Source organism: Corallococcus sp. AS-1-12, from assembly GCF_020036995.1.
Taxonomy (GTDB): domain Bacteria; phylum Myxococcota; class Myxococcia; order Myxococcales; family Myxococcaceae; genus Corallococcus.
Map to the genome: position 1 here is coordinate 113,651 of NZ_JAIQDD010000011.1, position 115,343 is coordinate 228,993.

Sequence of the window (115,343 nt, forward strand, 5' to 3'; positions counted from 1 at the left end):
ATGTGCTCGCGAGGCTCGCGGGGCGCGGGGGCTTCCGGCTCCAGCCCGGGCACGGCGACGCCCGAGGCCCCGGGGGCCTGCGTCGCGGTGGGCGCGGCCTCCAGGTCGCGGTGGATGCCCTGGAGCGCCGTGAGCAGTTGCCCTCGCGCCTGCGTGGCGAACGGGTTCTCCTGCTGGATGGCGTTGAAGAGGTGGCCCGCGTCCGCGCGCACGGTCTCGATGGTGCGCGACAGCGCCTTGAAGCTGGCCGGCGCGAAGGGCACGTCCGCCGCCGCGCCGGAGTCCACCATGCCCTTGGCCACGAAGAAGGTGAGCGCGTGCGTGCGCGCCATCACCTGGTCATGGCCCTCCGGTGTCTGCTCGATGACCTCGCAGCCCAGGCCCTCGTAGAAGCGCCGGGCGCGCGGGGCGGCCTCCGGATGCAGCGGGTTGGGGCAGAGCACGACGCGCATGGGGCGCTCGGCCATGGCCAGGCTCAAGGGGCCGAAGAGGGGATGCGTGCCCACCCAGGGCACGTCGGCGCCCAGCACCTCCGTCAGCGCCTCCACGGGCTTCACCTTCACGCTGCCCACGTCCAGCACCAGGTGCTCCGGCCTCAAGTGGGGCCGCAGGGAGCGCAGCACGTCCCGCATCTGGGGAACCGGCACCGCCACCACCACCAGCTCCGCCCCGTCCAGCAGCTCACGCACCGAGTGCGCGCGGAGCGGCTCCGGGATGTCCGCCACCGGGTCCAGGGCGCGGTGCTCCACACCCACCGCCTCCAGCAGCGTTCCCAGCGCGCGTCCAAACCGTCCGTAGCCCACGAGTGCGACATGCGACATGCGCCGGAGTCTACGCGGGCCCGCGCGCAATAGACGACCGCCGGGTCACCCGTGAAGAGCGACCCGGCGGGGGACGACTTGCCAGGAGGGAAGGCGGAGGACTACCGCTTGAGGAGCATCTGCTCCGTGAGGCAGGAGTCCGTCTTCTCCGGGACGACGAAGAAGGGCTGCTGGCGGCTCAGGCCCTGCGTGGTGCCCAGCCAGCCGTCGCCAATCTGCCCGGCGCCGTCGTACACCAGGGCCAGCCAGTCATTCTGCGACGCGGGGAAGAGGTCCACGCTGTCGGAGTCGCGGTTGAAGTTGTAGGCGAAGGACGCGGTCTGGATGACGCCGCTGCCGTTGATGTCCAGGTTCGCGCTCGCGGTGCCCGCGCGCTGCACGCCGTTGATGCGCACGCCGATGCGGGCCAGGTCCGCCTCCGTGGTGGGGGCGATGGGCGCGAAGGCGGACACCTCGTTGACGGACGTCTCGCTCACGGAGGCGACGCGGACGCGCGAGTAGTCCAGCACGTTGTCCACGCCGTCGATGCGCAGGCCGAACGTCTGGTACTCGTAGTTCATCACGCTCAGGTAGTTGGGCTTGTAGTTGGCGTCGTCGGTGCCGCCATGGCGCAGGCCGATGTTGTGCCCCAGCTCGTGCATCAGGGTGCCGGCCTGCTGCAGCTCCGTGCCGCCCGGCGTGGACCAGCCGCCCAGCGTCACGATGAGGTCATGCGCGGGGATGCCGCGCGACAGGCCGCTGGAGGTCGTCGTGCCGTAGGTGTTCGCGAACAGGGCGTAGTGGAAGAAGGGCGCCCGGCGCGACTTGAAGTACTTGCTCTTGATGGTGTCCACGCCCACCCAACCGGTGTCCAGGTTGGAGATGGCGTCCGCGGCGGCGATCTGCGAGTCCAGCACCAGGTGCAGCGCGATGCCCGTGGTGCCGTTGGGGTTGGACACCGGCGCGTTGGCGAACGCCGCCGTCACCTTGTCCAGCGCGCCCTGCGTGGGCTTGCGGTCCGCGTAGTAGTCCACCTCCACGAAGACGTCCTTCTTGCGCGGATCCGCGCCCCAGTAGCGCAGGTCCACGCCGCCGTAGCCGTACAGCTCCGCGAAGTCGCTGATGCGGTCGCCGTCCGTGTCGGAGCTGTTGGGGTTGGTGCCGTACTGGTTCTCCGCCGCGTCGCAGACGCCGTCGCCGTCGGTGTCCACGGCGCTGAGCGCGCACAGGTACACGGGCTGCACGGCGGAGACCTGATAGTCGGTCCCGTTCTGCGTCATCGTCGTGTAGTTGGGCCGGTGGTGGACGGTGACGGAGCGGTAGCCGGCGCGGCTGTAGACGAGCCGCACCGCCTCCTCGCCGGACGCCGGCATGATGAGCTGGACGTTGTCCTCGCCGTGTTGGTTGCCGTAGGCGTCGAAGATGAAGAGGCCGGACGAGTCCGTCGTCTGGGTCGCGAGGCCGGTGCCGCAGCCCGTGCCGGAGCAGGTGCCGGAGGCGACGTAGACCGTCACGCCCTCCACGGCGCTGCCCGTCGCGGAGTCGTAGATGAAGCCGTAGACACAGCCATTCAAGCCGACGAGACCCATGGAGGCCGTCAGCAGGCTCTTGTAGAACGTGGACATACTTCCCCCTCGGAGGAACCAGGGGTTGGCTTCTGTCGCCAACCGCCACATCTACGGCGCGCCCGGCGGATATTCTTTCGGGGATTTATTTCCGGAGCCGGGACACGGCGGAGGCCGCCGGGTTGACAGCGGGGGCTGTCTGTCTTACTCCTGTCTCATCATGAGGCCCGTCTTCTTCCATGCCCTGCCTGTCCTGAGCGCCTTCGCGCCGGCGGCGGACGTGCGCCTCGCCCCCCGTCACGAGGTCCTGCTCGATATTTGAGCAGGCGGACCGGAGTCCTCCGGTGCGCGCGTGGCTGGTTGCCCGCGCACCGTGAGCTCCGTCTCCGCCCGTCCCCTCCCTGGGGGGCCTTCGTGTGTCCTCGCGCGTTCCCGTGGCGGCCTGACGTGCCGCTATAGGCCCTGTGTGCGCGTGCGCGCCTGAAGGCAGCCTCCGGTCCATCCCTCTCATCCAACCGGCGTCTCAATCCAATACACACCCGCGGGCCTCGCTGCCCGGACGGGAACGGGAGTCTTCCATGTCTCGCACCACGCGCATCGAGCGGTATCGCAACATCGGCATCATGGCCCACATCGACGCGGGCAAGACGACGCTCACCGAGCGCGTCCTCTTCTTCACCGGCCGCATCCACTCCACGGGAGAGGTGCACACGGGCTCCACGGAGATGGACTGGATGGAGCAGGAGAAGAAGCGCGGCATCACCATCACCTCCGCGGCGACGACGGCCTTCTGGCAGCCCCGGCACGGGCGGGAGGCGGGCGTGCCCCACCGCATCAACATCCTGGACACGCCGGGCCACGTGGACTTCACCATCGAGGTGGAGCGCTCGCTGCGCGTGCTGGACGGCGCGGTGGCGGTGTTCGACGCCAGCCAGGGCGTGGAGCCGCAGTCGGAGACGGTGTGGCGTCAGGCGGACCGCTACGGCGTGCCGCGCATCGCGTTCATCAACAAGATGGACAAGGTGGGCGCGGACTTCGCCCTGAGCGTGCAGTCCATGGTGGACCGGCTGGGCGTGCGCCCGGTGGCCGTGCAGTGGCCCGTGGGCGACGGCGCGGACTTCCAGGGGCTCGTGGACCTGGTGCGCATGCGGCTCGTGCGCTTCCAGGGCGACGACGGCGGCTTTGACGACAGCGCGCCCGTTCCTCCGGAGCTGGCGGAGGCGGTGCTGCCGTACCGCATGCGCCTCATTGAAGTCTGCGCGGACCTGGACGCGGGCGTGATGGAGAAGTTCGTGGACGGGCGGGTGGAGGACATCACCGCGGAGGAGCTGGAGCGCGCGCTGCGCTCGGGCACGCTCGCGCGGACGCTGGTGCCGGTGCTGTGCGGGTCGGCCTTCAAGAAGAAGGGAGTGCAGATGCTCTTGGATGCGGTCGTCAGCTACCTGCCGTCCCCCGCGGACATGGCCGCCGTGGAGGGCTTTACGCCCGTCACCGGCGAGCGCGTCAGCCGTCCCGTGTCGGACTCGGGGCCGCCCACCGCGCTGGCGTTCAAGCTGATGAGCGACAAGGCCGTGGGAGGCATCGTGTTCCTGCGGGTGTACTCGGGCACGCTGCGCGCGGGCACCGTCCTGCTCAACCCCGTCACCGGGCGCAGGGAGCGGGTGGGGCGCCTGATGTTCATGCACGCCAACCGCCGCGAGGAGGTGGCGGAGGTGCACGCGGGCGACCTGTGCGCGGCGCTGGGGCTCAAGGGCGTGCTCACCGGCGACACGCTGTGTGACCCGGAGGCGCCGGTGGTGCTGGAGGCGTTGAACGTGATGGAGCCCGTGGTGCAGCTCGCCGTGGAGGCGCGCTCCCCCGCGGAGCTGCCGAAGCTGGAGGAGGGCCTGCAACGGCTGGCGGCGGAGGACCCGTCGCTGCGCCTGGGCGTGGATCCGGAGAGCGGCCAGGTGCTGCTGTCCGGCATGGGTGAGCTGCACCTGGAGGTGGTCGTGGACCGGTTGAGGACGGAGTTCGGCGTGGAGGCGCGCGTGGGACAGCCGAAGGTGGCGTACCGCGACACGCTCCGGGGCGCGGTGCGCCAGGAGTACCGCCACGTCCGCCAGTCCGGCGGGCCCGGACAGTACGCGCGCGTGGTGCTGGACGTGGGGCCGGCGCCGCGAGGGGCGGGGCTCGTCTTCGTGGACGCCACGAAGGGGGGCTCCATCCCCCGCGAGCTGGTGCCCGCCATCGAGAAGGGCGTGGCCGGGGCCATGGCGCGGGGCGTGCGGGAGGGCGTGCCGCTGGTGGACGTGGAGGTGCGGCTGGTGGATGGCGACACGCACGTGAAGGACAGCACGCCGCAGGCCTTCGCGGTGGCGGGCTCGCTGGCGCTCCAGGAGGCCGCGCGGCGCGTGGGCGTGCAGGGGCTGGAGCCGGTGATGGAGGTGGAGGTGGTGACGCCGGAGGAGTTCCTGGGCGACGTGCTGGGTGACCTGGCGTCGCGGCGGGGACGGGTGCTGGGGATGGAGGCGAAGGGCACGGCGCGGTGCGTGTCCGCGCGGGTGCCCATGGCGCGCCTGTTCGGCTACGTGACGGCGCTGCGCGGCCGCACGCAGGGACGCGCCCAGGCGAGCATGCGCCTGGGGACGTACGAGCCGGTGCCGGAGTCGGCCGCGGCCCTGGCCTCCGAGGCACGGGCGTGAGGTGACGGCCCCGGGCTTCCCCATGAGGGGAGGCCCGGGGCCGTGCTGTTCGCGCGGGAAATTGAACCCCGTGTCGATTTCCGGGGCGCTCATTCGACGTGCATTTGATTGAGTTCGCGCCGTGACGATGTCCAAGGCGCAGGCCGCGGTGCACGCGGTGTGGAGAATCGAGTCCGCCCGGCTCATCGCCGGGCTCGCGCGCATGGTGCGCGACGTGGGGCAGGCGGAGGAGCTGGCGCAGGACGCGCTGGTCGTGGCGTTGGAGAAGTGGCCGGTGTCGGGCGTGCCGGAGAACCCGGGCGCGTGGCTGATGGCCACCGCGAAGCGCCGCGCCATCGACGAGATGCGCCGTCACAAGCTGCTCGCGCGCAAGCACGAGGAGCTGGGGCACGGGCTGGAGGAGGCGGAGGTGCCAGACCTGGACGCGGCCCTGGACGACGACGTCGGCGACGACCTGTTGCGCCTCATCTTCACCTCCTGCCACCCGGTGCTGTCCCCGGAGGCGCGGGTGGCGCTCACGCTGCGGCTGTTGGGCGGCCTGACGACGGATGAGATCGCCCGCGCGTTCCTGGTGCCGGAGCCCACGGTGGCCCAGCGCATCGTGCGGGCCAAGCGGACGCTGGCGGAGAAGGGCGTCCCCTTCGAGGTCCCCCGGGGCGAGGAGCTGGCGGCGCGGCTCGCGTCGGTGCTGGAGGTCGTCTACCTCATCTTCAACGAGGGCTACTCCGCGACCGCGGGGGGCGACTGGATGCGGCCGGAGCTCTGCCAGGACGCGCTGCGCCTGGGCCGCATCCTCGCGGAGCTCGCGCCGGGCGAACCGGAGGTGCACGGGCTGGTGGCGCTGATGGAGATTCAAGCGTCGCGGTCCCGGGCGCGGGTGGGGCCCTCGGGAGAGCCCGTGCTGCTGCTGGAGCAGAACCGCGCGCAGTGGGATCAGCTCCTCATCCGCCGCGGGCTCGCGGCGCTGGAGCGCTCGGGGAAGGCCGGGCCGGCGGGGCCGTACACGGTGCAGGCCTCCATCGCGGCCTGCCACGCGCGGGCGCGCACGCCGGAGGAGACGGACTGGCCGCGCATCGCGGCGCTCTACGCGGTGCTCGCGAGGATGACGCCGTCACCGGTGGTGGAGCTGAACCGCGCCGTCGCGCTGTCGATGGCGTTCGGCCCCGCGGTGGGGCTGGAGCTGGTGGACCAGCTCGTGGCCGAGCCGTCGCTCAAGCACTACCACCTGCTGCCGAGCGTGCGCGGCGACCTGCTCCAGAAGCTGGGGCGCCTCAAGGAGGCCCAGGCGGAGTTCGAGCGGGCCGCGTCGCTCACGCGCAACGCGAAGGAGCAGGCGCTGCTGCGCGCGCGCGCCGCCGCCTGCACGGGCGGGAAGCCGTCGTAGTCCTGTCCTCCAGGGGCTGGCTCCGCGCGGAACCGTGTCTTCACGCTCCGAGAAGGAACTTCGACTGTCAGACATCTTCCGGGGCGCGGGCCGCCCCCGGGGGGTTGTGGGCTCGGGGGGCGTGCCTAGCTTGGCCGCGTCCATGAAGAACGAAATGCACTCGACGGCGCGCCCGACGCGCGTGGCTCACGTGATGTACGGCCTGGAGATGGGCGGGCTCGAACAACTGGTGGTCCGGTTGTCCCAGCACGGCCGCGAGCGGGGGATTGAGTCCGTGGTGCTGGCCCTGGGCCCGGACGGTCCGGTGCGGGAGCTGCTCCAGCGCGCCAACGTCCCCACGGTCTGGCTGGGAGGACTCGCGGGGATGACGCCCGCGGCCATCCGCCGTCTGGCCCAGGAGGTGGACGCCTTTGGCGCCGACGTGGTCCATGGTCACGACGTGGGCCCCTGGCTCAACGCCGTCGCCACCCGGACGCTGCGTCCGCGCACGCCCGTCATGGGCACCTTCCATCAGACGGTGGAGCCGCAGGGCAAGCTGCGCCCCGCGGCCATGGCCGCCGCCATGTTCACCCAGTCCCTGGTCGCGTGCGGCAGCGAGGTGCGCGCCAGCCTGGAGCGCTGGAGCCCGAAGCTGCTCTCCAACGTGGTCACCATCGAGAACGGCGTGCCGCTGGAGGTGGCCACGGGCGAGGAGGCTCGCCGGGCCGCGCGCGAGCGCCTGGGCCTCCCCCAGGACGCCACGGTGGTGGGCTACCTGGGCCGTCTCTCCGAGGAGAAGGGCCCGGACCTGCTGGTGGACGCGTTCCTGCGCCACTTCGCGGACGCGAAGGACACGCACCTGGTGATGATTGGCCCTGGCCCCATGGAGGCCTCGCTGCGCGCTCGCGCCGCCGCGTCTCCGCTGGCCGGCCGGGTGCATTTCACGGGCGCGCTGCTGGAGGCGAGCAAGCTGCTGCCCGCGTTCGACGTCTACGTGCAGCCGTCCCGCCGGGAGGGCCGCTCGCTGTCGCTGCTGGAGGCGATGGCGGTGGGGCTGCCCACGGTGTCGCATGCCATCCCGGCCATCCGCGAGGTGCACCGCGATGGGCAGACGGCGCTCCTGGTGAAGTCCGAGGACGTGGATGCGCTCGGCGGCGCGGTGAAGCGCCTGACCCACGACGCGGAGCTGCGCTCCCGCCTGGGGGAGGCCGCGAAGCGCGAGGCGCAGCGCTACTCGCTGTCCACGATGGTGGACACGTACGCGAAGCTCTACCGGGAGGCCGCCGCTCGCGCCCAGGCGTGAGCGGGCACGGGAAGGCCACGCGTGTCGCCCACCACCATCCTCCATGTGCGCAGCACCTGCGGCCTGTATGGCGCGGAGCGGGCGCTGCTGTCGCTGGCGTCGTCCACGCCGTCTCCGTGGCGCGCGCAGGTGTGCAGCCTCGTTCCGCCCGGACGGGTGGACGTGCTGTCGGGCGCGGCGCGCGAGCAGGGGCTGGACGCGCTGACGCTGGAGGTGCCCGGCCGCTTCAACGCGATGGCCGTGGCGACGCTCGCCTCGGAGGTGCGCAGGCGCGGCGTGGGGTTGCTGCACGCGCATGACTACAAGTCGCTCACCCTGGGCGCCGCCGCGAGCGCGCTCGCCGGAGTGCCCCTGGTTGCGACGTACCATGGGGACACCGGCGCCACGCCCGCGTTGATCGCCTACGAGGGGCTCGCGCGCGTGCTGGGCAACTGCACACGCGCGGTGGCGGCGGTGTCGCGCGAGCTGACCGCGCGCCTGCGCCGGTACGTCCACCGCTCGCCTGTGGTCTACATCCCCAACGCGCTGCCGCTCGCGGACGCGTGCACGGACGCGGAGCGGCTCCAGGCTCGCGAGGCACTGGGGCTCGCGCCGGAGGGTTCTGTCATCGCGATGGTCGGGCGCCTGTCGGTGGAGAAGGGGCCCCAGGTGCTGCTGGACGCGATGCAGCGGCTGGCCCGGACGCCTGGCGCCACGCTGCCCACGCTGCTTCTGGTGGGCGATGGCCCGCTGCGCGAGTCGCTGGAAGCGCAGGCGCAAGGGCTGCCGGTGCGCTTCCTGGGGTTCCGCTCAGAGGTGCGCAGCGTGTACGCGGCGGCGGACGCCGTGGTGATGCCCTCCCTGCGAGAAGGCATGCCGCTGGTCGCGCTGGAGGCGATGGCGCTGGGACGGCCGCTGGTGGCGTCCGGGGTCGGAGAGCTGCCCCACGTGCTGGGCACGGGGCGCGGGCTCGTGGTGCCACCGGGAGACGCGGGCACGCTGGCCTCGGCGCTCGCGGGATTGCTCACGGCGCCCGGCTGGCGCGCGCGGATGGCGCAGGCGGCGCGTGAGTATGTCGTGGCCCACCACGCGCCCGAGCGGATGGCGAATCGCTACATCGAATCGCTGTATCTGCCCGCCCTGATGGGCCCGCGCGAAGAACAGGTCGTGGCCGGGTAGGGCAACCGGGGCATCCCCGCCTCGTCCCCAGGACATCGCCGCATCACCCCTTCCGCCCGGCACGGCCAAACCTGTCCGACAGTCGGACAGGTTTCCACGACCCGGATGGGCCGAGGCTCCTGTCGGACAGGTCGTCATGGCTTCGACGAACGGCGACGCCCGCCCGCCGTGGCCGCTGAAAACCTGTCGGACAGTCGGACAGGTTTTCGCGGTGCACCCCGGAGGGGCGAGCTCCCGCGGTCCGCGGGCCTGGGCGTGCGGTGGCGGCCCTCCGCACGCAGCCCCGTGGCTCAGTGGGCTTCCGCCCCGGACGGCTCCTTCCCTTCGACACTGGCGGACACCGCGTTCAGGTAGAGCTCGCCCAGGCCGGCCCCGATGCCGTCCCACGCGAAGGACTCCGCCATGCGGCGGGCGTTCCGCGCCAGCCTGCTGCAGAGGTCCGGATCATTGCGCAGCCGGCGCAGCGCCGCGGCGAACTCCTCGGGGGACTCCGCCAGCAGGACGTGCTGCCCCTCCACCACGGGCAGCCCCTCCACCGCCAGGCGCGTGGCCACCACGGGTACGCCCGCCGCCGCGGCCTCCAGCACCTTCAGGCGCGTCCCGCTGCCCGCGCGCAGCGGAATGGCCGTCGCCAACGCTCGCGCCAGATACGGCGCCACCGACGGCACCGAGCCCGTCACCACCAGCCGCTCGTTCTCCAGGGCCCGCACGGACGCGGGCGGACTGCGGCCCACCACCATCAGCTTGCTGGTCGACAGCTCCGACGACACCAGCGGCCACACCTCGCGCGCCAGCAGCAGCACCGCGTCCTCGTTGGGCCACCAGTCCATGGACCCCACGAAGACCAGGTCGTCGCCCGTGCTCTCCCGGGGAGCGAAGTCCGGCAGCTTCACGCCGTTGGGCACCACCTGCACCCGCTTCGCCCCCATGGCGCGCAGTTGCTCGGCGTCCACGGACGAGCACGCCAGCACGGTGTCCGCCTGGCTCACGCACTCGCGCTCCAGCCGCTCCACCCGGTTGAACTGCCAGCGCAGGAACGGCCGCATCGGCGGCGGGCTCAGCGGCGCCATCCGCGCGAGCAACTGGCTCTCCACGTTGTGCTCGTCGATGACCAGGTGCGCGGACGGGTTGAGCTGGCGCGCCAGCGGCAACAGTTGCGCCATGTGCAGGTGGTCGAAGTGGATGATGTCGAAGGGGCCGCGCTCCGCCAGCACCCGGCGCAGGGCATCCCGCACCGCCCGGCGCGCGAAGCGCACGTAGGTGAGCGGCGTGCCCCGCAGGAAGGCCCGCGTGCTGTTCAGCGTCTCCTGCGGCGCCACGCGCGGCAGGTCCACCAGATGCAGCCGCGAGCCCGGCACGCCCAGCGCTCCCAGCCAGCGCCTGAAGCCCTCGGCGTCGTTGCCCACCCGGTTCACCGCCAGCACGTCCAACGAGAAGCGGGAGGCAAGGGCGCGCACCAGCTCGAGCGTGCGCAGGGTGCCGCCCGTATCCGAAGGCAGCGGAACATAGGGAAGGATGGCGAGAACGCGTCGCACGGTGGGAAACCAGGCCTGCTTCAGGAGACGGGTGGAGCCCGGCCGCGTGCTCCTCACCACGGCCACCGGCTTGGTAAGCACCCACCTGCGAAGGGCCCAGGCCCCCGCGGCGCTTTCCCGTCGATGGACAACACATCGTCCCTGCGCGAGGCAGCGGGATGCCGCATCGCGTCTTCCGAGCGACAGCCGCATTCCCGGCGGTCTTGACCCGGGCGGGAGGTCTCCCTGTCCGGGAGGGGCCTCGAAAAGGCGCGCGGTTTGCGGCATGAGGACGCACGGCGCAACGACGGAGGAAGCCATGGGCCTTGAGCAGACGCAGGGGGCCGCGGCGCGCGAGCGGATCGCGCGGGTGCGGCAGGTGATGCGGGAGCGCGGTGTGGCGGCGGTCTGGGTCCCGACGAGCGACCCGCACCTGTCCACCTACGTGCCGGCCCGCTGGAAGGGCCGGGAGTGGGCGTCTGGCTTCACCGGCTCGCTGGCCACGCTGGTGGTGACGGCGGACTTCGCCGGCCTCTGGGTGGACAGCCGCTACTGGGATCAGGCGGACGCCCAGTTGAAGGGCAGCGGCATCGCGACGGTGCGCTCGACGAACGCGCCCGGGCAGTCACACCTGGACTGGCTGGCCGCGAACGTGCCGCAAGGACAGACGGTGGCCGTGGACGGCGCGGTGCTGGGCCTGGGCGTGGCGCGCGCGGCGGCCGCGCAGTTGTCCGCGGCGGGGCTGGTGCTGCGCACGGACCTGGACGTGGTGGCGGAGGCGTGGGCGGACCGGCCGCCCCTGCCCGCCGCGCCCGTGTTCGCCCACGCGCTGTCGCCCGTGTCGCGGACCGACAAGCTGCGGGCCGTGCGCGCGGAGATGGGCGTGCTGGGCGCGACGCATCACTTCATCTCCACGCTGGATGACGTCGCGTGGCTGATGAACCTGCGCGGCGCGGACGTGGACCACCTCCCGCTGTTCCTCGCGCACCTGCTGGTGGAGCCCGGTGGGGCCCGGCTGTTCATCGGGCAGGGCAAGGTGCCGGACGCGCTGCGCGCCGCGCTGGAGGCGGACGGCGTCATCCTCCACCCGTACGACGAAGCGGCGCGCGCGCTGGGAGCCCTGCCGGACGGGACGCGGCTCCTGGTGGATCCCCGGCGCATCACCCACGGGCTGCGGCAGGCGGTGCCCAGGGGGGTGAGCGTGGTGGAGGGGCTCAACCCATCCACCGTGGCCAAGTCGCGCAAGACGGACGCGGAGCTCGCGCACTTCCGCGACGCGATGGAGCAGGACGGCGCGGCGCTGTGCGCGTTCTTCGCCTGGTTCGAGTCCGCCCTGGGCCGCGAGCCCATCACCGAGCTCACCGTGGACGAGCGCCTCTCCGCAGAGCGCGCGCGGCGCCCGGGCTTCGTGTCGCTCAGCTTCTCCACCATCGCCGCGTACAACGCGAACGCCGCCATGCCGCACTACCGGGCCACGCAGGCCTCGCACGCGACGGTGTGCCTGCCGGGGCAGAAGCCGCAGGGGCTGCTGCTCATCGACTCCGGCGGCCAGTACACGTCCGGCACCACGGACATCACCCGGGTGGTCCCCGTGGGCGAGCCCACGCCCGAGCAGCGGCGCGACTTCACCCTGGTGCTGCGCGGGAACATCAACCTGTCCCGCGCCCGCTTCCCCCGGGGGACCCGCTCCCCGAACCTGGACGCGCTGGCGCGGGCGCCGCTCTGGGCGGAAGGGCTGGACTACGGCCACGGCACCGGCCACGGCGTGGGCTTCTTCCTCAACGTCCACGAGGGGCCGCACGGCTTCTCCCCGACCCTGCCCAACGACATCACCACGGCGATGGAGCCGGGGATGATCACCTCCAACGAGCCCGGCCTCTACCGTCCGGGCCGCTGGGGCATCCGCATCGAGAACCTCATCGCCGCCGTGCCCGACCGCAAGACGGAGTTCGGCGACTTCCTGCGCTTCGAGACGCTGAGCCTGTGCCCCATCGACACGCGGCTGGTGGACCCATCCCTGCTGTCCCGCGAGGAGGTGGACTGGCTCAATGCCTATCACGCCACCGTGCGCGAACGGCTCCAGCCCCATGTCCAGGGCGCGGCGCGCGACTGGCTGCTCCAGCGCACCCAGCCGCTCTGAAGCGCGCTGCTCCGGACCCGCCGCGGAGGCCGGTCCGGGTGGACAGTGTCCGCTGGAGGGGAATGGCCAGGGGCCCCGGACCTGGGCTGGACTGGAGCCCATGCCCAAGTCCCCGCCGTCGCGCCGCTGGATGCTGACCGCCTTCCTCGTCTGGCTTCCAGGCCTCGTGCACGTCTTCCCGCTGCTGGGCGTCTACATGCTGATGTTCAACAAGGCCTACGGGCTGGCCTTGTTCGTGGGCTTCGCCCTCACCGGGCTCGCCCTGGGCCTCATCCAGGCGCTCACGCGGGGCCTCCGGGCGCTGTGGGTCACCCCGGCGTCCTTCGTCGCGGGGTGGTCGCTGTTGCCGCTGCTCATGACCCTGGACGCCCCCTTCGGCGTCGCGTGGACGCTGACCCTGTTCACCTCCGCCGGCTTCGTGGCCCTGGGCCAGTGGATGCTCCGCTCCGATGCCCCGGCCTGAATCGCCCTGGAGGGCATGACGCGGCCGGACAGGAGCGGGGCGCCGCCTGGAGTTTCCATAGCGTCCGCTATGCCTTCTTGCGTCATGCGGGGCCCGCGCGATCCCTGTAACCCGCCGAGCGACACTGACGTATCGCCTGCATCGCCCAGGGATTCACGCGATTGCGGAGAGTCAGGCAACATTCGCCGCGAAATGTAGAGAATCCCGGGGACTTTCTCGATTCTCGAAAAGGTAGGAGTCCTGCCCATGACCACCCCCATTGATGGTTCCGCCGCCGCCGCTGCCCGCGCCGCCGCCGAAGCCGCCGCGCGCGCAGCCGCCGAGGCCGCCGCCCGTGCCGCCGCCGCCGCCGCCGCGAAGGCCGCCGCTGAAGCCGCCGCGAAGGCCGCCGCGGAGCAGGCCGCGAAGCAGCAGGCGCAGCAGCAGACGAAGCAGCCCACGGTGAAGCTCTTCAATGACGGGTTCTCCGCGGGCGGCGCGCAGAACAACCGCAACGGGGTGAACCGGCTGACGGGAGAGACCACAAACCCGTTCGCCACGCCGCTCGGCATCAGCGGAGGCCACGCGCGTCCCCTCAATGGCCCGGTGACGGGGAACGCCAACGGCGCGGTCCCGGTGCGGGCCGACGTCAACGGCGCCGCTCCGGCGGCGGATCCGAAGCCGCCGCACGCGGAGGCGCTGCCGGACAAGCCGGAGGACCTGCCCAAGCTCTTCCCGGAGCTGAAGGACAAGAACAAGGAGGACCTGAAGAAGGCCTACGACTCGCTCAACAAGCTGGGCACCGGCACCTTCTCCGAGAAGGCCACCGCCCTGGGCGAGCTGGCCTCGCAGTTCCCGGAGACCGTCCCCAACGCGCTGGAGCGCCTGGGCCTCAAGGACGACAAGCTGGCGAAGCTGGCCACCAACCCGGACGCGCTCACCTCGCTGGGCAAGCTGACGGACCCCAAGGCGAGCAAGCTGGACAAGGCGCAGGCCGCGCTCACCCTGGCCAAGGCCACCGGCGACACGTTCGCGCCGGAGGACCTGAAGGGCGTGCTGGACACCGCGCTCAAGGGGCTGCCCGCGGCGGAGAAGCTGGTGGGCGCCATCGGCAAGTGGACGGACCCCGACGCCTCCGCCACGGACAAGGCCACCGCCACGCTGGAGCTGGGCAAGGCGCTCAAGGACTTCGCCGGGGACAAGTTCCCCGCGCTCGCCAATGACCTGCGCAAGCTGGACGGGTCGCTGCGCGCCGCGGGCGCCGCCATCACCCTGGCGGACCCCAACGCGTCCACGCAGGACAAGGCCCTGGCCGCCGCGCAGCTTTTGGCGGAGGTCCCCGACCTCAAGAAGGACCTCAAGGCCTTCGCGGACGTCCTCAAGAACGCGGGCGTGAAGAACGCGACGGACGTGGCCCAGCAGGGCGCGCGGATGGCCGACGTGAAGGTGAAGGGCCTGGACCCGCAGCTCGCGTCCAAGCTCACGCCGGATCAGCTCAAGAAGCTGGAGGCCGCCGCCACCAGGCTGGGCGGTCCGGAGTCGATGGAGGCCGCGCTCAAGGGCATCACCGACCCCAAGGCCCTGGACAACCTGGTGGGCCAGCTCAACAAGGCGGACGCCGCGGCCGGCAAGCGGCTGGTGAGCGCCCTGGGCGGCATGGAGCACAAGGTCCTCAACGAGGTCCTGTCGGATCCGAAGACCACGGAGCAGTTCGCGAAGCTCGCGGGCCGGCTGGACGACGACGCGGCGAAGATCGTCTCCAAGCTGGTGTCGGACATGGACTCCGGCGCCGTGAAGTCGCTGCTCAAGCTCACCGACAAGTTCGGCGCGGACGCGCTCAACACCACCGTGAAGACCCTGGGCCCGCTGCTGGACAAGGCGGGCAGCAAGCTGGTGGGCCAGGGCCTCAAGGTGATGGACAAGGTGCTGGGCAAGATCGGCGTGGAGATCACCGCCGACGTGGCCGGCAAGGTCTTCAAGAACCTGGCGAAGGTCGTCCCGGTGGCGGGCGCGCTGCCCAACGCCATCGACGCGGCGAAGTTCGAGAAGGAGTCCCTGGAGCTGCACGGCAAGAACAACGACCTGGGCTACTTCGCGCACACCGCCGCGGCGCTGAACGTCGCGGACGCGGGCATCGGCATCGCGCTGGACCTCACCGGCGTGGGCGTGGCCGCGGACGTGGGCGCCAGCGTGCTGCTGGGCGCCGCCGAGCTGGCGATGGACATCGGCTTCACCCAGGAGAAGGCGAAGTACGAGGCCGACCCCGAGGGCTACGAGGCCCCGGACTGGATGAAGGCCGTGAACCTGGCGGGCGCCGCGGCGCAGGGCCCCGCGGGCCTGGCGCACATGGCCGCGTACTACGGGCCGGAGGGCACCGCGCAGCTCATCCAGTGGGGCGTGGAGAAGGCCGCCAAGGGCGCGGTGAAGGCCGCCGAGTTCGTGGGCGTGTCCCAGGCGGAGCTGGCCGGCGAGGGCCTCAAGGGGGCCGCGAAGGTCATCCACAAGCTGGCGGACGTGGTGCGCAACCCGTCCAAGTACGGCGAGGCCGCGGTGAAGGCGGCGACGGAGGCCTTCAACACCGCCATCGAGAAGGGCGGCGAGCTGGCGAAGGAGGCCAAGGAGGTCCTCGACAACGTCATCGACGGCGCGAAGAAGCTGGGTGAGAAGGGCCTGGAGACGCTCAAGTACATCGCCCAGAACCCGGGCGAGGCCGCGAAGAAGGCGCTCGACGGCATCAAGAGCGTCGTGGACTCCGGCCTGGACCTGGCCACGGACGCCGGCAAGGCGCTCTACAAGCAGGCCGTCTCCACGCTGAACGACCTGAAGGCCGGCTACGACAAGCTCACCGGCGCCGCGAAGGAGAAGGCCAAGGAGCTCATCGACGGCGCGACCACGCTCGTGTCCAACACGGTGAACAAGGCGAAGGAGCTGGGCGAGAAGGGCCTGGAGCTGCTGGCCTGGACCGCCCAGAACCCCGGCGAGGCCGCGGCCAAGGCCAAGGAGGCCATTGGCGACGCGCTGGCCAAGGGCGGCGAGCTGGCGAAGAAGGCCTGGGAGTCCGTGAAGGACCTGGGCGCGAAGGGCGCCGAGCTGGCGGAGGGCCTGGTGAAGGGCCTGGCCAACGCGGGCGAGAAGGCCGTGGAGACGCTCAAGTACATCGCCAACAACCCGGGCGAGGCGCTCACCCAGGCCGGCGAGTGGGTGGGCAGCACGCTGTCGGACATGGCGCGCAAGGGCGGCGAGCTGGCCTCCAAGGCGGCGGGGGCCATCAAGGACTTCGTCGACAACCGCGTGTCGTGGGCCAAGGACTTCGCCAAGGACCTGCTCAAGGACGGCGTGGAGTCCTTCATGAACGTCGCCAAGGCCTGGAAGGACAACCTCTCCGAGGGCGGCAAGGAGCTGCTCATCGCCGTGGCCGACCTGGGCGACGCGGGCGTGGACGCGCTCAAGGACCTGGCCGGCGCGGGCGGTCAGTTGGCGGAAGCCGCCGTCAACCACCTGGGCGACCTGGCGAAGAAGGGCGTGGACGCGGCCAAGGACGCGCTCGGGACCCTGGTGGACCTGGGCGGCGAGGTGGGCGAGCTCGCCGGGGACGTGGCCGGCAAGGTGAAGGACTTCTTCGACGACCTCATCCCGGACGACATCCCGGGCATCCCGGGCATCTAGCCCGCCGCGTCACAGGCCTGTCGCCACCACGCACGGGGTCTGCTCCTTCACGGGGACAGACCCCGTTCGCTTGACCCATTCGTGACGCGGCCCCCAGGTAAGACAAGTTTGAGCGGAAAATTACGCGCTGACTAAACTAGGAGATCTTTATTTACTGATCTCGCGCAACTCGCGGGGAGGGGTCTGGATAATCGGGGCAGGAATCACAGCCGCCACCGAGGAATCCCCGAATGAGCCTCTCCGCGACCACGTCCCAGCGCACGAACTCCGTCTTCTCGAATCGTTCCCAGGCGCTGTCGACGAGCGCGGTTCGCACCAGCGCGAACCCCAACGCCATCCTGTCCCAGTACCAGCCCACGGGCGCCTCCGCGCGCACGGCGCGGCAGGACGGGCTGCAGCCGGGGGTGGCCGCGTCCACGAAGATGGCGCAGACGGACCTGGCTCGTCTGCAGCAGTACAAGGGCAACATCGAGGCGGCGGCGGCGAAGCACGGCCTGCCCCCCGCGCTGCTGGCCGCCATCGCCAGCCGTGAGTCGCGCGCGGGCGCGGCGTTGGACCGGACGGGCCACGGCGACGGCGGCAACGGCTTTGGCGTGATGCAGGTGGATCACCGCTACCACACGACCCGGGGTGGCCCCACCAGCGCGGAGCACATCGACCAGGCGGCGGGCATCCTCAAGGGCTACGTCAACGACATGAAGAAGGCGCACCCGGACTGGTCCGAGGCGCAGCAGCTTCGTGGCGCGGTGGCCGCGTACAACTCCGGCCCGGGCAACGTCCGCACCATCCAGAACATGGACGTGGGCACCACGGGCAATGACTACTCCAACGACGTGTGGGCGCGCGCGCAGGCGCTGGCGCCGCACTTCGGCGGTGCCGCGACGCCCGGCACCACCACCACGAACACCCCCACGCGCCCGTCGCAGACCGCCGACACCTTCGAGCCCGCGAGCACCCCGCAGCGGCCGGGGGCGAAGACGTGGACCCCCGCGCCCTCGATGGACCAGGTGATGGTGCGTGGCAACAACCTGCGAGAGGGCATGCAGGGCCCGGCCGTGAAGCAGCTCCAGGAGATGCTGGGCGTCCCGGCGGACGGCAAGTTCGGCCCCGTGACGAAGAAGGCCGTGGAGGACTTCCAGCGGGCGAACGGCGTGCGCGCGGGCAACAACGCGGGCCAGGTCGGCCCCGACACGCTCAAGGCGCTGCAGGGCAACCGCCCCGGCACCACGAACAACACCCAGGGCACGAACAACACCCAGGGGACGAACAACACCCAGGGCACGAACAACAACGGCGCGGTGCTGGGCAACGGCGTCCGCATCGACACCAACAACGCCACGCTGAAGAAGCTGGCCACGTCGCGCCTGAACAACGGCCAGACGGGCTACTGCGTGCGCACCACGCTGGACAACATGACCCGGCTGGGCATCCCGAACACGCCGGCGGCGACGGGCAACGACCCGAACAACCCCCGCGGCGGCATGGCGCAGATGCTGCGCAACGGCTGGGAGTCAATCCCGTTCCCGGGCGCGCAGCAGAAGGCCATCAAGAGCCCGTACGGCAACGCCACCGCGAACGTCGTGACCGCGGACCAGTACCGCAAGCTCGTCGCGGACGGGAAGGTGCCGGACGGCGCCATCATCTTCCAGACGCGCCACGGCTGGGACTACAGCGGCGGCTCCAAGGGCAACGACATGGGCATCGTGCGCAACGGCGGCAAGACGACCCACAACTACCAGGACATGAACTCCATCATCTATTCGGACTGCAAGGAGGTCGTCATCCTGGTCCCGAAGGGCGCCATCCAGCGCGACTGATGTCCTGACGGGACGGGGAGGGGGCCGGGCTTCAGGCCCCTTCCTTCGTCAGCAGCTCCGCGCCCAGCTTCTTCGCGGCGTCCAGGAGCTCGTCCCCCAGCTTCGTGCCGCGCACGGCGCGCGACAGTGACAGCGCGCCGTACATGAGCGCGATGGCGGCCATCGCCTTCTCCCGGCGCCGCGCTCCGGGCGGCAGCAGCTCCGCGTACGAGCGGACGAACTCCTGGAGCTCCGCCTCCAGCGCGCCCCGGTAGGGCTCCCCCGCGCGCGACACCTCCGCGGTGATGCTGGGCAGCGGGCAGGTGGGGGTGACGGCGTCGCGGTGCTTGCGCGACAGGTAGCGCTCCAGCACCTTCAGCGCGGGCGCGTCCGGCGCGTCCTCCTTCGCCTTGCGCAGGAGCGCGTTCCACACCGTGCGGGCGGTGCCCCGGAGGGTCTCCGTGAACAGGTGCTCCTTCGAGTCGAAGTGACCGTAGAAGCCGCCCACGGTGAGCCCGGCCCCCTTCATCACGTCCATGATGGAGCTGGCCTGGATGCCCCGCTCCAGGAGCAGCGTGGCGGCGGACGCGAGGATGGCGTCATGCGACTTCTGCTTCTGCTCCGTCTTCTGGGTCATGATGGATGACGGCAGTAATCTTGCCGTCATCCTCCGTCAAGGCGGCGCCCGCTCGCGCGCCTGCTACTTCTTCTTGCGCGAGCCGTCCTCGTGGAAGGCCTCGTCCTCCACGAGCCCGCCGTCCGGGTTCCAGCGCTTGCGCGCGGTGACGCGGCCGCCCGTCCACTGCGAGTCCTCGATGAGGGTGCCGTTCTCCGCCCACACCTGGCGCCGGCCCTCCGCCTTGCCCTTCACGTAGTGCTCGCGGCGCTCCGTGCCGCCGTCCGGGAGGAAGGTCTCCGACACGCCGTCGGGGTCGAAGCCGTTGTGGAAGTCCCCCTTGATGAGGTTCCGCCGCTCGCGCAGCGAGCCGTCGTCCTCGAAGAAGGACTCCACCGCGCGGTCTCCGCTCACGACGAGCTCATGCTTGCGCTCGCCGTTCTGGAAGTAGTCCACGCGCTTCACCTGCTGGCGGTTCTTCCAGGTGACGACCTCCTTCTTGCCGCCGTCCTTGAAGAACTCCGTCTCGTCGCCCTCGCGCTCGCCCTGGACCCAGGTGGTGGAGTGGAGCGCCTTCCCGTCGGCGTACCGCGTGCTCACGCCGTCGAGCACGCCCGCGGCGTACGCGTTGGTCGCGGTGCGCTGCCCGTCCTTGTCGAAGAGCTCCGTCACCCCTTCGCGCCGCCCGTTCTTCAGCGGGATGACGGCGCGCTTCTGCCCGTTGGGGTGGAAGAACACGAGCGGGGAGGGCCCCTTCCAGACGCAGTCCTTCAGGCCCGCCTCCCAGGAGGACTGGAGGCCACAGCCCGCCTTGGTGAGCCGCCCGGTCTCGTCGTAGTCCTCGAAGGTGCTCTTCGCGTCCTCCGGCTGCCGGTCCACGCGCCGGGACACCTTGCCGTTGGGGTGGTAGCGCAGCGACTCGCCCTGCTCGTGGTCGTCCACGTAGTGGGAGGTCTCCACCAGCCGGCCGTCCTCGTAGCGCTTGAAGCCGCCGTGGCGCTTGTCGGCCTTGTACTCCTGCTCCACGGCGCGCCCGTCGGACCAGCGGCGCACCTCCCAGCCGTCCTTCTTGCCGTTCTTGAACGAGACGGTGTGCGTCTCCTTCTTCGTGTCCTCGTCCACGCACCGCACGGTGCCGGTGAGGTTCGCGGTGGAGTGGCCGTTGTCCAGGTTGATGGGCTTGCCCTGGAACGAGCAGCGCTCGATGGCCCACGCGGGCGCGGAGAGGAGGGGCACGGACAGCAGGACAAGACGCATCACGGACGGCGCGCGCATGGGTGGCTCACGAGAAGGAGGCTGGGTGCACCGTAGCCGCGAGCCCCCGGGTCCTGGAACGCCTTCCGGGCCCACACCCGCCATGGACATGGCGAGGGGGCCCGGAGGGAAGACCGCGAAGGGGGGGCTGCTTCAGCGCGAGGCGACGGGCTGCGTCTCCGGCTTCGGCTCCAGGGTGGCCCTGGCGGCGTCGATGGCGGCCTGGATGTCCAGCTTGCCGCCGGTGATGACCTTGCCCTTGAGGTCCGGGTCCTGCTCCACCGTCTTGAGGATGAGGTCGCGCACCTGCACGGCCGTCAGGTCCGGGTTCTCCGCGAACATGCGCGCGGCGGTGGCGGCCACGGTGGGGGTGGCCATGGAGGTGCCGCTCATCTCCTCCCAGTCGTTGCCGGGCACGGTGCTGAGCACGTCCTCGCCCACCGCGGCCAGGTCCACCACCTTGTCGCCGTGCGACGAGAAGCGGGCCAGCTTGTCGTTGTCGCGGTCCATGGACGCCACGGTGAGGACGTTGGGCAGGTCCACGTTGGCGGGCATGTCCGGCACGTTGTTCATGTTGCTGCCGTTGCCGTTGGCCGTGGCCGCGAGCAGCAGGATGTCCGCGTCCGCCAGCTTCTGGATGGCGGCCTCCCAGCGCTTCTGGGACGCGGCGTCGCGGTAGGAGTCACCGAAGCTCGCGTTGGCGGCGCGGATGTTCACGCCGTGCTCGGTCTTCATCTTCACCAGGTAGTCCACCGAGCGCTCGAAGTTGGTGAGCAGGTCCGCGCCGTCGTACAGGCCGCCCACGCTCAGAATCTTCGCCTTGCCCGCGGCGATGCCGGTGTTGCCCTCGCCGTTGTCCTCGGCGGCGATGATGCCCGCCACGTGCGTGCCGTGGTCCGTGCCGTCGCCCTTGAACGGGTCGCCCTTGCCGGTGCCCACGTTGAAGCCGTGGATGTCATCCGCGATGCCGTTGCCGTCGTTGTCGATGCCGTCCCCCGCCACTTCACCGGGGTTCGTCCACATCGCGTCGTCCAGGTCCGTGTGCTTGTAGTCCACGCCACCGTCGATGACCGCGATGACCGGCTCGCCCGTGAGCTTCGGCCTGGGCTGGGACGGGTCCACCGCCTTCGCGTCGGCGACCTTGTTCGCGCCCGGCTTCACCGCGACGTTGGCGCCGCCAAAGGCGAAGGCGGACGCCGGCACGCTGGCGCCCGGGGGCGTGGGGCGGCCCGTCGGGCGGTCCACGAAGTTGGAGGGGCGCGCACCCTGGGAGTCGAAGCCGTCACGCACCGTCAGCGGCTTCGCCTTGGGCGCCTGGGCGCGCGAGGTGGCCGCGTTGGCGGTCGGGGCGATGGAGGCGGGCGACTTGCGGTTGATTTCCATGGGGTTCCTCCGGGGGGATGAGGAGCGGCCTACTGACTCCTACATTGTCGCATCGCGGCGATTCAAGTTTCGTCCGCAATGGTTTTTCAGGAGGACCCCGGGTGCACCGGACGCACAGCCTGCGTGCGCCCGGTGCGGGTGGGGCGGTGCTACCAGACCTTCACGCGCTGCTCCGGGGCCAGGTAGAGGCCCTGGCCGGGCTTCACGTCGAACGCCGGGTACCACGCGTCCAGGTTGCGCACGGTGGCCGCGCGGAACATGCCGGGCGAGTGGCCGTCCGTCACGAGCAGCCGGCGCAGCAGCGGCTCGCGGAACTTGTTGCGCCACACCTGCGCGAAGCCCATGAAGAAGCGCTGCTCGCCCGTGAAGCCGTCCAGCGTGGGCGCGGGCTTGCCCTCCAGGGACATCACGTAGGCGTCATGCGCGATGGAGACGCCGGCCACGTCGGCGATGTTCTCGCCCAGCGTCAGCTCGCCGTTCACGTTCATGTCCGGCAGGGGCTTGTACGCGTTGTACTGCGCGGCCAGCGCCTTGCCCGCGGCCTTGAACTGCTCCAGGTCCTTGGGCGTCCACCAGTTGTCCAGCTTGCCCTTCGCGTCGAACTGCGCGCCCACGTCGTCGAAGCTGTGGACGATTTCGTGCCCGATGACGGAGCCGATGCCGCCGTAGTTCACGGCGGGGTCCGCGTTCGGGTCGAAGAACGGGGGCTGGAGGATGGCGGCCGGGAAGATGATGGAGTTCTGCTGCGGCGAGTTGAGCGCGTTGACCTCCTGGGGCGTCATGAACCACTCCATGCGGTTCACGGGCTTGCCCAGCTTGGCCAGGTTGCGCTGGTGCTCGAAGCGCTCCGCGCGCTCCGCGTTGCCGAAGGCGTCTCCCTTGATGATCTCCAGGCCGGAGTAGTCACGCCAGGTGTCCGGGTGGCCAATGCCCACCTGCACCGTGCCCAGCTTCTCCTTGGCGCGGGCCTTGGTCTCCGGCGACATCCACGCGAGCGCGTCGATGTGGCGGCCCAGCGCGGCCAGGATGTTGCGCACCATCTGGTCCGCCTCGGCCTTGGCGGCCGGCGGGAAGTGCTTCTCCACGTAGCGCTTGCCCACCGCTTCGCCCATGGCGGAGTTGGTGAAGTTCACGCCGCGCTTCCAGCGGTCGCTCAACTGCTGCGCGCCGGAGAGCGTCTTCCCGCTGAAGTCGAAGCCCGCGTCCACGAACGCCTTCGACAGGTAGGGGGTGCCCTCCATGATGGCGTGGAAGGCCAGATAGTCCTTCCACGTCTGGAGCGGCTCGCTGCCCACCAGCTTCGCGATGCCGGTGATGGCGGACGGCTGCCAGACGATGAAGTCCTTCTGGGACCCGAGGCCGGCGCTCGCGAAGTACGCGGCCCAGTCCATGCCGGGCGCCTTCTTCGCGAAGTCCGTCTGCTTCCAGGGGTTGTTCACCTTCTCCACGTCCTGCGTGTCCTGCGCGGACCAGTGGGCCTGGGCGATCTTCATCTCCAGGCCGAAGATGGCGCGGGCCTTCGCGTCCGCGTCGGGGATGCCGGCGTTCTTCAACTGGGTGGCGATGTGCTGCTGGTACTTCTCACGCACCTCTTTGAAGCGCGGCGTGTCCTTCAGATAGAAGTCGCGGTCCGGCAGGCCCAGGCCGCCCTGGAGGATGTAGGCGGCGTAGCGGCTGGGGTCGTTCAGGTCCTCCGCCACCCACAGGCCCAGGAGGCGGCCCGTGGTGGCCTGACCGGTGTTGAGCGGATCCACGTCGCTGCGCAGCGTGGTGCCCAGCAGCGCGGCCAGGGCCTTGCGGTTGGCGACCGCGGCGATGCGCTCCAGCTCCGGCTTGAGCGGCGTGGCGCCCCGGGCCTCGATGGCGGCCTCGTCCATGAAGCTGGCGTAGAAGTCACCCAGCTTGCGCTCCTCGCTGCCGGCGGGGGCGTCCGACTTCGCGGCGGCCTCCAGGATGTCGCGCGTCTGCTTCGTGGCGTCCTCGGCCAGGCGCGTGAACATGCCGAAGGAGGAGCGGTCCGGGGGAATCTCCGAGCTGTCCGCCCACTTGCCGTTGACGTAGCGGTAGAAGTCGTCGCCGGGGGCGACGGCGGTGTCCATGCCCGGCGTGTCGACGCCGAAGCTCCCGAAGTGCGGCTTGGGAGCGGCGGGGGCGGCGGGAGCCGGGGCCGGGGTGGCGGTGGCCTGGGCCGGCGGGGACTTCTCCGCGGGCGCGGTGGAGGCGCACGCGGTGATGAGCGCGGAGGCGCAGACGCCGAGCGTCATGCGCGCGGCGCCAAACGGCGGTCTGGAACGGAACGACATGGAGGCTCCTGGATGTGGCCCGTACGGGGTGGCGCACTCTGGCGCACGCGGGCGCGTCCCCAACAGCGCAAACGGCGGTTTCATCCCATGAAAACCGCGGACGCTTGCGCGGGCCCGGAGCTCAAGGGCGGGAGAAGCGGACAGCAGCGGCCAGACGATGCATGCGATGCTCCAGGGCCTGGCTCCGGTAGGGGTTCGAGCCATTCGAGGGGCGTATGACTCCCACCGCGTTTCGTCCTGCGTACACGGTCCAGACCGCGCGCACCGTGCTCCGGTGCTGGTCGCCGGCTGACGCCGCGCTGGCGTTGCATGCCATCGAATCCAACCTCGAACACCTGCGTCCATGGATGGAGTGGGCCAAGCGCTATCCAATGAACGTCGCGCAGCAGGCCGGGCAGCTTCGCCGGATGCGCGGGCTGTTCGACCTGGGACAGGACTTCGCCTACGGCGTGTTCAGCCACGACGGCAGCGAAGTCCTCGGCGGAACGGGCCTGCATCCCCGGGTGGGCGAGGGCGCCCTGGAGATCGGCTACTGGATTTCAGCCCGCCACACGGGCCGGGGGCTGGCGACGGAGATCGCCGGGGCGCTCACCCGCGTCGCCTTCGAGGTGGAGGGCGTGCGCCGCGTGGAGATCCACTGCGACCCCCGCAACGTCCGCAGCGCGGCGGTCGCCCGGAGGCTGGGTTTCGTTCACGAAGGCACGTTGAGACAGCGGCTCGTCGCACCCGACGGTGCGCTGCGCGACACGATGATCTGGACCCTGCTCGCGGAGGAGTATCCGGCCAGCCACGCTGCCGCGATTTCCGTCGAGGCCTTCGACGTGCTGGGACAGAAGCTGCTTTGAGATAACAAACCCGAGGTGTCTCGATGACGTTGAAATTGCCCGTGGTCCTGTTGTTCCTGCTGTTGCCGCTCACAGGCCTGGCGCTGCCGACCACCGGCTTCCGGTTCGTCGACATCCCTGGGAGCGACGGCACCGTCCTCAAGGCCAACTACATCGCGCCCACGACGCCGGGGCCGCATCCGGCGGTGGTCTTCATCTCGAGCTGGGGCCTCAACGACCTGGAGTACCTGGCCCAGGCCAACGCGCTGGCGCAGAAGGGCTACGTGGCGCTTTCCTATACGCCGCGTGGCTTCTGGGCGTCCGGCGGTGGCATTGATACCGCCGGTCCGGCGGACATCGCGGACACGTCGCGCGTCATTGATTGGATGCTCGCCAACACGACCGCGAACCCCTCGCGCATCGGGCTCGCGGGGGTTTCGTATGGCGCGGGCATCTCGCTCATCGCCTCCGGCTTCGACTCGCGCGTGAAGGCGGTGGCGGCGCTCTCCGGCTGGTCGGACCTGGTGGCGTCGCTGTTCGGCGGTGAGACGCGGCGTCCGCAGGCGGTGGCGCTCCTGAACCTCGCGGCGACCCTGCTGGGCCGCCCCAGCCCGGAGCTGAGCACCACCATCGACGACTACTTCGCCAACCGGAACATCGAGTCCATCAAGGCCTGGGGCCGGGTGCGCTCGGCGGCGACGTACCTCCAGCGCATCAACGCCAACAAGCCCGCCATCCTGATGGCCAACGCGTACGGCGACAGCCTCTTCCCGCCCAACCAGCTCGTGTCGTTCTACGGCCAGCTCGCGGGCCCCAAGCGGCTGGAGTTCGCGCCGGGGGACCACGCCGTCGTGGAGGCCACGGGGCTGCTGGGCCTGCCCAACGGCGTCTGGACCAGCGTGACGCGCTGGATGGACCAGTACGTCGCGGGCGTGGACACGGGCATCTCCCGCGAGGCGCCCGTGGTGCTGCGCACCTACGACGGCGACACGGAGGGCTATGCGTCGTGGGCCCAGGTGGCCACGGGCACGCAGCGCTACGGGCTGGGCGCCATCCGCCTCCTGGATGGCACCGGCACCCTGGGCGGCGCGCCTTCGACGAGCGGCTCGCGCACCGTCTGGTCCGGCTTCGACACGAACGCGGACGCGGGCGTGGCGCTGCTGACCAACGGGCTCCAGGCGCTGACGGGCATTCCGCCCGTGGTCTGGCTGCCGGGCGTCAACCGCCTCAACGCGGGCGTCTGGACGTCGTCCACCACGCTGAGCGGCATCTCCATCCGGGGCTCGGCCACGCTGCGCCTGCGCGTCACGCCCTCCACCGCGTCGGGCACCGTGGTCGCGTACCTGTACGACCTGCTGGGCGACTACGGCGGGCTCATCACGCACGTGCCCCTCTCCTGGAAGAACGCGACGCCGGGCGTGCCGCTGGACCTGGACCTGGCGTTCCCCGCCACGGCGTATGACGTCCCCGTGCTGCACCGGCTGGCGCTCGTCGTGGACACGGAGGACCCGCTCTACCTGGACGCCAACACCACCGGCGCGACGCTGTCGCTCGGCGGGCCGTCCTGGCTGGACCTGCCGACGCGCTGAAGCGCCGCGTGACGGAGGGGCGCTCGCAAGGCGCCCTCCGTCGTTCCAGGGGGCGTGCCCGGTGTGTTAACGCTCCCGGCGTCCATGGGAACCGCCGCCTCGGAACGCACCCGCGCCGCCCTGCTCGTCCTCGCTGGCGGCGTGCTGGCCCTGCTGCTGTCGCACCACCCCGCCATCCTGTCCGGGCTGCGCCTGGTGCAGGGGGACGAGGGCGACGTGCGCTTCAACCACTACGTCCTGGAGCACGGCTGGCGCTTCGTCACGGGCGACCCGGCGCACGCGCGCTTCTGGGATCCGCCGATGTTCCACCCCGAGCCCAACGTCGCCGCGTACTCCGACGTGCTCCTGGGCGTGGCCCCGTTCTACTGGGTGTGGCGCGCGCTGGGCCTGGGCGCGGACCTGTCGTGGCAGGCGTGGTCGCTCACCATGGCGGCGCTCAACTACGCCGCCGCGGTGTGGCTGCTGCGGCGCGGGTTCGGCCTGCGCGTCCTCCCCGCGGTGGTGGGCGCGGTGCTCTTCACGGCCGGCGCGCCGCGCATCAACCAGCTCAACCACCCGCAGTTGGAGGGACAGTTCTTCGCGCTCCTCGCCGTGGGCGCGGTCATCGCGCTGACGCGGCCGGAGACGGACCGGCGGCGCGGCATGGCCTGGGCCGCGCTGCTGGTGGGCGCGTTCGTGGCGCAGCTCTACGCGGGCTTCTACTGGGGCTGGTTCCTCTTCTTCTTCCTGCTCCTGGCGTTCATCGCCGGGCTCGCCTTCCGGGACACGCGCGGTCCGCTGCTGACGGCGCTCGGCCGCCACCTGCCGGCGCTCGCGGGCTTCGGCGTCGTGGGGCTGGCGCTGCTCGCGCCGCTCGTCCTGCACTCGCGCCAGGCCATTGGCACGGTGGGGCTGCGCACCTTCGCGGAGGTGTCCCCCATGGTGCCGCGCTTCTGGAGCTGGTTCTTCGTGGGCCAGGACAGTTGGCTGTACGGGTGGACCCACGGCTTCTCCAAGTTCCAGCGCATGCCCGTGGCGTGGGAGCACCGCCTGGGCTTCGGCTTCGTCACCCCGGTGCTCGCGGGCATCGGACTGTGGCAGGCGCGCTCACGGCCCGCGGTGCGGCTGCTGCTCGTGGTGGCGGTGGCCACGGTGCTGCTCGCGTCGCGCTACACCGGCGGCTTCACGCCCTGGTGGCTCGTCTTCCACGGCGTGCCCGGCGCGGCGGCCATCCGGGCCCTGGCCCGCATCGGCATGTGGCTGCTGGTGCCCGCGGCCGTGGGGCTGGCCCTGTACCTCCAGCGGCAGTGGGAGTCCGGGCGCGCGGCGCTGGCGGTGGGCCTGGGCGCGCTGTGCCTCCTGGAGCAGGGGCTTGCCAGCCCCGCGTATGACCGGCACGAAGCCCGCGCGGACGTGGAGGCGGTGGCCGCGCGCATCGCCCCCGGCTGCGAGTCCTTCTTCTACGCGCCCACGTCCGGCGAGGCCCAGGAGTGGAAGTACCAGTTGGATGCCGTGTGGGCGTCCGGCGAGCACGGCGTGCCCACGGTGAACGGCTACTCGGGCAACTACCCGCAGGGCTGGAAGCTCCAGGACAACCGCCGCTTCAACGCGGAGGCCGCGGCGCGCATCGACCGGGACCTGGAGGCCTGGATGCGCTCGCGGAACCTTGCGCCCGGGAGCGTCTGCCGCATCGAGGTGCCCGCGCGGCGGTAGGGCCCACCGCGCGGAAGTCGCCTCCAGGGCTACTTGGCGATGGTGGCGTAGTCGCCCTTGAGCGCGACGCCGGTGACGAAGCTGCCGGCGTGGCACTCGATCTCGGTGGCGCTCTTGAACTCCACCTTCTTGTAATAGCTGACGATGTTGACCACCGCGTTGGCGCCGTTCTTCTTCGCGCCATCCTGCAGGGCGATGAGGGCGGAGAGGGCGGCCCACTTGCAGGCGTAGTCGTCCGACTTGCCCACGCCGTTGGTCTTCTTGTTCGTGGTGTCGGTGCCCAGCGTCTTGAGCACCTTGGGCGTCTTCGCGCCGTCCATGAAGAACTTCACGGAGCCGTCCAGCTTGTCCTTGGCCTCGGGCAGGGCCATCACGTCCGCCAGCTTCACCTTCGTCACGGTGTCGCGCGCCAGGGCGGGGCTCGCGGCGGTCAGGGCCAGCAACAGGAGGGCTTTCTTCATGGCGGGGTCTCCAAACATCAAGGCCAGCGGCGGAAGATCAACGACGTGTTGATGCCGCCGAAGGCGAAGTTGTTGCTCATCACCAGGTCCGTCTGCAAAGCACGTCCCTCGCCCATGACATAGTCCAGGGGCGCGCACTTCGGATCCACGGAGTCCGCCGTCAGGTGCAGCGTGGGCGCGAACCAGCCCGAGCGCATCATCTGGACGGTCATCCACGCCTCCAGCGCGCCGCAGGCCCCCAGCGTGTGGCCCATGTAGCTCTTGAGGCTGGAGATGGCGACCTTCTCCCCGAAGACGGACCGCGTCGCCGCGCTCTCCGCCACGTCGCCCGTGTCCGTCGCCGTGCCGTGCGCGTTGACGTAGGGGATGGCGGACGCCGGCACGCCCGCGTCCTCCAGCGCCAGCCGCATGGCCTCCGCCATGGTGTCCGCGTTGGGCTGCGTCACGTGGCGGCCGTCGCTGTTGGTGCCGTACCCCACCAGCTCCGCGTGGATGGTGGCGCCGCGCGCCTTCGCGTGCTCCAGCTCCTCCAGCACCAGCGTGCACGCGCCCTCGCCCAGCACCAGCCCGTCGCGCTGGGCGTGGAAGGGGCGGGGGGACTGGTGCGGCGCTTCGTTGTGCTTCGTGCTGGTGGCGAAGAGGGTGTCGAACACCGCCGCGCCCGTGGCGTCCAGCTCCTCCGCGCCGCCCGCGAGCATCGCCACCTGACGGCCCAGCTTGATCGCCTCGTACGCGTAGCCGATGCCCTGGCTGCCGGAGGTGCACGCGCTGGACGTGGTGATGATGCGCCCGGTGACGCCGAAGAAGACGCCGATGTTCACCGCCGCCGTATGGGACATCATCCGCAGGTACGTCGTCGCGGTGATGCCCTCCGTCGTCTTGTGGGTGATCATCTTCCCGAAGTCGCCCATGTTCTCCGGCGTCCCCGCGGAGGAGCCATAGGCGATGCCCATCTTCCCGCTCTTCACCAGCGGGCTGCCCAGCAGGCCCGCGTCCTGGAGCGCCAGCTCGCTGGCCCGCGTGGCCATCAGCGCCACGCGGCCCATGGTGCGCGTCGTCTTGCGCGAGTACGTGGACGGGGGCAATTCGAAGGGCAGGGCGGGCGCGCCCAGCCGCGTGTTCAGGCCTTCGTACTGCTTCCAGGGCTCCATCACCTGGACGGCGTTCTGGCGCGCGCGCAGCGCCGCCTCGACCGTCTTCCAGTCATGGCCCAGGGGGCTCAGCGCACCGACTCCGGTGACGACAACGCGCTTCATCCGATCATCCCCCCGTTCACCGAAATCACCTGCCGCGTGATGTAGCCCGCTTCTTCCGACATGAGGAAGGCCACCGCGGCGGCGACCTCCTCGGGTCTGCCCATCCGGCGGGCGGGAATGATCTTCAGCGCCTCCTCCAGCACCTCCGGAGGCACCATCTCCGTGTCGATGAGGCCCGGCGCCACGCAGTTGACGGTGATGTCGCGCTTGGCCAGCTCCACCGCCAGCGCCTTCGTCGCGCCGATGATGCCCGCCTTGGCGGCGCTGTAGTTCACCTGGCCCCGGTTGCCCATGAGGCCGGACACGGAGGACAGCGTGACGATGCGGCCCGGCTTCCTGCGGCGCACCAGGGGCATCGTGAGCGGGTTGAGCACGTTGTAGAAGGCGTCCAGGTTGGTGTGGATGACGCCGTCCCACTCCTCCGCCGTCATCGCGGGGAAGGCGTTGTCGCGGGCGATGCCCGCGTTGCACACCACGCCGTAGTAGCAGCCGTGGGCCTCCACGTCCGCGAGCAGCGCGGCCTGCGTGCCCGCGCGGTCCGCCACGTCGAACTGGAGCACGCGCGACTCGCGGCCGGCCTCACGGACCTGGGCGGCCACCGCGTCCGCCTCCTCGCGCTTGTTGCGGCAGTGCACCACGACGTCGTAGCCGTCGCGGGCCAGGCACAGCGCGATGGCGCGGCCGATGCCCCGGCTGGAGCCCGTCACCAGCACCGTCTTGTCACCCATCTGTGTTGCCCCTTCCCAGGTCCTGCCCCGGTTGCGGCTCGTAGACCGTCAGCGCCGCCGTGGCCACCTGCTCCGTCCCGATGCGCAAGGTGCAGTCGAACTGGCCCAGCCCGTTGTCCGCGGAGAACTGGCGGTGGACCTCGACGCGCAGGGTCTCGCCAAGCTTGAAGACGGGGCGGCTGCACTCGTAGCGGCGCGTGCCCAACAGGAAGCCCACCCGGGGCGTGCCGCCGCGCTTGCGCGCATGCCACCCGGCCCACGCGGCCACGGCCTGCGCCATGTACTCGATGCCCACCCAGCCGCCCACGGCGCCGTCCGCGCAGAAGAGGCTGTCCTCGCGCACGGTGACCTCCGCGAGCAGCGAGTCCGCGTCGCCCTCCAGGACGCGGTCGAGCAGCCGCATGCGCCCCTGATGGGGCACCAGCTCCTCGACGGGTTGATCAATCACGATGCGCATCATGCGCGCTCCAGCACGAGGGCGGCGTTGCTGCCCCCGAAGGCGAACGAGTTGCTCAGCACGCTCTTCACCGGGCGCCCCAGCGCCTCGCCCGGCTTCACCAGCGACAGCGCCGGCAGCGCCGCGTCCACGGCCCCGTCCCAGAAGTGCCCGGGCAGGTGGCCCTCCGGGTTGTCCACCAGCGTGAGGTACGCGAAGGCCGCCTCCAGCGCGCCCGCGGCCCCCAGCGTGTGGCCGGTGAGCGGCTTGGTGGAGCTGGCCTTCACGCCGGGCCCCAGCAGCGCGTGCACGGCGCGGGACTCCATGGCGTCGTTCTGCGGCGTGGCGGTGCCGTGCAGGTTCACGTAGTCCACCTGCTCCGGCGACAGGCCCGCGCGCTCCAGGGCCTCCTGGATGGCGGCCATGGCGCCCTTGCCGCCGGGCTCCGGCGCGGAGATGTGGTGCGCGTCGGAGGACTCGCCCCAGCCGGACAGGCGCACCGGCCCCGGCTCGCGCGTCATCAGGAACAGCGCCGCCGCCTCACCAATGTTGATGCCGTGGCGGTGGGCGCTCATCGGGTTGCAGCGCTCCTCGCTCACGGAGTCCAGCGCGCGGAAGCCCGCCACGGTGAAGCGGCACAGCGAATCCACGCCGCCCGTCAGCACCGCGTCCACGCTGCCCGCGCGCAGCATCCGCGCCGCGCTGGCCAGGGCCTTGGCGCTGGAGGAGCACGCGGTGGAGATGACGTAGGCGGGGCCCCGGGTGCCCAGCACATGCGCGAGCGCCAGCGCCGGGGAGCCCAGCTCCTGCTGGTGCAGATGGAAGCGCGAGGGCAGCGCCCCCGTGGCCAGGAGGCCCGCCATGGCCGCCTCCCCCTCACCGATGCCGGACGTGCTGGTGCCCAGCACCACCGCCACGCGCGAGGCGCCGAAGCGGGCGATGGCGGCGTCCACCTGGGGGCGCACCTGCGCGAGCGCGGTGAGCAGGAGCGCGTTGTTGCGGCTGTGCTGCGAAGGGGGCAGGGCGTCCTGCCCCGCGAGCTCCGAGGTGACGACGCCCAGGTGCAGCGGCCGGTCCGCGTAGCCCTCGTGCGAGGCGACGCCGGACACCGTGTCCGCGAACAGCGCCCGGGCCACCTCCTGCTTCCCGGAGCCCAACGCGCAGACGACACCCAGGTGGTTGAGGAAGACAGGAGGAGGCATCGGGTGTCACTCGGACGCGTGCGATTCGATGGTGAGCTGGTAGTGCTCGGAGTGGTTGGTGAGCTGCGTGCGCCCTTCCCAGCGCGGTGTCCCATCGTAGCGCACCGTCACCCATTCCCTGCCGTCCTTCGACAGGGTCCGCCGCGTGGGGCCGTCCTCCAGCGTCCAGCCGGCGGGCAGGGCGGCGCGCACGGCGTCGGCCGGCCAGTAGACGAGCTGCACGTCCCGCAGCACCAGGGCGGAGTTGAACTGGGCGGGCAGGCGGGGGTCGCGCTCCTCGTCCAGGCGGCTGCCATCCCAGCGCAGGGTGAGGATGCGCTGACCCATGGCCAGCCCCGCCAACTGGAGCTGCTCCGGCTCCACCTCCAGCAGGGCCTCCAGGGAGCGGGGGCCTCCGGGGTCCTGCTCGTGCGCGAACACCAACTGCTGCGCCAGGCTCACGGACGCCCCGAGGGCGGCGGGGGCCAGGCGCAGCTCCGGCAACGGCTCGCCGGGGGCGGCGGGCCGGGGCCGGGGCGGGGTGGCGCATGCGGACAGCCCCGCGACGAGCAGGGCGGTGACTACGCCGCGCACAGGGCCTCGAGGACGCCCAGCCGCCGCTTGCTGTCCGCGACGTAGGGGTTGTTCTTGTCCCACGCGTAGCCCGCCAGGATGGCGGAGATCATCTTGCGCACGTCGTCCGACGGGTTCGGGTGGAAGATGATGTTCTGGAATCCGCCCTCGTACCAGGACTCCACGAAGGTGCGGAAGGTGTCCACGCCCGCCTTGAGCGGCTTCGCGTAGTCCTTCTCCCAGTCCACCTGCTCCCCGGCGAACTCCCGGGCGATGCAGGCCGACGCGAGGCTCGCGGACTTGAAGGCGATGGTGACGCCCGAGGAGAACACGGGGTCCAGGAACTCGCCCGCGTTGCCCAGCAGCGCGAAGCCCGGGCCCCACAGCGACTTCACGTTGGCCGCGTAGCCGGTGAGCTTGCGCGCGGGCGTGTCCCAGACGGCGTCCTTCAGGAGGTCCTGAAGCGCCGGCGCCTCCTTCACGATGGCCTGGAGCCGCTCCGTGTCCGTGCCGGTGTACTGGTCCAGGAACTCCTTCTTCGCGACCACGCCCAGCGAGCAGCGGCCGTCCGAGAAAGGGATGGTCCAGTACCAGACGTGCACGTGCTCCGGGTGCGTCGTGACGCGGATCTTGTTCCGGTCGAAGGTGCCGAGCGGGATGTTGTCCACCACGTGCGTGAAGATGGCGCCGCGCACGGGGAAGTTGGACGGGGTCTCCAGGTTCAACATGCGCGGCAGCACGCGGCCGAAGCCGCTCGCGTCCAGGAGGAAGCGCGCCTTCACCTGGTACGTCTCGCCTTCGGGGGAGCGCGCCGTCACCACCGGCTGCCCGCTGGAGAAGTCCACGGACAGCACCTCGTGGCGGAAGCGCACGGTGGCGCCCTTCTTCTCCGCGGCCCGGGCCAGGATCTGGTCGAAGCGGGCGCGCTGCACCTGGTAGGTGGTGCCCCAGCCGGGGCTGAACTTGTCGCGGAAGTCGAAGTCCGTGTACCGCCCGCCCCGCTCGAAGGCGGCGCCGTTCTTGAACTGGAAGCCCGCCTCCACCACGTCCTGGAGGAAGCCGGCCTCCTGGATGTACTCCATGCTCTGCGGCAGCAGGCTCTCGCCAATGGAGAAGCGCGGGAACTGCTCGCGCTCCAGCACGAGGACGTCACGGCCCTGCTTGCGAAGGAGGCCCGCCGCGACGGAGCCCGCGGGGCCCGCGCCGATGATGAGGATGTCCGCTGATTCAGTTTTCAATGTGTGGCTTTCCCGGGTGGAAGTCGGAAACAAGGGGTGAGGATCCAGATGGTGACCTCGCCCACCAGCATGGCGAGGCCGAAGGAGCGCAGCGCGGGCGTGGCGGAGAGGCCCAGGAGCCCGAAGGAGAGCAGCGTGCTCACGCCGGCCAGCGCCACCGCGAGCCACGCGGAGCCGTCACCGGGGTGCTCCAGCAGGAAGATGCCGTAGTCCACGCCCATGCCCAGCAGCAGCACCAGCCCCAGCACGGTGAAGAGCTGCAGCGGCGCGCCCACCCACCCGAAGAGGGCGAGCGTCAGCAGCGTGCCCAGCACGGAGGGAATCCACGCGCGCCACGCCTGGCGGCCGAAGCGCGCCACCAGCGTGAGCAGCACCGCGACGTAGCCCGCGGCGATGAGCCCGCCCATGATGCGGCGGTAGCGGCCGAGCAGGCCTGAGATCTCCGCGGTCTTGTCCACCCAGCGGACGCCCTCCAGGCCCCGGGCCACCTCCTCCAGGCGGGGCAGCACCTGGGGGTCGTTGAGGCCGCGCAGCATGAGGACGCTGTATTGCGCCTGGCCCAGCGTCCCCAGCCACTGCTGCCGGATGGCCGCCGCGGCGGGGCCGGAGAGGAAGCGCTGGAGCGTGAGCGGCTCCGGGGAGAACGCGGCGCGCGTGGGGGCCTCCCCCGTGGACTCGCTGACGGCGGCGACCGCCAGGGCCTCCGCGCGGGCGCTCAGGGCCGCGTCCTCGCGCTGCTGCGACTCGGAGGGGAGCCAGTCGGACACGGCGCGGTAGCCCGCGAACACCTTCCGCGCCACCAGCGCGTCCAGCTTCGTCTTCAGCGCGGCCTCGCGCGCGAGCACCTGGTCGTCGCTGTCGCCCTGCACCAGGAAGAACTGCGCCGGGCTGGGCAGCCCCAGCAGGCGCCCCAGCTCGCGCTGATCCGCGATGAGGTTCGCGGGCGCGCCCTGCAACTGGCGCAGGTCGTCCCGGGGCTCCAGCTTCCAGAGGCCCACGGCCACCAGCACCGTGAGGACCGCGCCGGTCCCCCACCACGCCGGGGTGGACGCGATGCGCGGCCAGCGGGTGATGGACGCGGAGAAGCGCTCGGAGAACGAGGTGACGGGCAGGGCGCCCGTGTCCAGCGAGGGGAACCAGCACACCACGGTGAGGAACGCGGCGGTGAGGCCGGCGGCGGAGAACACCGCCATCTGCCGCAGGCCCGGGAAGGGCGCGACGCCCAGCGCCAGGTACGCCACCACGCTGGTGACGAGCGCGAGCACCATGCCGGGCAACAGCGCGCGCATCACGGGGCCGCGCTCCGACGGGGCCTTGCCCTGGCGCGCGGCGAAGTAGTGGAAGCCGTAGTCCTCCGCCACGCCCACCAGGCTGGAGCCGAAGACGAGCGTGAGCAGGTGCACCCGGTCGAAGACGAGCGCGGTGACCGTCAGCGCCACCGCGCAGCCCAGCGTGAGCGACACGCCCACGAGCAGGATGGGCCGCAGCGAGCGGAAGGTGAGCCACACCAGCAGGAGCACCGCCGCCAGCGACCCGAAGCCGATGGTGGACATCTCCCAGCTCGCCTGCGCGGCGGCGGCCTCCGCGTACAGCGGCACGCCCGCGGCCACCAGCCGTCCGCCGGGCACCGCCGCCTCCACCCGGGCGCGCGCCCGCTCCACCGTGGCGGTGACGCGCGAGCCGTCCCCCAGCGCGAAGGCGGACACCTTGCTCTTCCACATGAGGAGCACCCACTCGCGCCCCTCGCCAGACAGCCACATCCGTCCGTCGCGGGGCCGGGCGGACGTCTCCGCCGCGCGGGCCTGCCACCAGTCCTGCCACAGGCCCAGCGGATCCGCGTTCCAGTCCGTCAGCCGCGCGCCCGCGGGCTGGTACAGCTTCATCAACGCCGTGCCGCCCAGCTCCTCCGGCGTCGCGCGTGACAGCCACTGGCGCTGCGCGGGCGTGAGCAGCCGGTCGCGGTAGGGACGGTAGAAGTCCACCGCCTGCTCCAGCGCGGAGGTGTCCACCACCGCCGGCTCCATCAGGTCCGAGGCCTCCGTCAGCACGCGCGTGGCCTCGTCCGCGGCCTTCTGCGCGGAGGGCCAGTCGTTGGCGCCCACCAGCAGCACCACCTGCCGGCCGGCGTCGTCGGCGAGCTTGCGCGTGGCGGCGTCCACCTCCGGCGCCTGCTCGTCCTCCGGCAGCAGCGCGAGCACGTCCGTGTCCAGGCTCGCGGAGCGCCAGAACCGGACCTGGTGCACGCCCACGGCGAGCACCACCAGCGCCCACAGGATGGCCAGCTTATTTGCCAAGGCGTTCCGCTTCCGTGGCGTCGGGGGGAGGCGTCCGCGCGAGCTGCTCGAACGTGATGACGCTGCTGTCGCCGCGCGTCTCGTCCAACCGCACCTGGCGCACGTACCCGTCACCCTCCAGGTGGATGTGCTTGAAGACGCGCGCGAGCCCCGCGTCCGTGGGCGTCAGCTCCAGCTTCCAGCCCTGGTCGCCCACCAGCTCGCCCTCCACCTTGAAGCGCTTCTGGAGCGCCGCGACGTCGCCCGACAGGAGCGCGAAGAGCAGCTCGTTCACCGCCGCCAGCGCGGGCTCCTTCGTGGAGTCAAGGTGGTACGCCGCGCCGCCCGTGGCCTGCTGCGCGCTCAGCGACTTGCGCGTGAGCGTCAGCGTGGAGGCGAACGGCGTGCGCGTGTTCCACAGCACGCCCTGGTCGCGCGCGAGGAGGAAGTCCCCCCTGGACACCAGCGGCTTCTTGAAGCCCGCCACGGACTTCTTCTGCTCGAACTGGCCGCGCACCAGCGGCGCGTCCACCAGGCGCGCGCGCACGTCCTTCACCAGGTCCGCGGCGTGGGCGCTCAACGACACGAGCGCGAAGGTCAACACGAGGAAGGGCTTCATCCCGGCCACACTCCCAGCTTCTTCCAGAGGACTTCCGGGCAGACGTATTCCATCTCGCCCGTCTTCAAGGACACCGCGACCTGGATGGTGTGGGCCTGGTTCACCTTGCGGCCGGTGTCCGCGTCGCGCAGCAGGTAGTCGAAGCGCAGCCGGTTCTCCCACTCGGTGATTTCAGCGCGCACGATGATGCGCTGCTTGTAGTGGATGGGGGAGACGTACTTGAGCTTCATCTCCACCACGGGCCAGCCGTAGCCGGACTCGCGCATCTGCGGCCAGTCGTAGTCGTGCTTGCGCAGGATGACGGCGCGCGCCAGCTCCAGGTACTTCACGTAGTGGCCGTGCCAGACGATCTCCATCATGTCGAGGTCGTGGAACGCCGGGTCGATCTCCAGCTCGCAGCTCAGGTCAGGCTTCATGCAGCCTCCACTCCCGGCGGCGGATGGCGGTGATGAGGCCCTGCAGCTCGCCGTCCAGCGCCCGGTCCTCCACCAGCAGGGGGATGCGCGCCTCCAGGTCCGCGTGCATGGCGGCCAGCGCGGGGCCGGGCTTCGCGTCCGCGTCCAGCCGCTGGCGCAGGGTGACGCCCTGGCGCGCGGCGATGAGCATGGCCGCGGCCACCTGCTCCGTCAGCTCCAGCACGCGCAGGCAGTCTCGCGCGGCGATGGTGCCCATGCTCACCTTGTCCTGGTTGTGGCACTCGGTGGAGCGGGAGAAGACGGACGCGGGCATGGTCTGCTTCAGCGCCTCCGCGGTCCACGCGGAGACGCTGATCTGCGCCGCCTTGAGGCCGTGGTTGATGGCCGCGCGGGCGCCGGTGGACGCGGAGAGGTTCGCGGGCAGCCCGTGGTTGAAGCGCGGGTCCACCAGCAGCGCGAGCTGCCGGTCCAGCAGGTCCGCCACGTTGGCCACCGCGTTCTTCAGCCCGTCCATGGCGAAGGCGATGTGGCCGCCGTAGAAGTGGCCGCCGTGCAGCACCCGCTCGCCGTCCGGGTCGATGAGCGGGTTGTCGTTGGCGCTGTTCAGCTCGTTCTCGATGAGCGTGCGGAAGTACGGCAGCGCGTCCTCCAGCACGCCGATGACGTGCGGCGCGCACCGGAGCGAGTACCGGTCCTGGAGCCGCTGCTCGTTGCGCGGCGGCCGGTCCGTCACCAGGTCCGCGCGCAGCCGGGCCGCCACGCGCTGCTGGCCCGCGTGGGGCTTCGCCGCGAAGAGCGTCTCGTCGTAGTGGTGCGCGTTGCCGGCGCTCGCCAGCACGTTGAACGCCGTGAGCCGCGTGGCGAGCCGCGACAGGTACTCCGCGCGCTCCCACGCCAGGCACGCGAGGGCCGTCATCACGGCGGTGCCGTTCATGATGGCCAGGCCTTCCTTCGGCCGCAGCTTGAGGGGAGAGATGCCCAGCTCCTTGAGCACCTGCGCCGCGGGCTTGCGCTCGCCCCGGTGCAACACGTCGCGCTCGCCGCACAGCACCGCCGCCACGTAGGACAGGGGCGTCAGGTCACCGGACGCGCCCACGGAGCCCTCCGCCGGAATCAGCGGCAGCACGTCGTGCCGGAGCAGCAGCTCCAACTGGGTGAGCAGCGGCACGCCCACGCCGGAGAAGCCCTGCGACAGCGAGGCCAGCCGCGTGGCCAGCACCGCGCGCGTCTCCTCCGGGGTGAGGAACCGGCCCGCGCCGATGCCGTGGTACGTGTACAGGTGGTGCGGCAGCTCCGCGACGAGCGCGGGCGGGATGGACACCGTGACGGAGTCGCCGTAGCCGGTGGTGACGCCGTAGATGACGCCGTCCTCCGCCAGCAGCCGGTCCAGGAACGCGGCGCCCCTGGCGATGCGCTGGCGGAAGGCGGGGGCCGTGCCCAGCTCCGCGGGGCGCTCGCGGCGCGACAGGGCGCCCACGTCCTCGAGCGTCAGCCGCCCGCCGTCGAAGCGGACCGGGGTGTCAGAAGGTTGGGGGCTTCGCGGAGACATGCACCTGATCCCAGAAGGGAAAGAAGTTGAACCAGTCGTAGGGGGCGCGCTTCAGCAGCGCCGTCACCCGGCCTGCGTAGTGCTGGGCGCAGTCGGTGAGCGCGGCCTCGCGCTTGCCCCGGGGCAGCACGACGCGCTCGAAGAGGCGCTCGAAGTGGATGGTGTAGCCGTCGCCTTCATGGATGCAGCCCAGCAGGTAGAGCGGGCACTTGAGCAGCGCCGCCAGCACGTAGGGGCCCACCGGAAATGGCGCCGGGTGGCCGAGGAAGTCGACGCGCACGGTCTGCGCGGAATTCACCGGGATGCGGTCGCCCGCGATGACCACGAACTCGCCGGCCTCCACGCGCTCGTTCAGCGCGACGGCGGTGGCCGGGCCCATGTCCGTCACCTCCATCAGCCGGAAGTCGTTCTCCGGGTTGAGCCGCTTGAGCAGGCGGTTGAACTGCTCCGCGTGCAGCGTGTGCACCAGGATGTTGAGCTTCACCTCGCCCCGGCGCTCCGCCATGGAGCGGCACAGCTCCAGGCAGCCCATGTGCGCGGTGACGATGACGCCGCCCCGGCCGGACTTCGCCGCCTGGTAGAACTCCTCGCGCCCCTCCGTGCGGACGCGGTCGAAGCGGTAGCGCCCGCTCACCGCGAGCAGCTTGTCCAGCAGGGTCTCCGCGAACATCAGCACGTGCCGCACGCTGTCGCGCCAGCGGGGCGCGTGCCCCAGGGCCCCGGTGGCGGCCTGCATCCGCTCCAGGTACTGGCCTGACGCCTGACGCAGCGCCGGGCGCCGGAGCCAGTTCACCAGCACCACCGGGTAGAGGCAGAGGCGGAAGGGCCAGCGGCCCAGCAGGCGGTGGATCCAATAGAGGATCCAGATGCCGGCGACGAAGGTGGTCTCTCCCATCTCCGCCCAATGGCGGGACTTCATCTGGCCACCTTCCGCCAGAGGAGCACGGGCAGCCGCCCCAGCATCCCGAAGAAGAGCCGGGCGTGCATGCCGGAGATGCGCACGTTGTCCCAGAGCACGTCGAAGTGGGAGATGCCGTCGGTGGGGTAGCGCACCTGGGTGGGCTGGTTGAGGATGCGCATGCCGCGCCAGAACAGGCGCACCAGCACCTCCACGTCGAAGTCCATCCGCTTGCCAATCCTCACCGAGTCGATGAGCGCCACGGTGGGCTGGAGCGGATACACGCGGAAGCCGCACATGGAGTCGCGGATGGCGAACGACAGCGTGTTGATCCACACCCAGATGTGGGTGGCGTAGCGGCCGTACAGCCGGCCCTTGGGCACGGACTCGTCATAGACGGGCGTGCCGCACACGAGCATGTCCGGCTGCGCCTTCGCCAGCGCCAGGAAGCGCGGGATGTCGTTGGCGTTGTGCTGGCCGTCCGCGTCGATTTGGAGCGCGTGGCTGTAGCCCCGGGAGAGGGCCGCGCGCAGGCCCGCCATCATCGCGCCGCCCTTGCCCTCGTTCTGGGGCAGGCGGACCACCTCCACGTGCTCGCTGTCCTCGCGCGCCAGGCCGTCCAGCACCGCCGCGCAGCCGGGCTCGCTGCCGTCGTCCACCAGCACGCAGGGCAGCCCGTGGCTTCGCACGGCCTTCACCACCGCGCCCACGGCCTCGCCGTGGTTGTAGACCGGAATCACCGCGCAGACCTTCATCCTGCCCCTCCCCCCAACACGATGCGTCCGCTGGCGTGCGAGCCCGCGGCCGACGTCAACTTGAACCCCAGCCGCCCGGACTCCTTCGCCCAGGTGAGCTCCAGCGACAGCAGCGTGCCGGGCGCGATGACCTGCTGGAACTTCAGCGTCTCAATCCGGAGGAAGTCCGGCGGCAGCGCGAAGTGCTCGCGCCCCAGCAGCAGCGACCACTCCACCTGCACCACGCCGGGCAGGATGGGCGAGCCCGGGAAGTGCCCGTCGAAGTAGGGCGAGTTCGCGGGGACCTCCACCGCCAGCAGCACGCGCTCGTCGGAGCGCTCCAGCACGCGGAAGGGAGGGCGCTTCGGGTCGAAGAGGGCGGCGAGCGCCGCCTCGGTGGATTTGCCCTGGGAGTTGACCGGCATGGCCTCCAGATACCGGAACCGGCGCGGCAAGGCACTGGACTCGAAATGCGGGGCCAGCTTCTCGCGCAGCGCCTGGCTCAGGGACCGCCTGCCCCCCGGCTCCTGGAGCCGCCAGCCTTCCGCGTCCGGCACCCCCACCACCGCGAGGATGACCCGGTGGCCCTCCGTGAGGGGCAGCACCCGGGCCTCGCGCAGCAGGCCGCCGGCCACCAGCGCGCGCTCCATGGCGGAGAGCGACACGCGCTTCTCCTCCAGCTTGAGCAGCCGGTCGCGGCGCCCCAGCAATTCGAAGCCGCCGGGCACGGGCCGCGCGCGGTCCTCCGTGGTGAACCACTCGCCCGGGGGCAGGTCCAGGTGGGGGGATTGGACGCGGAGGGCGTCGTCCTCCGCGCGCACCGCCACGCCCGGCATCGTGCGCCAGGACGCGCTGTCGTCCGTGTCGCGCTGTCGCCACGCGACGCCGCCCGTCTCCGAGCTGCCATACACCTCCACCGGCGCGCGGCCCAACAGGTCGCGGCAGGCCTGGAGCGCCTCGGGGGTGAGCGGCCCGCCGGAGGAGAACAGCCCGCGCAGGTTCCCGCGCACGGCCGCCCAGTCCAGCGTCGCCGGCAGTCGCTTGAGGTGCGCGGGGCTCGCCACCAGGAGGCCCGGGCCGGTCCGGAGCGCGGCCAGGATGTCCTCCGGGTAGGGCAGGACGTGCGCGTCGAACGGACGGCCGGACGTCAGCGGCCACAGCACCCGGAACAGCAGGCCGTAGATGTGCTGGTGCGACACGGTGGCCAGCACCGGCGCGTCTCCCACGTCCGCGTCGAACAGCCGGCCCAGCGTGGCCACCTCGCTGGAGAGCTGTGACAGGCGCTTGGGGATGGCGGTGGGCTCTCCGCTGGAGCCCGACGTGTAGACGACCAGCGCGGCGAGCCGGGGCGACAGCGGCTGGAACGCGGCGGTGCTCCCGTCCTCGTTCCCCGCGGGCGCGAGCGGCCCCTGTCCCTGGGGGGCCCGGCCCGCGAAGCCGTCCACGTGGGCCTTCAGCGCGTCCAGCGTGGCGGGGCGCGCGTCCGCGGGCAGGTAGACGCAGACGCCCGCGTGCCAGGCGCCCAGGAGCGCGGCGGCGAACTCGAAGGTGTCCTCAATGAAGAGGGCGTAGCGCTGGCCGCCGTGCGCCGCGAAGGCCGTGCGCCAGCCGGCGACCCGGGCGCGGAGCGCACCGAAGTCCCGCACGCCGTCCTCGCTCCGGGCCACGGGGTGCCCGGCGGGACGGCCGTGGACGAGGAGGGTTTCGAGCGCGAGCGGCTCAACCATGGGCGTGCCGTGCGCGCACCCGCTGCCGCACCACCCATTCGCCCGCGAACAAGAGGCCCATGAGGCCGTAGGCGATGAGTCCGTTGTAGAGCGCCCACGTCGCGTCGCTCGCGAAGAGGGCCGTGGTGAGCGCGAGCGCGCCGTTGAAGACGAAGAAGCCGCACCACACCTGCGTCACCCGGCGCGTGTAGGCCACGCCCGAGGGCGGCAGGTCCTTCTCCCGGAGCCGCGCCAGGCGCTCGATGACGCTGGGCGGCCAGGCCAGGCTGGTGGCGAAGACCGCGAGGAGCACCCCGTTCACCAGCACCGGATAGAGCTTCAGGGGCAGGGCGTTGTTGCCCAGCATGCTGGCGCCCGCGAGCACCAGCGCGCCCAGGGCGGCCGCGAGCCACATCTTCTCCCGCGTCGCCACCGCGCGCACCACCGCCATGGCCGCCAGGGGCAACGCCATCCAGCGGGGCTCGAAGTGCCCCAGGCCCAGATAGACGAGCGGCGGGTAGGCGAGGCTCAAGAGCCCCAACAGCACCGGGCGCAGACGCTTCACGCCGCGGCGGAGTCGCTGCCGAGCAGACCGTACAGCGCGTCCACCACGTCCTGGATGGTGCGCACGGAGCGGAAGACCTCCGGCGGGACGCGCTGGCCCGTCACCGGCTTCAAGCGCACCAGCAGGTCGATGGCGTCAATGCTGTCGATGTCGAGGTCGTCGTGCAGCCGCGCCTCCGGGATGATGCGGGACGGCTCGATGTCGAAGGTTTCCTGGAGGATGGCGCTCAGGCGCTCGAACAGCTCGTGCTTGGTCATGGGGTGACTCCTCGCTTTGTTCTTGAAGGGGCTGCTTAGGAACGGGTGCGGTGGGTGCTGACGAAATCCGCGAGCGCCCGGACGCTGGCGAAGTGACGGCGGTTCTCCTTGGAGTCGCTCGCCAGCACGACGCCATAGGACTTCTGCAACGCGAGGCCGAGCTCCAGGGCGTCAATGGAGTCCAGCCCCAGCCCTTCGACGAACAGCGGCGCCGCCGGATCGATGTCCTCCGGCTTGACGTCCTCGAGGTTCAGCGTCTCGATGACCAGACGCTTTATTTCCTGCTCAAGCTCCAACATGTCCCTGGCTCCCCCTGGAGAAATGGTCGTGCAAACGGGTGGTGAGCTGGCGCGCGGCCTTCGCCGCCTCGCCCGCTTCCGCGTCCTGGGCGGACACGGGGATGTCGTCCTCCACGCGGATGACGTAGTGCATGGGCTTTGACGGCACCTTCCACCAGGGCATGCCCTTGGTGAGGCCTCGCGGCTCGCAGCGGATGATGACCGGCGTGATGTCGCAGGGGCCGCGCACCGCGATGTTGGCGGCGCCGCGCTGCAACTGCATGTTCCCGTCGAGCGGCGTGCGCGAGCCCTCCGGGAAGATGATGAGGTTGTTGCCGGCCTTCACGGACGCGATGCAGTCCTGGATGAGCCCGGGCCCGGAGTCGTTGCACAGGTAGCGCGTCGCCCGGATGGGGCCGCGCGTGAACGGGTTGTTGGCCAGGCTCGCCTTGACCACGCAGTCCGCGTTGGGCACCAGGGAGATGAGGAACACCACGTCGATGAGCGACGGGTGGTTGGCCAGGATGAGCAGCCCGGAGCGCGCCAGCTTCTCCACGCCCTGCAGCTCGTAGCGCAGCACGCCCAGGGCGCGCATGTAGCCGATGAAGAAGCGGAACGTGTAGTGCACCGCGAGCCGCGCCAGCCGCTGCTGCCGCGCCGGATCGCGCACGAAGAGCGCCAGCAGCGGGAAGTAGAGGAGCCGCAGCGCCAGCCCCCCCAGGCCGAACGTGGCGAAGGACAGCCCGGTGGCGAAGATGCGCCACGGCCGGTCGAGCTTCTCAAGCATGGCGCGCCCACCGCCAGCACCGGCCGCCCGTCGCGTGCTCCCACCGCGAGGCGCCGGAGACCAGGAAGCGCAGGGCGCGCAGGTCCGCCGGGAGGTCCGCCGCGTCCACCGGCGCGGCGGGGGCGCTGGCCGCGCAGTCCAGGTGGATGGCGTCCGCGCCCGTGCTGGCTGAAAGGAGACAGGCCCATGCGTGAGGAAACGCCACGTCCCGGCAGAAGTGTTCCCACGGCGTGGGCACGGGCTCCTCGTAGATGACGACCATCACCCGGGGGACGCCGTCCGACAGCAGGCCACACGCCTCCGTGAAGGCGGCCTCCACCGTCTCCTCCCCCGCGGCGATGGCGGCGTAGGCGGACGTGTCCCCCCGCGCGATGGAGTAGAGCGCGCCGATGGCGTTGTGCACCGACAGGCTGAAGGACGTGGGCGACAGCGGCTCCGAGCGCGCCAACTGCGTGAGCAGCTCCACCGAGCGGCCCAGGTCCCCATAACGCGATGCGAAGACGACGGGCGCGTCCGGCGCGTCCACGTGCGCGTCATAGGCCGCCTGCAACGCGATGCGGCCCAGCCGATCCACCCGGCGGCGCATCATCGCGGGCATCGCCGCGAGCGCTGGCGTGCCTTCCGCAGGGAGCGGATGCGGGGTCGCGAGCCACGTTTCCCAGGAAGCAGGATTGACGAGTCCGGGGGCCCAGGCGGCCCAGCGCTGTACGGAGAATCCCACCATCGTGACGGAGAGGCCCCAATCGCCCCCAAAGACAACCTTTACCAAACCATTCACAGGGTGACAATTGGGCGGCCGACCCGAGCAGGCCGGACGCCGGGAGCCCGCCCTGCCGCCTGCCCTGTGTCTGTCGCAACCCCACGTTCTTGTTGATGAAAGACGCAACGCTGCCTCGGCCTTCAGGTTCTTCCGGGTTTGTCCAGGGAGAAGACGCGCCGGTGTGTCGCGCGGCGCGTGACGCGCTCCGCGAGTCATTCGGATCGAGCGGTGGAAACGGGTTGTGACGGTGGCTTGCGTGACGTGGCGGAGGGCGCGCGTATTCACGCCGCGCGCGCCGCTGCCTGTGTGTTTCAGGACTCGGAGGGGAAGAGGGCGCGCAGCTCGCGGAGCGTGCGGGGCCGGGCGCCGCGGGGGCCGGTGACCCAGATGCGCTCGGGCTCCAGCGCAAGCTCGCGCCAGGACACGGCGCCCCCGTCCGGCAGCAGCACCTCGCCGTCCAGGCGCACCACCGAGTGGCGCCGGGACACGGCCTCCAGTCCGAACAGCAGCCGCTCCACGTCCGACCAGCGCGCGGGGGCGAACAGCAGATCCACGTCCGACAGCGACCGGACGAAGGACACGCCCGAGCGGTGCTGCCACGCCAGCGAACCGAACACGCCCACCGTCAAATCCAGCGCGGTGCCCAGGGCGATGACGTCATCCAGGGCGGGGCCCCAGGCGGCGGGGGCCGTGGCGCGCACCTCCTGCGCGGTGGGCGGCGGCAGGTGGCGCTCCACTGCGGACAGGGCCACGTGCAGCGACAGGTGGCGGCGGTCGGGCAGGGTGAGCCCCAGCCGCAGGTCGTCCTCCTGGTCCGGCAGGTCCTGGCGGGCGACGGCGAAGGGGCGGCCCTGATCCCGCCACGCCGTCACCTGCGCGTGGACGTCCGGGAGCAGGGGAGAGCGCAGGGCCTCCGCCCAGCCGGCGTCCAGGTACACCCAGTCATGCCGCACCGGACGTTCACCGCCCATCAGCGACCGTCTCCTGCCGCCAGGGGGGAGCCGGGCCCGCTTCCGCGACGCGGGACGGGGCTGCCCCCGGGACATGCGGAAGCGGAAGCGGTGGAACTCACTGCTCGATTCATTACCCGGATTCAAGCCGCCGGTGGGAGCGATCCTGCACCGGTCGGCGACGGTTGCTCCCGGTCGCGCGAATCTCCCCGGAAATCCGGGTGGGAGCCGAGCGCACGCATCAGGGATTCCCCTGAGGCGAGGGAGGGCTAGCGGGGCTTCTGGAGGAGGGGGCTCACGGCGCTCACGTGCTGGTGGCGCATGTCGATGAGGATGTCGTAGTTGCGCGGCTCCGGGGCGACGGGGCCGGCGGCGAAGCGGTAGAGGCCGCTCATGTCGTGCTCGCCAGGGAAGCGCTCCTTCACCAGGGCCTTGAGCATCTCCTTGGCCACCCACTCCGCGTCCACGGAGACGGAGCCGAACTCGTCCAGGTAGTGGAAGGGCGCGGTGGAGTCCGCCTGCTTCGCGGTGAGGACGAAGACGCGCGGCTTCCGGTCCGGGACGACGAGGCTCGCGCCCTGCTCCATCACCGCCAGCTCCCGGCCCTGGGGCAGGGCGAACAGCTCCAGGGACTGCTGGTGCGCGAGCAGGGCGCTGAAGGCCACGAACGCGGTGAGCAGGGCCGTGGCCACGCGCGGGCCGTGCCGGGGCCAGAGGGTGCCCAGGTTCGCCAGCGACGCGGCGAAGAACACGGCCCACACGCCCGTGAGCGCGTTGAGCGTGCGGTAGGTGGGCCACCGCTCCCCGGCGAGGAAGCCCACCGAGTACGCCGCGCCCGACAGCGTCACCAGCGCCAGCAGCCAGCGCCCCACGCCCGTAAGCCCCGAGCGGCGCCCCTCCACCGCGATGCCCACGCCCAAGAGCGTCAGCGTCAGCACCACCATGGCCCGGTAGCCGTCCATGTCGCCCACCGGCGCCTCGTTGAGCGCGGACAGCGCGAGCGCGTTGGGGAACACGTGCGTGAGCGCCCAGACGGTCTTGTCCACCCAGTGCTTCTCGAAGCTGAGCCGGGGCGAGGGCGGGAAGATGCCCGCCTTGAACAGCACCTGCGTGACGGCGTACGCGAGCGCCAGGCCCGCGCCCATCACCAGCAGGTGCTTGAGCATCCAGCGCGCGGTGGCCTTCAGCGACACGTCGTGGTGCGCCACCAGCGACGCCGCCAGCAGCACCGCGGAGAACAGGCCGCTCACCTGATAGATGAGCGTCGCGGTGGCCATGGTGCCCACCGCGGCCAGCGCGTACGGCCACCGGAGGGGGGCCTCCGCGCCCGGCGGACCGATGGCGCGGCGGGCGAACGCGAACGCGCCCAGGCCCAGCATCAGCGCCAGGGCCTGCGGCCAGCAGATGCTCCAGTTGGCGATGACCTGCGCGGACGGCGTCACCGTGAGGAACCCCGCCAGCAGCGCCGCGGAGCCCGGCCGCCAGCCCTCCTTGCGCAGAAGCAGGAACACCGCCGCCGCCAGCACGCCCAGCCCGGCCACGCCCATCAGCCGCAGCCCCATCAGCCCGTCGATGCCGCCGGCCGCCTTCGCGGACGCCTCCAGCATCCAGCCGTAGAGCGGGCGGCCCTGCGACGCGCAGACGCGCAGAATCTTGCCCGGCTCCTCGCGCGCCTCGCGCAGGATGGCGTAGTCGTCACGCAGGCCGTACCGGTGGATGACCGCGCTCCAGTAGATCAGCCAGGGAAGCAGGAGCAGCAGGGCCACGGTGCCGGGAGTCCCCAGCGCGCGCGGCGAAAGACGCTTCATCAACGAGAAGGCCATCGAAGTTGACGCAACGTAGCAGAAGCCTCCCACGGGCTCCCGGAGGAACCGGGACACGGCAGGGTTCCAGTCACGGTGAGAAGGGCGGGGCTCCAACCACCTGCGCGTCCTCACCGAACTCGGGGCCTTGGGGCGCTCTCACGACGGTGAGCACGGGCCGCGCTTGCGCAAGGGACGGGGTGAAGAGGGAGGGCTGGTCGGGGTCCGCGAACACGGTGGCGAAGTCCTCCGGGGCCAGGCCCCGCGCGAGCCGGGCCGCGAACGAGTCCTTGAGCAGGCGCACGTAGTACTCGACGTCGTAGTCGCGCGCGTCGTCGCCCGTGGGCTCTCCTGGCCCCGGGCGCGGGGCGGGATCGCCGTCCTCGGTGAGCGCTTCGGGGAGCAGGCCCGCGCGGCCGCCGGTGGCGCGGTAGATGCGCACGCGCTCTCCCAGGGACCAGTGCTCGCGGCCGTTCGTGAGCAGCGCTTCGTACGGCAGCTCCCTGCGCTGCTTGCGCGTGGCCAGGTACTGCGACGGGGACTTGGTCAGCCGCACCTGCGCGGAGACCTCGAAGGTGGGCACCTGGCGCCGCCGCAGCGCCATCACCGCGTCCACGTAGGTGTCGCGCACGGCGCGCACGTCGCCGGCCAGCAGGTGCTGGAGGGCGCGGCGCAGGAAGTCCTCGCCGTAGGGCTCCGCGCGGCTGGAGCGGAAGGCCACGCCGCGCAGCAGCAGCGGGCCCGCGTAGGGCTGGAGCGCGTAGTTCTTCGGTTCGTGGGACAGCATGGCGGCGTAGCGCCCGTCGAACTCCAGCTTCACGCGCGGCGGCAGCAGGCCCGCGACCTCCGCCACCACGCGGCGCTCGTCCGCCTCCGTCCAGGACTCCGGCACCGCGAAGTAGACGCCGTCCGTGTCGGCCTCCAGCAGCGTCACGCCCCGGTGCGCCAGCTCGCGGCACATCAGGCCCAGCAGCTCGCGCCCGCGCCGCGTCACCTCGTTGGCGGCGTGCACGTCCGAGAAGCGGGTGAGGCCCACCGCGCCCAGGTAGCCGTAGGCGGAGTTGATCAGGATCTTCATCGCCGCCGAAATCGCTTCGTGCGTGTGGCGCTCCCGCGAGCCGGGCGGGGCCTTCTTCGCCTGGGCCTTCGCGTCCAGGCGCTGCTCCACCAGCCGGTCCACCAGCGCGAGCAGCGCGTTCAGCCGGTCGCGCTTCGGCCCGATGCGGTACTGGCGCATCAGCGACGGGTAGAGGCTGGCCACGTCCGCCTTCACGATGTGGCGCGCGACGCCGGTGGCGAACAGGTGCAGCGCCGCGCCGCTGTGGGAGGTGCCGTCGCCGGACTCGTGCGCCGGCAGCGCCGCGCCCGAGCGCACGTAGGCCCGCACCAGCAGCGGATCCAACACGCCCGTCGCGGGGCCCGCGTCCGCCAGCCGCTCGTAGCGCCGGGGGGCCATGCGCGCGAGCGCGAACGCCGCGCCGCCCAGCAGGTGCGCCAGCCCCGCCGCCTCCGTCACGTCCTCGCGCGCGTAGCGGCGCACGCGCTCCGGGTCCTTCAGGAAGACCTCGTGGATGCGCGCGCCGGGGATGAGCTCGCGGTCGGGCCCGGACAGGCCCAGGTGCCGCGCCACCGCCTTGAGGCCGTGGCCGGGCAGGTCGCGGGCGGCGAAGTCGTGGCGGCGCACGGCGTCCAGCGTGTCGATGAACTCGCGGCCGGGGACGGTGTAGCGCGCGCGGCGCATGGCGTCCGCGTCACGGCCCCCGGGGCCCCGGTTCAGCGCGGCGCCTCTCGCGGAGGGGCGGTGGCGCAGGCCCGGCAGCCCCGCGCGGCCCAGCGCCAGCGGCACGTTGAGCCGCTTCGCGCGCTGGTCCAGGAAGGGCAGGTCGAAGCCGTGCAGGTTGTGGTTCTCCACCACGTCGGGGTCCGCCTCGCGCAGGCGCGCGACCAGCCGGCGCAGGAGGTCCGCCTCGCCCGCGTCGCCGTCCTCCGTCACCTCCAGCGTCTCCGCGCGGCCGTCCGGGTCCCTCAGCGCCACGAGGAAGATGCGGTCCCGGGTGGGGTCCAGGCCGGTGGTCTCCAGGTCGAACTGGAGCCTCCGCAGGTCGTCGAACACCAGGTCGCGGAAGTACGTGCGGCCGGTGGCCACCAGGTACTGCTCCTCCGGCGGCAGCACCAGCGCCGCGGCCGGGCCCAGGTCGCGCAGGTGGCCCACGCGCCGGTCCAGCCGCTTCGACGCGCCCTTGAGCACCGCGGACGCCAGCGCGCGGCCGTCCTCCGCGCTGACGAGGAAGCGCAACGCGCCGGGCCCCTCCAGCTCCCGGTACGTCACGGCTCCTGGCACGGGCGGCGCCGGCGGCGGGCCCTCCGGACGGAGCGCGTCCCCCAGGTGCTCCAGGTCCTGGAGCGACGCGAGCAGCACCCAGGGGCGGTACCTCGCGTCCTCGCGCAGCCGCGCGTGCGTGCCCGGCTGCCGCTTCCAGACGAAGGCGCGCCCGTCCGGCTCCGCCCAGACGGACACGATGCCCGGCGTGGGGTCCCATCCCCACAACCACTCGTCCTCCAGCGGATGGGGCGGCGGGACCATGGGCGGGGACTCAGGGGGCGGAAGGCGCGGCGCGCGGGCGCTGCTCCGGGCGCTCATAGGCGCGCGGGGGCCCGCTTCGCAAGGGTGGGCGGACAGGAGCGGCGTGGCGCTGTCGGGAGGGCTTCGCATCGCGGGTGCCTTGGCGGCAGCTTGAGGCCCCCGGCTGACAGCGGTATGTCAGGATTCACCGCCATGCAGCGCACCGAGCGACTCTTCGCCCTCGCCGAGTACCTGAGGGGCCGCCGCACCGGCGTCACCGCGGAGGTGCTGGCGGAGCGCTTCAGCGTGACGGTGCGGACCATCTACCGGGACCTGGACGCGCTGCGCGCCGCGGCGCTGCCGGTGGGCGCGGAGCGGGGCCGGGGCGGTGGCTACGCGCTGGACCGGGGCTACAGCCTGCCGCCGGTGAACTTCACCGCGCGCGAGGCGGCGCTGGTGGTGGCGCTGGGGCGGTTCGCCATCGACATGCGGCTGCTGCCCTTCACGGGGACGCTGGAGTCGGCGCTGGACAAGGTGCGCTCGGCGCTGTCCACGTCCGCGCAGCGGGAGCTGCTGGCCCGGCTGCGCGAGTTGACGTTCCTGGGCGTGCCGTCGCTGCCCACGCGCAAGCCCGTGCGCGAGGCCCTGGAGCGCGCGTGGTTCGAGCGGCAGCCGCTGCGCATCACCTACGTGGACGGCAACTTCCTGGAGACGGTGCGCGAGGTGCGCATCGAGTCCGTGGTGATGGACCGGCACGAGACGCGGCTGGACGCGGTGGACCTCGCGTCCGGGGAGCGGCGCCACTTCCGGTTGGACCGCATCACCCGGGCGGAGGTGGTGGGCGCTTGAAGCGCCCCGGACGGCGCCGCGCTCCTCTGGCGCGGCGCCCTTCCTCCGGGGACCTCAGCCGCGCGAGGGGTAGACGCCTTCCGTCGCGATGATGAAGTTCACGCAGGTGTACGGGTTCTGGACGGGCACGGGCTGGCTGCCGCCGGCGATGCCCACGGCCTGGGCGCCCATGACCGTGCTGGGCGTCGTCGAGTAGGGCGTGGGGGTGCTGCCCGGGGGATAGGCCGCGAGGTACGCGCCCTCCGGGCTCTCCGAGTTGCCCTCCTGCATGCTGGCCATCAGCGGGTGGGTGTGCGCGGGCATCTGCGTCGAGATGAGCGTCACCGACGGCTGGCCGGACGCCTCACCCAGCGTGTGTGGCGCGAGCCCGGGGCCCTGGCCGGGCGCCATGGGGAAGCGGCCGCGCAGGTCCGGCAGCGCGAACGTCGTCCTGCCATCGCCACCGTAGGTGGTGCCCAGGATGCTGAAGAGCGCCTGGTTCTGCGCGATGGAGAGCAAGGCGCCGTTGCAGAAGAGCCAGCCCTTCGGCGCGAAGTCGCCTCCAAACATGATGATCTGCCCAATGTACGGCTCGGACATGGTGCCCCCGGGTGTGACGGATTGTGTGAGCCAGCGAACAGACCATGGGCGGCCACGCGATGAAAGAGCGCGGCGCGTCATCAGGGAAACCAACCCAGCGTGTGCGAAGGTTCACAGTTCGTGAGAGCATGGATTCCTACGCCGCACGTCACCGCGGCGGCTGTCCTTGGGGAGGACCTGTTCCATGTCACTTCGAGCTTTCGTGCCCCTGCATGGGGTGTTCTCGCGGTTCCGCGTGCTGTCGCTCTGCGCGACCTTGATGGTGACCGCCTGCACGGAGGGGACGGCGGGTGATGGCCCGGCGGGACCGGAGGGGCCTCCGGGGCCCGCGGGCGCGACGGGTCCCCAGGGGCCGGCCGGCCCACGAGGTGAGAAGGGCGCCACGGGTGAACCCGGCCTGATGGGTCCCGAGGGGCCGCCGGGCCTGTCAGGTGCCCAGGGCGACCCCGGTCCCCAGGGGCCGCAGGGCATGCAGGGGCCGGCGGGAGCGATGGGGCCGCAGGGGCCCATGGGCCTGACGGGGCCCATGGGGCCTCAGGGCGCGGTGGGGCCCACGGGGCCAACGGGCGCGAAGGGTGACACGGGCGCGAAGGGCGACACGGGCCCGGCAGGCCCGAAGGGTGACACGGGCGACATCGGTCCCGCGGGCCCGAAGGGTGACACGGGCGCGACGGGCGCGACGGGCGCGGTCGGCCCCGCTGGAGCGACCGGCCCCACGGGGCCCCAGGGCCCGAAGGGTGACACGGGCGCGACAGGAGCCACGGGCGCGGTCGGCCCTGCTGGCGCGACCGGCCCTGCCGGCGCGAAGGGTGACACGGGCGCGGCGGGCCCCACGGGCGCGACCGGCCCGATGGGCCCCACTGGCGCGACGGGCCCTGCTGGCGCGACTGGCCCTGCTGGCCCGAAGGGCGACACGGGCGTGGCAGGCCCGACGGGCGCGACGGGGCCTGCCGGTGCGATCGGCCCCGCGGGCCCGAAGGGCGACAAGGGCGACACGGGCGTGGCAGGCCCGACGGGCGCGACTGGCGCGATTGGGCCTGCTGGTGCGACCGGCCCCGCGGGCCCGCAGGGGCCCATGGGCGTAGCGGGACCCGCTGGCGCGACAGGACCCACGGGTGCGACCGGGCCCATGGGCCCGGCGGGGCCCACGGGCGCCGCGGGGGCTCAGGGACCGCAGGGACCGGCGGGCACGCAGGGGCTTTACGGCGATGGCTCCGCAGGGGCGTTCAACGTGGGCGTGGGCCAGACGGTGGACCTCTCCACTCCGGCGGGCGTGGCTTCGCTGCCCTCGGGCTTCAACCTCCAGTTCAGCAGCATCAACATCGCCGGAACGCTGACCCTCCCCAGCGGCAGTGTGCTGCGCTCCACCGGCGACATCACGGTGAGCGGCACGGTGAACGTCAATCCCGGCGCGGAGGACGTGGGCAACGGTGAGGCGCCCACGGGTATCGCCCGGACGGCGGCGACCAACTACAACGGTGGTGCTGGGCTGTCGTCATTCCAGAGCGCCCAGGTGCGCCGGGTGCAGTTCGCGTCGGGCGGAGCTGGCGCGCGCATCTTCGCGGGACCGAGCGCCGACGGAGGCGCGGGTGGAGGCTCGTTGTTGCTGGCCGCGCGGGGCAACATCCGCATCGTCACGGGGGCGAACATCTACGCACGCGGGGAGAACGGCGTGAATACGGGGACTGGCACCCAATCCGTCGTGGGTACGGGCGGAGGCGGAGGCGGCATCGTGCTGGTCGCGGCGAAGGGAAGCATTACGCTGGGCGGCACCATCCACGTTCAGGGCGGCAATGGCGCGAACGGTTACGACGGCAATGGCGGCACGGGTGAAGGCGGTGGCGGTGGCGGTGGCGGTGGCATCGTCCACTTCATCTCCTCCTCGACCGCAAGTGTGACGGGCTCCGTCGTGACGGCGGGAGGCTCGGCGGGCTCCAACGCCGGAGGGGGCAGCAGCAGCATTCCGGGTGGCGGTGGCGGTGGCAGCGGCGGCAGTGGCGGCAACGCGGGCGGTACCGTTCCGGGCACGACGACGATCGATAGCCCCTCCGCGGGCATGGGAGGCTACTTCATCCAGACCGTCGCCCCGGAACCCGAGACGCTGCTGGGGCTGTAGGCGCAAGGCCTCACGGGGCCGGCGGGCTCACCCGCCGCCGGTTCCCGCATCGCCCTCCGGAGCCCGCCACTGGAGCTCCCGGTACGGCGACGCCGGGTCGCTTCCCGGCACGGGCGTGAAGCCGTGCCGGGTGTAGAGCCGCAGCGCCGGATTGTCGCGCGTGACGTGCAGCCGCACGGGCACGCGCGCCCGCGCCGCCTCCGCTTGAAGCGCTTCCAGCAGGTGCGTGCCCAGGCCCTGTCCCCGCCGCGCGGGCAGCAGGGTCACGTCCACAAGCAGCAGCTCCGTGGCGGTGCGCACGAGCCACTGGCGGCCCACGGGCACTCCCTCCACTTCGACGATGGCGTGGCCCTCCGGGGCGTAGGTCGCCGCGTAATGGCGGGCCTGGGCCTGGTGCTGCATGCGCAGGAACAGCTCTGCTTGCGCGGGCGGCCAGCCCCAGGCGCCCAGCTCCTGTTCGCGCGTGCTCGCGTAGAGCGTGAAGAGGAACGGTTCGTCCGCGGGCGTGACCGTGCGCAGGCGGGGCGCGAAGGGTGGGGGTGTCGTCACGGCGGGGAATCCTCCCACGCCGCGCGAGCCCGGGGCGAATGGGGGGCGCCGGGACCGGTCCGCCTGTCCGAGGCGACCCGCGCGAACCTGTCCGACAGTCGGACACCCGCCGTCCCGGGCAACCGGACCCCGCACGCTCCAGCCGTGAGGTGCTGGCGGCGTCAGGACTTCTTCGCGCGCTTCCGGGTCGCGGGCTTCCGCGCCGTCGCGCGGCGGGCGGCCACGGCGGTCCGCGTCTTCTTGGCGCCGGAGCGTTTGGCGGCGGGCTTCGCGCGCTCCTGCGTCGCGTGGTAGCGCTCCAGGAGCTTCGTGCCCTTGGTGGCGAGCCGCTTCGCCCCAGCGTTGTCCTTCGGCACGGGCTCACCCCAGGCGCGGGCGGACAGGGCGAGGCGCGTGGGCTTGCCCTGGTCATCCACCATGGGCCCGCGCGGGTGCGCGAAGTGGCGGCGCAGGAAGCTGCCCTTCCTGCGCAGCTTCTCCGGCGTGTCCGCCTTGCCCTTCACGCCGGGCTTGAGGTTTGCGCCTTCCTTCTCGTGGAACCACTCGCGGCCCGCCGCCGTGAGGCCCCCCTTCGGATCCTTCAGGCGCCGCGTCCGCGTGACGCTCTTGCGAGTGGGGGAACGGGTCGGCATCGGGCGTGCTCCTCTTTGAACGGCGGTGGAGGCTTCCGCAGGAGAGGTAGGTCGTCCCGGCCGGGTTGGCACGACGTGACAGGCCGCCTGCTCCCTACGGCGTGGAGTTCGCCTCCGGAGGCACCAGCGAGTCCGCCAGCGCACGCAGGGCCCGCGCATGCGAGTGCCACGGGTCCTCGCTCTTGAAGACCTCCAGCGGGCGCTGGGGCGGCAGGCCTCGGGCCTCGTAGTCCTGGCCCCGCGCGTCGGCGTAGTGCTCGTTCGACAGGTGCACCGTCCATCCGTTGGGCAGCGGCTTGACGAGCATGTCGGAGAACGCGCCCCGCGTGGCCGTGCCCACGTGGACGACGTTCGGGAGTGCCCGCAGGGCGAGCGTGAGGACCTCGCCCGCGCTCACCGTGATGTCGCTGGTCACCACGTACACCGGCCCGTGGAAGGACGGACGCGGCGAGGGCTGGAGGGTGAACTCCTGCGGCGGCACGTCCTTCGCGCCCGTGGCCCACTTGGAATACGCGCGCCGGGGCTCGGCCGTGAAGCGCTCCGCGATGGCGCGGGCCACGGCGTCGTGACCACCCCGGTTGTTGCTCACGTCCAGGATGAGCGCGTCCGCCCCCGCGAAGGCCGTCAGCGCCTCGTCCAGCACCGGCTCCAGCGCGGCCAGCTCCTGCGCCAGCGTGGGCGCCTGTTCTTCCGTCCCGGCGACGAAGCCGCCCATCGTCAGCAGGTTGAGGTAGGCGACGCGGGGCGCGGCGAAGCCCCACAGGACGCGCTGGTTTCCGACGTGATGTCCCTCGCCGCTCAGCACCGTCTGGAGGATGCCGTCGCGGTAGGCGCGCATCCACTCGCGCTGCACGTCGCGCGGGGGGCGCGCCATCGACTCGGCCGCCATCGCCAGCGTCGCGAGCGTGCCCGTGGGGCGGGGCTCGTACTTCAGCGTGTCCGGGTCCGCGTCGCCCGCGAGCAGCTCCACGTGCGCGTCGTTCAGCGACCGGAGCGCGTCCGCGAAGAGGGTGAACAGCGCGCGGCGGTCCATGTCCGGCGTCACCCACGAGCGCTGCGCGTCCAGGCGGGCCAGCCAGTCCGGATCCCGCTGGGGGAAGGCGGCGTAGTGCTCCGCGAAGGTCGCCCTGAACACGTCGAACAGCTCCAGCGCGCTCCACGTGCGCGGCGTGTCGCAGCCGGCGGGCAGGGCGGCCAGGCGGTCGAAGCGGTAGCGCGTCTCCCCTGGTGCGCCGAGGAAGTCCCGGACGTCCGCCGACGGCCCCGGCTCCTGGACCCCGAACATCTCCATCAACTCCGCGGGCGAGGACGGATCCGGATGGCACCCCGCCGCCGTCTCGTGGTGCAGGCGCATCCCCTCCGGTGTCACCGTGAGCAGCCATCCATAGCCGCGCGAGCGCCACACGCCGGACTCATCCGGAGCGCGGGTCCCCGACGCGGCGTGCGGCGTGGCACACGCGGCGAGCAGCCCCGCGAGCACGAGGAGGACGGCCCCGCGCCAGCGCCCCCCGCCCCCCGACACCCCACCGCGAGCGGGCCGGGGGGACGCGGGGCGTGCGCTATAAACCTCGCGCGGGGTGGGGGTGGCCTGCCCGCTGATGGGAGACAGCATGGGTGGAGTCGCTCGGAAGTTGGGATGGGTGGCCCTGGCGTTGGTGGGGGCCTTCTGCCTGGGCGTGGTGGCGCTGCACCGGGGTGAGTCCATCAGTGCCATCTGGCTGGTGGTCGCCTCGGTCGCGGTCTTCATGCTGGGATATCGTTTCTACGGCCGTTTCATTGCCGAAAAAGCGCTCCAGGTGGACCCCACTCGCGCCACCCCCGCCGAGCGCCGCAACGACGGCCTGGACTACGTGCCCACGGACCGGTGGGTCGTGTTCGGCCACCACTTCGCGGCCATCGCGGGCGCGGGGCCACTGGTGGGCCCGGTGCTGGCGGCGCAGATGGGCTACCTGCCCGGCACGCTGTGGATATTGGCGGGCGTGGTGGTGGCCGGCGCGGTGCAGGACTTCATGACGCTGTTCCTGTCCGTGCGCCGCGACGGCAAGTCGCTGGGCGACATGGTGCGAATGGAGCTGGGGCCCGCGGCCGGCGTGACGGCCATGGTGGGCGTGCTGATGATCATGATGATCATCCTCGCGGTGCTGGCGCTGGTGGTGGTGAAGGCGCTGACGCACAGCCCGTGGGGCACCTTCACCGTGGCCATGACCATCCCCATCGCGGTGGCCATGGGCCTGTACCTGCGCTACGTGCGGCCCGGCAAGGTGCTGGAGGTGTCCATCGTCGGCTTCGTGCTCTTGATGCTCAGCATCTGGCTGGGCGGTCAGGTCTCCGAGTCCGCCACCTGGGGCCCCTGGTTCACCTTCGACAGCCGCACGCTGGCGTGGCTGCTCATCGGCTACGGGTTCTGCGCGGCGGTGCTGCCGGTGTGGCTGCTGCTCGCGCCGCGCGACTACCTGTCCACCTTCCTGAAGATTGGCACCGTGCTGCTGCTGGCGGTGGGCATCGTGCTGGCGGCGCCGCACATGAAGATGCCGGCGGTGACGCGGTTCGTGGACGGCTCCGGGCCGGTGTTCTCCGGCAGCCTCTTCCCGTTCCTCTTCATCACCATCGCGTGCGGCGCGGTGTCCGGGTGGCACTCGCTCATCGCGTCCGGCACCACGCCGAAGATGCTGGCCACGGAGGGGGACGCGAGGCTCGTGGGGTACGGCGCCATGTTGATGGAGGCCTTCGTGGCCATCATGGCGCTCATCGCCGCGTCGGTGCTGGAGCCGGGCGTGTACTTCGCCATGAACTCGCCCGCGGCGCTCATCGGCACGGAGGCGGCGCAGGCGGCGGCGACGCTCAGCCAGTGGGGCTTCGTCGTCACGCCGGAGGTGCTGGAGCAGACGGCGCGCGACATCGGGGAGACGACCATCCTGTCCCGCGCGGGCGGCGCGCCCACCCTGGCGGTGGGCATGGCGCAGATCCTCCACGGGCTGGTGTCCGGGCAGGGGATGATGGCCTTCTGGTACCACTACGCCATCCTCTTCGAGGCCCTCTTCATCCTCACCACCGTGGACGCCGGCACGCGCGTGGGGCGCTTCATGATTCAAGAGCTGGCGGGCCTGGTGTACGCGCCGCTCAAGCGCACGGAGGCCTGGGGCGCGAACCTGCTGGCCACCGCGCTGTGCGTGGCCGCCTGGGGCTACTTCCTCTATCAGGGCGTGGTGGACCCTCTGGGCGGCATCAACACGCTGTGGCCGCTGTTCGGCATCGCCAACCAGATGCTCGCGGCGGTGGCGCTCACGCTGGGCTGCGTGGCGCTGGTGAAGATGAAGCGCGAGCGCTACGTCTGGGTGCCCGGCATCCCCGCCGCGTGGCTGGTGCTGTGCACGCTCACCGCGGGCTTCCAGAAGGTGCTCGGCGGCGACGTGCGCGTGAGCTTCGTGGCCCACGCCCAGGCCTTCTCCCAGGCGGTGGCCGAGGGGCGCGTCATCGCCCCCGCGAAGTCCGTGGAGGAGATGGAGGCCATCATCCGCAATGACTACCTGGATGCCGGCCTCACCGTGTTCTTCATGGTCGTGGTGGTGGCGACACTTCTCTTCGGCGTGCGCGCCGCGCTGCGTGCCCGCGGCTCGCCGGTGCCCACGTCCCACGAGACGCCCTACGTGGCCGCCGCCGTCCCGGTGAAGCCATGAGGCGCACGCTCGCGCAGACGCTCCAGCACGGCTGGCGGCAGGCCGTGCGCACCGCGCGGCTGATGATTGGCGTGCCGGATTACGACACCTACGTCGCCCACATGCGCCGTCACCATCCAGACAAAGCGGTGATGACCTATGCGGAGTTTTTCAACGACCGCCTCCAGGCCCGCTACCGCGCCGGGGGCGGCCGGTGCTGCTGAGCGGATGAGCCGTTGAGTCTTCTGGATACAGCGGCTTCGAGCAGATGGCGGCCAACGCGAGCACGCGCACGGCGTTCGTGAACACGGGGGCGTGCCGTTCTACGGGCGCTCGCCGTCGAGCTACGTGGCCTATTCGGAGCTCGTCGCGCGCGACCCGCAGGCGCCCTACAAGGACAACGTGGGGGACGTCTATTACAACGGCATCGCGACCATCCAGGCGAAGACGCAGTTGGGGAAGCAGAACGGCGGCGTGATGATCTGGGAGCTGTCCCAGGACACGTCCGGGAGCACGTCGCTGCTCAGCGCCATCTACTCCGTGGTGCAGGGCACGGGCGGCACGGGGGCGTACCGGCTGGTGAACAAGGCCTCCGGCCGGTGCGTGGACATCAACGGCCCCAGCACGGCGGACGGCGCCACCATCCACCAGTGGGCCTGCCACACGGGCACCAGCCAGCAGTGGTCGATGGAGGCGACGGACAGCGGCTACTACCGCTTCGTGTCGCGCTACAGCGGCAAGGCGCTGGACGTGCGGGACGTGAGCACGGCGGACGGCGCGGGGCTCCAGCAGTGGTCCTACGGCGGCGGGAGCAACCAGCAGTTCAAGCCGGTGGCGCTGGGCAACGGCTACTACCGGCTGGAGGCGCGCCACAGCGGCAAGGTGCTGGACGTGACGGGCTGCCAGCAGGGCAGCGGTGACGGCACGCCGCTCCAGCAGTGGACCTGGTTCAACAACGACTGCCAGCAGTTCCGGCTGGAAGCGCTGTAGCCCCTTCGCGGGAGGCGGAGCCGGCGCCGTGGGCGAGGCGGATGCTATAGGGGCGTCCGCGATGACCGACCCACGCTCCCCATGGGCACGCCTGCTCCGCCGTCCCATCGACCTGGGTTGGGGGCGCCTGCGCGTCCCGTACGCGACGGCGCTGGGGGCGTGCTTCGCGGTGCTGGCGCTGCGCTCGCACGAGCGGCTCCTCCAGGCGCACCTGTGGGCGGAAGATGGCATGGTGTTCCTGGGGGACGCGCTCGCGTATGGCTTTGGCGCCACGTTCATTCCCTATGCGGGCTATCTGCACATCGTCCCAAGGCTGCTGGCCTGGGGCCTGTCGCTCCTGCCCATCGAAGCGTTCGCGCTCGGGCTGGCGTTCGTCACCCTGGCCATCAACGCGGCGGTGTTCGCGCTCTTCGCGCGGGCCCGCTTCCGCTGGCTGGTGCCCCATGACGGCGTCCGCGTGCTCACCGCCGTGGCGTTCTGCTTCCTGCCGGGGACCTGGGAGGTGACGGGCAACCTCGCCAACCTCCACTCCGTCCTCTTCTACGGGGGGATGCTGGTGGCGCTCCAGGACCTGGACCGTCCGCTGGGAGTCGTGGAGGGCGTGGCGCTGCTCGCGGTGGCATCGAGCGCGGGCGAAGGTGTGTTGCTGGCACCCGTCTTCCTGCTGCGCGGGCTGATGCGGTGGCGCGAGGTCCAGCCCCGGCGTGCGGTGGCGTGGGAGGTGGCGGCGGCGGTGTTGCTGACCGTGCCGGCGGCGGTGAACGCGGTGCTCTTCCGGAAGTCCGGCATGCCCGCCGCGGACTTCGCCACGTGGTCGTTCGCGCGCATGGCCGAGCACGTCTGGAACACCTTCAGCGTCCGTTACGTGCTGTACCCGGTGCTGGGTGAACCCGGGACGTTCGCCTATTTCAACTGGCCGCTCGGTGCGCGGATCCTGGTCGCGGGCGGGTTCATCGCCGTGCTCGTCCTGGGCCTGCGCCGGCTGCCCGCGCGCCCGCGCGCGTTGCTGCTGTTCGTCTGCGCGTGTGTCTTCCTGTTGATTCCGCTCACCTGGTACGTGCGCTCCGGCTCCGCCGAACATCCTTCGTTCGGCGAGCTGCGCAACCCGATCGTGATGCCGGGCCGCTACATGCTGTTCGCGCTCCCGGCGGGAGTTATCCTCTGGGTCGCGGCGCTGGGGCGGTTCCGCGCCGTCCTCGCCGCGAGCCTCTGTGTCTGCGTGGTGGGGCTGGCCTATCGACGTTGGACCTTCGAGCCGTGGGGGCCCGAGCGCGACTGGCCCCGGACCTCCCAACTCATCCGCGAGACCCGCGAGACGCCAGGGGCGGAGGTGGCCGTGCCCATCAACCCCGGTGGATGGCGGATGCAGGTCCACGGCGCCTCAAGCTCGGCGCCGTGAACGCTGTCAGGGCACCTGGGCCTTCGTGAGCGCGTCGCGCAGCCTGCCGGCCAGCACCTGGACGTGGGGTGGCTTCAGGAAGGAGTAGTGGTCTCCGGGCACGGTGTGCGCGTCCAGCCCGCCGGGTGCGTAGGCGGCCCAGCCGTGGTCCCAGCGCGAGCCCTCCGCTTCGAACAGGGTGAAGGGCCCGCTGGCCGGGGGCGGTGCGTAGACCCAGGCCGCGTGCAGGTGGACCTCGAACGCGTGGCGCATGTCGCGCAGCGTTTGCTCCGCCGCGAACAGGGGCTGGCTGGCCTGCTCCAGCGCCGCCATCCACTGGTCGGGGGAGAGTCCTTCGTTCGCCGGCAGCGGCTGGCCCGAGGCGCGCAGCAGATCCTCCAGGAACAGCGCGCTCAGCCGTGCCTTCGCATCCTCCGGGTTGCCCGAGTGCAGGCTCGCGGACGTGTCCAGCAGCGCGAGCAGCGCCACCGTCTCGCCTTGTCGCCTGAGCTGGTGGGCCATCTCCCACGCGATGCTGCCGCCCATGGACCAGCCGCCCAGCAGATAGGGGCCGTGGGGTTGGACCTCCCGGAGGGCGCGCACGTAGAGGGCCGCCATCTCCGGAATGGACTCGCAGGGAGGCTCCGCGCCGTCCAGGCCGCGGGCCTGGAGCCCGTAGAAGGGCTGCTTCGGCCCCAGCGCCCGGGCAAGCTCCGCGTAGGGCGCGACGTTGCCGCCCACCGCGTGGATGCAGAAGAAGGGACGCACGCCTTCCTGGCCCTCTTGAATCGCGACGAGGGGCGACCACGGCGCGGCGTCATCCCGGAGCAGACCCGCCAGGTGCTCCACGGTCGCGTTCTGGAAGAGCGCGGACACGGGCAGCGGACGGCCCAGCCTGGCGCGGATGGCGGACTGCAACCGCAAGGTCAGCAGCGAGTGCCCGCCCAGCTCGAAGAAGTTGTCGCGCACGCCAATGGGATGCACGCCCAGCACCTCCTCCCAGATGCGCACGAGCCGCAGCTCCAGCGGCGTCCGGGGCGCCACCAGGGTCCGGGTGGAGTCGCGGCCTCCTTCCGGCGCGGGCAGCGCCTTGCGGTTCACCTTGCCCGAGGGCGTCAGCGGGAACTGCTCCAGCGGCACCCAGCGCGCGGGCACCATGTATTCCGGCAGCCGCTGCTGGAGGAAGCTCCGCAGCGCGCCGACGTCCAGTGACGTCCCGGCGGCGCCCACCACCCAGGCCACCAGCCGCTTCTGGCCGCTGCCGTCGTCCCTCGCGTCGACGATGCAGTCCCGCACCGACGGGTGCTGCGCCAGCGCCGCTTCGACTTCGCCTGTCTCGATGCGGAAGCCGCGCACCTTCACCTGCGCGTCGCGCCGGCCGAGGAACTCCAGCGTGCCGTCCGGCAGGAACCGCGCCCAGTCGCCGGTGCGGTACAGCCGGCCTCCCGGCGTGGGGCTGTGCGGGTCGGGGATGAAGCGGTCGGCGGTGAGGCCGGGCTGATCCAGGTAGCCGCGGCAGACCTGCACCCCGCCCACGTACAGCTCGCCCGTCACGCCTTGCGGCACCGGACGCAGGTGCGCGTCCAGCACGTGGATGGCCACGTTGCTCAAGGGCCTGCCAATGGAGGGCAGGTCCGGCCACGCCGCCGGGTCTCCCTTCAGCGACAGCGACGTCACCGCGTGGGCCTCGGAGGGCCCGTAGTGGTTGTGCAGCACGGCGCCCGTGCGCTTCATGAAGCGGCGGAGCGCGGGCGACATGCGCAGTTGCTCGCCCGCGACCATGATCTCCCGGACCCGCGTGGGCCAGGTGCCCTCGCGCTCGGCCACCTCCGCCAGGTTCTGGAGCGCGACGAAGGGCATGAAGAACCGCTCGATGCCCGCGCTCTCCAGCAGCGCGAGGAGCTGGCTTGCGTCGCGGCGGGTCTCGTCGGTGAGCAGCACCAGCTCACCGCCCGCGGCCCAGGTCGCGAACAGCTCCTGGAACGACACATCGAAGCTCAGCGCGGAGAACTGGAGCGTGCGCGCCCCGGGCGCCACCGAGTCCCCCAGTTGCCAGTGGAGCAGGTTCACCAGCGCCTCGCGGTGCATCGCGATGCCCTTGGGCGTGCCGGTGGAGCCGGAGGTGAAGATGACGTAGGCGAGCGCCTGCGCGTTGCCCACGGGGGCGGGACGCGCGTCGGACTCGCGGGCGAGGAGGTCCGCCTGCGTGTCGAGCTCCAGCGACAGCGCGGTGCCGCCGCCGAGGGTGCCGTGCAGCGCCCGCGACGTGAGCAGCACCGCCGCCCCGGAGGCCTGGAGCATCGCGGCGAGCCGCTCCGGCGGATAGGCCGGATCCAGCGGCACGTAGGCGCCTCCCGCCTTGAGCGTTCCCAGCACGGCCACGGCCAGCTCCAGCGAGCGGTGCAGGTGGATGCCCACGCGGACGTCGGCGCCCACGCCGTGCCGGCGCAGGTGGTGCGCGAGCTGGTTGGAGCGGCGCTCCAGCTCCGCGTAGGTGAGCGTTCGCGCTCCGAAGCGCACCGCGATGGCGTCAGGCGTGCGCGTGGCCGTGGCCTCGAAGAAGGCGTGGACGCTGGACACGGAGGGGTAGGGCACGGACCGGAGCGTCCACTGCGCGAGCTGCCGTTGCTCCCCGTCGGTGAGCAGGGACAGCGTGGCCAGCGGGGCATCCGGTGTCGCGAGCGCGCTTCCCAGGAGCTGGGTGTAGTGGTCCGCGAAGCGCGCGACCGTGTCCTCGTCGAAGAGGGCGGTGTTGTATTCCCACGCGCTCGACCAGCCTTCGGGTGACTCGCGCACGAAGAGGGTGAGGTCGAACTTGGCCATGCCGGGCTCGAAGGTCAGCGCCCGCACGGAGACGCCGGGCAGCTCCCACGGCGCCCCCGCGTTCTGGAAGACGAACATCACCTGGAAGAGCGGCGAGCGGCTCAGGTCGCGCGAAGGGACGAGCGCGTCGACGAGCTGCTCGAAGGGCATGTCCTGGTGGGCGTAGGCGCCGAGGCAGGCTTCGCGCACGCGGCCCAGCAGCGAGCGGAAGCTCTCCGCGCCGGACGCATCCACGCGAAGGGCGAGGGTGTTGGTGAAGAAGCCGATGAGGTTCTCCACCTCGCGACGGCCGCGCCCGGCGATGGGCGTGCCGATGACGAAGTCCTCCTGGCCGCTGTGACGGGCGAGCAGCGCATGGAAGCCCGCGAGCAGCAGCATGAAGGGCGTGACGCCCGCATCCCGCGCCAGTGACTGGATGGCGGCGGGAAGAGACGCAGGCAGCGGGCGCGAGAGCTGAAGCCCCTTGAAGGACTGCACGGGCGGACGCGGCCGGTCCGTGGGCAGGTCCAGCGTGGGAGGTGCGCCCTCCAGGTGCTGCTTCCACCATGCGCGCTGCGCCTCCAGGGGCTCCCCCTGCATCACCTGCCGCTGCCAGGCCGCGAAGTCCGGGTACTGCACGGGGAGCTGGGGCAGGGCAGGGGACCTGGCGCTGTAGAGGGCCTTGAGCTCACGCACCAGGATGTCGATGGACCAGAAGTCACAGACGATGTGGTGCATGACCAGCAGCAGCGCGTGACGCTCCGGCGCGGTGCGCACCAGCGTGGCGCGCACGAGCGGTCCATGCTCCAGGTCGAAGGGCTTGCGAAGCTCCGCTTCCGCACGCTGGCGGAGCGCGGCGTCAGGGGTCTCCTCCAGCGCGAGCGTCAGGGGCTGATGCGCACGGACGTGCTGCACGGGCTGGCCGCCCTCTTCGGAGAAGGTCGTGCGCAGGGCCTCATGGCGCTGGATGAGCGCGTCCAGCGCGGCTTCCAGTGCACGGGCATCCAGCGGCCCTTCCAGTTGGAAGAAGAAGGGGACGTTGTACGCGTACCCTTCCGGATCCAGCCGCGCGAGGAACCACAGCCGCTGCTGCGCGAAGGACAGCGGCAGCGGCTGCTCACGCGAGACCTCGACGATGGGGGGCGTGGGGGGGCCATGGCCTCCCTTCTTCAATGCCTCCAGGCGCTCCGCGAAGCGGGCCACGGTGGGTGCTTCGAAGAGCAGCCGCACGGGGACGTCCTGCTGGAGCACGTCCCGCAGACGTGACACCACTCGCGTGGCCAGGAGCGAGTGGCCTCCCAGCTCGAAGAAGTGGTCGTGCGCCCCCACTCGGCTGACGTTCAAGAGGGGCGCCCACAGCTCCGCGACCAGGGACTCCCAGCCCTCGCGCGGCGCGACGTAGGTGTCCTTGCTCCCGCTCGCGTCCGGTGCGGGCAGGGCCTTGCGGTCCACCTTTCCCGACGGCGTGAGCGGCAGCCGCTCCAGCTTCACGATGGCGGAGGGGACCAGGTGCACCGGCAGCTTCGCGGCGAGGCTGGCGCGCAGCGCGACCGGCTCCACCGCCATGCCGGCGACGTAGGCCACCAGGCGCTTGTCGCCGGGGGCGTCCTCGCGCACGACGACGACCGCGTCCGTGACGCCCTCCGAGTCCTTGAGGGCGGTCTCAATCTCTCCGGGCTCGATGCGGAAGCCGCGCAGCTTCACCTGCGAATCGTTCCGGCCGAGGAAGTCGAGCACGCCGTCGGGGCGCCACCTCGCGCGGTCTCCCGTGCGGTACAGCCGCGCTCCTGGCGTGGTGCTGAACGGGTGCGGAACGAAGCGCTCCGCCGTCAGCGCGGGCTGGTGCAGGTAGCCCCACGCCAGGCCGTCACCGCCCACGTACAGCTCGCCCGCCACACCCACCGGGGCCGGGGCTCCCAGCGCGTCCAGCACGTAGGCCTGCGAGTTGGCGATGGGACCGCCAATGGGGATGGGGGCTCGCGCATCCGCGGGGACGGTGAGCCGGTACGCGGTGGAGATCGTCGTGTTCTCCGTGGGGCCGTAGGCGTTGACGATGGGCTGGCCCGCCTCCAGGAGCCTCCGTGCGGCCACGGGAGACATCACGTCTCCGCCCGTCATCACCTGCCGCACGCTCGCGAGCGCGCGGGGCTGCGCCATCACCATCTGCTCGAACAGCGCGGTGGTGAGGAACAGCGTGGTGATGCGCTCGCGCTCCAGCGTCGCACCCAGCTCCTCCAGCGAGGGCTGGTGCGCCGGGAAGACGACCAGCTTCGCGCCGTGCAGCAGCGCGCCCCACAGCTCCAGCGTCGCCGCGTCGAAGGAGATGGGCGCAAGCTGGAGGAGCACCTCCTCCGGTCCGAACCGCGCGTAGTTCGTGCCCGTCACCAGCCGCACCACGCCCCGGTGCGGGATGCACACGCCCTTGGGCCGGCCAGTGCTGCCGGACGTGTACATGACGTAGGCCAGCGCCTCGGGCGGTACGGTGATGCGCGGCGCCTGCGTGGACTCCCGCGCGAACGGGCGCCATGACGGCTCCAGCACCACCACCCGCGCCTCCAGCGCCGCGAGCTTCTGCTCCTGTCCCGGCTGCACGAGCAGCACCGGCAGCCGCGTGTCGCGGGCCATGAAGAGGAGTCGCTCGGTCGGGTAGGACGGATCCAACGGGACGTAGGCGCCACCGGCCTTGAGGATGGCCAGCGTGGCCACCACCAGCTCCAGCGAGCGGCCGGTGCACAGGCCCACCGGAGTGCCCGCGCCCACGCCCAGGCCCCGCAGGTGGTTCGCGAGCTGGTTGGCGCGGGTGTCCAGCTCCGCGTACGTCAGGTGGCTGTCTTCGAACGTCACCGCGATGGCGTGTGGCGCTCGCGCGGCCTGTGCTTCGAAGAGGGAGGGCAGGGACGCGTCGCGCGGATGGCCCGCGTGGGTGTCGTTCCAGGTCACCAGCAGTTGGTGACGCTCGTCCTCGGAGAGCAGCGGGATGCGGGAGAGGGGCCGTTCGAAGTCGGAGACGGCGGCCTCCAGCAGGCGCGTGTAGTGCGTGGCCATGCGCGCCACCGTCGCCTCCTCGAAGAGGGCGGTGTTGTACTCCCAGAGGAAGCCCAGGCCCTCCTGGGCCTCCTGCGCGAAGAGGGTGAGGTCGAACTTCGACATCCCCGTCTCCACGTCAAGCGGCTCCACGGCCAGGTCCGGCAGGGCCCGCGCCGGAGCGCCTCCGGCGTTCTGGAGGACGAACATCACCTGGAACAGCGGCGCGCGGCTGGTGTCGCGCTCGGGCTGGAGCGCGTTCACCAGTTGCTCGAAGGGCAGGTCCTGGTGGGCGAAGGCCTCCAAAGTCACGTCGCGCGTGAGCCCCACCAGGTCGCGGAAGCTCGCGCCCTGGGGGGAGGTGATCCGCAGCGGCACGGTGTTGATGAAGAAGCCGACCAGTCCCTCCAGCTCCTGCCGCTGACGGCCGGCGAGCGGCGCGCCGATGACGAGGTCGTCCTGACCGCTGTAGCGGGAGAGCAGGGCGTGGAAGCCCGCCAGCAGCAACATGAAGGGCGTCACGCCGTGGCGCTGGCCCAGGGCCTCCACGGCCCGGGACAGCGCGGGCGAGGCCTTCCAGGCCAGGTGCGCGCCCTCGAAGGTCTGCACCGCCGGACGCGGCCGGTCCGTGGGCAGCATCAGGGCGGGAGGCGCGTCCTGGAGCCGGGCCTTCCACCAACCGAGCCGCTCCTCCACCGTCGCGCCCACCCACGCCAGTCGCTGCCAGCGCGCGAAGTCCGCGGGCTGGAGCGGCAGCGCGGGCAGCTCCGCCGCGGCTCCACCTGTCTCCTCGCGGTAGAGCGCGGTCAGCTCGCGCTCCATCACGCCCAGCGACCAGCCGTCGCAGATGATGTGGTGCAGCGTGATGAGCAGGGCATGGTCCCCGTCACCCACGCGCACCAGCGTCGCGCGCAGCAAGGGGCCTTGAGCCAGGTCGAAGGGGCGGCGCACCTCAGCCTCCGCCCGGCGCATGAGCGCTTCCGGCGAGGGCACCTGTTCGCGGCGCAGGGGGACGAACAGTGCTGGAGCAATGCGCTGCACCGGCTGGCCCTGGTGCTCCTCGAAGGTCGTGCGCAGCGCTTCGTGCCGCTGGACCAGACGCTGGAGACTCCGCTCCAGCGCGTCGGCGTCGAGCGGGCCCGTCCAGCGCGTGAACCAGGGCAGGTTGTACGAGAACCCTTCCGGATCCATCCGCGTGAGGAACCACAGGCGCGCCTGCGCGAAGGACAGGGGCGGCGTCTCGCCGCGCGGGCGGGGCTCGAGCGGTGGCTCCGCGGTCTGGCCCGCCTCCGGCTTCAGCGTGGACAGGTGCTCCGCCAACTCCTCCACGGTGGGGAAGGCGAACAGCGCGCGCACGGGCAGGTCCACCTGGAGCCGGTCGCGCAGCCGCGACGTCACCTGCGTCGCCAGGAGCGAGTGACCGCCCAGCTCGAAGAAGTGGCCCTGCGCACCCACTCGCGGCAGTTGCAGCAGCGAGGCGAAGACACCCGCGACCTCCGTCTCCAGCGGCGTGCGCGGGGCCACGAAGTCCCGGGCGCCTTCCGCGTCGTCGCCCGGAGCGGGCAGGGCGCGGCGATCCAACTTGCCGCTGGGCGTGAGCGGGAACGCGTCCAGCAGCACGAAGGCCGCGGGCACCATGTACTCCGGCAGCCGGTCGCGCAGCGCCGCCTTGAGCTCGCCGGCCTCCACGGCCGCCCCGGGCTGCGTCACCACGTAGGCCACCAGGTGCTTGCCCCGGGCCGGGTCCTCGCGGGCCACCACCGCCACGTCCTTCACGCCCGGCAGCTTCGCCACCGCCGCCTCCACCTCCGGCAGCTCGATGCGATAGCCGCGCAGCTTCACCTGTGCGTCGCGCCGGCCCAGGAACTCCAGCGTGCCGTCCGGCAGGTACCGGGCGAAGTCACCGGTGCGGTACATCCGCGCGCCCGGGTGCGGGCTCAGCGGATCCGGCATGAAGCGCTCCGCCGTCAGGTCCGGCCGGTGCAGGTAGCCCCGCGCCAGCCCCGCCCCGCCGATGAACAGCTCGCCCGCGACGCCCACCGGCACCGGCTCGCCGCGCGCGTCCAGCAGGTACGTCCGCGCGTTGGTGATGGTGCGGCCGATGGGGGGCAGGTCCGGCCAGGTGTCCGGGTTCCCCTTCAGCACGTGGGCGCTGGCCGCGTGCGTCTCCGTGGGGCCGTAGTGGTTGTCCAGCACGCACCCGTCCAGCGCGTGCAGCAGCCTGCGCAGCGCGGGCGTCATCCGCAGTTGCTCGCCCGCGGTGTTGATCTCCCGCAGCGTCGTGGGCACCAGCCCCTCCGCGTCCGCCACCTCCGCCAGGTGCTGGAGCGCCACGAAGGGCAGGAAGATGCGCTCCACGCCATGCGCGCGCATCAGCGTGAGCAGGGCCCGTCCGTCGCGCCGCGTGTCCTCCGGCATGAGCACCAGCTCTCCGCCCGCGGCGAAGGTGGGCAGCATCTCCTGGAAGCACACGTCGAAGCTCAGCGCGGAGAACTGGAGCGTGCGCCCCCGGGGCGCGGCGGAGCGGCGCACCTGCCACTGGATGAGGTTGAGCAGCGGGCGGTGTGGCATCGCCACGCCCTTGGGCACCCCCGTGGAGCCGGACGTGAAGATGACGTAGGCCAGCGTGTCCGGCCCTCCCACGGGCACGGGCGCCGTCGCCGGCATGTCCTCGTCGTCCTCCAGGAACAGCCGCTCCACGCCGTCCTCCGGCAGTCCGGACGCCAGCGAGCGCCGGGTGACGAGCACCCTCGCGCGCGACGTCTGGAGCATCAGCGCCAGCCGCTCCGGCGGATAGGCCGGATCCAACGGGCAGTAGGCCGCCCCGGACTTGAGGATGCCCAGCACGCCCACCGCCAGCTCCAGCGAGCGGTCCACGCACAACCCCACCGCCGTGTCCGGCGTCACGCCGCGCGCCCGCAGCGCATGGGCCACGCGGTTCGCCCGGGCCTCCAGCTCCGCGTACGTCAGGTGCGCGTCCCCGAAGCGCACCGCCACCGCGTCCGGGCTCCTGCGCACGCTGTCCTCGAAGAGGGCGTGCACGCCGGAGCGCACCGGCACCTGGGCGAACGTGTCGTTCCAGTCCACCACCGCGCGCTCCCGCTCGCGCGGCGTCAGCAGGGGGAGCGCGGAGACAGGAGACTCCGGCCGGGCGACGGCGCCCTCCAGCAGGCGCGCGTAGTGCGCGGCCATGCGCGCCACCGTCGCCTCGTCGAAGAGGTCCGCGTTGTACTCCCAGCGGGCCTCCATGCCCTGCGGGTCCTCATAAAGGAACAGGGTGATGTCGAAGCGCGCGACGCCGGGCTCGAAGTCCACCTCCGTCACGGTGAGGCCGGGCCACTTGAGCGCGGCCCACGGCGAGTTCACGTGCACGAACATCGCCTGGAACAGCGGCGAGCGGCTGGGGTCGCGCTGGGGCACCAGCAGGTCCACCAGTTGTTCGAAGGGCATGTCCGGGTGCGCGTACGCGCCCATGCACACGTCGCGCACGCGGCCCAGCAGCGCGAGGAACGTCGGGTCACCGGACGCGTCCAGCCGCAGCGCCAGCGTGTTGGCGAAGAAGCCGATGAGCCGCTCCACCTCGCGACGTCCGCGCCCCGCCACGGGCGTGCCCACCACCAGGTCCTCCTGCCCGCTGTAGCGCAGGAGCAGCACCTGGAACGCCGCCAGCAACGCCATGTACGGCGTGACCGCGGCCTTGCGGCTCAGCTCGCGGATGCCCGTGGCCAGCGCCGGAGCCATGGGCAGGCGGTACACCGCGCCCCGCGACGTCTGGCGCGGCGGACGGGGGCGGTCCGTGGGCAGCTCCAGCGCGGGCGGGGCTCCGGACAGCCGCTCCTTCCACCACGCGCGCTCGGCCTCCAGGAAGTCACCCGTGAGCGTCTGCCGCTGCCAGTGCGCGAAGTCCGCGTACTGCGCCGGCAGCTCCGGCAGGCGGGGCGGTTCGTCGCGCGTGAAGGCGCTGTAGAGCGCGCTCAGTTCGTTCGCCATCCACCCCAGCGACACCGCGTCGCAGACGATGTGGTGCGTGACGAAGAGCAGCGCGTGCTCGTCCGGAGCAACCCGCGCCAGCGTGGTCCGCACCAGCGGCCCGCGCTCCAGGTCGAAGGGCCCGCGGGCCTCCGCCTCCGCGAAGTCGCGGAGGGCGCGCTCACGCGCCTCCCCGTGCGTGGACAGGTCCACCCCGCGCAGGGGCACCTCCAGCGCCGGGGCGATGCGCTGCACCGGCTGCCCTCCCACGGCGGCGAACGTGGTGCGCAGCGACTCATGGCGGGCCACCACCGCCTGGAGCGCCCGCGCCAGCGCGCCCGCGTCCAGCGCGCCCTTCAGCCGCACGAAGAAATAGACGTTGTACGTGGCGCTCGTGCCCTCCAACTGCGCCAGGAACCACAGGCGCTGCTGCATGAAGGACAGCGGGAGCGGCTGGCTCCTGGAGACGAGGGGCAGCGGGGCGCGCTTCTTCCCCGGCGTGGCCGGCGAGGAGGTCGTCATCGGGATGGCTCCGTTACACTTCGAAGGCGGCGAAGCCGCGCGAGCGCAGGGCGCGCAACAGCACGGCGAGGACGAAGAACCCCAGGGCCGCGCTCGCGGTGACCCACCGGATGCCCCAGCGGTCCCCCAGCGCGCCCTGCACCCAGACGCCCAACGTGAAACCCACGAAGAGCAGCATCGCGCTGAGGCTGGCGATGCGCGCCTGGAGCTCGTTGGACACGCGCGCCAGGCACAGCGCGGACAGCCCCGTGAGCGTCAGCATGTACAGCGCGCCCAGCGCCATCACCGCGACCGCCGCGACCGGCAGCGACGGTGACAGCCAGTACGCCGCCGCCGTGGGACCAATCAAAAGCAGGGCCACTTCCAGGAGCCGCCCCTTGCCCAGCCGGTCCGTGAGCGCCCCCGCGCCCAGCGCCGCCAGCAGCGAGCCCACGCCCTGCGCCGTGACGAGCACCGACGTCGCGCCCGCGTCCAACTGGAACACCTGGATGGCCATCACCGGCGCCAGCGCCGTGAAGGGCGCGATGCACACCGCGATGGCCAGCGTGCCGCCCAGCGCCACCACCAGCGCCTCGTCCGCGCGCGCCACCCGGAGCCCCTGCACGATGCCCGCCCACAGCCCGCCGAAGTCCGCCGTCTTCCCCGCGGCCGTGGCCCGCACCCGCGTGAGCGACAGCAGCACCGCGCCAAAGGACAGCGTGTTGAGCAGCAGCGCCCAGCTCACGTCCGCGTGCGCGATGACGAGCGCCCCCAGCGCGGGCCCGCAGATGCGCCCCAGGTTGTTCTGCGCGGCGTTGAGGCTGAGCGCGCTGTGCAGGTCCTCCTTTGGCACCGACACGGCGATCATCGCGGAGTACGCGGGCGTGAAGAGCGTCACCGCGCAGCCGTTGAGGAAGGAGATGACCGCCACCCACTGCACCGTCAGCCGCCCGCTGAAGGCCAGCGCCGCCAGCGTGCCCGCGAGCGCCATCTGCACCAGCGCCCCCATGCCCACCGCCCGGCGCCGGTCGAACCGGTCCCCCAGCGCGCCTCCCAACGGCGACAGCACGATGGCCGGCAGGAACGTCAGCGCCGCCACCCCGCCCGTCCACTCCGCCCGGCCCGTCACCTTCGTCACGTACACGCCCAGCGCCAGCACCTCCATCCACGTGCCGATGTTGGACAGCGCCGCTCCGCCCCACAGCAGGGCGAAGTCGCGGTGCTTGAGCACGCGCAGCGAGGACCACCGGGACGAAGGAGGCGTGGACACACTCGCTTTCTAATTCACCGAGAGCGCCGGGTGTTCACGGACTTCGAAGCTGTTGGGTCTGGATGGAGTTCCGGCGGAAACGTGCAGTGCTGCTTCAGTTCCGCCGGGGCAGGCGCAGGGTGAAGGTGGATCCTTCACCCAGGGTGGAGCGCGCGGAGAGCGAGCCGCCGTGCAGCTTCGCGAGGGCCGCGGCGATGAAGAGGCCCAGGCCGTGGCCGCGCCCGCGGTCCTCGTCCGCGCGCTGGAAGCGGTCGAAGACGTGGGGCAGGGCGCTGGCGGGGATGCCCACGCCCCAGTCGCGCACGTGGACGAGGACGAGGCCCGGGTTGAGCGTCACGCCCACCTCGACGTGGCGCGACGTGCCGCCGTACTTCACCGCGTTGGACAGCAGGTTGTTGAGCACCTGGCGCAGCCGCTCCGCGTCCAGCATCAGCGGCTCCACCTGCTCCAGGGCGCGCAGGGAGAAGTCCATCTCCGGTTGCAGCTCGCGCCACTCCTGGACGAGCTCCTGGAGGAAGGGCGTCAGCTCCGTGGGCTGGAGCTTCAGCTCCAGCTTCCCGTCCGCCAGCCGGGAGGCGTCCAGGATGGACGTCACCAGCCCGTTCATCCGGTCCAACTGGCGCAGCACGGCCTCTGCGGAGCGGCGCTCGTCGTCAATGCCGCGCTTGTGCACCTTGCGCAGCAGCAACTGCGTGTTGAGCCGCGCGGAGCTGAGCGGCGTCTTCAGCTCGTGCGCCACCCAGTTGAGCATCTCCTCGCGGGCCAGGCTCAGCGCGTTGGGGGGCTCGCGCGCCGGGAAGCCCGCTTCCTGGCGGGCCGCGAGGCGGTGCTGGAGCGCCTGGCTCACCGCCTGCTCGAAGGTGGTCAGGTCCACCGGCTTCGCGAGGAAGGTCTGGGCGGCCTCGCGCCCCTGCGGACGCGCCGCGCTCAGGAGCAGGAAGGGCACGTCCGACAGGGCCGGCTCGGAGCGCATGGCGTGCAGCAACTGCATGCCCGTCTTGCGCGGCATCATGTGGTCGCTGACCACCAGGTCCGGCGTCTCCGTGCGGGCCAGCAGCAGCGCCTCCTCCCCGTTGTGCGCGCGCACCACGCGGTGGCCCAGGTCCTCCACCACCTCGGAGAAGACCTCCAGCAGCGCCTCTTCATCCTCCGCGATGAGGACCAGGCTCATTCACCCATTCCTCCAATGTGCGTCCCCAGCGGCCGGGCCTGTCCGGTGAGCAGGCCCATGGCGGAACGCAGCGGGGCCAGCACCTTCACGCCCGTGTCCTGGATCTGGAACTCGCGCAGGTCCGCGGAGTACTCGCTGTCACGCATCTTGAGCACGGACAGCAGGCGGTGCATCTGGCCGTGCAGCTCCACGTAGCGCAGGAGCAGCAGGTTCTCTCCCAGGCTGGCGATGGGCGCGTCGTTGAAGTCCAGCTCCGTGCCGACGATCTTCGGCACCTCCCGCGTGAACACGGTGGTGATGCCGCGCATGCGCAGCCGCATCGCCAGCGACGCCAGGAAGGTGCGCCGCCGCGAGGCGTCCAGGATGGACAGCTCCAGCTCCGTGAGCCCGTCCAGCACCAGCCGCTTGGCGCCGAGCGCGTCCACCTGCGCCAGCAGGTCCCGGATGAGCTCGTCCGCCTCCAGCTCCATGGGCGGCACGAAGCGCAGCGTCAACCGCCCATCGTCCAGCAGCGGGGCCACGTCCAGTCCCACGCGCTGGGCGCGGGCCCGGAGCATGGCCGGGGCATCGAAGAAGGAGACGAAGAGCGACTTCTGACCGTGGCGCGCGCCATCCGCGGCGAAGTGCAGGGCCACCAGCGTCTTGCCAATGCCCATGCTCCCCGCGAGCATCGTGGTGCTGAGCTCCGGAAGCCCGCCGTGCATCAGCGCGTCCAGCTCCGGGAGCCCGAACGCCATGCGCTTGAGCGTGGGCGGCTCGTCCCGCAGCTCCAGGGGGACGGCCTCCAGGCGCGGGATGAACTCCACGCCGCTCTGGCGCATGATCATGGTGTGCTCACCGGTGAGGTGGGGCCGGCCGCGCAGCTTCACCACCTCCACGCGGCGCACCCGGCGGGAGCCGTGCGGCTGGATGGACAGCGCCACGATGCCGTCCACCGTGGTGGCCTCCGGCAGCTCCATCAACCGGCCCAGCGGGTACTCCGTGGTGAACAGGCCGATGCAGTTGCAGGCGGCCAAGCCGATGCCCAGCTCGTAGAGGAACTCGCGCAGCCGCGCCTCGTCCTGCCAGAGGTCCCGGATGGAGCGCAGCCCGTCGATGAAGAGCATGGCCGCGCCGCGCTCGCGCACCGTCTGGAGGATGAGCTCCCGGGCCTCCTTGGGCCCCCGCTTGAGCGCGGAGTAGGCGCTGATGAGGAAGAGCTTCTCGCCCAGCAGATCCGGCTGGAAGAAGGAGAAGGCGGACAGCGCCTCCATCAGCTTGTCGTGGGGCTCCGAGGTGACGGTGACCACCACCACGGGCATGCCGCGCGCCGCGGCCGCGAAGGCCACCTGGCTGCACAGCACCGTCTTGCCCGACCCCGGCGTGCCGGTGACGATGAAGGACTGACGCGGGGGGATGCCTCCGCCCAGGAGGGCGTCGAAGCTGGGGATGCCGCTCTGGAAGAGCGAGGTGTTGCCACGGGTCATGCCAGAATCCGTCGAACGGCGAGGACCAGATGCGCGTGCCTTTCCGCCGTTCGGAAGCACATGCGAGGACAGGGGATTCGCGGGGTGTGAACAGGGCGCGTCTGGAGCGCCCCCGCTTCCCTGCCGGCATAACCGACGGCCTCGGGTCCAACCAACGGGATGAACCCGCTTTTCTCGTGCTGCGACGACAGGTCAACACCGCCGGCCGTGGGGCAGGCGGCCCACCCGGCGTCAGCGCGAGGGCGCGGGCTGCTCGTCCGGGGAGCGGGCGCTGAAGCCCTTGAACAGCACCAGGGACACCCCGAGCCCCACCGCGCACACCGCGGAGACGTAGTGCGCGGGCGCGAGCGGGTTCTCTTTCAAGGCCAGCGTCACGGCGAGCGGCGTGAGGCCGCCGAACAGCGCGTACGCCACGTTGTAGGAGAACGACAGGCCGGAGAAGCGCACCGCCGGGGGGAAGGCGTGCACCATCACCGCGGGCACCACGCCGGCCACGCCCACGCAGAACCCCACGCCCGCGTAGAGCGGCACCAGGTGCTCCGGCGCGCTCGCCACGCCCCGGTAGAACACCTGCGCCGCGACGAGCAGCATCCCCGAGCCGAGCGCCATGGCCCGCGTGGGCCCCAGCCGGTCCGCGAGCAGGCCGTAGCAGACGCAGCCCAGCGTGAGCGTGAGCGTGGCCACGCTGTTGGCCGCCAGCGCCTTCGCGGGCGGGATGCCGTGCAACTGCTGCATCAGCGTGGGCGTCATCAGGATGATCACCACGATGCCGGCGGTGAGCACCCAGGTGAACAGCATGGACACGACGACGGCGGGCGCGTGGCCGCGCAGCGCGGCCTTGAGCGGCAACTCGCGCACCAGCGCCTTCTTCTGGCGCATCTCCTCGAAGACGGGCGTCTCCTGGAGCCAGCGGCGCAGGAACACGGCGAAGAAGCCGAACACGCCGCCCACCACGAAGGGCACGCGCCAGCCGTACGCCAGCACCTGCTCCGGCGTGAACGCGGTGTTGACCGCCGTGGCCACCAGCGAGCCCAGGAGGATGCCCAGCGTGAGCCCGGAGGTGAGCGTCCCGCACGCCAGGCCCACCCGGCGCTCCGGCACGTGCTCGGAGACGAACACCCACGCGCCCGGCACCTCTCCGCCCACCGCCGCCCCCTGGAGCAGCCGCAGCACGAGCAGCAGGAGCGGCGCCGCGTACCCGGCCGTGGCGAACGTGGGCAGCAGGCCCATGCACAGCGTGGGCACCGACATCAGGAAGACGCTCAACGTGAACATCCGCTTGCGCCCGGTCCGGTCCCCGAAGTGCGCCATCACGATGCCGCCCAGCGGCCGCGCCAGGTACCCCGCCGCGAACAGCCCGAACGTCTGCAACTGCCGCAGCCAGTCCGCCGTCTCCGGAGGGAAGAACAGCTTCCCCATCACCGCCGTGAAGAACACGAAGATGATGAAGTCATAGAACTCCAGCGCGCCCCCCAGCGCCGCCAGCCCCAGGGTGCGGATGTCCCGGGCGGACAGCGGACGGGGAGCGGCCTGCGGGGACGGGGCGTCTGAGGAGGAGGTCGCCATGCGCTTGAGGACCCGGAGGATATGCCGGGTGCCCCGCGTGTCACCGATCCGTCACGTTGTTAAAGTGTATTCTCCGTAAAACCAGTTGACACGTTGTGCGAAACTTGTGGGGAGGTCTCGGCATCGGTATCTTCCCGGAATTGCGAGTTCCGTCCCGGGAGTACAATTTGGACAGGGTTGATACCGCGACGCCTACGCCGGCCGCACCCGGGGTGAACCCCCTCTTCGGGAAGTACCGCATGGTGCAGCGGCTCGCCACGGGCGGGATGGCGCACCTGTTCCTGGCGACGATTGACGGGCCGGACGGCTTCTCCAAGGCGTGCGTCATCAAGCGCATCCTGCCGGAGTACGCGAACCTGGAGCCCTTCGCGCGGATGTTCGCGGACGAGGCGAAGGTGGCGGCGCTGCTGACGCACCCGAACATCGTGCAGGTGTTCGACTTCGGGAAGATCGACGGTCAGTACTACCTGGCGATGGAGTGGATCCAGGGCCAGTCGCTGGACCGCATCATGCGGCACGCGGCGGCGGCGAACATCCCGCTGGGGCCCCGGGTGACGGTGGACGTGGGGCTGGCCATGTCGGACGCGCTCACGTACGCGCACGCGAAGACGCTGTCGGACGGGACGCCCCTGAAGCTGGTGCACCGGGACATCACGCCGGGCAACGTGCTGGTGTCGCGCGACGGCATCGTGAAGCTGGCGGACTTCGGCATCGTGAAGAGCTCCGTGAACCTGGAGCGCACGGTGGCCGGGGTGGTGAAGGGCAAGTACGCGTACATGTCCCCGGAGCAGATTACGAACCGGGAGCTGGACCACCGCTCGGACCTGTATTCGCTGGGCATCGTGCTCTACGAGGCGTCCACGGGGCGCCGGCTGTTCAAGCGCGACTCCATGGAGGCCACCATCATGGCCGCGTCGGCGGGGGACGTGCCGCCGCCGTCGCACGTGGCGCCGGGCTTCCCGCCGGAGCTGGAGCGCATCCTGCTCAAGTGCCTGGCGAAGGACCCCGCGCAGCGCTACCAGACGGCGCGCGAGCTGCACGACGACCTGGAGCGCTACCGCACGGCGCAGCACTGGACGTCCGGCGGCCGGGAGCTGGCGACCTTGATGGCCACGCTCTTTCCCCCGGATGCCTCCGGCCGCGTGTCCACGGCGCTGGCGGTGCCGGGGTCCATGCCGGGCTCGTCGACAGGCGCTTCGGCGGGCGCGTCGGCGGAGGCCTCGGGCATGGGCTCCACGCGCACGCCCACCGGCATCTCCGCCCCGTCCCCCTTCGCGCCGCCGGAGCACCCGGTGGATCTGCACGAGCCGAGCGCGCTGGTGCCCACCGGCGTGCTGCCCCGGAGCACGGGGACGGGCTCCACCACGGGCGTCATCCCGCAGCCGGAGCCGGTGGCCGCGGCCGGGGCCTTCCCCTGGGGGCTGGCCGTGGCGGCGGGGGTCGCGCTGGTGGGCAGCGCGGTGTTCTGGCTGTTCATCGCGTGAAGGGCGGGCGCACCGTGTCGTCGTGGGAAGTGGGACTGTGAACGTGAAGAATCAGAAGACCTGGGTCGCCGTCATCCTGCTGGGCACCGTGGCCGTGAACGCCGGGGCGTACCTGATGGTCCGCTCGCGCAGGGCCGCGCCGCCGGAGCCCGTCGCCACGCGGCTTCCCACGCCCACGCCCGCCGTGGCCCCGCCTGCCTCCGAGCCTCCGCCGTCGGAGGACGCGAACGCGGGCGTCATCCGGGCGCTGCGCGCTTCGGGGCTGGCCGCGCTGGAGGACCGCGACTACGGTCGCGCGGTCGCGCAGTTCACGGAGGCGCTCAAGCTGCTGCGTCCGGATGACAAGGACAGCGACCTGACGCGGCTGTTGGGCATCGCCACCGACCTGCGCTCGCGCGAGCAGTCGAAGCCCACGCCTCGGGAGCCGGCGCCTGGACGGACGCCGCCCCGCACGCGCGCCGCGAAGCTCGCCGCCGCGCGGGCCGCCCGCGAGCAGCAGGCCACTCCGGCCGCCGCGCAGGAAGAGGCGAGGGGAGGGCTGCTGCTGGTGACGTCCACGCCGCCGGGGCTGGTGGTGATGGTGGATGGCAGGGCGGTGGACATGACGCCGGCGCGGCTGACGGTGTCCGCGGGCGCGCACCGCGTGGTGCTCGCGCAGGGCGACCGCCGCCTGTACGAGGAGACAGTGGAGGTGGACGCGGACTCGGTGCGCTCGCTCAACCGCGACCTCACCGCGGAACTGACGCCGGCCGCGCCGAAGCCCGCCGTGGCGCCGGTGGCGGCCGTGGTCCCGGCCTCGCCCCCGTCCGCGGGGACACCCGTGGCGGCGCCGCGCGACCCGGAGCCCGCGAAGCCGCCGGAGCCCTCCGTGGCGAACGCCGCCGTGGCGCAGCGGGGTGATTTGGAGGTGACGTCGCCGGGGCTCTACGGCGAGGTGTGGATCAACGGCCGGCCGTATGGCTTCCCGCCCATCTCCGCGCAGGCCCTGCCTTCCGGCCCGGCGAAGGTGGAGGTCCGCGTCAACGGCGAGGTGAAGCGGCGGATGACCGTGGAGGTCGAGCCGGGCCGCAGCACCCGCGTGCGCGTGAAGTGAAACAAGGCTCACGCCCGCATTCGACGCAGTGCGCGCAATCCCAGAACTTTCGGACGGCGCTGGAGCCGGTACACTCCGAGTCACGTGAAGCCGGACTCCCCCGGGGCTCCAGGCTCGCCACCCTCCACTTCGAGAAGGTTGTTTCGTATGGGTTTCACCAGGCACGGGCGTCGTGTGTGTGTATGGCTTGCGGTGTTGGGCGCGGGCACGGGCTTCGCGCAGACGGCGCTGGAGCCCACCCTGGACCCCGGGCCGCCGGAGACGCCCTCCGCCCAGGAGCAGCGCGACCTCCCGTTGGAGGACGAGCCGGAGGTGCACAGCCAGGTGGCGTCGTTCGCCATCACGAAGCTGCACGACTCGCCGGCGGTGGTGACGGCCATCACCGCGGATGAAATCAAGGCCTCCGGTGCGCGCGACCTGATGGACGTGCTGCTGAACGTGCCCGGCTTCTTCTTCGGCGTGGACGTGCAGGGCACGGTGGGGCCGGGCTTCCGGGGCCTGTGGGGCCAGGAAGGCAAGGTGCTGCTCATCATCGACGGCAAGGAGATGAACGAGCAGCTCTACTCCACGATGCAGTTGGGGCACGAGTTCCCGGTGGAGCTGATTGAGCGCATCGAGGTCGTGCGCGGCCCCGGCTCTGTCATCTACGGCGGCAACGCGGAGCTGGCCGTCATCAACGTCATCACCCGGGGCATCCAGGGCAGCACGGACGCGCTGGCGGTGGGCACGTACGGGCAGCTCGCGCACGGCCTGGGCCGCCGCAGCCTCACGCTGTCCGGCCGCAAGGTCTTCGAGAGCGTGCCGGGCCTGAGCGCGTTCGCCTCCGCGTCGCTGGGGCAGGGGCAGCGCAGCGACGCCGTGTTCGACGACTTCTACGGCGGCTCCGCGAGCATGAACGGCGCGTCGCGGTTGGACCCCACGGTGGTGCAGGCCGGCGTGGGCTACCGCGACCTCCAGTTGAGCGTGCTGTACCAGCGTCAGGACACCTCGTCGGTGGTCTCCGTGGACGAGGTGCTGCCCGCGCCCGCGGACACGGACTTCGAGTCCTTCCACGCGGAGCTGAGCGACCGCTTCCGGCCCACGGACCGGATTGAGATCATCCCCCGGCTGAACCTCACGCTGGGCGAGTCCTACCGGGACTCGGACGAGTCGTCGGACTTCTTCTACGACAAGCGCTACCGGCGCCTGCGGGGCCGGGCCCTGGCGCGCTGGGCGGCGCTCGACTACCTCCAGCTCACGGGCGGCGTGGACCTGGCGTTCGACCAGGGCCAGCTCCGGGGCCCCGCGGGCATCGGCCTGCAGGAGCCCTTCAACGGCGACGAGGACGTCGTCTCCTACCGCAACGTCGCGGCCTTCATGGAGGTCTACTCGGACAACCCCATCGCCACGGTGGTGGCGGGCGCGCGCTTCGAGGACCACAGCGCCTTCGGCAGCTCGTTCGTGCCGCGCCTGGTGCTGCTCAAGTCCTTCGGGCCGGTGAGCGGCAAGGCCCTCTACAGCCGCGCCTTCCGCGCGCCGGGCATCGAGAACATCTCCCTGGGCGACGACGTCCGGCCGGAGCGCACCACGGTGTACGAGCTGGAGGCCACCGTGCGCCTGGGCGAGGGCCAGAGCCTGAGCGCCAACGCCTTCGACGTGGGCGTGACGGACCCCATCATCTATTCGTACGACGTGGACACGGGGACGGAGGCGTACCGCAACCTGGGCCGCCTGGGCAGCCGGGGCATCGAGCTGGACTACCGGCTGCGCGGGTCCTGGGGCCGCGCGCAGGCGGGCTATTCGTTCTACCGGCCGGGTGGGCGCAACGACGTGGAGGACTACCTGGTGCCCGGCCAGCCCAACGCCTTCACCGGCCTGCCCACGCACAAGGTGACGCTGACGGGCACGGCGAAGGTGCTGCCGTGGCTGTCCGTCAGCCCCACCGCCGTGCTGGTGGGCCAGCGCTTCGCCGTGGGGGCGCCGGACGAGGAGGGCGTGTCGGAGGTCCAGACGCTGTCGCCCCGGCTGCTGCTCAACCTCTTCGTGCGCGCGGAGAACGTGGGGACGAAGGGCCTGGAGATTGGCGCGGGCGTCTACAACCTGCTGGGCAGCGACTTCCGGGTGGCCCAGCCCTACAACGGCGGCCACGCGCCCCTGCCGGTGTTCAGCCGCGAGTTCCTGGTGAAGCTCACCTACCTCTTCGAGCCGTCCTACGACGACGAGTAGCCTGGCCGTCAGCCGGGACGCATCCGACGTTGCGCACGGGCGTGGCGGGGCGTAGGGAAGCCGCCTGCCATGTCCGAGAACACCCAGCTCCTCGAAGCCGTCCGGAAAGAAGCCAAGCCGGGACTCTGGTCCAAGGGCGTCAGCCTCGCGCGGGACGGCGCGGTGGCGCTCCAGTCGCGCACGGGCTCGGAGGTGGAGCTGCGCGTGAAGGTGGCGGGCCGGGCCGTGGCCTTCACCGTCGTCCTCTACCCGGGCGACGAGGCGTGGGAGTGCGACTGCCCCAGCCCGGTGGACCCGTGCGAGCACGTGGTCGCGGCGGCCATCTCCCTGGACAAGGCGGAGAAGCAGGACGCGCCGCTGGAGGCGGTGTCGGAGCGCTGGTCGCGCGTGGTGTACCGCTTCACGCGCGTGGAGGGCGGGCTGCAACTGCACCGCGTCCTCGCGCACGCGGACGGCACGGAGGAGCCGCTGGAGGACCTCACCGGGCGCCTGGCGAAGCCGCAGGCCGGCGTCACGTTGCAGGTGGAGCAGGTGGACCTGGTGATGGAGCGCCTGCTGGAGCGGCGCACCCGGGGGCCGCTCCTGGCGGAGAAGCTGGACGCGCTCTTGAGGGCCCTGGAGCCCGCGCGCAACGTGCTGCTGGACGGCCGGCCGGTGGCGGTGTCCAGCGAGGTGCTGCCCCCGCGCGCGAAGGTGGAGGACAAGGGCCAGCAGTGGGTCATCACCATCACGCGCGACCCGCGCATCACGGAGGTGGTGAGCCCCGGCGTCGCGCTGACGGCGGAGTCCCTGGTGCGGCTGGGGGAGACGGCGATGACAGGCGCGTGGCTGCAGCACCTGCCGCTGGTGCGCACGTATTCGCCGGAGCAGTTGGGGGAGCTGTCCGCGAAGATTCTGCCGGAGCTGGCGCGGCGCATGCCGGTGGACATGCGCAGCCGCCGCCTGCCGCCGCTGGACCGCGACCTGAAGCCGCGCATCCTCCTGGAGCTGAACCAGCTCACCCAGGGCCTGTCGGTGCTGCCCACGCTGGTGTACGGCGCGCCGCCGACGGTGCGCATCGACAACGGGCGCATGGTGTACCTGCGCGGCGCGGTGCCGCTGCGCGACGAGGCCGCGGAGCAGAAGCTGCTCCACCAGTTGCGTGACGAGCTGAACCTGGTGCCCGGCCGCCGGCTGACGGTGCAGGGCCCGGAGATGATGCGCTTCGCGGACAAGCTGCGGAAGTTCCGGGGCGACCTGGGCGGCGACGCGGCGGGCATCGTCAGTCCGGACATGCGCCTCAAGCCTGCCTTGCGCGTGGAGGGCGGCGCGTCCGGCGCGGGCGTGCCGGAGGTGCGCTTCACGCTGGAGTTCGAGGTGGAGGGCGGCAAGGGCGGCGCGCGCACGGTGGACGCGGCGGCGGTGGTGCGGGCGTGGACGGAGGGCCTGGGGCTGGTGCCGCTGGACGGAGGGGGCTGGGCGCCGCTGCCGCGCGCGTGGCTGGACAAGAACGGGCAGCGCGTGGCGGACCTGCTGGCCGCGCGTCAGGCGGACGGCCGCGTCGCGAACCACGCGCTGCCGGAGCTGACGCGGTTGTGCGAGTCGTTGGACCAGCCGCCGCCTCCGGGCCTGGACAGGCTGGCCCCGCTGGTGGAGGGCTTCGAGAAGCTGCCGCCGCCGGTGCTGCCCGCGGAGCTCAACGCCACGCTGCGCGCGTACCAGCAGCAGGGGGTGAGCTGGCTGTCGTTCCTCAAGGGGGCGGGGCTGGGCGGCATCCTCGCGGACGACATGGGTCTGGGAAAGACGCTCCAGACCATCTGCATCCTGGGGCCGAAGTCGCTGGTGGTGTGTCCCACGAGCGTGCTGCCCAACTGGGTGGCGGAGCTCGCGCGCTTCCGGCCGTCCCTGAAGGTCTGCGTGTATCACGGCCCGGGCCGCAAGCTGGACCCCGCGGCGGACATCACGCTCACCACGTACGCGCTGTTGCGCCTGGACGCGGCGGTGCTGGGCGCGCCCACGTGGGAGGCGGTGGTGCTGGACGAGGCCCAGGCCATCAAGAACCCGGAGAGCCAGGTGTCGCGCGCGGCGTTCGGGCTCAAGGCGAACCTGCGGCTGGCGCTCAGCGGCACGCCGCTGGAGAACCGCCTGGATGAGCTCTGGAGCCTGATGCACTTCACCAACCCGGGCCTGTTGGGCGGGCGCCGCCAGTTCGAGGAGAAGACGGCGCAGCCCATCGCGGACGGCAAGCCTGGAGCGGCGGAGGGCCTGCGCCGCCGCATCCGGCCGTTCATCCTGCGCCGCCTCAAGCGGGACGTGGCGCCGGAGCTGCCGCCGCGCACGGACTCCGTGATGCACGTGCAGTTGGATGAGCGCGAGCGCTCCGTCTACGACGCGGTGATGGCGGCGACGCGCGCGGAGGTGGTGGCGCTGCTCAACGAGGGTGGCAGCGTGCTCAAGGCGCTGGAGGCGCTGCTGCGGTTGAGGCAGGCGGCCTGCCATTCGGCGCTGGTGCCGGGTCAGGTGGCGAAGACGTCCTCCAAGGTGCAGACGCTGGTGGACGCGCTGGAGACGGCGGTGTCGGAGGGCCACAAGGCGCTGGTGTTCTCGCAGTGGACGTCGCTGTTGGACCTCATCGAGCCGGGGCTCAAGGAAGCGGGCATCGGCTTCGAGCGGCTGGACGGAGCGACGGCGAACCGGGGCGAGGTGACGTCGCGTTTCCAGGGCCAGGACGGAGCGCCGGTGCTGCTCATGTCGCTGAAGGCCGGCGGCACGGGCCTGAACCTCACGGCGGCGGACCACGTGTTCCTGATGGACCCGTGGTGGAACCCGGCGGTGGAGGCGCAGGCCGCGGACCGGGCGCACCGCATCGGGCAGGAGCGGCCGGTGATGGTCTACCGGCTGGTGTCCCAGGGCACGGTGGAGGAGAAGATTCTGGGCCTCCAGGAGAAGAAGCGAGCCCTCTTCGAAGCCGCGCTCAGCGAGGCCGGGGGCGCCGCCGCCATCACGCGCGAGGACCTGCTCCAGCTCTTCGCATGAGCCCGGCCCGGGCCAGCAGTTCGCGCACCCGCCGCGCCAGGGCGATGTGCTCGGGGTTGGCCACGGTGAATCGCTCGGGGGTGAGGATGATCAGCGTGCCCTTGTCCTCCACCGGTTCGATGCGCACGGGGGCGGGCAGGGGGGGCACGGTGCCTCGGTCACGGGCGAGGTACGTCACCCAGCCAAGCCACGGGTCGTCCTGGCCCTGCCTGCCGTCCATCCCCCGATATGTCTCGGACATGGCCACCGCCCAATCGGGTTCCCAGGCCAGCGCCATGCTGCGCGTCACGTCCGTCAGCATCGAGGCGGTGATGAGGCGCTCCGCGCTCTCTCCTTTCGATGGGAGAGACAGAACGCAGACGTTGGCGGACTTGCGCTGCGAGTAGCTCCCGCAGGTCATACTCACGGACACCATCTCATTGGGAGGCCCATCGTTGTATGCGCTGACCGTCAGCCCCAATTGCTCGAAGGCCGGTCCGCCCGGCTCGCGGTTGACGCCACGCCGGAACGCCTCCGTCAGCGTGGGCAGGTCGGGAGGCATGAGAGGCGTCTTGCGTCCCCTTCCGCGCGGCTTGGGGATCTTGTTCCAGTTCGCTAGCAGGGGATCGCATGCGGCCAGCAGGTTGAAAAAGGCCGCCGCACGCTGGGCACACTCCTCGGGAGACTCTCGTCGCGCCCCCCAGTAGGCACCTGCGTAGTAGGTCTCCGGATAGGTCCTGGAATCAGCGAGGGTCGTCATGAGATGTATCTCTCAAGGCTTCAACGGGCGCACCGGGGTAGGGATGACGATGATTTCCGTGACGTTCTTGCCCTCTAGCAGCTTCCGAATGGAGTCTGCCGCATGCTTCTCGGCGACGTGCCATTCAATCCGGATCCCCATCCCATGGACGGCTTCGACCTGCCGGGCTCCCTGGGTCGCGAGTTCCTCGGCCTTGCCCGAGAGCGTGAACCAATTCTTGGGGGAGAGGTCCTCATTGAAGAACGCCGAGTAACCGGGGCCCTTGGCGTCCAGGAGCACGTCATCCCTGAACCCATCGAACTTGACGCCTCCGTCCTTCGTACTCGTGCCGCCGACCCAGTACGCCTCGTCCGCCGTGTGCCCGGTGATCTGCTCCTGGTAGGCCCGGGCACGCGGAGACATCGACTCCCTGGCGGGCGCCCACTGCCCTGGCCCTTTGGACGGAGCGGCGCCACTGCCCTGCGCGTTCGCACGCTGGAGGATGATGGCCGCTCCGGGCCCGCCGCTCAGTGCCGCCGCCGCGCGCCCCGCTGGAACCGAGACGCGTTCCAGTGCCAGCGCCCCCTCCGCCGACAGTGAGAGCACCGGTACCGAGACCTCCGCGCCGACCGTCATCCCCTTCAGCGTCCGCGTCGTGGCCGAGGCCGCTCCCCCGGTGATGAGCAGGCCCGTGGTCAGCCGCGAAACTTCGCGGATCTGCTCGCCACGGGTCATGGACTGGAAGCGTTCCCAGTACATGGGCGAGGACGCGATGAGCGCCGCTACGCCCGCTGGCAGGTGGCTCAGTCCCGCGATGCTGTCCACCGGACGCGAGAGCAACTGTCCCAGCGCGTGGTACAGCTCCACGAAGGCGTCCTCGGCTCCGTCCAGCGTGCGGCTGATGACGTCCGCGTCGTCGTACACCTCCGCCAGGGGCCGCCAGTCCGAGGCCTGGAGCTGTGCGTCTACGGCTCGGAATGCACCGCCCCTGCCGCTGTAGAAGCGACCCAGCTCGAAGCCATGCGCGCGGAAGGCGCCATCCCTCCACTCAACCGTCGCGACCTTCTGCTGGGTGCGCCCGGTGAGTGCCCAGGCCAGGTAACCGTCGGGGCGTAACACCGCGATCCGTTCCCGCGAAAAGCGCTCCGCCCGCCGGGACAACTCCTGCCGCGTGACCGCGCGTCCCCCCATCACCTCGCGCAGGATGAAGCCCGCGGCCATCCGGGGCGGGAAGGTGCTCAACGTGACGGGCTTGCCCAGAAGCACTCCCATCAGTCGCGATGCTTGCGTGGGCGTCAGCTCTCCTGCCAGGGGGCGTTCGTCTCGCGCCTCGAGCCCTGCGTTCGTCAGCAACTGCTCCCATGCGTCCGGCTGTGCGTCGTCATGACGGGTGATCTCCGCCATGGCCGTTGCGCGAACAGGGCTTGCCCCCGTCGCCAGTTCGCGCTCGGCCTTGCGGCGGTACAACGGCTGAGCTGCCTTGGAAGGCGCAGTGCTCGACGCCGGAGCGGATGCGCGCGGCGCCTCATCGCTCGACGCGCGCACGCCAGGGGATGCGGCGGCCGTGCGAGGTGTGTAGCTCAGCGAACCCCCATGCCTGTGAGGCGCCGAAGCGCAGCCGGTGACAAGGAGGGCCACGCACACAAGCAGGACGTCAGCGCGCATCGTCCGCCCCCAGGCCCACCTGCGGTAGCCCATCGCTCGCGCCTCCTGACGGCACACCGGCCTGGCGTGCGGAGTCCGGTCATAGCCGCCGGGTCCGACAACCCGGCCATGCAGGAGTCGAGGTGTTCCTCGGCGCGGCTAGGTGGCGAACCGCACCGCCACCTTCGCGGCGTCCGGGTCGCTGAAGCGCAGGAGGTCCTCTCCCTCCTGCGCCAGGGCGTCCTTCGCTGCCTTCTTCACGGGCTCGAACGGCTTGCACACCAGGGTCGCGATGCCCTTCTTGCGCTCGGTGCTCCATGAGCCCGCGACGTGGCCGTCCACCAGGAACACGTTGAGCACGCGCAGGTTCTTCGTGGACAGCTTCTCGCGGTGCTCCTCCGGCACGACGCGGGTCCGGTCCGCGTGGGAGAGGATGAGGTTGTCGAAGTCTGGCAGGAAGCGCACCGGCGCGGGCGTCTCTTCGTCCGGGCGCGGGGCCTTGGGCAGATCGAAGAGGACGCGCTTCTTCTCGTCGCGGAACTCCACCAGCTTGCCGCGCACCTTCTCGAAGGCGTCCTTCAGCGGCTTGATGCCGGACCAGGACTGCATGTCCGCCACGGTGGCCGGACCGAAGGCCGCCAGGTAGCGCAGCACCAGCGGCGAAGCGTCGTCGTCCGTGGAGAGCTCCTCGCCCAGCCAGGACTCCGCCAGCGTGAAGCCGGAGTTGCCGGGCCAGCCCCACTCCAGCCCCTCCTCGGGCACCTGGACGAGCGGCAGCATCATCCGCGCGGCGAAGCCCATGGCCCGCTCATCGCCGTCCACGTGGTGCTTCATCAGGTGCTCGCGCACCTCCTCGAAGGTGCGGGGCTGCTCCTGGAGGAAGGGCTTCGCGGTGGCCAGCAGCGCGGGCAGGTCCAGCGCGGTGGCGCGCTCCTTCAGCACGGAGCGCATGGCCGCGTTGAGCAGGGGCTGGAAGAGGCCCCGGTAGCGCAGGTAGTCCTTCGCGGTCATCAGGTGCAGCGTGCCGCGCATCATCGTGCCGCGCGCCAGCTCCCGCTTCAGCGCCAGCTTCGTGAGCGCGTCGCGCTGGAAGCCCTGCAAACGCGACCAGAGGGCCAGGTACGGCGGACGCGCGAGCTGGGCCTGGAGTCCCACCAGGTGCTCGATGGCTCGCGGCACGGTCATCTTCTCGCGCGTGAGCAGTAATTGACGCGCGAGAGTGGCGCGGTTGAGGGCCTGACGGGACAGCACGTCGGTGGGCATGCTCCCGAGCATACCCAGCGGCCTTCAGCGCGTGAGCGCGGGAATCACCTTCTCACCGAAGGCCTCGATGAAGCCGTCCTGCTCGCGGTTGATGTTGTGCAGGTACAGCCGGTCGAAGCCCAGGCGCAGGTCTTCCCCCAGCCAGTCCACGTGCTGCTGGAGGCTGCTGGAGACGCGCAGCGGGCCGTCCAGGTCGTGCGGCTGGACGACCGCCGCCGCCGCGTGGAACTGCGCGGGCGTGCGCAGGTCGGTGAGGACGCTGTTGTCCAGGATGTTGGCCGCCCACTGGTTGCAGGCCCCCTCGCGGGCCAGCTCGTCGTCCTTCGCGTAGGACAACTGCACCTTGAGGAACGAGTGTTGGCTGAACGAAGTCCGATGGCCCCCAGGTGTGGGGTTCCGCACGACGCCCCCATCCGAACGGCCACGTCCGCGAGGGGACGGCTAAACGGAACGGATGATTGAAGACCTCTGGTACAAGAACGCGGTCGTCTACTGCCTCGACGTCGAGACGTTCATGGACGGCAACGGCGACGGCGTGGGGGACTTCACCGGCCTGCGCCGCAAGCTGGACTACCTGGCGGGCCTGGGCATCACCTGCCTGTGGCTGTTGCCCTTCCAGCCCACGCCCAACCGAGACAACGGCTACGACATCCGCGACTACTACGGCGTGGATCCGCGCCTGGGCGACCTGGGCGACTTCGTGGCCTTCACCCACGAGGCGAAGCAGCACGGCATCCGCGTCATCATCGACCTGGTGGTGAACCACACGTCGGATCAACACCCGTGGTTCCAGGCCGCGCGCAAGGACCCGGACAGCCCCTACCGCGACTACTACGTGTGGGCGAAGAAGAAGCCCAGGGACGCCCACAAGGGCATGGTCTTCCCGGGCGTGCAGCCCTCCACGTGGACGTACGACAAGGAGGCGCGCCTCTGGTACTTCCACCGCTTCTTCGACTTCCAGCCCGACCTCAACGTGGCGAACCCGGAGGTGCGCGAGCAGATCCTCAAGGTGATGGGGTTCTGGCTGGAGCTGGGCGTGTCCGGCTTCCGGGTGGACGCGGTGCCCTTCCTCGTCGAGCTGAAGGGCGTGAAGAACCCGGACGTGAAGAACCCCTACAAGCTGCTGGAGGAGATGCGCGAGTTCCTCTCGTGGCGAAAGGGCGACGCCATCCTGCTCGCGGAGGCCAACGTCACCATGGACGAGGTGGTGGAGTTCTTCGGTGACAACGACCGCATGCAGATGGTGTTCAACTTCCTGGCGAACCAGAACTTCTACCTGGCGCTCACGCGCGGGGACGTGACGCCGCTGGTGCAGGCGCTGAAGTCCTCCCCCAAGCTGCCGCACACGGCGCAGTGGGCGAACTTCCTGCGCAACCACGACGAGCTGGACCTGGGGCGCCTGCCGGACGCGGACCGGCTGGAGGTCTTCCAGGCGCTGGGGCCGGACAAGGGCATGCAGTTGTATGACCGGGGCCTGCGCCGCCGGCTCGCGTCGATGCTGGACGGGGACCGCCGCCGCATCGAGGTGGCGTACAGCCTGATGTTCTCCCTGCCGGGGACGCCGGTGCTCTGGTACGGCGACGAGCTGGGCATGGGGGAGAACCTGGCGCTCACGGAGCGGCAGGCGGTGCGCACGCCCATGCAGTGGAGCCCGGAGCCGCACGGCGGCTTCACGCTGGCGGACGCGCCGGTGAAGCCCCTGGTGGCGGAGGGGCCGTTCGGCTTCCGGCAGGTGAACGTGGCGCAGCAGCGCCGCGACCCGGGCTCGCAGCTCAACTGGACCGAGCGCATCATCCGCGCGCGCAAGGAGTGCCCGGAGCTGGGGTGGGGCGCGTGGAAGGTGCTGCGCACCGGCAACAAGGGCGTGCTGGCCATCCGGTACGAGTGGAAGGGCAACGCGCTGGTGGTGCTGCACAACCTGTCCGCCCGGCCCTGCACGGTGAAGCTGGATCCGGGCGGCGAGGAGGCGTGCACGCTGTTCAACGTGCTCAGCGAGGACCACTCCAGGCCCGTGGACGGACAGCGCCACGTGCTCACGCTGGAGGGTTACGGCTACCGGTGGTTCCGCGTGGGGTTGGAGAACCCCGCGCGCAAGCACCGGACGGAGCCGCTGCCCTAGCTGAGGCTCACAGCATGCTGGCGATGTCCTTCACCGGCTGTGGGGCGGCCTCGGTGTTGGCCAGCGCGCCCGTATAGGCGCCGAAGAGCATCCCGGCCGGGTTGGCGCGGCCCTTGGTGATGGAGCCGATGACGCCCTCCGCGGCGCCCTTCAGCGTGTTGACGTAGCCCTTGGCGGCGCCCTCGAGGACGCCCTTGAAGCCGCCCTCCGAGTCGCCAATGCCCGTCAGGACGTTGCTGACTCCGGGGATGAACCAGAGGGCCTTGCCGGCCTCGCCCATGGCCCACTGGAAGTTGTCCTTGTTGCTGCCGTCCGCCTTCACGTGGGTGTCCTTGGTGGTCGGCAACTGGTGCTCGCCCAGGAAGGAGTAGCCCTTCTCCGCGAAGTCCTTGAGCATGCCGGCCTCCGTGCCGTGGCGCGCGTCACCGTCCTTGGTGATGCCCTCGATGTTGCCGTCGCCCACGCCACCCTGGACCTTGTTCGAGCGGTCCCCGCCCGTGGAGGCCTTCGCGCTGTCGATGAACTCCAGCACCTTGGCCAGCCGGTAGACGCCGTCGGCGTTCTGCTTCGGGTCCTTCAGGTCCAGCTTGGGGTCGACGCCCGTCTGCTTGCACAACTGGTCGAACTTGATGTCCTTCTGGCGGCCCAGGTTCTTGAGCACGGGCGTGTCGTCGACGATCTGCGCCGCCGTGCGGTTGTCCCCGGCGGGGCGCTTGTCATTGGCGCTCGGGACGCCGTTGCTGGTGGCCTCCGGAGCCGGAGCCGGAGCCTGGGTCTGCGCGGGAGCCGGCGCCAGGTCCTGGAGCTCCGGGGGGAGCCCGCGGGGACCGAAGGCGGCCGGGGCCGGCGCCAGGTCCTGGAGCTCCGGGGGGAGACCGCGGGGGGCGAAGGCGGCCGGCGCGCCGAGCATGTCCGCCGCGCCCTCCATCCCGGACATCGCGAGCGGCTGCCGCCGGTTGATGATCGCGGGCTCGAACGAGTCCACCTGGCTGAAGCCCCGCGCGGGCATGCTCCGGGAGACGTCCGCCACGGGCCCCGCGGAGAGCTGGGCCTTCGGGCTGACGAGCGCGGACTCCGCGGTGGTGGGGCGCAGCAGGGAGGAGGAGCGGGCCGTGGCCTTGAGGTCGATCATGGGTATCACCTGGGGTCTGGGGTGCGACGTTGCCCTCACCCATTGCAGCGCGCATGCCGCACCCAGGCCGCTCGTAACTCGCGGATTTCCCAGGGATGAGGGCGCCGTCGCGGGCGTGCCGGCGGTGACTCCAGTCACCAGGAGGATGGCGCCAGTCACCACGGCAGGGGCTTCCAGGTTGGCTGTGCGGTGGGTGCTGCCCGCGCTATGAGGGGCCTCCTTCATGAGCCCCTCGCCTTCCGAGTCATCGTCTTCTCCGGGTGTCGCGCTGCGCTACGCGCTCGCGTTCGCCGTGCTGTTCGCCTGCTACGAAGCGCCGGAGGGGATTGGCGGCCGGGTGCTGGGCAGCTTCGCGGTGACGGCGGCGCTGATGCTGTTCTTCCACGCGGTGGCCTGGGGCGTGGGGCGGTGGCTGGGCTACCGCAATGGCTTTCATGCGTATGCGCTGGAGTGGCGGGGCTCCGCGCTCGCGCGGGCGTTGGCGGTGATGCTGGTGCTCAAGCCGCTGTCCGTGCTGGTGGGCGTGGCGGTGGGCGTGATGCGCGTGCAGCCGCTGGAGAAGCCGCTGATGGGCACGGCGCTGCTCGTGGCCGCGCTGGGCGTGGGGGTGTCCACGTTCGTGCCGTCGGTGGCGGAGGACATCGTCGCGCGCGGCTTCTGGTACCGCGTGTGGCCGGTGGCGGGGCGGGGCGTGGGCTACGTGGTCCTGGCCGCGGGCGTGTTCGTGCTCACGCACGTGTACCGGCTGGGCAACGGTCCGCTGGAGTGGCTGATGCTGTTCTGTACGGGCCTGGCGTACGCGGCGGCGGTGGCGCGCACGGGCTCGCTGTGGGGCGCCGTGGGGCTGCACTGGGGATGGAACCTGGCGAACGGGCTGCTGGACCTGCAACTGGACGTCAACGCGGTGGGGCAGGGCGGCCGCATCCTGTCCGCCGTGACGGGGCTGGTCGCGCTGGGGCTGGTGGTGCTGCTGCCCAAGCGACGTGACTCCTCGGTGTAGGTGGCGGGTTCAGGAGCTTCGGGTTACAGACCCGGGGGAGGAGGCTCGCGATGCCCGCTCCCCTGACGCGGCGCCCGGAGACGAAGTCGTTCAGCATCGAGGACCTGCTCGACCGCGTGCGGCGTGGCGAGGTGCGCATCCCCGAGTTCCAGCGCCCCCTGCGGTGGACCGCGGAGGACGTGCGCGACCTGCTGGACAGCGTGTACCGGGGCTATCCCATCGGGACCCTGTTGTTCTGGCGCCGGGAGGCCCCCGCCGCCAACGTCAGCTTCGGCCCCGTGCGCATCGACGCGCCCTCCACCAGCCAGGGCCTGTGGGCCGTGGACGGACAGCAGCGCGTGACGGCGCTCGCGGGCGTGCTGCTGCATCCGTCCTATGGCGACGAGGCCGGACGCGACGACTTCCACCTCTACTTCGACCTGGAGACGGAGGAGCTGCACGCACCTCCGGAGTCCGGCGCGCCCCCCCCGCACTGGCTGCCGATGAACGAGGTGCTGGACAGCGAGTCGCTGCTCCACTGGCTCAACCGCTACCCGGGCCGTGAGGCCCACCCGGAGCACCTGCGCGCCGCCATCCGCCTGGGCAAGGCCATCCGCGAGTACCAGGTGCCCGCGTACGTCGTGGACACGGCGGACGAGAAGGTCCTGCGCATCATCTTCAAGCGCCTCAACACCGCGGGCCGCCCGCTCACGGACGAAGAGGTGTTCAACGCGCTGTACGTGGGCTCGCGCTCGCTCAGCCTGGAGTCGGTGACCGAAGGGTTGAAGGAGCTGGGCTTCGGCAGCATCCCGGAGTCGCTGCTGCTGCGCGCCGTGCTGGCCGTGCGCGGCCTGGACTTCACGCGGGGCTATCAGGAACAGCTCAACCAGGACGACGAACTCACGGAGACCGTCCGCCGCACGGACCGGGCGCTCCGGGACGCCATCGTGTTCCTCAAGCGCGACGCGTTCATCCCGCACTTCAAGCTGCTGCCCGCGCCGGAGAACTCGCTCGTCTTGCTGACGCGCTTCTTCCAACTGCACCCGGAGCCGTCACCGCGCTCGCGCGAGCTCTTGTCCCGCTGGTTCTGGCGCCACATCGTCTTCGGCGGCTGGGAGCTGAAGCCCCCGGAGGCCCTCCAGGTCTTCGCGGCCATCCGCTCCGACGAGGAGCGCTCCATCCAGGCGCTGCTGACCCAGGTCCCGCCTCCGCTCATCCGCTGGTGGATGGAGACCGGCATGCCGGTCATCCCGCACACGTCCATGCGGCCGCCCCTGGTCCTGCGCATCGCCATGTTGTCCCTCCAGCCCCGGGACCTGCTGACGGGCGGGGTGCTCGAACCCGGCGAGGTGCTGGCGGAGGGCGAGGGCTTCCAGCGCCTCCTGCCCCTCGAGGGCGACTTGCGGTGGGCCATCGCTTCACCCCAGGGCCACCGCGCGCTGGTGCGGGTGACGGAGCGCCCCTTCAACTTCCTCTTCCACCCGCGCATCCCAGGAGGGCTGGTCGCGAGGCTGATGGATGCGCAATCGACTCCGAGCCAGGAGGTGCTCCAGAGCCACGGCATCACCCCGGACGCCATGGACGCCTTGCGGCGCGGGGACCCCATGCGCTTCCTCCAACTGCGTCAGGCGGTGCTGGAGCCCGTGCTGCGCCAGTTCATGGAGGCCCGCACGCGCTGGGATGACTCGGACCGGCCTTCGCTCCAGTCGATGATCATCGACGACGATGAGGACTGACATGGACCCCACGCTCCCCGTGTCCACCACGGGCATCCTCGACGTCCTCATGGGCGACGTGCACGTCGGCACGCTCACGCTGCTCGCGGACGAGCGCATCGAGTTCAGCCTCTCCGAGGACTACCGCCAGCGCTACCCGCGCCCCGTGCTGGGCCAGTTCTTCGAGGACGACCTGTCGCGCCGCCACACCAGCCGCATGCGGCTGCCGCCGTTCTTCTCCAACCTGCTGCCCGAAGGCCCGCTGCGCGACCTCATCTCCGAACGCCAGCACATCGCCCGGCAGCGCGAGTTCTTCTTCATCGCCCACCTGGGCGCGGACCTCTCCGGCGCCGTCATCGTCCGGCCCGCGGGCGAGCTCGCCGGCCACGACGCGCCCCTGACGGACGCCCCCGCCGAGCCCGTGTCGGACGGTGAGCCGCTGCGCTTCTCGCTCGCGGGCGTGCAGCTCAAGTTCTCCATGCTCCGGCGAGACCGGGGCATGACGCTGCCCATGGGCGGCCTGGGCGGAGACTGGATCGTCAAGCTGCCGGACAACCGCTACGACCGCGTGCCGGAGAACGAGCTGTCCGTGATGACCTGGGCCCGCGCCACCGGCATCGACGTGCCGGAGCTCCAACTGCTCCCGGTCTCCGACCTGCACGGTCTGCCGGAGGGCATCACCCTGCGCGAGGACCTGGCCTACGCCATCCGCCGCTTCGACCGGCCGTCCCCCGGCCGCCGCGTGCACATGGAGGACCTGGCGCAGGTGCTGGGGCTGTACTCCGACGAGAAGTACAAGAAGTACAACTACGAGACCATCGCCAACGTGCTGCTCAAGGTCGCGGGCCTGGACGCGCTCCAGGAGTTCCTGCGGCGGCTGGTGTTCATCGTCGCGTGCGGCAACGGCGACGCGCACCACAAGAACTGGTCCCTCTTCTACCCGGACGGCACGCGCCCCACGCTGTCGCCCGCGTACGACTTCGTCTCCACCATCCAGTACATGCCGCAGGATCAGCTCGCGCTGAACCTGGCGAAGTCCAAGCGCTTCGAGGATGTGTCGCTCCAGAGCTTCGAGCGACTGGCGCGCAAGCTGGGCCTCGCAGACGAGGACGTCCTCCCGGTGGTGAAGGGCGCCGTGGAGGTCGCGCTCGACACGTGGACCACGCTGCGCGCGGACCTGCCCATGCCGGAGCTCTTCAAGCAGCGCATCGAGGAGCACTGGAAGCGCGTCCCGCTGCTCCAGGGCAACGTGAAGCGCAGCGCGGGCGAGCTGCGCCAGACGGTCAACGCCTTCTTCACCCTCTACAACGAGCTGCCCCGCCTGGGCCCCGGCAGCGACGAGAGCACCCGGGAGGCCCTGCGGCGCCTGTCCCCGCTGCCGCCCTCGCCGCGCGTGCTGGACCTGGGCGCGGGCACCGGCCGGCAGTCGCTGGTGCTCGCGCGGGAGCTGGGCACGCGCGTCACCGCCGTGGACCTGCACCGGCCCTACCTGGACCGGCTGGAGCGCGAGGCCCGCGAGCAGGGCCTGTCGGACGCCATCGTCACGCGCCAGGAGGACATGCGCGCGCTGTCGCTGCCGCCTGCGTCCGTCGATCTGCTCTGGTCCGAGGGCGCCATCTACCTGATGGGCTTCGAGCAGGGCCTGCGCCAGTGGCGGCCGTTGCTCGCGCCCGGTGGGCAGGTGGCCGTCACCGAGTGCACGTGGCTCACGGACGTCCGGCCCCCGGAGGCGGTGCGCTTCTGGGCCGCCGGGTACCCGTCCATGGGCACCCTCGCCCAGAACCGCGCCAGCGCGGAGGCGGCGGGCTTCACGGTGCTGGACACCTTCACGCTGCCCGCGTCCGCGTGGTGGGACGACTACTACACGCCGCTCCTCCAGCGCATCGAACGGCTGCGCCCCACCGCGGACGCGGCCCTGCGCGAGGTCATCGCGGCGGCGGAACAGGAGGTGAGCCTGTACCGCCGCCACGGGGACAGCTACGGCTACGTCTTCTACCTGCTGCGCTCGCGCGAGGCGTGACGCCTCAGCGGCGGCTGTTCAGGTAGTCCGCGTGCCAAGCGGCGGGCAGCGCGGCCAGCACGTCCGAGGCGACGGGCCGGTGCTTCTCCCGCGCCAGGTCCGTCTGCATGCGCGCGTCACCGACCAGGAAGCCGTTGGCGATGAGCGTGTGCTCCTTCGCGCCCACGTCCACCAGCTCCGCGTCCGTGCCCAGGGTCAGGTTGTAGACCTGGCCCTTGAAGGGCACGCGCTCCACGGAGGCCAGCGTCGCCTCGCCGTCCTTCGTCACGAGCACGTCGCCCACGGCGAGCTCGCCCGCCGTCACGACGCCGCGGGTGCGGCTGACCATGGGGTGGGTGTTGGTCACGAGCACGTCCTGGCCCTTGCCCGCCTTCAGGCGCACCATGGGCTGGGACTCGGTGCCCTTCGTCACGGTGGTGACGGTGAGGGCGCGGCCGTCCGCGCTGGACAGCACGCGGTCACCGACCTTCACGGACTCCACGGGGACGGACCTGCCGTCCGCGCGCAGCACGCGCGTGCCCGCCGCGAGGCAACTGTTCTTGAAGTCCAGCACCGCCAGCCGGCGGAAGCCCACGCGCGTCACCGGGCTGAAGCCGCCGCCGGAGCGGGGGCACGTCGCGTTCACGGTGGTGAAGGCCTGCATCGCCACGTCCTGCTCGTGCGCCAGGCAGTCCGTGCCCAGGTCCATCAGCCCGTTGAAGGGGATGCTGGACGCGTCCGGGCCGGTGCCCAGCGGCAGGCTGCCCGTGAGCACCACCGTGCCCGGCGTGGTGGCCGTGACGTTGTTGACCTTGCAGCGGCCACCCGCGCTGAGGAGGACGATGTTCACCTCGCTCTTCACCGCCGTCACGGTGCAGTTGGACGGCAGGCCCGTCACGTAGGTGCCCCGCGCCGGCAGGTACAGCTTCGCGGAGTTGAACGCGCCCGGCGTGGGCCAGTAGGCCGTGGTGTCCGGCAGCCACTTCTTCGCGGCCACGGACGTCAGGGCATTCACCGCCGCCACGCCCGTGTAGCCGCCCGCGAAGGCGGTGATGTTGCCGGCCGCGTCCTTCTTCGCCAGCGTGTAGTCGCAGTCCAGCGCGCCCGTCGCGGAGCCGCGCTCCAGGCAGGTGCGGATGGCGTTGCCCGCCAGCCCCGTGCCGATGAGCTCGCGCGGGTGGTCGAAGTTCAGGCCCGGCGGCAGGAGCAGCACCGTGGTGTCCGCGGTGGAGTAGAAGGTCTCCATCCGGCCGCTGGCCTCGTCGTAGGCCATGGCCACGGAGTCGTAATACAGGACCCGGTCCGGACCCGCGTCCAGCACCACGTTCAGCGGATCCGTCTCCAGCGTCTTGGCCAGGTAGTCCTCCGTGGCCGTCGTGGCCAGCAGTTGGAACTCCTGGCGGTCCGGCGTCGTGGAGTACGCGTTGAAGTCCACGTAGGAGTAGTCCGCCCCGCCAGCGCAGGTGAGGTAGCCCGAGCCCTGGAACGTCGTCTCACCACCGCCGTGCGCAATCTCCTCCAGGGGCAGCAGGTGGCCGCACCACTCGGCGGTCGTGGTCTGGGCCTTCACCTGGCCGGAGGCCTTCTCCGCCAGCACGCGCTCGCGCTGCCGCGACAGGGTGGAGAACAGGCGAGGCGAGTTGGCCGGCGTGTTGCCCGCCGCCTCCAGGCGCTTCATCAGGAAGGCGTACTGGTCCGCGTCGCCCAGGTCGAGCGGCATCTGGGTGGCATCCGCGTGCTGCTGCTTCCACTGCGCGTACAGCTTCGACATCTTCAGCGCGTCGCGGGCCCGGTCCTGGCGCACGGCGGCCGTCGGCGCTTCGCGCGGGGGCTCGGCCGTGCAGCCGGCCATGAGGGGAGTCGAGAGCACCATCGCGGACAGGACGAGGCGCTTCCAGTTGGGGGTGACGTGGAGCATCGGGGAACTCCGGAACCGGACGCCTTCTCACCATGAGTGCTGGCTCGGTTCACATTGAGTATGCTCCTGGGAGTCCTGGATGTCCCATGAAATCAGATTGGAGTCTGTGACATCCGCGTGCCTGTGATTGGGCGGTCGGGGGCGACAGGGATTGAGACATCCCGGAGCAGGCGGGGCCGGGGAGGTGGCGCGGGAGGGGACGAAGGGAGAGGATGGGCGGCCCATGCCGGCCCCCGCCCCCCGAGCCGTCCCCGCCGGGGACACGCCCTCCGACGCCTCGCTGACGCTGCTGAGCATCCCCGGCGGGACGCAGGCGGAGGTGGACACCTACTGGCTGGAGCACGTGTACCAGGGCGACCGGCTGCCCCAGCTCACCCTGCGCGCGGTGCTCCTGGGCGCGGGGCTGGGCGTGCTCACCTGCGCCACCAACCTCTACGCGGGCCTGAAGACGGGCGTGGCGTTCGGCGTGGCCGTGACCGCCGCGCTGCTCGCGTCCGCGGCGCATGGGGCGCTGCGGCGCTTGGGCCCCCGCGTCGCCGGCAGCCCGCTGTCCCTGCTGGAGCTGGGGTGCGCGCAGACGGTGGCGTCGTCGGCGGGGTACGCGACGGGCGGCGCGCTCGTGTCGGTGCAGGGGGCGTGGCTGCTGACGACGGGGCACCACCTGCCGGGGGTGACGCTGCTGGCGTGGACGTTCCTCCTGTCCGCGCTGGGGGTGCTGTTCGCGGTGCCGCTCAAGCGGCAGTTGGTGGACCGGGAGCAGCTCCCGTTCGCGTCCGGGACGGCCGCGGCGGCCACGGCTCGCGCGCTGCACTCGGGAGGGGAGGCGGCGGGGCCCCGGCTGCGCATGCTGGGCGTGGGCGGGCTTGTCGCGGGCGTGTTGACGCTCGCGCGGGATGGGTTCGGGCGCGTGCCGTATGCGTATGCGTTTCCCGGGACGTGGGGTGGGGTGTCGCTGGAGCGGTTGGGGTTCGCGCTGGAGACGGGGTTGATGCCGGTGGGCGGAGGCGCGCTGTTGGGCGTGCGGGTCACCGCGTCCATGTGGCTGGGGGCGCTCGTCGTCCATGGCGTCATCGCGCCCCGGTTGATGGTGGCGGGGGTGGTGGCCCCGGAGGGGGATTTCCTCGCGTGGGCGCTGTGGCCGGGGGCGGCGGCGCTCACCACCGCGTCGCTGTTGCAGTTCGCGCTCCAGGCCCGCGTGTGGGGCCGGGCGCTGCGGGGGCTGCGCGGGCCGCGTCAGGCGCCGCATCCCATTGAGGCGCTCCAGGTGCCCGGGCGGTGGTGGGTGGCGGGGATGCTGGTGCTGACGCCCGCGACGGTGGCGCTGGCGCGGGTGGGCTTCGACGTGCCGGTGCCGCACGCGCTGCTCGCGGTGGCGCTGTCGTTCGTGCTGTGCCTCATCTCCTGCCGTGTCACCGGGGAGACGGACGTGAGCCCCGTGGGCGCGCTGGGGCAGGTGACGCAGCTCACGTATGGCGTGCTGCTGCCTGGGGACGTGCGCGCGAACCTGGCGACCGCGGGCATCACGGTCAACGCGGCGTCCTCCTCCGCGGACCTGCTCACGGACCTGAAGGCGGGGCACCTGCTGGGCGCGAATCCGCGCCGCGTGTTCCTGGCCCAGTTGATGGGGTGTGTCGTGGGGGCGCTGGTGGTGGTGCCGCTGTTCTACCTGCTGGTGCCGGAGCCGTCGGTGCTGGGCTCGGAGCGCTTCCCGGCGCCGGCCGCGACGGTGACGGCGGGCGTGGCGCGGGTGCTGGCGTCGGGGCTGGATGCCGTCTCCGCGGACCTGCGGATTGCCATGGCGTGGGCGGCGGGGGCGGCGGCCGTCCTCACGCTGGGCGAGCAGGCGCTGCCGGAGCGCTTTCGCCGCTGGACGCCCTCGGCGGTGGGCATGGGGCTGGCGTGTCTGCTGCCTGCCTCCACGTGCCTGGGGTTCTTCCTGGGCGGGCTGGGGTGGGAGCTGGCCCGGCGGTGGCGGCCCGCGACGGAAGGGCCGGGCGTGACGCTGGCGGCCGGGCTCATCGCGGGCGAGGGGCTGGTGGGGGTGGGCATCGTCCTGGCGCGGGCGCTCTGGTAGCCTTCGGGCATCCGCATGCGCTGTCCGGTCTGCCACCGCCGCCTCGCGCCCGGCGCGGCGTGCCCCGTGAATGGCGTCGCCGCCGGGGCCGGTGTCCCCCTGGAGCCGCTGGCGATTCCCGACGTCCCCGGCCTGTCCGGTGCCGCCCTGTTGGGGGTGGGGGGCTTTGCCCACGTCTTCACGGCGGTGCGCGAGTCGGACGGCCGCGAGGTGGCGCTCAAGGTGGGGCTGGGGCCGCACCATGCGCGCTTCGCCCACGAGGCGGAGGCGCTCCGGCGCGTCGGGCCTCCCACGGTCCCGGAGGTGCTGGAGGAGGGGCGGGTGGGGGGCAGGCCCTTCCTGGTGCAGGAGCTGCTGCGAGGGCAGACGCTCGCGGCGTGGATGGCGGCGCTGCCAGGGACGGGCGCGGCGTCCGTGGCGCGGGTGCGGGAGCTGCTGACGGGGCTGTGTCCGGCGGTGGCGCGCGTGCACGCGGTGGGGGTCGCGCACCGGGACCTCAAGCCGGAGAACATCTTCCTGCGCGAAGGTGGCGCGCTGAGCCTGTTGGACTTCGGGCTCGCGCGGTGGATGGACGCGGGGCCGGCGGAGGAGGCGGGGAACCGCGCGGGCACGACGGTCTACATGGCGCCGGAGCAGTGCCTGGACGCGCGCGGGGCGGGTCCGGCGGCGGACATCTATGCGTTGGGGGTGCTGCTCTTCGAGCTGCTCACGGGGACGCCGCCGTTCCACGGCACGCCGGACGAGGTGCGCGAAGGCCACGTGAGCCAGCGTCCGCCGCGCGTGTCGGAGCGGGCCCCGGTCCCGGTGGCGTTGGACGCGGTGGTGGCGCGGTGTCTGGCCAAGGAGCCGGCGGAGCGGTACGCGAGCGCGGAGGAGGTGCTGGCCGCGTTCGAGGCGGCGTGCGCGGAAGGGCCTTCGCTGCCTGCCGTCGTCGGGGCGAGGGATGCGCGGCCGGCGCAGGGGCTGGCGACGTTCGCGGGCGCGCGGCCGGTGGCGGTGCTGGGGCTGCGCACGGCCGCGTCGGTGGAGGGGCTGGCCGCGACGCTGGAGCCGTTTGGCGGAGTGGTGGCGCGGGTCGCGGCGGGTGGCTACCTGCTCGTCTTCTGCGAGTCATTGTCCGCGGAGGCGAACGTGCGCGCGGGCGCGCTCGCGGCGCGGCGACTGGTGGAGTCCGGAGAGGCCTCGGCGGTGTTGCACGTCGCGGTGCTGTACGTGCATCCGGGCACCACGTTGCCGCGCATCGCCGGTGCCGCGCTGGAGCGGCCGGAGACGTGGTGGGGCAGGGCGCTCGCGCAGGGCGAAGTGCGGGTGACACCGGAAGCGGTCGCGCGGCTCGAGCCCGGTTGGATCGAGCCCGTCACCGGCGAGTCCACTCCGTCGCATGCGGCCAGAGAGGACGAACTCGCCGCGACGGGTGACGCCGCTGTGCCGCGAGCGGCCGTGGAGGGGACAGGCGGAGCGGTCTTCCGTCTGCGCCTCCATGACGAGGACGGCGCTCGCGTTGATGGCGAGCCCCCTCCATTCGTTGGCCGCGACTCGCTGCTGGAGGCACTGAGCGCGGACGCTGCGCGGAGCCTGTCGTCCTCGGCTCCGGGCCTGGGCGTGCTCACCGGCGAGGTGGGGCATGGCAAGTCACGGTTGCTCAAGGCGCTCGCGGTCCAGTTGGAGTCCGCGGGCCACGCGCGGGTCGTGCGTCTGCGCGCGCCCCCGCCGGATGCGTCGCTGTCCAACTCCCTCCTGGATGCCCTGCGCGCCGTCGTGGGCCGTCCTTCCGCGGAGCCCCGCATCCTGGCCGAGGCACTCCTCGCCCAGGCCCGTGAAGCCCCGCTCGTGCTTTTGCTGGACGACGCGCACCTCGCGGATCCCTTGAGCCTGGATGTGCTCGAACGCGCCACGCTCGCAGGGCCTCGGGCACCCCTTTGGATCTGCGTCGCCGGACGTCCTTCGCTCCTGGGCCTGCGTCCCCACCTGGGCGAGCGCAGCGCCCACGTCTCCCGCCACACGTTGCCGCCCCTGTCGCCGGAGGCGAGCCGCGCGGTGCTCGTCCACCTGCTGCGCCCCGCGGAGCACATCCCCGAACCCGTGCTCGCGCGCCTGGAACAACTGGCGCAGGGCGTGCCCCTGTCCCTCGTCGAGCTGGCTCGCGCGCTCCGCGCCGCCGGAGCCCTGCGCTCGGCGCCGGGGGGCGGATGGTACGTCGCGCCGGACGCGCTGCTGGACGTCTCCGTCACGCCGCTCTTTGAACGGCTGGCCCCACGCGTGCTCGCGGGCCTCCCGGAGGCCCACCGGGTGCTCGCGCGGCTGTGCGCGGTGCTGGGCACGGAGGTGGATGTCGCGCGCGTGGACGCGGCCCTTCGCCACCTGACCGCTGGACCGGAGCTGTCTCGCGCCGCCGCGCTGGACGCGGGCGCGGGCCTGCAACGGCTGACCCGCGCGGGCCTCCTGCGGCCCACCGGCCCGGGCCGCTTCGCCTTCCGCCACCCGCTCCTGCGCGAGGCCCTGGAGGCCCTGCTGCCTCCCGCGCCCCGCCGCGCGCTGCACGCCGCCGCGCTCAAGGCCAGCGTAGGCGACGACGTGGCGGAGCGCCGCCGCCGGGCCCACCACGCGGCCGTCTGCGGCGCCCACCTGGAGGCCTCGCGCGACTACCTGGCGCTCGCGGAGGAGGCCCGCTCCGGACACCTTCCCGTGGAAGCGGAGCAGCACTACACGCGCGCGCTCGCGCTGCTCCCGGAGTCCGACGATGCGCGCCGGGCCCAGGCGCTCGCGGGACGGGGCAAGGTGCGCCACCGCCTCCAGCGCTTCCGCGAAAGCCTCGCGGACCTGTCCGCCGCGCGCGCCCTGGCCCGCGTCCGGGGCGACGCCGCGCTCGAAGTGGACCTGCTGCTGGAGGAAGCCACCGCGCGCGACTGGATGGAGGACTCGGAGGGCTCCGCCGCCTGCACGCGCGAAGCGCTCGACGCCATCGAACCCCTGGACGCGCCGCGCCTGTCCCTCCGCTGTGGCCTCGCCCGCGGCCGCCTGCACGTGCGTCAGGGCGAGTGGGCCGCCGCGGCCCGCGTGCTCACCTCCACCGCCGAGGGCGCTGAACGCGCCAGGGATCACGAGACGCTGGTCGTCTCCCTGGCCCTGCTGGGCGCGGCCCTCACCTTCCTGGACCGCGCACCGGAGGCCGCCGAACGCTTCGACGAAGCCCTGGAGCGCTGCGAGGCCGCGGGCGACGGACTGCACAAGGCCGCCGTGCTGTGCAACCGCGTCCTCTTGTGGCTCCGCCAGGGAGACGTGCCCCGCATGGAGGCGGACCTGCGAAAGGCCATGGCCCTGGGCCGGGAGCTGGCCCACGCGCAGATGGAGCGCTGGTCCACCTTCAACCTGGCGGAGGTCCTCTACATGCAGGGCCGCCTGGACGAAGCGCTCCCCCTCGCGCAGCGAGCGCACGAGCTGGGAGTGCGCTTCTTCCGCGAACACCCCGTGCCCGTGGACGCGCTGCTCATCGCCCGCATCCAGGCCGCCGCGGGAGACGAGGCGGCGGCGGCCCGCCAGCTCGCCTGGATTTCGGAGCGCTGTCCGCCGGAGTCCCTGCCGCCCACCGCCATCATGCGGCGGCTGGTGGAGATCCAGGTCCATCAACAGGCCACCGGCGCCTTCCGTGCGGCGGACTGGGCCGCGCTCCACGCGGAGGCGGACGCGCTGGCTTCGCCGGATGAGAAGGCGGAGATCCTCCTGCAGGCCACCGGCATCGCGCGCCGCACGGGCGCCATGGAAGAAGCCCGCGCGTGGCTCGAGCGCGCCAGACCCGCCGTGGCGGAAGCCCCGCTGTGGTCTACGCGTTTCCACGCATTGCGTGCCGCGCTCGCACCCGCAGCGCTGTAACGGGAAACGCTACACGGTGCCGCGCACGTAACCTTTCGCGCTACAGGGAGACAAGAAGGCCGCGCCTGGGGTTTCCTTCCCCTCCCATTTCCGAATCCTGCCCAAGGAGTGTTCGCGCGATGGCCTCCTCCGTCCTCCGAGTCCCCTGGTGTTTCCTGTTGCTGGCCCTGACCGGCTGCGAGCCCGCGCTCCCGGAAGACACCACCTCCAGCGCCGACGCGGACGTGGCGCTCGGCAAGAGCGAGGCGGACATCCGCATCGCCAACTCGCTCCTCACGCGGGAGCTGGTGCTCAACGCCATCGCCGCGAACCACGACGCCAACGAGGCGCTGTCCACCCACTCGCTGGAGTCCCTCTTCGACCCCGACGTGATGAGCCCCGGCGCGGACAGCGCGCTCGTCAACCACCAGCTCCGCGACCCGTACGCGCAGCGCTTCATGGCGTACCTGGTGAGCTGCGCGCTGGGCGAAGGGGAGACGCTCGAGTGGCTCAACCCCTTCCTGTCCGCCGGCTCCCAGCGCAGTGAATGGGCCGGCTCCGCGGGCCTCTGCCCGTGGTGGCGCACGCAGGCGCCGGGCGACGCGTGCCTCCGGCGCGTGACGGCGTGCCTCCTGTCGCGCAACAACGGCCTGGGCTACCGCGTGGAGCTGTCCATGCGCGGCGAGATCCGTGAGCCCGCGGCCTCCATCGCGGAGCCGTTCTCGCTGGACCCGTGGTCGGTGCCGCTGGACCAGGTGCCGACCGCGACGTCGTCGGTGAACAGCGCCGTGCCGTGCGACTCCCAGACGCTGGGCGCGGATCGGGACTGCGGCTGGAAGATGCACTCGGTGGGGTGGTGCCCGGCGAACCAGACCATCTCCGTGGGCGCGGGAGGCCCGGCGATCTGCCCGTCCGGGACGCCGCTGGGCTCCAGCTCCGAAGCGCGCATGGTGCTGCGCGTGTGCCGGGGCATCGCCGGCTGCGACAAGGCGGACGCGCGGCACGTGGCGTCCAGCCAGGGGTGCGTGCCGGAGTCCACGGACCCCTCGTCCTCCACGGACACGGACCCCTCCGTGACCTTCACCTGCCCCGCGGCGGGTGGGTACTTCACGGTGATGACCGCGCCCTGGGACAGCGACGTGGAGGGCACGGCGACCGTGGGCGTCTCCGCCGGCGTGCAGGCGCCGCTCTCCGAGCGCGCCGTGTACCGGGTCCGCGAGGGCGCCTTCTACGGCAACCTCTTCGGCACGGAGGCGCTCCGCGGCGACATCAACGTGACGGTGACGTTGGTGGCGGGGTCGAAGGACCGCTACACCGTCAACCGCCCGAAGGGCCGCCAGTCGAAGCCCATCTTCAAGGACCTCTACTCCTGCTACGACCCGGGCTGGGTGTACGGCCGGGCCTACGCGACCTACCGCGTGTGCGCGCTGCCGGGCACGGAGGAGGACTGCGCGGCCACCGTGACGGGCCCGTGCTGGACCCCCGACGCGAGCATCGCCCGCCAGTGCAAGACGCAGGACGGCCCGCTGCTGGCGGGCGACGGCGACTTCGAGCTCTGCAAGGACACGTCCGGCCGCGTCTGGGAGGAGCCCATCACCGTCTACCTGAATGGCGCGTGCGACCTGGTGGATGAGCAGCACCTCGACCTGTGCAAGCGCTGGACGGAGCCCCCGCCGCCGCAGGAGACGTCCCGGGGCAAGTGGTAGCCCATGGCGGGCAACGGCGAGGAGTCCCTCTACGGCGAGGAGCTGCGGCCCGGCGCGCTCGTGGGCGAGTGGGTCGTGGACCGGGTCCAGGTCCACGGCCCGGTGTCCGCGCTGTACCGGGCGCGGCACGCGCGAACCGGCGTGCCCGCGGCGCTGAAGGTGCTGCACCCGCAGGTGGCCGCAGCGGCGGTGGCGCTGCGGCGCTTCCGGCGTGAAGCGGCCACGCTCCAGCGGCTGCGCCACCCGCACATCGTCACGGTGCTGGGGTACGGCGAGCTGTCGGACGGACGTCCCTTCATCGCCATGGAGTGGCTGGAGGGGCAGGACCTGGCGGCGGAGCTGGCCACGCGAGGACCCCTGTCCCCGCGCGAGGTGCTGGAGGTGATGGAGCAGGTGGGCGCGGCGCTGCGGGTGGCGCACGCGGCGGGCGTGGTGCACCGCGACCTGAAGGTGCAGAACGTGGTGCGGCTGGCGCCGGGGCGCGGCGGGCCCGCCGTGAAGCTGGTGGACTTCGGCGTGGCGAAGGGGCTGGTGCCGGGCGCGCCGGGAAGCTCGTCGCTCACGCACACCGGCGTGGTGCTGGGCACGCCGCTGTCCATGGCGCCGGAGCAGATCCGCGGCGAGGTGCCGGACGCGCGCACGGACCTGTACGCCGCGGGCGTGCTGCTCTTCCAGTTGCTCACGGGCATGCCGCCCTTCCAGGGCACCACGCGCCACGAGGTGGAGCAGCAGCACCTGCACGCGCCGCCGCCGCGCCCCGGAGAGCACGCGCCGGTGTCCGCCGCGCTGGACGCGGTGGTGCTGCGCTGTCTGCGCAAGGCGCGCGAGGAGCGCCACCCGGACGTGGACGCGCTCCTGGAGGACCTGCGGGGCGCGGTGCTGGGAGGCGCGGCGCCGGTGGAGGTGCCGCGCGCGGTGGGCCTGTACGTGGAGGCCCGGCTCACGGGAGCACCGGACGCGGGCGCCATGGAGGACCTGGACGCGAGCCTGGAGCGCGCGAGTACCCTGGCGCGCGAGGCCGGGCTGGAGGTGCGGGTGATGGGCGGCGCGTGCCTGCTCGCCGTGGCCAGCCTCCCGGACGACGTGCGCCGGGAGCGGGAGCTGCGCGCACGCGTGCTGGACGTGGGGCTCGCGCTGACGGGCCAGGGGCCCTCCGACGCGCGCCTGCACGTCACCGTGCACGTGGACCGGCTGACGTCACGCGAAGAGGCCCACGGCTGGACGGAGTCCACGGCCTCCGCGTGGGACGGGGCGGGCGGGGAAGGGGGCCTGCTCCACCTGCCCGGCTGGGTGCGGGACGACGCGGAAGCCGCCACGCCCATCGTCACCGGCGCGGCGCTGCGGGGGCTGGAGGCGGACTTCATGGCCAGCCCGGTGCCGGAGGCTCCCGAGCGCTGGCGGCTCTCCTCCCGGCGCTGAAGCCGCCTACGGCTTGATGCCGTGCCGGCGCAGGAGCCGGTAGAAGTGCACGCGGTCCATGCCGGCGGTGACGGCGGCCTGGGCCACCTTGCCCTGGTGCTTCTCCAGGAGCGCCCGCAGATACCTGCGCTCGAAGTCGTCCACCACGCGCCGGCGCTGCTCCGCGTACGGCCGCGACAGGTCCAGCTCCAGCGGGCTGCCCTCCGGGCGCGAGTCCTCCTCCGCCAGCGGCAGCGCGTCCTCGAACACCAGGCAGCGCTCCAGGTGGTTGCGCAGCTCGCGCACGTTGCCCGGCCACGCCGCGTGCCTCAGGCGCGACAGGAACTCCGGCGTGCGCAGCGCGCCCGTGCGCTCCGGATCCGCGCCCAGCGACGCCAGGATGCCCGACACCAGCATGGGCAGGTCCTCCGGCCGCTGGCGCAAGGAGGGCATGGCGATCCTCAGCACCGCGAGCCGGAAGAAGAGGTCCGAGCGGAAGCGGCCCGCGTTCACCTCCGCGCGCAGGTCGCGGTGCGTGGCCGCGATGAGCCGCACGTCCACCGGCTGGTACGTGTTGCTGCCCACCCGGCGGATCTCCCGGTTCTCCAGCACGCGCAGCAGCTTGGGCTGCAGCTCCGGGGGCAGTTCGCCAATCTCGTCCAGGAAGACGGTGCCGCCGTCGGCCTCCTCGAAGACGCCCGCGCGCCGGCTCACCGCGCCGGTGAAGGAGCCCTTCTCATGGCCGAACAGCTCGCTCTCCAGGATGTGCGCGGGGATGGCGCCGCAGTCCACCACCAGGAAGGCCGCGTCCTTGCGCCGGCTGGCCTGGTGGATGGCGAGCGCCGCCTGGCTCTTGCCCGTGCCCGTCTCGCCCTCCAGCAGCACCGTGACGTCGCGTGCGGAGGCCCGCTCCATCATCGCGAAGCAGCCGCGCATGGCCACGGACGTGCCCACCAGCGTGCCGAAGCGCGTCAGCTCCGACAGGGGCAGCCGGTTGCTCTCCGCGCTGAAATCGAAGCGCAGCACCACGCGGCCCAGCCGCAGCAGGCTGCCGCTGCGCAGGATGCCCTCCACCACCTGCACGCCGTCCACGATGACGCCGTTGAGGCTGTCCAGGTCCTTCACCTGCGGGCCCTTGGGGCCGATGCGCACCTCGCAGTGGAAGCGCGACACGGTGGAGTCCTCCACCGCGAAGTCGTTGAGCGGATGCGAGCCCACCGAGCAGGTGTCCGCCGTGGACTCCCACACCGTGCCCGCGCCCGGGCCCTCCACCACGGACAGGCGGAAGCGGCGCACCGTGGGCAGGTCCCCCGGCCGGCGGGCCTGCTCATACGGCAGCGTCACGTGGAGCGCGGCCTCCTGCGCCTCTTCGTCCGGGCGCGCGCCCTTGTCCTTCGACTCCCCGGGGGCCCCGTCGACGCGGGTTCGATCCGACACAGACATGCGGCTGAAACTACCACGTCCGGGCCACCCGGGGCTGCGGCAGCCGGGTGTCCTCCAGGACACAGACGCGGCTCGCGCGCACGCAAAGCATCAGCTCAGCGTCACGTCCAGGAACATCATCAGCACGAAGCCCACCATCAGCCCGGCGGTGGCCTCCTTCGCGTACTCCTGGCGGTGGCTTTCGGGGATCATCTCGTCGCTGACGACGTACAGCATGGAGCCGCCCGCGAACGCGAGCGCCCACGGCAGCACGCCCGACGCGAACGACGTGGCGAAGAAGCCCACCAGCGCGGCCACGCCCTCCACCAGCCCCGTGTAGAGCGCCACCAGCACCGCCTGCTTGCGGCTGTACGCCACGCCCATCAGCGCCAGCGCGACGACGAAGCCCTCCGGGATGTCCTGCAGCCCGATGCCCACGAGGATGGGCACGGCGATGGTCATGGAGCGGCTGCCCACGCCGGTGCCCACCGCCAGGCCCTCCGGGAAGTTGTGCAGCGCGATGGCCAGCACGAACAGCCAGATGCGCTTCAGGTTCACCGCCTCCGCGTTGCCCTCCTGCCCCTTGATGAAGTGCTCGTGGGGGATGAAGCGGTTGCACAGGTGCAGGAACAGGCCGCCCACCAGCATGCTGCCGCCCACCACCAGCGCGGGCACGAAGCGCGACGTGGAGCGCTCCTCCGCCAGGTGGATGGCGGGGACGACGAGCGAGAAGGCCGTGGCCGCGAGCATCACGCCCGCGCTGAAGCCCATCAGCACGTCCTTGGTGCGCTGGGAGATGCCGCCCATGGCCAGGGCGGGCACGGCGCCCAGGCTGGTGGACAGGACGGTGACGGCGCTGCCAACGAGCGCCAGGGCGAGGGTGGACGAGCCGAAACCGCTGTCGGACATGGCCCCCTCAACCTGTCGCACTCCCCGCCGCCCGGCCACCTTTTCAGCAGGGGCCGGGCACGAGGGATGCCCGCCATGGAACAACCGCGCCGGGAGGGACGCACTCAGGGCGACAGGCGCTGCTTCTCCCGCTGGATGAGGTGCCACTCCTGGAGGTTCTTCTGGAGCGCGGACAGCCACGCGTCGATCTCCGGATCCAGGCGCTTGTCCACGCCGCGCAGGGACTCCAGCAGCGGCCGGGCGCCGGACTGGCCCAGCCGCGCCAGTCCCTCCAGCGCGGACTTGCGCACCGCCAGGTCGCTGTCGCTCCGGTACAGCGACGTGAGCGAGCGGCGCGCCCCCGCGGACTCGGAGCCCGGCACACCGCCCAGCGCCTTCGCCGCCGCCGCGCGCAGGCCCGCGTCCTCCGAACGCAGTTGCTGGGTGAGCTTGCGCACGACCTCCGGGCTCGCGGCCTCCATGGAGACCTCGCCCAGCAGGCGCTTTGCCAGCGCCGGGTCGTCCGTGGCCGTGGCGACCTTCACCGCCGCCTCCGCCAGCTCCGGGTTGTGGCCGAAGTAGATGCCGGCGCTCTCCGTCACCAGGTTCTCCACCACCGCCTGACGCACCTCCGGCGCGCTGTCGCGCACGAGCTGTTCGTAGTTCACCACGTCGCCGTTCTTCGCCATGAACTCCACGGACGGGGAGCCCTGGAGCGCACGCACGGCGGCGGCGCGCAGGCCGGGGTCCGCGTCCTGGCTCGCGCGGGAGAGCAGCGGCTGGAGCAGCTCCGGCTTCTGGGCGTTGCTCGCCTTGGTGGCCAGCGCCGCGCCCACGGCCTCCAGCACGGCGGGGTCGCGCTCCTGGCTCACCACCCGGCCCAGGGCCTCCGGCGGCAGGGCGATGGCGGCCTCCTTCAAGCGCAGCCGCGCGTACTTGCGGTACGCGGGCGAGCCCGTCCGCATGGCCACGCGCACCTCGTCCAGCATGCCCTCCACCGTGCAGACCGTCTGGGTGGGGACGGCGACGGGCGCGCCCTGCGCCAGGGCCAGGCCGGGCAACAGCGCCAGCCAGAGCACCCGGGTCTTCCTCGTTCGCGAGCCCATCAGTGCGGCGCTCCTTCCTCGACCACGCAGTCGTGGTGCTCCTTCTTGCCCAGCCAGATGCGCGCGAAGTCCGTGGTGCCGCTGGCGTACAGCGCCTTGAAGTCCAGATAGTCCTGCCGCAGGCGCGGGTCCTTGCGCGCGAACTCCTCCACCAGCGGCAGGGCGTCCGCGCCGGCCGCGCGCACCGCGAAGCGCAGGAAGGCCCAGCGCACGCACAGGTCCTGCTCACCGTCGAAGGCGGCGCGGTACGCGGCCAGGGCCTTCTGCGGGTCCTCCGTGACGGCGAGCCGGAAGGCGGCCATCTCGCGCACGTCGCGCTCCTTGTCGGTGCGCATCACCTTGGAGAGCGCGTCGATGGAGTCCGGGTCGAGCAGCGGGTCGGAGTACGACGGCATCTCCAGCGCGAGCAGCCGCACCGCCGTGTCCTCCGACGTGGTGCCGATGTCCAGCAGGTCCTTCCAGTACGGCGCATACGTGCCGGTGCGCTCGTAGTCCTCCTTCATCACCCGGCCCAGCGTGCGCGTGGCCACCCACGCGGCCGAGTCCGCGGAGTCGTCCAGCGCGATGGCCTTGAGCCGGCCGCGCGTCTCCGGCGTGAAGCGGTGCTGCGTCTCCAGCGCGTCCAGCGCGGAGGCGCGGTCCGTCGTGGCCAGCGACTTGTCCTCGGCCACGGACATCAGCTTCTCCGTGACGCGCGGGTGGCGCACGGCGGGCGCGGCCTTGAGGGCCTCCAGGTAGATGGCCGGCTCCGGCGGCGCCGCGCTCACCGCCCACGCCACCAGTTGCAGCGCGCGGTCCGGGTCGTTGCCCACCAGCTCCGTCAGGCGCTCCTGGAGGTAGGCCACCAGCGCGGTGTCGCGCGCCTGGATGGCGGCGGCCACGGCGGCGTGCAGCGACTCCAGCGTCGCGGACCTGTCCAGCGCGGCCAGCCCGTCCCAGCACCCGGGCATGGGGATCTCCTCGCGCGGTCCGGTGCGCGCGGCGGGCGGAGTCGTCGCGGTGGCCGCATTCCCGGCGGCGGCCGTGGGCACGGAAGGCGTCGCCGCGACGGGCAGCGGAGGTCCGGCGTCATTGCTCCCGGCCGAGCCCCGCCACCACACGACGCCCAGGGCGACGAGGAGGACGAGGCCGGCGAGCGCGACCTTGAAGAGGGGACGGGAGGTCATGTCGAAGGGGGCTCACACGGTGAGGGAGGGAAGGGCGCACGCGCGCCGGAAACAGCCGGGCGGGGCGCACGCGGCCCCCGCCCGGAGCCACACGGGCTACAGCGTGGGGACGCCCAGCCGGTTGTTGCAGTAGGCGTTGGTGCCGCACGTGGTGCCGACGCTGGTGTACCAGGCCGACTTGCGCGTGCCGTACTGCCGGTTGTCCGCGTGAACGTGCGGGCCGGTGGCGTTGCCCGTGCCGCCCACGAGCCCCAGCGCGCAGCGGTCGCACGTCTTCGTGCCGGAGCTGACGTTGGCGTAGAAGTGCAGTTGGCGGAAGTCCCAGCCGCTCGCGCCGGACACCACGTAGTAGTTGCCCGCGCCGCCGTTGCAGGTGGAGCCGTAGCAGGCCCCCGCGCAGCCGCCGTAGTAGTAATAGTAGTAGTTGCCCACCAGCATGCCCCGGTGGTTCCACTCGCCGCAGGTGCCGTTACCAATGTCCAGCGCCGTGTGGCTGCTCCCGGTGCAACTGTAATAGGTGGTCGAGTTCACGTAGGCCGCCGTGTCGCAGATGGGGCCGTTCGCCGTGGCCGCCACTCCCGGTGCGGCCCACGCCGCGGCGGCCAGCGCCACCCCGGCGGACAGCAACGTCTTCATCTTCATGCGGTGCTCCCTCCCGTCATCCGTCCTCCGTTCCCCGACGAATGGGGTGGAGGCGGTGAAGCTGTAATACATGAAAAGCTGGAAACCGTCTCGGGGATTGGGAATTGAGAAACACAGCGATTCCAGGGGCTTCCGTGCCGCGCCGTGTCGTTTTCCGGCAGCCGACGCAACTGGCGGCAAACGTTCACGACAATCTGGAATGTCGGCGTTCGGCCGACCCTGGCGACCCGCCGCCGGGACCCTCAGGCCAGGTGTCTCCGTCACCTGGGAGAAGCGACATGACCACGATTGGCAAGCCCGGCTCGCGCACGACGTCCCCTGTCAGCACCCCGCAGCCGAAGACGCTCGCGACGCCCGCGAAGCCCAACGCGGTGAAGGCCGCCGTCACGCAGCGGATGTCGGACGGCTTCGACGCCGGGCCCCGCGCGGGGGCGCGCCCCCCGTTGTCGGAGGTGCGCACCACGGAGACGGCGCTGAAGAAGGACAAGGACGGCGGCGGCTTCCTGGGCGGCATCGCGTCGAGCGTCGGTTCGGCCCTCGACAAGATTGGCAAGGGCGTGGCGAAGGCGCTCGCGCCGCAGGTGAGCACGAACGCGGACGGGCGCACGGTGGTGGACCTGGGCGCGGGCAACAACACCGCGACGGTGTCGCAGAACAAGGACGGCGGGCTGACCATCAAGTCCGGCAGCGACACGGTGACGCTGACGGCGGAGCAGGCCCGGGGCGCCATCATCAACGGCGGCGCGGGCAACGACTCCATCACCGTGGACAAGAGCGTCACGCAGGACATCACCCTGGATGGCGGTGAGGGCGACGACAAGCTCACCGGCGGCGCGGGCAACGACACGCTCATCGGCGGCGCGGGCAACGACACCGTCATCGGCGGTGAGGGCAACGACACGCTGAGGGGCCAGGACGGCGACGACTACCTGGAGGGCGGCGCGGGTGATGACCGCGTCTACGGCGGCGAGGGCCGCGACGTGCTCTACGGCCTGGACGGCAATGACACCCTGTCGGGCGGCAAGGGCCGGGACTACATCGACGCGGGCGCGGGCAACGACCGGGCCTTCGGCGGCGAGGGCGACGACCAGGTCATCGGCGGGCGCGGCGACGACACGCTGTCTGGCGGCGCGGGCAACGACGCGGTGGCGGGCGGCGAGGGCAAGGACACGGTCCGGGGCGGCACGGGCACGGACAAGCTCTACGTGGAGGACAACGAGGCCACCTGCGACGCGGCCGAGGGCGAGCGCGAGATCGTCGACATGACGAACGCGGACCAGCGCGGCTCCTCCGTCTCCGTGACGGGCAGCGCGGAGTTCCAGGCGCGCGTGCAGTCGGACCTGGACGCGATGCGCTCGCTGCCTTCGGGCCAGGAGCTGCTGGGCACGCTGGACGCCAGCGGCAAGAAGACGGTCATCCGCGAGACGTCCAGCGGCAACAGCGCGGGCGGCACGAACTTCAACGACGGCTTCATGAACGCGGACGGCACGCCGGGCAAGGGCACGGACGCGCAGGTGAACTACAACACCACGCGCATCTCGCTGGGCAGCGAGGAGTGGATGAACCGCCCGCCGGTGGTGGGCCTGTTCCACGAGCTGGTGCACGCCTCGGACATGAACAACGGCACGCTGGCGCTGGGCTCCAAGAACGGCACGCGCAACCTGGAGACCTCCGCGGTGGGCCTGCCCATCGACCTGGACCAGGACCCGTCCACGCCGGACGTGGTGCAGGGCGGCCGTCCCGGAGAGAACGTCCTGCGTGACGACCTGAACCTGCCCACCCGCCCGCGCTACTAGGATGCGGGGGATGAGGACGTTCCGCCTCGCTGGTGCCATCATGGCGCTGGCAATCATCGTGGGCTGTGCGCGGGCGCCGGAGCGGCCCGCGCCCCCAGCAGCGGAGCCAGGAGGACAGCGCGTGGCCCAGGCGGACGTGGAGCTGAAGGTGGAGTCGGTGGCGCGCGAGGCGGACACGCTCGCCGTCACCTACGCGGTGCACAACCGGACCCGGAAGGCCGTGCTGCTGCTGGACGGCCTGTGGGACGTGGGCTTCAGCGGCCACCTCACGCTGGCGCCCGAGCGGGCCTACGTGGACCTGTCCGGCGGCAAGGTGGTGCTGTCGCGCATGCTGCTGCCGGTGCCGGAGGACCTGGCGGTGGAGGCGCCGGAGGTGCCCGCGGTCAGCCGCGTGGAGCCAGGCGCCACGGCGAGCCGCCGCGCGGTGGTGCCGCTGCCCCTGCGCACCGCGCTGCCGTACCCCACGGGCCCGGAGGAGACGCGCGAGCTGTCCACCGTGCGCGAGGTGTCCCTGCGCGTGGGCTACCTGCCGGACGCGGAGGCCATTCCGTTGAGCCAGGGGAAGGACTCGCAGGGCACGCCCATCCAGACGCCGCAGTTCGGGCCGGCGGTGACGGCGCAGCGGGTGCTGGACAGCGGGCCCCTGCCGGTGACGGACGCGAAGTAGGGAGCCCGGGCCCTGGCGTTGGAGGACGAACGCGATGACGGCTCCGGGCCCGTCATCGTCACCGAGGACGCGGAAGGGCGCCGCTCGCTTCGCTTCGGCGACGGGGGGGCGCGCCAGAGCGTGGTGTGGCCCGGCGAGCCGCTGCGGCTGGAGCTGCCGTACACCCGCATGGTGATGGTGGCGCTGGCGTTCGTGCCCCAGCCGGAGAACATCCTCGCCATCGGGTTGGGGGGCGGCTCCATCCCCATGTTCCTGCGCGCGGTGCTGCCGGACACGCACATCGACGTGGTGGAGCTGGACGCGGCGGTGGTGGACGCCGCGAAGGAGTACTGCGGCTTCCAGGAGGACGCGCTCCTGCGCGCGCACGTGGCGGACGGGCGGGCCTTCATCGAAGCGGACGGGCCGCCCTATGACATCATCATCCTGGACGCGTACGGGGCGGATCAGATTCCGGGGCACCTGGCCACGCGCGAGTTCCTGGGCGCGGTGCGCGCGCGGCTGACGCGGGGCGGGGTGGTGGTGAGCAACGTCTGGGAGTCCGCGGGGAACCCGCACTACGACGCGATGGTGCGCACCTACCAGGTGAGCTTCCACGGCCTGTCCATCTTCGAGGTGCCCACCACGACCAACCGCATCCTGGTGGGGTTGGAGGGGCCGCGGCGGCTGACGCGCGAGGCGCTGGTGGAGCAGGCCCGCCGGGTGGAG

Annotated in this window: 80 protein-coding genes and 1 pseudogene (2 of these 81 running past the window's edge); 32 read left to right on the forward strand and 49 right to left on the reverse strand. The window is 71.8% G+C overall.

The window, feature by feature from the left end:
- Together K8556_RS19770 and K8556_RS19775 are read right to left on the reverse strand one after the other, a co-directional pair.
- A protein-coding gene (locus tag K8556_RS19770; protein WP_223741626.1) for a prephenate dehydrogenase/arogenate dehydrogenase family protein crosses the window boundary here: on the reverse strand, nucleotides 1-821 show its 5' portion. The gene continues 208 nt to the left of window position 1, outside the view; the window shows 821 of its 1,029 coding nt (coding positions 1-821); the start codon lies at nucleotides 819-821; the stop codon falls past the left edge of the window.
- A gap of 101 nt (nucleotides 822-922) precedes the next feature.
- Entirely contained in the window at nucleotides 923-2,425 is a 1,503-nt protein-coding gene (locus tag K8556_RS19775) for a hypothetical protein (protein ID WP_223741627.1), read from the reverse strand.
- 518 nt (nucleotides 2,426-2,943) lie between these two features.
- Between K8556_RS19775 and fusA the strand changes: the two genes are divergently transcribed.
- The 4 genes from fusA (at nucleotide 2,944) to K8556_RS19795 (ending at nucleotide 8,873) form a co-directional block, all read left to right on the forward strand.
- Nucleotides 2,944-5,049: an elongation factor G gene (gene fusA / locus K8556_RS19780; RefSeq protein WP_223741628.1), complete on the forward strand. Its 2,106-nt coding sequence runs from the start codon at nucleotides 2,944-2,946 to the stop codon at nucleotides 5,047-5,049.
- Between the two features lie 127 nt (nucleotides 5,050-5,176).
- Nucleotides 5,177-6,433 carry an RNA polymerase sigma factor gene (locus K8556_RS19785; RefSeq protein ID WP_223741715.1) on the forward strand — a complete coding sequence of 419 codons (1,257 nt, stop codon included), beginning with the start codon at nucleotides 5,177-5,179 and terminating at the stop codon, nucleotides 6,431-6,433.
- A gap of 142 nt (nucleotides 6,434-6,575) precedes the next feature.
- Nucleotides 6,576-7,715: a glycosyltransferase gene (locus K8556_RS19790; RefSeq protein ID WP_223741629.1), complete on the forward strand. Its 1,140-nt coding sequence runs from the start codon at nucleotides 6,576-6,578 to the stop codon at nucleotides 7,713-7,715.
- Nucleotides 7,716-7,736: 21 nt separating this feature from the next.
- Nucleotides 7,737-8,873, forward strand: coding sequence for a glycosyltransferase family 4 protein (locus K8556_RS19795; protein WP_223741630.1), 1,137 nt, complete (start codon nucleotides 7,737-7,739; stop codon nucleotides 8,871-8,873).
- A 290-nt stretch (nucleotides 8,874-9,163) separates the two neighbouring features.
- Here K8556_RS19795 and K8556_RS19800 read toward each other — a convergent pair whose 3' ends face one another.
- The gene (locus tag K8556_RS19800; protein ID WP_223741631.1) at nucleotides 9,164-10,408 is read right to left on the reverse strand and encodes a glycosyltransferase family 4 protein; all 1,245 of its coding nucleotides are present in this window, start codon (nucleotides 10,406-10,408) and stop codon (nucleotides 9,164-9,166) included.
- Nucleotides 10,409-10,706: 298 nt separating this feature from the next.
- Between K8556_RS19800 and K8556_RS19805 the strand changes: the two genes are divergently transcribed.
- The 4 genes from K8556_RS19805 to K8556_RS19820 all read left to right on the forward strand — a co-directional run bounded on the left by K8556_RS19805 (nucleotide 10,707) and on the right by K8556_RS19820 (nucleotide 18,452).
- Nucleotides 10,707-12,527 carry an aminopeptidase P family protein gene (locus tag K8556_RS19805; RefSeq protein ID WP_223741632.1) on the forward strand — a complete coding sequence of 607 codons (1,821 nt, stop codon included), beginning with the start codon at nucleotides 10,707-10,709 and terminating at the stop codon, nucleotides 12,525-12,527.
- A gap of 100 nt (nucleotides 12,528-12,627) precedes the next feature.
- The gene (locus tag K8556_RS19810; protein WP_223741633.1) at nucleotides 12,628-12,990 is read left to right on the forward strand and encodes a hypothetical protein; all 363 of its coding nucleotides are present in this window, start codon (nucleotides 12,628-12,630) and stop codon (nucleotides 12,988-12,990) included.
- Between the two features lie 246 nt (nucleotides 12,991-13,236).
- On the forward strand, nucleotides 13,237-16,635 hold the full coding sequence (locus tag K8556_RS19815) for a Dauer Up-regulated (RefSeq protein ID WP_223741634.1): 3,399 nt from the start codon (nucleotides 13,237-13,239) through the stop codon (nucleotides 16,633-16,635).
- A 230-nt stretch (nucleotides 16,636-16,865) separates the two neighbouring features.
- The gene (locus tag K8556_RS19820; protein ID WP_223741635.1) at nucleotides 16,866-18,452 is read left to right on the forward strand and encodes a peptidoglycan-binding protein; all 1,587 of its coding nucleotides are present in this window, start codon (nucleotides 16,866-16,868) and stop codon (nucleotides 18,450-18,452) included.
- A gap of 31 nt (nucleotides 18,453-18,483) precedes the next feature.
- On the opposite strand, the gene K8556_RS19825 is transcribed toward K8556_RS19820, so the two are convergent.
- The 4 genes from K8556_RS19825 to K8556_RS19840 all read right to left on the reverse strand — a co-directional run bounded on the left by K8556_RS19825 (nucleotide 18,484) and on the right by K8556_RS19840 (nucleotide 23,987).
- Nucleotides 18,484-19,068 carry a TetR/AcrR family transcriptional regulator gene (locus K8556_RS19825; protein WP_223741636.1) on the reverse strand — a complete coding sequence of 195 codons (585 nt, stop codon included), beginning with the start codon at nucleotides 19,066-19,068 and terminating at the stop codon, nucleotides 18,484-18,486.
- 63 nt (nucleotides 19,069-19,131) lie between these two features.
- A complete protein-coding gene (locus tag K8556_RS19830; protein WP_223741637.1) occupies nucleotides 19,132-20,307 on the reverse strand; it encodes a toxin-antitoxin system YwqK family antitoxin in 1,176 nt (391 codons plus the stop codon).
- A 147-nt stretch (nucleotides 20,308-20,454) separates the two neighbouring features.
- Nucleotides 20,455-21,684, reverse strand: a complete 1,230-nt coding sequence (locus K8556_RS19835) for a S8 family serine peptidase (RefSeq protein WP_223741638.1) — start codon at nucleotides 21,682-21,684, stop codon at nucleotides 20,455-20,457.
- A 149-nt stretch (nucleotides 21,685-21,833) separates the two neighbouring features.
- Nucleotides 21,834-23,987, reverse strand: coding sequence for a M13 family metallopeptidase (locus K8556_RS19840; RefSeq protein WP_223741639.1), 2,154 nt, complete (start codon nucleotides 23,985-23,987; stop codon nucleotides 21,834-21,836).
- Nucleotides 23,988-24,202: 215 nt separating this feature from the next.
- On the opposite strand from K8556_RS19840, the gene K8556_RS19845 reads away from it, so the two are divergent.
- The 3 genes from K8556_RS19845 (at nucleotide 24,203) to K8556_RS19855 (ending at nucleotide 28,092) form a co-directional block, all read left to right on the forward strand.
- A complete protein-coding gene (locus K8556_RS19845; RefSeq protein ID WP_223741640.1) occupies nucleotides 24,203-24,832 on the forward strand; it encodes a GNAT family N-acetyltransferase in 630 nt (209 codons plus the stop codon).
- Nucleotides 24,833-24,855: 23 nt separating this feature from the next.
- Nucleotides 24,856-26,400 (forward strand): CocE/NonD family hydrolase, encoded by a 1,545-nt coding sequence (locus tag K8556_RS19850; protein ID WP_223741641.1) that lies wholly within the window; start codon nucleotides 24,856-24,858, stop codon nucleotides 26,398-26,400.
- An 84-nt stretch (nucleotides 26,401-26,484) separates the two neighbouring features.
- Nucleotides 26,485-28,092 (forward strand): hypothetical protein, encoded by a 1,608-nt coding sequence (locus K8556_RS19855; protein WP_223741642.1) that lies wholly within the window; start codon nucleotides 26,485-26,487, stop codon nucleotides 28,090-28,092.
- A gap of 29 nt (nucleotides 28,093-28,121) precedes the next feature.
- Here K8556_RS19855 and K8556_RS19860 read toward each other — a convergent pair whose 3' ends face one another.
- The 22 genes from K8556_RS19860 to K8556_RS19965 all read right to left on the reverse strand — a co-directional run bounded on the left by K8556_RS19860 (nucleotide 28,122) and on the right by K8556_RS19965 (nucleotide 50,143).
- Nucleotides 28,122-28,553, reverse strand: a complete 432-nt coding sequence (locus K8556_RS19860; RefSeq protein WP_223741643.1) for an excinuclease ATPase subunit — start codon at nucleotides 28,551-28,553, stop codon at nucleotides 28,122-28,124.
- A gap of 17 nt (nucleotides 28,554-28,570) precedes the next feature.
- Entirely contained in the window at nucleotides 28,571-29,809 is a 1,239-nt protein-coding gene (locus tag K8556_RS19865) for a beta-ketoacyl-ACP synthase (RefSeq protein WP_223741644.1), read from the reverse strand.
- On the reverse strand, nucleotides 29,806-30,537 hold the full coding sequence (fabG, locus tag K8556_RS19870) for a 3-oxoacyl-ACP reductase FabG (protein ID WP_223741645.1): 732 nt from the start codon (nucleotides 30,535-30,537) through the stop codon (nucleotides 29,806-29,808). Before fabG ends, K8556_RS19865 begins: the two co-directional genes overlap by 4 nt.
- Entirely contained in the window at nucleotides 30,530-30,997 is a 468-nt protein-coding gene (locus K8556_RS19875; RefSeq protein ID WP_223741646.1) for a hotdog family protein, read from the reverse strand. The genes fabG and K8556_RS19875 overlap by 8 nt, the downstream gene beginning before the upstream one ends.
- Complete coding sequence (locus K8556_RS19880; protein WP_223741647.1) at nucleotides 30,994-32,175, reverse strand: beta-ketoacyl-ACP synthase; 1,182 nt, start codon at nucleotides 32,173-32,175, stop codon at nucleotides 30,994-30,996. The genes K8556_RS19875 and K8556_RS19880 overlap by 4 nt, the downstream gene beginning before the upstream one ends.
- 6 nt (nucleotides 32,176-32,181) lie before the next feature.
- A complete protein-coding gene (locus K8556_RS19885; protein WP_223741648.1) occupies nucleotides 32,182-32,748 on the reverse strand; it encodes a DUF3261 domain-containing protein in 567 nt (188 codons plus the stop codon).
- Complete coding sequence (locus K8556_RS19890) at nucleotides 32,736-33,965, reverse strand: NAD(P)/FAD-dependent oxidoreductase (RefSeq protein WP_223741649.1); 1,230 nt, start codon at nucleotides 33,963-33,965, stop codon at nucleotides 32,736-32,738. The genes K8556_RS19885 and K8556_RS19890 overlap by 13 nt, the downstream gene beginning before the upstream one ends.
- Nucleotides 33,962-36,259, reverse strand: coding sequence for an MMPL family transporter (locus K8556_RS19895; protein ID WP_223741650.1), 2,298 nt, complete (start codon nucleotides 36,257-36,259; stop codon nucleotides 33,962-33,964). Before K8556_RS19895 ends, K8556_RS19890 begins: the two co-directional genes overlap by 4 nt.
- Entirely contained in the window at nucleotides 36,249-36,857 is a 609-nt protein-coding gene (locus tag K8556_RS19900; protein WP_223741651.1) for an outer membrane lipoprotein carrier protein LolA, read from the reverse strand. Before K8556_RS19900 ends, K8556_RS19895 begins: the two co-directional genes overlap by 11 nt.
- Nucleotides 36,854-37,273 (reverse strand): thioesterase family protein, encoded by a 420-nt coding sequence (locus K8556_RS19905; protein ID WP_014398647.1) that lies wholly within the window; start codon nucleotides 37,271-37,273, stop codon nucleotides 36,854-36,856. The genes K8556_RS19900 and K8556_RS19905 overlap by 4 nt, the downstream gene beginning before the upstream one ends.
- Entirely contained in the window at nucleotides 37,263-38,822 is a 1,560-nt protein-coding gene (hutH, locus tag K8556_RS19910; protein ID WP_223741652.1) for a histidine ammonia-lyase, read from the reverse strand. The genes K8556_RS19905 and hutH overlap by 11 nt, the downstream gene beginning before the upstream one ends.
- Nucleotides 38,794-39,741 carry an acyltransferase gene (locus K8556_RS19915; RefSeq protein ID WP_223741653.1) on the reverse strand — a complete coding sequence of 316 codons (948 nt, stop codon included), beginning with the start codon at nucleotides 39,739-39,741 and terminating at the stop codon, nucleotides 38,794-38,796. Before K8556_RS19915 ends, hutH begins: the two co-directional genes overlap by 29 nt.
- Complete coding sequence (locus K8556_RS19920; RefSeq protein WP_223741654.1) at nucleotides 39,738-40,475, reverse strand: glycosyltransferase family 2 protein; 738 nt, start codon at nucleotides 40,473-40,475, stop codon at nucleotides 39,738-39,740. Before K8556_RS19920 ends, K8556_RS19915 begins: the two co-directional genes overlap by 4 nt.
- Complete coding sequence (locus K8556_RS19925; RefSeq protein WP_223741655.1) at nucleotides 40,472-42,181, reverse strand: AMP-binding protein; 1,710 nt, start codon at nucleotides 42,179-42,181, stop codon at nucleotides 40,472-40,474. Before K8556_RS19925 ends, K8556_RS19920 begins: the two co-directional genes overlap by 4 nt.
- The gene (locus K8556_RS19930; RefSeq protein WP_223741656.1) at nucleotides 42,174-42,725 is read right to left on the reverse strand and encodes a hypothetical protein; all 552 of its coding nucleotides are present in this window, start codon (nucleotides 42,723-42,725) and stop codon (nucleotides 42,174-42,176) included. The genes K8556_RS19925 and K8556_RS19930 overlap by 8 nt, the downstream gene beginning before the upstream one ends.
- Nucleotides 42,722-42,982, reverse strand: coding sequence for an acyl carrier protein (locus K8556_RS19935; protein ID WP_223741657.1), 261 nt, complete (start codon nucleotides 42,980-42,982; stop codon nucleotides 42,722-42,724). Before K8556_RS19935 ends, K8556_RS19930 begins: the two co-directional genes overlap by 4 nt.
- Before the next feature lie 35 nt (nucleotides 42,983-43,017).
- Nucleotides 43,018-43,281: a phosphopantetheine-binding protein gene (locus K8556_RS19940; protein WP_207048466.1), complete on the reverse strand. Its 264-nt coding sequence runs from the start codon at nucleotides 43,279-43,281 to the stop codon at nucleotides 43,018-43,020.
- Nucleotides 43,268-44,047, reverse strand: a complete 780-nt coding sequence (locus K8556_RS19945; protein ID WP_223741658.1) for a 1-acyl-sn-glycerol-3-phosphate acyltransferase — start codon at nucleotides 44,045-44,047, stop codon at nucleotides 43,268-43,270. The genes K8556_RS19940 and K8556_RS19945 overlap by 14 nt, the downstream gene beginning before the upstream one ends.
- A complete protein-coding gene (locus tag K8556_RS19950) occupies nucleotides 44,040-44,771 on the reverse strand; it encodes a beta-ketoacyl synthase chain length factor (RefSeq protein WP_223741659.1) in 732 nt (243 codons plus the stop codon). Before K8556_RS19950 ends, K8556_RS19945 begins: the two co-directional genes overlap by 8 nt.
- Before the next feature lie 347 nt (nucleotides 44,772-45,118).
- Complete coding sequence (mdcG, locus tag K8556_RS19955; protein ID WP_223741660.1) at nucleotides 45,119-45,778, reverse strand: malonate decarboxylase holo-[acyl-carrier-protein] synthase; 660 nt, start codon at nucleotides 45,776-45,778, stop codon at nucleotides 45,119-45,121.
- A gap of 248 nt (nucleotides 45,779-46,026) precedes the next feature.
- On the reverse strand, nucleotides 46,027-47,637 hold the full coding sequence (locus K8556_RS19960) for a hypothetical protein (protein ID WP_223741661.1): 1,611 nt from the start codon (nucleotides 47,635-47,637) through the stop codon (nucleotides 46,027-46,029).
- 13 nt (nucleotides 47,638-47,650) lie between these two features.
- Complete coding sequence (locus tag K8556_RS19965) at nucleotides 47,651-50,143, reverse strand: ribonuclease H-like domain-containing protein (RefSeq protein ID WP_223741662.1); 2,493 nt, start codon at nucleotides 50,141-50,143, stop codon at nucleotides 47,651-47,653.
- Between the two features lie 192 nt (nucleotides 50,144-50,335).
- On the opposite strand from K8556_RS19965, the gene K8556_RS19970 reads away from it, so the two are divergent.
- Complete coding sequence (locus K8556_RS19970; protein WP_120563765.1) at nucleotides 50,336-50,971, forward strand: YafY family protein; 636 nt, start codon at nucleotides 50,336-50,338, stop codon at nucleotides 50,969-50,971.
- Nucleotides 50,972-51,025: 54 nt separating this feature from the next.
- Here K8556_RS19970 and K8556_RS19975 read toward each other — a convergent pair whose 3' ends face one another.
- Nucleotides 51,026-51,550 carry a phage tail protein gene (locus K8556_RS19975; RefSeq protein ID WP_223741663.1) on the reverse strand — a complete coding sequence of 175 codons (525 nt, stop codon included), beginning with the start codon at nucleotides 51,548-51,550 and terminating at the stop codon, nucleotides 51,026-51,028.
- A 184-nt stretch (nucleotides 51,551-51,734) separates the two neighbouring features.
- Here K8556_RS19975 and K8556_RS39510 point away from each other — a divergent pair, with 184 nt between their 5' ends.
- Nucleotides 51,735-53,666, forward strand: coding sequence for a collagen-like protein (locus K8556_RS39510; RefSeq protein ID WP_304503981.1), 1,932 nt, complete (start codon nucleotides 51,735-51,737; stop codon nucleotides 53,664-53,666).
- Nucleotides 53,667-53,693: 27 nt separating this feature from the next.
- Here K8556_RS39510 and K8556_RS19990 read toward each other — a convergent pair whose 3' ends face one another.
- The 3 genes from K8556_RS19990 to K8556_RS20000 all read right to left on the reverse strand — a co-directional run bounded on the left by K8556_RS19990 (nucleotide 53,694) and on the right by K8556_RS20000 (nucleotide 56,459).
- Nucleotides 53,694-54,215: a GNAT family N-acetyltransferase gene (locus K8556_RS19990; protein WP_223741664.1), complete on the reverse strand. Its 522-nt coding sequence runs from the start codon at nucleotides 54,213-54,215 to the stop codon at nucleotides 53,694-53,696.
- A gap of 161 nt (nucleotides 54,216-54,376) precedes the next feature.
- Nucleotides 54,377-54,847 (reverse strand): DUF6321 domain-containing protein, encoded by a 471-nt coding sequence (locus tag K8556_RS19995; RefSeq protein WP_223741665.1) that lies wholly within the window; start codon nucleotides 54,845-54,847, stop codon nucleotides 54,377-54,379.
- A 94-nt stretch (nucleotides 54,848-54,941) separates the two neighbouring features.
- Nucleotides 54,942-56,459, reverse strand: a complete 1,518-nt coding sequence (locus K8556_RS20000; RefSeq protein WP_223741666.1) for a S41 family peptidase — start codon at nucleotides 56,457-56,459, stop codon at nucleotides 54,942-54,944.
- Between K8556_RS20000 and K8556_RS20005 the strand changes: the two genes are divergently transcribed.
- The 4 genes and pseudogenes from K8556_RS20005 to K8556_RS20020 all read left to right on the forward strand — a co-directional run bounded on the left by K8556_RS20005 (nucleotide 56,458) and on the right by K8556_RS20020 (nucleotide 60,892).
- The gene (locus tag K8556_RS20005) at nucleotides 56,458-58,524 is read left to right on the forward strand and encodes a carbon starvation CstA family protein (RefSeq protein ID WP_223741667.1); all 2,067 of its coding nucleotides are present in this window, start codon (nucleotides 56,458-56,460) and stop codon (nucleotides 58,522-58,524) included. The genes K8556_RS20000 and K8556_RS20005 overlap by 2 nt on opposite strands.
- Nucleotides 58,521-58,727, forward strand: a complete 207-nt coding sequence (locus K8556_RS20010) for a YbdD/YjiX family protein (RefSeq protein WP_223741668.1) — start codon at nucleotides 58,521-58,523, stop codon at nucleotides 58,725-58,727. The genes K8556_RS20005 and K8556_RS20010 overlap by 4 nt, the downstream gene beginning before the upstream one ends.
- An 88-nt stretch (nucleotides 58,728-58,815) precedes the next feature.
- Nucleotides 58,816-59,493 (forward strand): annotated as a pseudogene (locus tag K8556_RS20015) (RICIN domain-containing protein); the annotation flags it as partial.
- A 61-nt stretch (nucleotides 59,494-59,554) separates the two neighbouring features.
- Complete coding sequence (locus tag K8556_RS20020) at nucleotides 59,555-60,892, forward strand: hypothetical protein (RefSeq protein WP_223741669.1); 1,338 nt, start codon at nucleotides 59,555-59,557, stop codon at nucleotides 60,890-60,892.
- A 6-nt stretch (nucleotides 60,893-60,898) separates the two neighbouring features.
- On the opposite strand, the gene K8556_RS20025 is transcribed toward K8556_RS20020, so the two are convergent.
- The 5 genes from K8556_RS20025 to K8556_RS20045 form a co-directional block, all read right to left on the reverse strand.
- The gene (locus K8556_RS20025; RefSeq protein ID WP_223741670.1) at nucleotides 60,899-71,188 is read right to left on the reverse strand and encodes a non-ribosomal peptide synthetase; all 10,290 of its coding nucleotides are present in this window, start codon (nucleotides 71,186-71,188) and stop codon (nucleotides 60,899-60,901) included.
- A 13-nt stretch (nucleotides 71,189-71,201) separates the two neighbouring features.
- Complete coding sequence (locus tag K8556_RS20030) at nucleotides 71,202-72,437, reverse strand: MFS transporter (RefSeq protein WP_223741671.1); 1,236 nt, start codon at nucleotides 72,435-72,437, stop codon at nucleotides 71,202-71,204.
- Nucleotides 72,438-72,531: 94 nt separating this feature from the next.
- Entirely contained in the window at nucleotides 72,532-73,608 is a 1,077-nt protein-coding gene (locus K8556_RS20035) for a hybrid sensor histidine kinase/response regulator (RefSeq protein ID WP_223741672.1), read from the reverse strand.
- A complete protein-coding gene (locus tag K8556_RS20040) occupies nucleotides 73,605-75,074 on the reverse strand; it encodes an ATPase domain-containing protein (RefSeq protein ID WP_223741673.1) in 1,470 nt (489 codons plus the stop codon). Before K8556_RS20040 ends, K8556_RS20035 begins: the two co-directional genes overlap by 4 nt.
- A 231-nt stretch (nucleotides 75,075-75,305) precedes the next feature.
- Nucleotides 75,306-76,640, reverse strand: coding sequence for an MFS transporter (locus K8556_RS20045; protein ID WP_223741674.1), 1,335 nt, complete (start codon nucleotides 76,638-76,640; stop codon nucleotides 75,306-75,308).
- 212 nt (nucleotides 76,641-76,852) lie between these two features.
- Here K8556_RS20045 and K8556_RS20050 point away from each other — a divergent pair, with 212 nt between their 5' ends.
- The 4 genes from K8556_RS20050 (at nucleotide 76,853) to K8556_RS20065 (ending at nucleotide 84,437) form a co-directional block, all read left to right on the forward strand.
- The gene (locus K8556_RS20050) at nucleotides 76,853-78,124 is read left to right on the forward strand and encodes a serine/threonine-protein kinase (RefSeq protein ID WP_223741675.1); all 1,272 of its coding nucleotides are present in this window, start codon (nucleotides 76,853-76,855) and stop codon (nucleotides 78,122-78,124) included.
- Between the two features lie 43 nt (nucleotides 78,125-78,167).
- On the forward strand, nucleotides 78,168-79,217 hold the full coding sequence (locus K8556_RS20055) for a PEGA domain-containing protein (RefSeq protein WP_223741676.1): 1,050 nt from the start codon (nucleotides 78,168-78,170) through the stop codon (nucleotides 79,215-79,217).
- 174 nt (nucleotides 79,218-79,391) lie between these two features.
- A complete protein-coding gene (locus K8556_RS20060; RefSeq protein WP_223741677.1) occupies nucleotides 79,392-81,422 on the forward strand; it encodes a TonB-dependent receptor domain-containing protein in 2,031 nt (676 codons plus the stop codon).
- Between the two features lie 69 nt (nucleotides 81,423-81,491).
- Nucleotides 81,492-84,437, forward strand: coding sequence for a DEAD/DEAH box helicase (locus K8556_RS20065; protein WP_223741678.1), 2,946 nt, complete (start codon nucleotides 81,492-81,494; stop codon nucleotides 84,435-84,437).
- On the opposite strand, the gene K8556_RS20070 is transcribed toward K8556_RS20065, so the two are convergent.
- The 4 genes from K8556_RS20070 to K8556_RS20085 form a co-directional block, all read right to left on the reverse strand.
- A complete protein-coding gene (locus K8556_RS20070) occupies nucleotides 84,403-85,176 on the reverse strand; it encodes an immunity 52 family protein (protein ID WP_370639947.1) in 774 nt (257 codons plus the stop codon). The two genes, K8556_RS20065 and K8556_RS20070, sit on opposite strands and share 35 nt — an antisense overlap.
- A 12-nt stretch (nucleotides 85,177-85,188) precedes the next feature.
- The gene (locus K8556_RS39515) at nucleotides 85,189-86,622 is read right to left on the reverse strand and encodes a Tox-REase-5 domain-containing protein (protein WP_304503982.1); all 1,434 of its coding nucleotides are present in this window, start codon (nucleotides 86,620-86,622) and stop codon (nucleotides 85,189-85,191) included.
- A 336-nt stretch (nucleotides 86,623-86,958) separates the two neighbouring features.
- Complete coding sequence (locus K8556_RS20080) at nucleotides 86,959-88,062, reverse strand: winged helix DNA-binding domain-containing protein (protein WP_223741680.1); 1,104 nt, start codon at nucleotides 88,060-88,062, stop codon at nucleotides 86,959-86,961.
- Between the two features lie 24 nt (nucleotides 88,063-88,086).
- On the reverse strand, nucleotides 88,087-88,464 hold the full coding sequence (locus K8556_RS20085; RefSeq protein ID WP_223741681.1) for a hypothetical protein: 378 nt from the start codon (nucleotides 88,462-88,464) through the stop codon (nucleotides 88,087-88,089).
- A gap of 52 nt (nucleotides 88,465-88,516) precedes the next feature.
- On the opposite strand from K8556_RS20085, the gene K8556_RS20090 reads away from it, so the two are divergent.
- The gene (locus tag K8556_RS20090; RefSeq protein WP_223741682.1) at nucleotides 88,517-90,181 is read left to right on the forward strand and encodes an alpha-amylase family protein; all 1,665 of its coding nucleotides are present in this window, start codon (nucleotides 88,517-88,519) and stop codon (nucleotides 90,179-90,181) included.
- 7 nt (nucleotides 90,182-90,188) lie between these two features.
- Here the strand turns inward: K8556_RS20090 and K8556_RS20095 are convergent, their stop codons facing one another.
- Complete coding sequence (locus K8556_RS20095; protein ID WP_223741683.1) at nucleotides 90,189-91,313, reverse strand: hypothetical protein; 1,125 nt, start codon at nucleotides 91,311-91,313, stop codon at nucleotides 90,189-90,191.
- 223 nt (nucleotides 91,314-91,536) lie between these two features.
- Here K8556_RS20095 and K8556_RS20100 point away from each other — a divergent pair, with 223 nt between their 5' ends.
- Genes K8556_RS20100 through K8556_RS20110 form a run of 3 tightly spaced genes read left to right on the forward strand, consistent with a single transcriptional unit; the run spans nucleotide 91,537 to nucleotide 96,027 of the window.
- The gene (locus tag K8556_RS20100) at nucleotides 91,537-92,313 is read left to right on the forward strand and encodes a CPBP family intramembrane glutamic endopeptidase (RefSeq protein ID WP_223741684.1); all 777 of its coding nucleotides are present in this window, start codon (nucleotides 91,537-91,539) and stop codon (nucleotides 92,311-92,313) included.
- Between the two features lie 50 nt (nucleotides 92,314-92,363).
- A complete protein-coding gene (locus tag K8556_RS20105; protein ID WP_223741685.1) occupies nucleotides 92,364-94,028 on the forward strand; it encodes a DUF262 domain-containing protein in 1,665 nt (554 codons plus the stop codon).
- A 1-nt stretch (nucleotide 94,029) separates the two neighbouring features.
- Nucleotides 94,030-96,027, forward strand: a complete 1,998-nt coding sequence (locus K8556_RS20110) for a HipA domain-containing protein (protein ID WP_223741686.1) — start codon at nucleotides 94,030-94,032, stop codon at nucleotides 96,025-96,027.
- 4 nt (nucleotides 96,028-96,031) lie between these two features.
- Here K8556_RS20110 and K8556_RS20115 read toward each other — a convergent pair whose 3' ends face one another.
- Nucleotides 96,032-97,924 (reverse strand): Hint domain-containing protein, encoded by a 1,893-nt coding sequence (locus tag K8556_RS20115; protein ID WP_223741687.1) that lies wholly within the window; start codon nucleotides 97,922-97,924, stop codon nucleotides 96,032-96,034.
- Between the two features lie 223 nt (nucleotides 97,925-98,147).
- Here K8556_RS20115 and K8556_RS20120 point away from each other — a divergent pair, with 223 nt between their 5' ends.
- The 4 genes from K8556_RS20120 (at nucleotide 98,148) to K8556_RS20135 (ending at nucleotide 106,972) form a co-directional block, all read left to right on the forward strand.
- The gene (locus K8556_RS20120; protein ID WP_223741688.1) at nucleotides 98,148-99,998 is read left to right on the forward strand and encodes an OPT family oligopeptide transporter; all 1,851 of its coding nucleotides are present in this window, start codon (nucleotides 98,148-98,150) and stop codon (nucleotides 99,996-99,998) included.
- Between the two features lie 15 nt (nucleotides 99,999-100,013).
- Nucleotides 100,014-103,868, forward strand: coding sequence for a serine/threonine-protein kinase PknK (locus K8556_RS20125; protein ID WP_223741689.1), 3,855 nt, complete (start codon nucleotides 100,014-100,016; stop codon nucleotides 103,866-103,868).
- Between the two features lie 119 nt (nucleotides 103,869-103,987).
- Entirely contained in the window at nucleotides 103,988-105,553 is a 1,566-nt protein-coding gene (locus K8556_RS20130) for a hypothetical protein (protein WP_223741690.1), read from the forward strand.
- A 3-nt stretch (nucleotides 105,554-105,556) separates the two neighbouring features.
- On the forward strand, nucleotides 105,557-106,972 hold the full coding sequence (locus K8556_RS20135; RefSeq protein ID WP_223741691.1) for a serine/threonine-protein kinase: 1,416 nt from the start codon (nucleotides 105,557-105,559) through the stop codon (nucleotides 106,970-106,972).
- 6 nt (nucleotides 106,973-106,978) lie between these two features.
- On the opposite strand, the gene K8556_RS20140 is transcribed toward K8556_RS20135, so the two are convergent.
- The 5 genes from K8556_RS20140 to K8556_RS20160 form a co-directional block, all read right to left on the reverse strand.
- On the reverse strand, nucleotides 106,979-108,394 hold the full coding sequence (locus K8556_RS20140; RefSeq protein WP_223741692.1) for a sigma 54-interacting transcriptional regulator: 1,416 nt from the start codon (nucleotides 108,392-108,394) through the stop codon (nucleotides 106,979-106,981).
- Between the two features lie 90 nt (nucleotides 108,395-108,484).
- Nucleotides 108,485-109,282: a ZIP family metal transporter gene (locus tag K8556_RS20145; RefSeq protein WP_223741693.1), complete on the reverse strand. Its 798-nt coding sequence runs from the start codon at nucleotides 109,280-109,282 to the stop codon at nucleotides 108,485-108,487.
- Between the two features lie 104 nt (nucleotides 109,283-109,386).
- Nucleotides 109,387-110,367 (reverse strand): HEAT repeat domain-containing protein, encoded by a 981-nt coding sequence (locus K8556_RS20150; RefSeq protein ID WP_223741694.1) that lies wholly within the window; start codon nucleotides 110,365-110,367, stop codon nucleotides 109,387-109,389.
- A complete protein-coding gene (locus K8556_RS20155) occupies nucleotides 110,367-111,533 on the reverse strand; it encodes a HEAT repeat domain-containing protein (protein ID WP_223741695.1) in 1,167 nt (388 codons plus the stop codon). The genes K8556_RS20150 and K8556_RS20155 overlap by 1 nt, the downstream gene beginning before the upstream one ends.
- 96 nt (nucleotides 111,534-111,629) lie before the next feature.
- Complete coding sequence (locus tag K8556_RS20160; RefSeq protein ID WP_223741696.1) at nucleotides 111,630-112,175, reverse strand: M23 family metallopeptidase; 546 nt, start codon at nucleotides 112,173-112,175, stop codon at nucleotides 111,630-111,632.
- 278 nt (nucleotides 112,176-112,453) lie between these two features.
- Here K8556_RS20160 and K8556_RS20165 point away from each other — a divergent pair, with 278 nt between their 5' ends.
- The 3 genes in view from K8556_RS20165 to K8556_RS20175 are tightly spaced (at most 18 nt apart) and all read left to right on the forward strand, a layout consistent with a single transcriptional unit that may run on beyond the window.
- Complete coding sequence (locus K8556_RS20165) at nucleotides 112,454-113,971, forward strand: M91 family zinc metallopeptidase (protein WP_223741697.1); 1,518 nt, start codon at nucleotides 112,454-112,456, stop codon at nucleotides 113,969-113,971.
- A 10-nt stretch (nucleotides 113,972-113,981) separates the two neighbouring features.
- The gene (locus tag K8556_RS20170; RefSeq protein WP_223741698.1) at nucleotides 113,982-114,638 is read left to right on the forward strand and encodes a hypothetical protein; all 657 of its coding nucleotides are present in this window, start codon (nucleotides 113,982-113,984) and stop codon (nucleotides 114,636-114,638) included.
- 18 nt (nucleotides 114,639-114,656) lie between these two features.
- Nucleotides 114,657-115,343, forward strand: partial view of a spermidine synthase gene (locus tag K8556_RS20175; RefSeq protein ID WP_223741699.1) — the 5' portion only. It continues 135 nt past the right edge of the window; the window shows 687 of its 822 coding nt (coding positions 1-687); the start codon lies at nucleotides 114,657-114,659; the stop codon falls past the right edge of the window.

Coding starts and splice junctions, on each gene's coding strand:
- K8556_RS19875 (WP_223741646.1), bottom strand. CDS start 30,997: ATGATGCGCATCGTGATTGATCAACCCGTCGAGGAGCTGGTGCCCCAT.
- K8556_RS19815 (WP_223741634.1), top strand. CDS start 13,237: ATGACCACCCCCATTGATGGTTCCGCCGCCGCCGCTGCCCGCGCCGCC.
- K8556_RS20000 (WP_223741666.1), bottom strand. CDS start 56,459: ATGCTGTCTCCCATCAGCGGGCAGGCCACCCCCACCCCGCGCGAGGTT.
- K8556_RS20140 (WP_223741692.1), bottom strand. CDS start 108,394: ATGTCTGTGTCGGATCGAACCCGCGTCGACGGGGCCCCCGGGGAGTCG.
- K8556_RS19835 (WP_223741638.1), bottom strand. CDS start 21,684: ATGGAAATCAACCGCAAGTCGCCCGCCTCCATCGCCCCGACCGCCAAC.
- K8556_RS19775 (WP_223741627.1), bottom strand. CDS start 2,425: ATGTCCACGTTCTACAAGAGCCTGCTGACGGCCTCCATGGGTCTCGTC.
- K8556_RS19945 (WP_223741658.1), bottom strand. CDS start 44,047: ATGCTTGAGAAGCTCGACCGGCCGTGGCGCATCTTCGCCACCGGGCTG.
- K8556_RS20145 (WP_223741693.1), bottom strand. CDS start 109,282: ATGTCCGACAGCGGTTTCGGCTCGTCCACCCTCGCCCTGGCGCTCGTT.
- hutH (WP_223741652.1), bottom strand. CDS start 38,822: ATGTCTCCGCGAAGCCCCCAACCTTCTGACACCCCGGTCCGCTTCGAC.
- fabG (WP_223741645.1), bottom strand. CDS start 30,537: ATGGGTGACAAGACGGTGCTGGTGACGGGCTCCAGCCGGGGCATCGGC.
- K8556_RS20065 (WP_223741678.1), top strand. CDS start 81,492: ATGTCCGAGAACACCCAGCTCCTCGAAGCCGTCCGGAAAGAAGCCAAG.
- mdcG (WP_223741660.1), bottom strand. CDS start 45,778: ATGGGCGGTGAACGTCCGGTGCGGCATGACTGGGTGTACCTGGACGCC.
- K8556_RS20120 (WP_223741688.1), top strand. CDS start 98,148: ATGCCGGCCCCCGCCCCCCGAGCCGTCCCCGCCGGGGACACGCCCTCC.
- K8556_RS19785 (WP_223741715.1), top strand. CDS start 5,177: ATGTCCAAGGCGCAGGCCGCGGTGCACGCGGTGTGGAGAATCGAGTCC.
- K8556_RS39510 (WP_304503981.1), top strand. CDS start 51,735: ATGTCACTTCGAGCTTTCGTGCCCCTGCATGGGGTGTTCTCGCGGTTC.
- K8556_RS19950 (WP_223741659.1), bottom strand. CDS start 44,771: ATGGTGGGATTCTCCGTACAGCGCTGGGCCGCCTGGGCCCCCGGACTC.
- K8556_RS19860 (WP_223741643.1), bottom strand. CDS start 28,553: ATGAAGAAAGCCCTCCTGTTGCTGGCCCTGACCGCCGCGAGCCCCGCC.
- K8556_RS19880 (WP_223741647.1), bottom strand. CDS start 32,175: ATGCCTCCTCCTGTCTTCCTCAACCACCTGGGTGTCGTCTGCGCGTTG.
- K8556_RS20115 (WP_223741687.1), bottom strand. CDS start 97,924: ATGCTCCACGTCACCCCCAACTGGAAGCGCCTCGTCCTGTCCGCGATG.
- K8556_RS20170 (WP_223741698.1), top strand. CDS start 113,982: ATGAGGACGTTCCGCCTCGCTGGTGCCATCATGGCGCTGGCAATCATC.
- K8556_RS20165 (WP_223741697.1), top strand. CDS start 112,454: ATGACCACGATTGGCAAGCCCGGCTCGCGCACGACGTCCCCTGTCAGC.
- K8556_RS19845 (WP_223741640.1), top strand. CDS start 24,203: ATGACTCCCACCGCGTTTCGTCCTGCGTACACGGTCCAGACCGCGCGC.
- K8556_RS19840 (WP_223741639.1), bottom strand. CDS start 23,987: ATGTCGTTCCGTTCCAGACCGCCGTTTGGCGCCGCGCGCATGACGCTC.
- K8556_RS19810 (WP_223741633.1), top strand. CDS start 12,628: ATGCCCAAGTCCCCGCCGTCGCGCCGCTGGATGCTGACCGCCTTCCTC.
- K8556_RS20005 (WP_223741667.1), top strand. CDS start 56,458: ATGGGTGGAGTCGCTCGGAAGTTGGGATGGGTGGCCCTGGCGTTGGTG.
- K8556_RS19850 (WP_223741641.1), top strand. CDS start 24,856: ATGACGTTGAAATTGCCCGTGGTCCTGTTGTTCCTGCTGTTGCCGCTC.
- K8556_RS19975 (WP_223741663.1), bottom strand. CDS start 51,550: ATGTCCGAGCCGTACATTGGGCAGATCATCATGTTTGGAGGCGACTTC.
- K8556_RS19965 (WP_223741662.1), bottom strand. CDS start 50,143: ATGGTCCCGCCGCCCCATCCGCTGGAGGACGAGTGGTTGTGGGGATGG.
- K8556_RS19905 (WP_014398647.1), bottom strand. CDS start 37,273: ATGAAGCCTGACCTGAGCTGCGAGCTGGAGATCGACCCGGCGTTCCAC.
- K8556_RS19805 (WP_223741632.1), top strand. CDS start 10,707: ATGGGCCTTGAGCAGACGCAGGGGGCCGCGGCGCGCGAGCGGATCGCG.
- K8556_RS20110 (WP_223741686.1), top strand. CDS start 94,030: ATGGACCCCACGCTCCCCGTGTCCACCACGGGCATCCTCGACGTCCTC.
- K8556_RS20160 (WP_223741696.1), bottom strand. CDS start 112,175: ATGAAGATGAAGACGTTGCTGTCCGCCGGGGTGGCGCTGGCCGCCGCG.
- K8556_RS19920 (WP_223741654.1), bottom strand. CDS start 40,475: ATGAAGGTCTGCGCGGTGATTCCGGTCTACAACCACGGCGAGGCCGTG.
- K8556_RS20135 (WP_223741691.1), top strand. CDS start 105,557: ATGGCGGGCAACGGCGAGGAGTCCCTCTACGGCGAGGAGCTGCGGCCC.
- K8556_RS19915 (WP_223741653.1), bottom strand. CDS start 39,741: ATGAAGTCCCGCCATTGGGCGGAGATGGGAGAGACCACCTTCGTCGCC.
- K8556_RS20105 (WP_223741685.1), top strand. CDS start 92,364: ATGCCCGCTCCCCTGACGCGGCGCCCGGAGACGAAGTCGTTCAGCATC.
- K8556_RS20090 (WP_223741682.1), top strand. CDS start 88,517: ATGATTGAAGACCTCTGGTACAAGAACGCGGTCGTCTACTGCCTCGAC.
- K8556_RS19790 (WP_223741629.1), top strand. CDS start 6,576: ATGAAGAACGAAATGCACTCGACGGCGCGCCCGACGCGCGTGGCTCAC.
- K8556_RS19820 (WP_223741635.1), top strand. CDS start 16,866: ATGAGCCTCTCCGCGACCACGTCCCAGCGCACGAACTCCGTCTTCTCG.
- K8556_RS20155 (WP_223741695.1), bottom strand. CDS start 111,533: ATGACCTCCCGTCCCCTCTTCAAGGTCGCGCTCGCCGGCCTCGTCCTC.
- K8556_RS20095 (WP_223741683.1), bottom strand. CDS start 91,313: ATGATCGACCTCAAGGCCACGGCCCGCTCCTCCTCCCTGCTGCGCCCC.
- fusA (WP_223741628.1), top strand. CDS start 2,944: ATGTCTCGCACCACGCGCATCGAGCGGTATCGCAACATCGGCATCATG.
- K8556_RS20150 (WP_223741694.1), bottom strand. CDS start 110,367: ATGGGCTCGCGAACGAGGAAGACCCGGGTGCTCTGGCTGGCGCTGTTG.
- K8556_RS19970 (WP_120563765.1), top strand. CDS start 50,336: ATGCAGCGCACCGAGCGACTCTTCGCCCTCGCCGAGTACCTGAGGGGC.
- K8556_RS19935 (WP_223741657.1), bottom strand. CDS start 42,982: ATGACCAAGCACGAGCTGTTCGAGCGCCTGAGCGCCATCCTCCAGGAA.
- K8556_RS20010 (WP_223741668.1), top strand. CDS start 58,521: ATGAGGCGCACGCTCGCGCAGACGCTCCAGCACGGCTGGCGGCAGGCC.
- K8556_RS19900 (WP_223741651.1), bottom strand. CDS start 36,857: ATGAAGCCCTTCCTCGTGTTGACCTTCGCGCTCGTGTCGTTGAGCGCC.
- K8556_RS20125 (WP_223741689.1), top strand. CDS start 100,014: ATGCGCTGTCCGGTCTGCCACCGCCGCCTCGCGCCCGGCGCGGCGTGC.
- K8556_RS20070 (WP_370639947.1), bottom strand. CDS start 85,176: ATGACGACCCTCGCTGATTCCAGGACCTATCCGGAGACCTACTACGCA.
- K8556_RS19940 (WP_207048466.1), bottom strand. CDS start 43,281: ATGTTGGAGCTTGAGCAGGAAATAAAGCGTCTGGTCATCGAGACGCTG.
- K8556_RS20045 (WP_223741674.1), bottom strand. CDS start 76,640: ATGGCGACCTCCTCCTCAGACGCCCCGTCCCCGCAGGCCGCTCCCCGT.
- K8556_RS20035 (WP_223741672.1), bottom strand. CDS start 73,608: ATGAGCCTGGTCCTCATCGCGGAGGATGAAGAGGCGCTGCTGGAGGTC.
- K8556_RS20100 (WP_223741684.1), top strand. CDS start 91,537: ATGAGCCCCTCGCCTTCCGAGTCATCGTCTTCTCCGGGTGTCGCGCTG.
- K8556_RS19825 (WP_223741636.1), bottom strand. CDS start 19,068: ATGACCCAGAAGACGGAGCAGAAGCAGAAGTCGCATGACGCCATCCTC.
- K8556_RS20040 (WP_223741673.1), bottom strand. CDS start 75,074: ATGACCCGTGGCAACACCTCGCTCTTCCAGAGCGGCATCCCCAGCTTC.
- K8556_RS19925 (WP_223741655.1), bottom strand. CDS start 42,181: ATGGTTGAGCCGCTCGCGCTCGAAACCCTCCTCGTCCACGGCCGTCCC.
- K8556_RS19855 (WP_223741642.1), top strand. CDS start 26,485: ATGGGAACCGCCGCCTCGGAACGCACCCGCGCCGCCCTGCTCGTCCTC.
- K8556_RS20020 (WP_223741669.1), top strand. CDS start 59,555: ATGACCGACCCACGCTCCCCATGGGCACGCCTGCTCCGCCGTCCCATC.
- K8556_RS20130 (WP_223741690.1), top strand. CDS start 103,988: ATGGCCTCCTCCGTCCTCCGAGTCCCCTGGTGTTTCCTGTTGCTGGCC.
- K8556_RS20080 (WP_223741680.1), bottom strand. CDS start 88,062: ATGCCCACCGACGTGCTGTCCCGTCAGGCCCTCAACCGCGCCACTCTC.
- K8556_RS19995 (WP_223741665.1), bottom strand. CDS start 54,847: ATGCCGACCCGTTCCCCCACTCGCAAGAGCGTCACGCGGACGCGGCGC.
- K8556_RS20025 (WP_223741670.1), bottom strand. CDS start 71,188: ATGACGACCTCCTCGCCGGCCACGCCGGGGAAGAAGCGCGCCCCGCTG.
- K8556_RS19865 (WP_223741644.1), bottom strand. CDS start 29,809: ATGAAGCGCGTTGTCGTCACCGGAGTCGGTGCGCTGAGCCCCCTGGGC.